The sequence below is a fragment of the Vibrio sp. RW genome, assembly GCF_027587105.1.
Lineage (GTDB): Bacteria > Pseudomonadota > Gammaproteobacteria > Enterobacterales > Vibrionaceae > Vibrio > Vibrio toranzoniae.
In genome coordinates this window covers 115,343-227,577 of sequence record NZ_JAPPTM010000004.1, presented here as the reverse complement: position 1 = coordinate 227,577, position 112,235 = coordinate 115,343, and the positions used below count along the sequence as shown (strand labels likewise).

The 112,235-nt window shown below is 44.9% G+C and carries 130 protein-coding genes and 1 riboswitch (2 of these 131 running past the window's edge); of the genes, 48 read left to right on the top strand and 82 right to left on the bottom strand.

From position 1 onward, the window contains the following. The 5 genes from arcA to OCT63_RS05505 form a co-directional block, all read left to right on the top strand. Positions 1–757 carry the 3' portion of an arginine deiminase gene (gene arcA, locus OCT63_RS05525; protein WP_017055309.1) on the top strand. It extends 464 nt beyond the left edge of the window, so only the last 757 of its 1,221 coding nucleotides appear in the window; the start codon falls outside the window, past its left edge; the stop codon is at positions 755–757. Between the two features lie 156 nt (positions 758–913). After that, positions 914–1,918, top strand: a complete 1,005-nt coding sequence (locus tag OCT63_RS05520) for an ornithine carbamoyltransferase (RefSeq protein WP_161687917.1) — start codon at positions 914–916, stop codon at positions 1,916–1,918. Between the two features lie 265 nt (positions 1,919–2,183). Beyond that, a complete protein-coding gene (pyrB, locus tag OCT63_RS05515; RefSeq protein WP_004735321.1) occupies positions 2,184–3,113 on the top strand; it encodes an aspartate carbamoyltransferase in 930 nt (309 codons plus the stop codon). 12 nt (positions 3,114–3,125) lie between these two features. Next, a complete protein-coding gene (gene pyrI, locus OCT63_RS05510; protein ID WP_161687915.1) occupies positions 3,126–3,587 on the top strand; it encodes an aspartate carbamoyltransferase regulatory subunit in 462 nt (153 codons plus the stop codon). A 135-nt stretch (positions 3,588–3,722) separates the two neighbouring features. After that, a complete protein-coding gene (locus OCT63_RS05505) occupies positions 3,723–4,112 on the top strand; it encodes a RidA family protein (RefSeq protein ID WP_004735319.1) in 390 nt (129 codons plus the stop codon). A 109-nt stretch (positions 4,113–4,221) separates the two neighbouring features. Here the strand turns inward: OCT63_RS05505 and OCT63_RS05500 are convergent, their stop codons facing one another. The 8 genes from OCT63_RS05500 to mlaF form a co-directional block, all read right to left on the bottom strand. After that, positions 4,222–4,947: a 1-acylglycerol-3-phosphate O-acyltransferase gene (locus tag OCT63_RS05500; RefSeq protein ID WP_161687913.1), complete on the bottom strand. Its 726-nt coding sequence runs from the start codon at positions 4,945–4,947 to the stop codon at positions 4,222–4,224. 150 nt (positions 4,948–5,097) lie between these two features. After that, entirely contained in the window at positions 5,098–6,363 is a 1,266-nt protein-coding gene (gene murA / locus OCT63_RS05495) for a UDP-N-acetylglucosamine 1-carboxyvinyltransferase (RefSeq protein ID WP_060468670.1), read from the bottom strand. An 8-nt stretch (positions 6,364–6,371) separates the two neighbouring features. Next, positions 6,372–6,626 (bottom strand): BolA family iron metabolism protein IbaG, encoded by a 255-nt coding sequence (ibaG, locus tag OCT63_RS05490; RefSeq protein ID WP_010435028.1) that lies wholly within the window; start codon positions 6,624–6,626, stop codon positions 6,372–6,374. Positions 6,627–6,639: 13 nt separating this feature from the next. After that, entirely contained in the window at positions 6,640–6,948 is a 309-nt protein-coding gene (locus tag OCT63_RS05485; RefSeq protein ID WP_060468671.1) for an STAS domain-containing protein, read from the bottom strand. Continuing rightward, positions 6,948–7,571 carry an MlaC/ttg2D family ABC transporter substrate-binding protein gene (locus OCT63_RS05480; RefSeq protein WP_237668692.1) on the bottom strand — a complete coding sequence of 208 codons (624 nt, stop codon included), beginning with the start codon at positions 7,569–7,571 and terminating at the stop codon, positions 6,948–6,950. The genes OCT63_RS05485 and OCT63_RS05480 overlap by 1 nt, the downstream gene beginning before the upstream one ends. 76 nt (positions 7,572–7,647) lie before the next feature. Continuing rightward, positions 7,648–8,139 carry an outer membrane lipid asymmetry maintenance protein MlaD gene (mlaD, locus tag OCT63_RS05475; RefSeq protein WP_017055318.1) on the bottom strand — a complete coding sequence of 164 codons (492 nt, stop codon included), beginning with the start codon at positions 8,137–8,139 and terminating at the stop codon, positions 7,648–7,650. A gap of 2 nt (positions 8,140–8,141) precedes the next feature. Continuing rightward, positions 8,142–8,921 (bottom strand): lipid asymmetry maintenance ABC transporter permease subunit MlaE, encoded by a 780-nt coding sequence (gene mlaE / locus OCT63_RS05470; protein WP_060468672.1) that lies wholly within the window; start codon positions 8,919–8,921, stop codon positions 8,142–8,144. Position 8,922: 1 nt separating this feature from the next. Continuing rightward, complete coding sequence (gene mlaF / locus OCT63_RS05465) at positions 8,923–9,717, bottom strand: phospholipid ABC transporter ATP-binding protein MlaF (protein WP_161687911.1); 795 nt, start codon at positions 9,715–9,717, stop codon at positions 8,923–8,925. Between the two features lie 265 nt (positions 9,718–9,982). Here mlaF and OCT63_RS05460 point away from each other — a divergent pair, with 265 nt between their 5' ends. The 12 genes from OCT63_RS05460 (at position 9,983) to mgtE (ending at position 19,255) form a co-directional block, all read left to right on the top strand. Next, positions 9,983–10,948: a calcium/sodium antiporter gene (locus OCT63_RS05460; RefSeq protein WP_060468674.1), complete on the top strand. Its 966-nt coding sequence runs from the start codon at positions 9,983–9,985 to the stop codon at positions 10,946–10,948. Between the two features lie 34 nt (positions 10,949–10,982). After that, the gene (kdsD, locus tag OCT63_RS05455; RefSeq protein ID WP_161687909.1) at positions 10,983–11,954 is read left to right on the top strand and encodes an arabinose-5-phosphate isomerase KdsD; all 972 of its coding nucleotides are present in this window, start codon (positions 10,983–10,985) and stop codon (positions 11,952–11,954) included. Further along, positions 11,954–12,511, top strand: coding sequence for a 3-deoxy-manno-octulosonate-8-phosphatase KdsC (gene kdsC, locus OCT63_RS05450; RefSeq protein ID WP_060468676.1), 558 nt, complete (start codon positions 11,954–11,956; stop codon positions 12,509–12,511). Before kdsD ends, kdsC begins: the two co-directional genes overlap by 1 nt. Continuing rightward, complete coding sequence (gene lptC / locus OCT63_RS05445; protein ID WP_060468677.1) at positions 12,508–13,071, top strand: LPS export ABC transporter periplasmic protein LptC; 564 nt, start codon at positions 12,508–12,510, stop codon at positions 13,069–13,071. The genes kdsC and lptC overlap by 4 nt, the downstream gene beginning before the upstream one ends. Further along, on the top strand, positions 13,052–13,546 hold the full coding sequence (gene lptA, locus OCT63_RS05440; protein ID WP_017055326.1) for a lipopolysaccharide transport periplasmic protein LptA: 495 nt from the start codon (positions 13,052–13,054) through the stop codon (positions 13,544–13,546). Before lptC ends, lptA begins: the two co-directional genes overlap by 20 nt. A gap of 2 nt (positions 13,547–13,548) precedes the next feature. Then, positions 13,549–14,274: an LPS export ABC transporter ATP-binding protein gene (gene lptB, locus OCT63_RS05435; protein ID WP_004735304.1), complete on the top strand. Its 726-nt coding sequence runs from the start codon at positions 13,549–13,551 to the stop codon at positions 14,272–14,274. A gap of 54 nt (positions 14,275–14,328) precedes the next feature. Continuing rightward, positions 14,329–15,789: an RNA polymerase factor sigma-54 gene (locus OCT63_RS05430; RefSeq protein WP_161679854.1), complete on the top strand. Its 1,461-nt coding sequence runs from the start codon at positions 14,329–14,331 to the stop codon at positions 15,787–15,789. A 61-nt stretch (positions 15,790–15,850) separates the two neighbouring features. Then, positions 15,851–16,138, top strand: a complete 288-nt coding sequence (hpf, locus tag OCT63_RS05425) for a ribosome hibernation promoting factor (protein ID WP_017055328.1) — start codon at positions 15,851–15,853, stop codon at positions 16,136–16,138. A gap of 1 nt (position 16,139) precedes the next feature. Beyond that, complete coding sequence (gene ptsN / locus OCT63_RS05420; protein ID WP_046224445.1) at positions 16,140–16,598, top strand: PTS IIA-like nitrogen regulatory protein PtsN; 459 nt, start codon at positions 16,140–16,142, stop codon at positions 16,596–16,598. Positions 16,599–16,602: 4 nt separating this feature from the next. Beyond that, a complete protein-coding gene (gene rapZ, locus OCT63_RS05415) occupies positions 16,603–17,472 on the top strand; it encodes an RNase adapter RapZ (protein ID WP_046224446.1) in 870 nt (289 codons plus the stop codon). Between the two features lie 2 nt (positions 17,473–17,474). Beyond that, a complete protein-coding gene (locus tag OCT63_RS05410) occupies positions 17,475–17,750 on the top strand; it encodes an HPr family phosphocarrier protein (RefSeq protein WP_017055331.1) in 276 nt (91 codons plus the stop codon). A gap of 149 nt (positions 17,751–17,899) precedes the next feature. Beyond that, entirely contained in the window at positions 17,900–19,255 is a 1,356-nt protein-coding gene (gene mgtE / locus OCT63_RS05405) for a magnesium transporter (protein ID WP_017055332.1), read from the top strand. Positions 19,256–19,332: 77 nt separating this feature from the next. Here mgtE and pmbA read toward each other — a convergent pair whose 3' ends face one another. Beyond that, on the bottom strand, positions 19,333–20,676 hold the full coding sequence (gene pmbA / locus OCT63_RS05400; RefSeq protein ID WP_269983330.1) for a metalloprotease PmbA: 1,344 nt from the start codon (positions 20,674–20,676) through the stop codon (positions 19,333–19,335). 118 nt (positions 20,677–20,794) lie between these two features. Here pmbA and yjgA point away from each other — a divergent pair, with 118 nt between their 5' ends. Beyond that, positions 20,795–21,319, top strand: coding sequence for a ribosome biogenesis factor YjgA (yjgA, locus tag OCT63_RS05395; RefSeq protein ID WP_010435062.1), 525 nt, complete (start codon positions 20,795–20,797; stop codon positions 21,317–21,319). A gap of 108 nt (positions 21,320–21,427) precedes the next feature. Here the strand turns inward: yjgA and thiQ are convergent, their stop codons facing one another. The 5 genes from thiQ to mpl all read right to left on the bottom strand — a co-directional run bounded on the left by thiQ (position 21,428) and on the right by mpl (position 27,079). Continuing rightward, positions 21,428–22,132 carry a thiamine ABC transporter ATP-binding protein gene (gene thiQ, locus OCT63_RS05390; RefSeq protein WP_060468682.1) on the bottom strand — a complete coding sequence of 235 codons (705 nt, stop codon included), beginning with the start codon at positions 22,130–22,132 and terminating at the stop codon, positions 21,428–21,430. A gap of 10 nt (positions 22,133–22,142) precedes the next feature. Next, on the bottom strand, positions 22,143–23,738 hold the full coding sequence (thiP, locus tag OCT63_RS05385; protein WP_060468683.1) for a thiamine/thiamine pyrophosphate ABC transporter permease ThiP: 1,596 nt from the start codon (positions 23,736–23,738) through the stop codon (positions 22,143–22,145). A 112-nt stretch (positions 23,739–23,850) separates the two neighbouring features. After that, positions 23,851–24,843 (bottom strand): thiamine ABC transporter substrate binding subunit, encoded by a 993-nt coding sequence (gene thiB, locus OCT63_RS05380; protein ID WP_269983329.1) that lies wholly within the window; start codon positions 24,841–24,843, stop codon positions 23,851–23,853. Between the two features lie 53 nt (positions 24,844–24,896). Next, positions 24,897–25,016, bottom strand: a riboswitch (TPP riboswitch). 43 nt (positions 25,017–25,059) lie between these two features. Then, on the bottom strand, positions 25,060–25,683 hold the full coding sequence (locus OCT63_RS05375) for a flavin prenyltransferase UbiX (RefSeq protein ID WP_269983328.1): 624 nt from the start codon (positions 25,681–25,683) through the stop codon (positions 25,060–25,062). A 37-nt stretch (positions 25,684–25,720) separates the two neighbouring features. Further along, positions 25,721–27,079 carry a UDP-N-acetylmuramate:L-alanyl-gamma-D-glutamyl-meso-diaminopimelate ligase gene (gene mpl, locus OCT63_RS05370; RefSeq protein WP_269983327.1) on the bottom strand — a complete coding sequence of 453 codons (1,359 nt, stop codon included), beginning with the start codon at positions 27,077–27,079 and terminating at the stop codon, positions 25,721–25,723. Positions 27,080–27,348: 269 nt separating this feature from the next. Between mpl and fbp the strand changes: the two genes are divergently transcribed. Next, entirely contained in the window at positions 27,349–28,359 is a 1,011-nt protein-coding gene (gene fbp / locus OCT63_RS05365) for a class 1 fructose-bisphosphatase (RefSeq protein ID WP_017055341.1), read from the top strand. Between the two features lie 99 nt (positions 28,360–28,458). Here the strand turns inward: fbp and OCT63_RS05360 are convergent, their stop codons facing one another. Genes OCT63_RS05360 through tamA form a run of 3 tightly spaced genes read right to left on the bottom strand, consistent with a single transcriptional unit; the run spans position 28,459 to position 34,318 of the window. Further along, the gene (locus tag OCT63_RS05360; RefSeq protein WP_269983326.1) at positions 28,459–28,821 is read right to left on the bottom strand and encodes a gamma-glutamylcyclotransferase family protein; all 363 of its coding nucleotides are present in this window, start codon (positions 28,819–28,821) and stop codon (positions 28,459–28,461) included. A 29-nt stretch (positions 28,822–28,850) separates the two neighbouring features. Then, on the bottom strand, positions 28,851–32,609 hold the full coding sequence (gene tamB, locus OCT63_RS05355; RefSeq protein WP_269983325.1) for an autotransporter assembly complex protein TamB: 3,759 nt from the start codon (positions 32,607–32,609) through the stop codon (positions 28,851–28,853). Continuing rightward, positions 32,606–34,318 carry an autotransporter assembly complex protein TamA gene (gene tamA / locus OCT63_RS05350; protein WP_161749201.1) on the bottom strand — a complete coding sequence of 571 codons (1,713 nt, stop codon included), beginning with the start codon at positions 34,316–34,318 and terminating at the stop codon, positions 32,606–32,608. The genes tamB and tamA overlap by 4 nt, the downstream gene beginning before the upstream one ends. A 196-nt stretch (positions 34,319–34,514) precedes the next feature. On the opposite strand from tamA, the gene msrA reads away from it, so the two are divergent. Next, the gene (gene msrA / locus OCT63_RS05345; RefSeq protein WP_269983324.1) at positions 34,515–35,144 is read left to right on the top strand and encodes a peptide-methionine (S)-S-oxide reductase MsrA; all 630 of its coding nucleotides are present in this window, start codon (positions 34,515–34,517) and stop codon (positions 35,142–35,144) included. A gap of 107 nt (positions 35,145–35,251) precedes the next feature. Here the strand turns inward: msrA and OCT63_RS05340 are convergent, their stop codons facing one another. Then, a complete protein-coding gene (locus OCT63_RS05340; RefSeq protein ID WP_017055346.1) occupies positions 35,252–35,452 on the bottom strand; it encodes a DUF1107 family protein in 201 nt (66 codons plus the stop codon). A 251-nt stretch (positions 35,453–35,703) separates the two neighbouring features. Here OCT63_RS05340 and OCT63_RS05335 point away from each other — a divergent pair, with 251 nt between their 5' ends. The 7 genes from OCT63_RS05335 (at position 35,704) to OCT63_RS05305 (ending at position 41,238) form a co-directional block, all read left to right on the top strand. Beyond that, complete coding sequence (locus OCT63_RS05335) at positions 35,704–36,255, top strand: YtfJ family protein (protein ID WP_269983323.1); 552 nt, start codon at positions 35,704–35,706, stop codon at positions 36,253–36,255. A 90-nt stretch (positions 36,256–36,345) separates the two neighbouring features. Further along, complete coding sequence (locus OCT63_RS05330) at positions 36,346–36,657, top strand: DUF2607 domain-containing protein (protein WP_161686770.1); 312 nt, start codon at positions 36,346–36,348, stop codon at positions 36,655–36,657. A 20-nt stretch (positions 36,658–36,677) separates the two neighbouring features. Continuing rightward, on the top strand, positions 36,678–37,337 hold the full coding sequence (gene zrgA, locus OCT63_RS05325; RefSeq protein WP_161686755.1) for a zinc uptake protein ZrgA: 660 nt from the start codon (positions 36,678–36,680) through the stop codon (positions 37,335–37,337). A 140-nt stretch (positions 37,338–37,477) separates the two neighbouring features. After that, on the top strand, positions 37,478–38,194 hold the full coding sequence (locus OCT63_RS05320) for an ABC transporter ATP-binding protein (protein WP_161686753.1): 717 nt from the start codon (positions 37,478–37,480) through the stop codon (positions 38,192–38,194). Then, the gene (locus tag OCT63_RS05315) at positions 38,191–39,450 is read left to right on the top strand and encodes an ABC transporter permease (protein ID WP_269983322.1); all 1,260 of its coding nucleotides are present in this window, start codon (positions 38,191–38,193) and stop codon (positions 39,448–39,450) included. The genes OCT63_RS05320 and OCT63_RS05315 overlap by 4 nt, the downstream gene beginning before the upstream one ends. A 13-nt stretch (positions 39,451–39,463) precedes the next feature. Next, the gene (locus OCT63_RS05310; RefSeq protein ID WP_060468698.1) at positions 39,464–39,979 is read left to right on the top strand and encodes a DUF3299 domain-containing protein; all 516 of its coding nucleotides are present in this window, start codon (positions 39,464–39,466) and stop codon (positions 39,977–39,979) included. A 350-nt stretch (positions 39,980–40,329) separates the two neighbouring features. Further along, on the top strand, positions 40,330–41,238 hold the full coding sequence (locus OCT63_RS05305) for a TIGR03899 family protein (RefSeq protein ID WP_060468699.1): 909 nt from the start codon (positions 40,330–40,332) through the stop codon (positions 41,236–41,238). A 111-nt stretch (positions 41,239–41,349) separates the two neighbouring features. Here OCT63_RS05305 and cysC read toward each other — a convergent pair whose 3' ends face one another. From cysC to cysD, 4 genes are all read right to left on the bottom strand, one after another. Continuing rightward, complete coding sequence (cysC, locus tag OCT63_RS05300) at positions 41,350–41,970, bottom strand: adenylyl-sulfate kinase (RefSeq protein WP_060468700.1); 621 nt, start codon at positions 41,968–41,970, stop codon at positions 41,350–41,352. Between the two features lie 24 nt (positions 41,971–41,994). Beyond that, positions 41,995–43,719, bottom strand: a complete 1,725-nt coding sequence (locus tag OCT63_RS05295) for an SLC13 family permease (RefSeq protein ID WP_017055355.1) — start codon at positions 43,717–43,719, stop codon at positions 41,995–41,997. A 64-nt stretch (positions 43,720–43,783) separates the two neighbouring features. After that, complete coding sequence (gene cysN, locus OCT63_RS05290) at positions 43,784–45,214, bottom strand: sulfate adenylyltransferase subunit CysN (protein WP_017055356.1); 1,431 nt, start codon at positions 45,212–45,214, stop codon at positions 43,784–43,786. An 18-nt stretch (positions 45,215–45,232) separates the two neighbouring features. Next, entirely contained in the window at positions 45,233–46,177 is a 945-nt protein-coding gene (gene cysD, locus OCT63_RS05285; protein WP_268810613.1) for a sulfate adenylyltransferase subunit CysD, read from the bottom strand. Positions 46,178–46,576: 399 nt separating this feature from the next. On the opposite strand from cysD, the gene OCT63_RS05280 reads away from it, so the two are divergent. The 11 genes from OCT63_RS05280 (at position 46,577) to OCT63_RS05230 (ending at position 56,538) form a co-directional block, all read left to right on the top strand. Continuing rightward, positions 46,577–48,553: a bifunctional 2',3'-cyclic-nucleotide 2'-phosphodiesterase/3'-nucleotidase gene (locus OCT63_RS05280; RefSeq protein ID WP_161686751.1), complete on the top strand. Its 1,977-nt coding sequence runs from the start codon at positions 46,577–46,579 to the stop codon at positions 48,551–48,553. Positions 48,554–48,839: 286 nt separating this feature from the next. Then, a complete protein-coding gene (locus tag OCT63_RS05275; protein WP_269983321.1) occupies positions 48,840–49,427 on the top strand; it encodes a DedA family protein in 588 nt (195 codons plus the stop codon). Beyond that, positions 49,424–50,557: an ATP-grasp domain-containing protein gene (locus OCT63_RS05270; RefSeq protein ID WP_269983320.1), complete on the top strand. Its 1,134-nt coding sequence runs from the start codon at positions 49,424–49,426 to the stop codon at positions 50,555–50,557. The genes OCT63_RS05275 and OCT63_RS05270 overlap by 4 nt, the downstream gene beginning before the upstream one ends. 19 nt (positions 50,558–50,576) lie before the next feature. Further along, on the top strand, positions 50,577–51,119 hold the full coding sequence (locus tag OCT63_RS05265; protein ID WP_161673291.1) for a DinB family protein: 543 nt from the start codon (positions 50,577–50,579) through the stop codon (positions 51,117–51,119). 2 nt (positions 51,120–51,121) lie between these two features. Further along, positions 51,122–51,871 carry an NRDE family protein gene (locus OCT63_RS05260; protein ID WP_060468706.1) on the top strand — a complete coding sequence of 250 codons (750 nt, stop codon included), beginning with the start codon at positions 51,122–51,124 and terminating at the stop codon, positions 51,869–51,871. A gap of 12 nt (positions 51,872–51,883) precedes the next feature. Then, complete coding sequence (locus OCT63_RS05255) at positions 51,884–52,321, top strand: YHS domain-containing (seleno)protein (protein ID WP_060468707.1); 438 nt, start codon at positions 51,884–51,886, stop codon at positions 52,319–52,321. Between the two features lie 10 nt (positions 52,322–52,331). Next, positions 52,332–52,775, top strand: coding sequence for a hypothetical protein (locus OCT63_RS05250; RefSeq protein WP_060468708.1), 444 nt, complete (start codon positions 52,332–52,334; stop codon positions 52,773–52,775). A 12-nt stretch (positions 52,776–52,787) separates the two neighbouring features. Continuing rightward, complete coding sequence (locus OCT63_RS05245; RefSeq protein ID WP_060468709.1) at positions 52,788–54,542, top strand: lysophospholipid acyltransferase family protein; 1,755 nt, start codon at positions 52,788–52,790, stop codon at positions 54,540–54,542. A 71-nt stretch (positions 54,543–54,613) separates the two neighbouring features. Further along, positions 54,614–55,180, top strand: coding sequence for a Crp/Fnr family transcriptional regulator (locus OCT63_RS05240; protein ID WP_060468710.1), 567 nt, complete (start codon positions 54,614–54,616; stop codon positions 55,178–55,180). A gap of 57 nt (positions 55,181–55,237) precedes the next feature. Continuing rightward, positions 55,238–55,690: a GNAT family N-acetyltransferase gene (locus OCT63_RS05235; protein ID WP_060468711.1), complete on the top strand. Its 453-nt coding sequence runs from the start codon at positions 55,238–55,240 to the stop codon at positions 55,688–55,690. Then, on the top strand, positions 55,690–56,538 hold the full coding sequence (locus tag OCT63_RS05230; protein ID WP_161686745.1) for a DMT family transporter: 849 nt from the start codon (positions 55,690–55,692) through the stop codon (positions 56,536–56,538). The genes OCT63_RS05235 and OCT63_RS05230 overlap by 1 nt, the downstream gene beginning before the upstream one ends. Positions 56,539–56,581: 43 nt before the next feature. Here the strand turns inward: OCT63_RS05230 and OCT63_RS05225 are convergent, their stop codons facing one another. Then, positions 56,582–57,160, bottom strand: a complete 579-nt coding sequence (locus OCT63_RS05225) for a LysM-like peptidoglycan-binding domain-containing protein (RefSeq protein WP_077680930.1) — start codon at positions 57,158–57,160, stop codon at positions 56,582–56,584. Positions 57,161–57,374: 214 nt separating this feature from the next. Here OCT63_RS05225 and OCT63_RS05220 point away from each other — a divergent pair, with 214 nt between their 5' ends. Beyond that, positions 57,375–57,995, top strand: a complete 621-nt coding sequence (locus OCT63_RS05220) for an FKBP-type peptidyl-prolyl cis-trans isomerase (RefSeq protein WP_060468713.1) — start codon at positions 57,375–57,377, stop codon at positions 57,993–57,995. Between the two features lie 134 nt (positions 57,996–58,129). Beyond that, positions 58,130–58,627: a DUF2780 domain-containing protein gene (locus OCT63_RS05215; protein ID WP_060468714.1), complete on the top strand. Its 498-nt coding sequence runs from the start codon at positions 58,130–58,132 to the stop codon at positions 58,625–58,627. A 239-nt stretch (positions 58,628–58,866) separates the two neighbouring features. Here OCT63_RS05215 and rplQ read toward each other — a convergent pair whose 3' ends face one another. The 37 genes from rplQ to fkpA form a co-directional block, all read right to left on the bottom strand. Then, complete coding sequence (rplQ, locus tag OCT63_RS05210; protein WP_017054809.1) at positions 58,867–59,247, bottom strand: 50S ribosomal protein L17; 381 nt, start codon at positions 59,245–59,247, stop codon at positions 58,867–58,869. 24 nt (positions 59,248–59,271) lie between these two features. Beyond that, on the bottom strand, positions 59,272–60,264 hold the full coding sequence (locus tag OCT63_RS05205) for a DNA-directed RNA polymerase subunit alpha (protein WP_004729813.1): 993 nt from the start codon (positions 60,262–60,264) through the stop codon (positions 59,272–59,274). 22 nt (positions 60,265–60,286) lie between these two features. Continuing rightward, positions 60,287–60,907 (bottom strand): 30S ribosomal protein S4, encoded by a 621-nt coding sequence (gene rpsD, locus OCT63_RS05200; RefSeq protein ID WP_004738777.1) that lies wholly within the window; start codon positions 60,905–60,907, stop codon positions 60,287–60,289. Positions 60,908–60,938: 31 nt separating this feature from the next. Further along, positions 60,939–61,328 (bottom strand): 30S ribosomal protein S11, encoded by a 390-nt coding sequence (rpsK, locus tag OCT63_RS05195; protein WP_004738778.1) that lies wholly within the window; start codon positions 61,326–61,328, stop codon positions 60,939–60,941. Positions 61,329–61,347: 19 nt separating this feature from the next. Next, positions 61,348–61,704, bottom strand: a complete 357-nt coding sequence (gene rpsM / locus OCT63_RS05190; protein ID WP_004738779.1) for a 30S ribosomal protein S13 — start codon at positions 61,702–61,704, stop codon at positions 61,348–61,350. Positions 61,705–61,853: 149 nt separating this feature from the next. Further along, entirely contained in the window at positions 61,854–61,967 is a 114-nt protein-coding gene (gene rpmJ / locus OCT63_RS05185) for a 50S ribosomal protein L36 (RefSeq protein ID WP_000868186.1), read from the bottom strand. Between the two features lie 41 nt (positions 61,968–62,008). After that, positions 62,009–63,343, bottom strand: coding sequence for a preprotein translocase subunit SecY (gene secY / locus OCT63_RS05180; protein WP_017054810.1), 1,335 nt, complete (start codon positions 63,341–63,343; stop codon positions 62,009–62,011). Between the two features lie 20 nt (positions 63,344–63,363). Beyond that, positions 63,364–63,798 carry a 50S ribosomal protein L15 gene (gene rplO, locus OCT63_RS05175; protein ID WP_060468715.1) on the bottom strand — a complete coding sequence of 145 codons (435 nt, stop codon included), beginning with the start codon at positions 63,796–63,798 and terminating at the stop codon, positions 63,364–63,366. A 5-nt stretch (positions 63,799–63,803) separates the two neighbouring features. After that, complete coding sequence (gene rpmD, locus OCT63_RS05170; protein WP_004736756.1) at positions 63,804–63,980, bottom strand: 50S ribosomal protein L30; 177 nt, start codon at positions 63,978–63,980, stop codon at positions 63,804–63,806. A 7-nt stretch (positions 63,981–63,987) separates the two neighbouring features. Beyond that, positions 63,988–64,488: a 30S ribosomal protein S5 gene (gene rpsE, locus OCT63_RS05165; protein WP_004738783.1), complete on the bottom strand. Its 501-nt coding sequence runs from the start codon at positions 64,486–64,488 to the stop codon at positions 63,988–63,990. A 14-nt stretch (positions 64,489–64,502) separates the two neighbouring features. Then, on the bottom strand, positions 64,503–64,856 hold the full coding sequence (gene rplR, locus OCT63_RS05160) for a 50S ribosomal protein L18 (RefSeq protein ID WP_017054811.1): 354 nt from the start codon (positions 64,854–64,856) through the stop codon (positions 64,503–64,505). 9 nt (positions 64,857–64,865) lie between these two features. After that, complete coding sequence (gene rplF, locus OCT63_RS05155) at positions 64,866–65,399, bottom strand: 50S ribosomal protein L6 (RefSeq protein WP_017054812.1); 534 nt, start codon at positions 65,397–65,399, stop codon at positions 64,866–64,868. Positions 65,400–65,409: 10 nt separating this feature from the next. Next, entirely contained in the window at positions 65,410–65,802 is a 393-nt protein-coding gene (rpsH, locus tag OCT63_RS05150) for a 30S ribosomal protein S8 (RefSeq protein WP_004738788.1), read from the bottom strand. A 29-nt stretch (positions 65,803–65,831) separates the two neighbouring features. Next, positions 65,832–66,137, bottom strand: coding sequence for a 30S ribosomal protein S14 (rpsN, locus tag OCT63_RS05145; protein ID WP_004736747.1), 306 nt, complete (start codon positions 66,135–66,137; stop codon positions 65,832–65,834). A 16-nt stretch (positions 66,138–66,153) separates the two neighbouring features. Further along, on the bottom strand, positions 66,154–66,693 hold the full coding sequence (rplE, locus tag OCT63_RS05140) for a 50S ribosomal protein L5 (RefSeq protein ID WP_004736744.1): 540 nt from the start codon (positions 66,691–66,693) through the stop codon (positions 66,154–66,156). A 24-nt stretch (positions 66,694–66,717) separates the two neighbouring features. Then, positions 66,718–67,035 (bottom strand): 50S ribosomal protein L24, encoded by a 318-nt coding sequence (gene rplX, locus OCT63_RS05135; protein ID WP_004736742.1) that lies wholly within the window; start codon positions 67,033–67,035, stop codon positions 66,718–66,720. Positions 67,036–67,046: 11 nt separating this feature from the next. Continuing rightward, on the bottom strand, positions 67,047–67,418 hold the full coding sequence (gene rplN / locus OCT63_RS05130) for a 50S ribosomal protein L14 (RefSeq protein WP_004736740.1): 372 nt from the start codon (positions 67,416–67,418) through the stop codon (positions 67,047–67,049). A 162-nt stretch (positions 67,419–67,580) separates the two neighbouring features. Next, the gene (gene rpsQ, locus OCT63_RS05125; protein ID WP_008224753.1) at positions 67,581–67,835 is read right to left on the bottom strand and encodes a 30S ribosomal protein S17; all 255 of its coding nucleotides are present in this window, start codon (positions 67,833–67,835) and stop codon (positions 67,581–67,583) included. After that, positions 67,835–68,026, bottom strand: a complete 192-nt coding sequence (gene rpmC / locus OCT63_RS05120) for a 50S ribosomal protein L29 (protein ID WP_004736737.1) — start codon at positions 68,024–68,026, stop codon at positions 67,835–67,837. Before rpmC ends, rpsQ begins: the two co-directional genes overlap by 1 nt. Then, positions 68,026–68,436, bottom strand: a complete 411-nt coding sequence (gene rplP / locus OCT63_RS05115) for a 50S ribosomal protein L16 (protein ID WP_004736736.1) — start codon at positions 68,434–68,436, stop codon at positions 68,026–68,028. Before rplP ends, rpmC begins: the two co-directional genes overlap by 1 nt. A gap of 11 nt (positions 68,437–68,447) precedes the next feature. After that, a complete protein-coding gene (gene rpsC, locus OCT63_RS05110; RefSeq protein WP_017054813.1) occupies positions 68,448–69,146 on the bottom strand; it encodes a 30S ribosomal protein S3 in 699 nt (232 codons plus the stop codon). Between the two features lie 18 nt (positions 69,147–69,164). Then, a complete protein-coding gene (rplV, locus tag OCT63_RS05105; protein WP_004736732.1) occupies positions 69,165–69,497 on the bottom strand; it encodes a 50S ribosomal protein L22 in 333 nt (110 codons plus the stop codon). A 10-nt stretch (positions 69,498–69,507) separates the two neighbouring features. Continuing rightward, positions 69,508–69,786 carry a 30S ribosomal protein S19 gene (rpsS, locus tag OCT63_RS05100; protein WP_004736729.1) on the bottom strand — a complete coding sequence of 93 codons (279 nt, stop codon included), beginning with the start codon at positions 69,784–69,786 and terminating at the stop codon, positions 69,508–69,510. 19 nt (positions 69,787–69,805) lie between these two features. Next, complete coding sequence (rplB, locus tag OCT63_RS05095) at positions 69,806–70,630, bottom strand: 50S ribosomal protein L2 (protein WP_017054814.1); 825 nt, start codon at positions 70,628–70,630, stop codon at positions 69,806–69,808. Between the two features lie 14 nt (positions 70,631–70,644). Next, positions 70,645–70,947 (bottom strand): 50S ribosomal protein L23, encoded by a 303-nt coding sequence (rplW, locus tag OCT63_RS05090; protein WP_004736765.1) that lies wholly within the window; start codon positions 70,945–70,947, stop codon positions 70,645–70,647. Next, positions 70,944–71,546 carry a 50S ribosomal protein L4 gene (gene rplD, locus OCT63_RS05085; protein WP_017054815.1) on the bottom strand — a complete coding sequence of 201 codons (603 nt, stop codon included), beginning with the start codon at positions 71,544–71,546 and terminating at the stop codon, positions 70,944–70,946. Before rplD ends, rplW begins: the two co-directional genes overlap by 4 nt. Positions 71,547–71,562: 16 nt before the next feature. Beyond that, the gene (rplC, locus tag OCT63_RS05080; RefSeq protein WP_017054816.1) at positions 71,563–72,192 is read right to left on the bottom strand and encodes a 50S ribosomal protein L3; all 630 of its coding nucleotides are present in this window, start codon (positions 72,190–72,192) and stop codon (positions 71,563–71,565) included. A 14-nt stretch (positions 72,193–72,206) separates the two neighbouring features. Further along, positions 72,207–72,518, bottom strand: a complete 312-nt coding sequence (gene rpsJ / locus OCT63_RS05075) for a 30S ribosomal protein S10 (RefSeq protein ID WP_004736761.1) — start codon at positions 72,516–72,518, stop codon at positions 72,207–72,209. 480 nt (positions 72,519–72,998) lie between these two features. Then, the gene (gene tuf, locus OCT63_RS05070) at positions 72,999–74,183 is read right to left on the bottom strand and encodes an elongation factor Tu (protein ID WP_060468717.1); all 1,185 of its coding nucleotides are present in this window, start codon (positions 74,181–74,183) and stop codon (positions 72,999–73,001) included. Positions 74,184–74,330: 147 nt separating this feature from the next. Further along, entirely contained in the window at positions 74,331–76,427 is a 2,097-nt protein-coding gene (fusA, locus tag OCT63_RS05065; protein ID WP_017055800.1) for an elongation factor G, read from the bottom strand. A gap of 146 nt (positions 76,428–76,573) precedes the next feature. Next, complete coding sequence (gene rpsG / locus OCT63_RS05060; protein WP_010435163.1) at positions 76,574–77,044, bottom strand: 30S ribosomal protein S7; 471 nt, start codon at positions 77,042–77,044, stop codon at positions 76,574–76,576. Positions 77,045–77,150: 106 nt separating this feature from the next. Next, positions 77,151–77,525, bottom strand: a complete 375-nt coding sequence (gene rpsL / locus OCT63_RS05055) for a 30S ribosomal protein S12 (RefSeq protein ID WP_004737194.1) — start codon at positions 77,523–77,525, stop codon at positions 77,151–77,153. A 182-nt stretch (positions 77,526–77,707) separates the two neighbouring features. Further along, entirely contained in the window at positions 77,708–77,983 is a 276-nt protein-coding gene (tusB, locus tag OCT63_RS05050; protein WP_077680934.1) for a sulfurtransferase complex subunit TusB, read from the bottom strand. 8 nt (positions 77,984–77,991) lie between these two features. After that, a complete protein-coding gene (tusC, locus tag OCT63_RS05045) occupies positions 77,992–78,348 on the bottom strand; it encodes a sulfurtransferase complex subunit TusC (RefSeq protein WP_161679994.1) in 357 nt (118 codons plus the stop codon). Then, entirely contained in the window at positions 78,345–78,734 is a 390-nt protein-coding gene (gene tusD, locus OCT63_RS05040; RefSeq protein WP_061019159.1) for a sulfurtransferase complex subunit TusD, read from the bottom strand. Before tusD ends, tusC begins: the two co-directional genes overlap by 4 nt. Next, positions 78,728–79,453 carry a helix-turn-helix transcriptional regulator gene (locus OCT63_RS05035; protein ID WP_017055804.1) on the bottom strand — a complete coding sequence of 242 codons (726 nt, stop codon included), beginning with the start codon at positions 79,451–79,453 and terminating at the stop codon, positions 78,728–78,730. The genes tusD and OCT63_RS05035 overlap by 7 nt, the downstream gene beginning before the upstream one ends. 204 nt (positions 79,454–79,657) lie before the next feature. Further along, complete coding sequence (gene fkpA, locus OCT63_RS05030) at positions 79,658–80,434, bottom strand: FKBP-type peptidyl-prolyl cis-trans isomerase (RefSeq protein WP_269983319.1); 777 nt, start codon at positions 80,432–80,434, stop codon at positions 79,658–79,660. Between the two features lie 131 nt (positions 80,435–80,565). On the opposite strand from fkpA, the gene OCT63_RS05025 reads away from it, so the two are divergent. Both OCT63_RS05025 and OCT63_RS05020 read left to right on the top strand, forming a co-directional pair. After that, entirely contained in the window at positions 80,566–81,543 is a 978-nt protein-coding gene (locus OCT63_RS05025) for a WD40 repeat domain-containing protein (RefSeq protein WP_102506822.1), read from the top strand. Between the two features lie 5 nt (positions 81,544–81,548). Beyond that, the gene (locus OCT63_RS05020; RefSeq protein ID WP_269983318.1) at positions 81,549–81,776 is read left to right on the top strand and encodes a SlyX family protein; all 228 of its coding nucleotides are present in this window, start codon (positions 81,549–81,551) and stop codon (positions 81,774–81,776) included. Between the two features lie 126 nt (positions 81,777–81,902). Here OCT63_RS05020 and OCT63_RS05015 read toward each other — a convergent pair whose 3' ends face one another. The 5 genes from OCT63_RS05015 to kefG all read right to left on the bottom strand — a co-directional run bounded on the left by OCT63_RS05015 (position 81,903) and on the right by kefG (position 86,463). Further along, positions 81,903–82,865: an isoaspartyl peptidase/L-asparaginase family protein gene (locus OCT63_RS05015; protein WP_060468723.1), complete on the bottom strand. Its 963-nt coding sequence runs from the start codon at positions 82,863–82,865 to the stop codon at positions 81,903–81,905. 219 nt (positions 82,866–83,084) lie between these two features. Further along, positions 83,085–83,672, bottom strand: coding sequence for a peptidylprolyl isomerase (gene slyD, locus OCT63_RS05010; protein WP_017055809.1), 588 nt, complete (start codon positions 83,670–83,672; stop codon positions 83,085–83,087). Between the two features lie 96 nt (positions 83,673–83,768). Then, entirely contained in the window at positions 83,769–83,969 is a 201-nt protein-coding gene (locus OCT63_RS05005; protein WP_017632113.1) for a YheV family putative zinc ribbon protein, read from the bottom strand. 126 nt (positions 83,970–84,095) lie between these two features. Beyond that, positions 84,096–85,892 (bottom strand): glutathione-regulated potassium-efflux system protein KefB, encoded by a 1,797-nt coding sequence (kefB, locus tag OCT63_RS05000; RefSeq protein ID WP_060468724.1) that lies wholly within the window; start codon positions 85,890–85,892, stop codon positions 84,096–84,098. Continuing rightward, entirely contained in the window at positions 85,879–86,463 is a 585-nt protein-coding gene (gene kefG / locus OCT63_RS04995) for a glutathione-regulated potassium-efflux system ancillary protein KefG (protein ID WP_060468725.1), read from the bottom strand. Before kefG ends, kefB begins: the two co-directional genes overlap by 14 nt. A 172-nt stretch (positions 86,464–86,635) precedes the next feature. On the opposite strand from kefG, the gene OCT63_RS04990 reads away from it, so the two are divergent. The 6 genes from OCT63_RS04990 to crp all read left to right on the top strand — a co-directional run bounded on the left by OCT63_RS04990 (position 86,636) and on the right by crp (position 92,445). Then, positions 86,636–88,558 (top strand): ABC transporter ATP-binding protein, encoded by a 1,923-nt coding sequence (locus OCT63_RS04990; protein WP_161673264.1) that lies wholly within the window; start codon positions 86,636–86,638, stop codon positions 88,556–88,558. After that, a complete protein-coding gene (locus OCT63_RS04985; RefSeq protein WP_161673262.1) occupies positions 88,555–89,025 on the top strand; it encodes a TIGR02444 family protein in 471 nt (156 codons plus the stop codon). Before OCT63_RS04990 ends, OCT63_RS04985 begins: the two co-directional genes overlap by 4 nt. Before the next feature lie 273 nt (positions 89,026–89,298). After that, the gene (locus OCT63_RS04980) at positions 89,299–90,291 is read left to right on the top strand and encodes a hydrolase (RefSeq protein WP_161673260.1); all 993 of its coding nucleotides are present in this window, start codon (positions 89,299–89,301) and stop codon (positions 90,289–90,291) included. A 121-nt stretch (positions 90,292–90,412) separates the two neighbouring features. Continuing rightward, positions 90,413–90,625 (top strand): YheU family protein, encoded by a 213-nt coding sequence (locus OCT63_RS04975; protein ID WP_017055816.1) that lies wholly within the window; start codon positions 90,413–90,415, stop codon positions 90,623–90,625. Between the two features lie 77 nt (positions 90,626–90,702). After that, positions 90,703–91,572: a phosphoribulokinase gene (locus OCT63_RS04970; protein WP_017055817.1), complete on the top strand. Its 870-nt coding sequence runs from the start codon at positions 90,703–90,705 to the stop codon at positions 91,570–91,572. 240 nt (positions 91,573–91,812) lie between these two features. Next, a complete protein-coding gene (gene crp / locus OCT63_RS04965) occupies positions 91,813–92,445 on the top strand; it encodes a cAMP-activated global transcriptional regulator CRP (protein WP_004410522.1) in 633 nt (210 codons plus the stop codon). Positions 92,446–92,629: 184 nt separating this feature from the next. Here the strand turns inward: crp and OCT63_RS04960 are convergent, their stop codons facing one another. The 17 genes from OCT63_RS04960 to OCT63_RS04880 all read right to left on the bottom strand — a co-directional run. Continuing rightward, a complete protein-coding gene (locus OCT63_RS04960) occupies positions 92,630–93,421 on the bottom strand; it encodes a DUF1338 domain-containing protein (protein WP_161673258.1) in 792 nt (263 codons plus the stop codon). Positions 93,422–93,633: 212 nt separating this feature from the next. Beyond that, positions 93,634–95,091 carry a succinylglutamate-semialdehyde dehydrogenase gene (gene astD, locus OCT63_RS04955; RefSeq protein WP_161673256.1) on the bottom strand — a complete coding sequence of 486 codons (1,458 nt, stop codon included), beginning with the start codon at positions 95,089–95,091 and terminating at the stop codon, positions 93,634–93,636. 40 nt (positions 95,092–95,131) lie between these two features. Then, complete coding sequence (gene astA / locus OCT63_RS04950; protein WP_161673254.1) at positions 95,132–96,151, bottom strand: arginine N-succinyltransferase; 1,020 nt, start codon at positions 96,149–96,151, stop codon at positions 95,132–95,134. 107 nt (positions 96,152–96,258) lie between these two features. Continuing rightward, positions 96,259–97,470, bottom strand: coding sequence for an aspartate aminotransferase family protein (locus tag OCT63_RS04945; RefSeq protein ID WP_161673252.1), 1,212 nt, complete (start codon positions 97,468–97,470; stop codon positions 96,259–96,261). A 400-nt stretch (positions 97,471–97,870) separates the two neighbouring features. After that, on the bottom strand, positions 97,871–98,449 hold the full coding sequence (locus OCT63_RS04940; RefSeq protein ID WP_161673250.1) for an aminodeoxychorismate/anthranilate synthase component II: 579 nt from the start codon (positions 98,447–98,449) through the stop codon (positions 97,871–97,873). Between the two features lie 200 nt (positions 98,450–98,649). Beyond that, positions 98,650–101,244, bottom strand: a complete 2,595-nt coding sequence (locus OCT63_RS04935) for an ExeM/NucH family extracellular endonuclease (protein WP_161673248.1) — start codon at positions 101,242–101,244, stop codon at positions 98,650–98,652. A 385-nt stretch (positions 101,245–101,629) separates the two neighbouring features. Next, a complete protein-coding gene (gene trpS / locus OCT63_RS04930; RefSeq protein ID WP_161673246.1) occupies positions 101,630–102,646 on the bottom strand; it encodes a tryptophan--tRNA ligase in 1,017 nt (338 codons plus the stop codon). 186 nt (positions 102,647–102,832) lie between these two features. After that, positions 102,833–103,519 (bottom strand): phosphoglycolate phosphatase, encoded by a 687-nt coding sequence (locus OCT63_RS04925; protein WP_161673244.1) that lies wholly within the window; start codon positions 103,517–103,519, stop codon positions 102,833–102,835. Positions 103,520–103,638: 119 nt separating this feature from the next. Next, on the bottom strand, positions 103,639–104,313 hold the full coding sequence (gene rpe, locus OCT63_RS04920; RefSeq protein ID WP_046224648.1) for a ribulose-phosphate 3-epimerase: 675 nt from the start codon (positions 104,311–104,313) through the stop codon (positions 103,639–103,641). A 204-nt stretch (positions 104,314–104,517) separates the two neighbouring features. Then, a complete protein-coding gene (locus OCT63_RS04915) occupies positions 104,518–105,363 on the bottom strand; it encodes a Dam family site-specific DNA-(adenine-N6)-methyltransferase (protein ID WP_060468737.1) in 846 nt (281 codons plus the stop codon). 69 nt (positions 105,364–105,432) lie between these two features. After that, complete coding sequence (locus OCT63_RS04910; protein WP_161673242.1) at positions 105,433–106,950, bottom strand: SPOR domain-containing protein; 1,518 nt, start codon at positions 106,948–106,950, stop codon at positions 105,433–105,435. A 79-nt stretch (positions 106,951–107,029) separates the two neighbouring features. Beyond that, positions 107,030–108,118 (bottom strand): 3-dehydroquinate synthase, encoded by a 1,089-nt coding sequence (gene aroB, locus OCT63_RS04905; protein WP_161673240.1) that lies wholly within the window; start codon positions 108,116–108,118, stop codon positions 107,030–107,032. A gap of 25 nt (positions 108,119–108,143) precedes the next feature. Next, positions 108,144–108,662 (bottom strand): shikimate kinase AroK, encoded by a 519-nt coding sequence (gene aroK, locus OCT63_RS04900; protein ID WP_017061125.1) that lies wholly within the window; start codon positions 108,660–108,662, stop codon positions 108,144–108,146. Between the two features lie 176 nt (positions 108,663–108,838). Next, positions 108,839–110,530, bottom strand: coding sequence for a type IV pilus secretin PilQ (locus OCT63_RS04895; protein WP_202603587.1), 1,692 nt, complete (start codon positions 110,528–110,530; stop codon positions 108,839–108,841). Between the two features lie 59 nt (positions 110,531–110,589). Beyond that, the gene (locus tag OCT63_RS04890; protein WP_060468741.1) at positions 110,590–111,108 is read right to left on the bottom strand and encodes a pilus assembly protein PilP; all 519 of its coding nucleotides are present in this window, start codon (positions 111,106–111,108) and stop codon (positions 110,590–110,592) included. Further along, positions 111,095–111,706, bottom strand: coding sequence for a type 4a pilus biogenesis protein PilO (locus tag OCT63_RS04885; protein WP_269983317.1), 612 nt, complete (start codon positions 111,704–111,706; stop codon positions 111,095–111,097). Before OCT63_RS04885 ends, OCT63_RS04890 begins: the two co-directional genes overlap by 14 nt. Further along, positions 111,699–112,235, bottom strand: partial view of a PilN domain-containing protein gene (locus tag OCT63_RS04880; RefSeq protein WP_269983316.1) — the 3' portion only. Its footprint extends 63 nt past the window's final position; the window shows 537 of its 600 coding nt (coding positions 64–600); its start codon lies off the right edge, out of view; it ends in the stop codon at positions 111,699–111,701. The genes OCT63_RS04885 and OCT63_RS04880 overlap by 8 nt, the downstream gene beginning before the upstream one ends.

Genomic DNA, 112,235 nt, shown 5'->3' with positions numbered 1-112,235 from the left:
TACACGAGATACCTCATGTTGGGTTTATGGAGGCGTCTCTCTTAACCCGATGATGATGCCAGCTCGTCAACGAGAAACGAATCACTTGCGAGCAATATATCGCTGGCACCCTGTCTTCGCTGGCCAAGATTTTATTAAGTATTTCGGTGATGAAGATCTTCATTACGACAACGCCAATATTGAAGGCGGCGATGTCCTAGTTATTGGTAAAGGCGCCGTACTTATCGGTATTTCAGAGCGAACTAAACCACAGGGTGTCGAAAACCTAGCGGCAAGTTTATTCAAATCCGGTCAAGCGAAAGAAGTCATTGCGATTGATTTACCAAAGCACCGCTCTTGCATGCACCTTGATACGGTAATGACTCATATGGATATCGACACGTTCTCAGTCTACCCAGAAATTGTTCGCAAAGACCTAGACACCTGGCGCTTAACGCCAAAAGAAAATGGCGAGATGCGTGTAGAAAAGGCTGACAACTACCTTTCTGCTATTGAAGGTGCATTAGGACTCGATCAACTGAAGATTATAACCACGGGTGGTGACAACTACGAAGCTGAGCGTGAACAGTGGAATGACGCTAACAACGTACTAACGGTGAAACCGGGTACCGTTATCGGTTATGAACGCAATGTTTACACCAACGAGAAGTACGACAAAGCCGGTATCGAAGTTCTGACAATTCCGGGCAACGAACTCGGTCGTGGTCGTGGTGGCGCTCGTTGTATGAGTTGTCCTATCGAAAGAGACGGTATCTAAGTCAAATAGCTCAGCTAATCGGAAACAATAGCGTATCTAGGCCAGTATTATTTTACTGGCCTTTTTTATTAAAAAAATAAAATAAGTATTCACAAATACAGCATTTTTATGTTTAACTGAGTTCTTCATTGATTCTATATACCCAAGGAGCGAGAGATGGCCTTTAATCTTCGCAATCGTAACTTTCTAAAACTTCTCGACTTTACTCCTAAAGAGATTCAGTTTTTACTCGATCTGTCTGCTGACCTAAAAAAAGCTAAGTATGCAGGTACAGAGCAGAAAAAGCTTAACGGCAAAAACATCGCTTTGATCTTTGAAAAAGCATCAACTCGAACTCGATGCGCTTTTGAAGTCGCCGCCTTTGATCAAGGTGCTCAAGTCTCTTATTTGGGTCCTTCTGGTTCTCAGATTGGTCAGAAAGAATCAATGAAAGATACGGCTCGTGTACTAGGTCGTATGTACGATGGTATTGAATATCGCGGTTTTGGCCAGAGCATTGTCGAAGATCTAGGCGCATACGCTGGTGTGCCGGTTTGGAATGGTCTAACCGATGAATTTCATCCAACCCAGATCTTGGCTGACTTCCTCACTATGCTTGAGCATGGTCGTGGTAAACATCTGCACCAAATCAGCTTTGCTTACCTTGGTGATGCACGTAACAACATGGGGAACTCTCTGTTAGTGGGTGCCGCGAAAATGGGCATGGATATCCGCCTTGTCGCGCCAAAAGCCTTTTGGCCAGAAGAACAACTTGTCGAAGAGTGCCAAGCCATTGCACAAAACACTGGTGCAAAAATCACGCTAACTGAAGACGTAACTGAAGGCGTGAAAGATTGTGATTTTCTTTACACCGATGTTTGGGTTTCAATGGGTGAAGCACCTGAAGCTTGGGACGAACGCGTGGCTGTAATGACGCCTTACCAAGTGAATATGGATGTCATTAAGTTGACTGGTAACCCTCAAGTGAAGTTCATGCATTGCCTGCCTGCTTTCCACAACAATGAAACCGTGATCGGCCAGCAAGTCGCAGACAAATATGGAATGAACGGTTTGGAAGTAACAGACGAAGTGTTTGAATCTGATTACTCTATTGTGTTTGATGAAGCAGAGAATCGCATGCACACCATCAAGGCCGTAATGGTGGCAACCTTAGGTCAATAACGAAGAATGAAAGTAAACAAAGCTTGATGTAATCGCTTGCGCTCACAATTTGAAAGCGTATAATTCTCGGCAATTTGTCTGAGAGTAGTGAAAATGACGCCAACCAATATTGTGAAAACACATAATAAAATTGTGAAAACACCTAATATTGCTCACAAGCTAAGATGCTTAACAGGTCGTCTATTCTGCTTTTCAGCACTTTTTTAAAGCCTCCCATTATGGGGGGCTTTTTTATGGCTAATACATTATTGTGGGGAAGAAGATCATGGCGAATTCGCTCTATCAAAAGCACATCATCTCAATTCCAGAGCTTTCTCGTGAAGAGCTAGAATTAATTGTTCAAACGGCAGGTCAACTTAAAGCTGAACCAAACCCAGAACTCATCAAGAACAAAGTTGTTGCCAGCTGCTTCTTCGAGCCTTCAACGCGAACTCGCCTCTCTTTTGAAACGGCTATTCAACGCATCGGCGGTGATGTGATTGGTTTCGACAGTGGTGGTAACACTTCACTGGCGAAGAAAGGCGAAACGCTAGCAGACTCAGTACAGGTTATCTCTTCATACGTTGATGCTTACGTAATGCGCCACCCTCAAGAAGGCGCAGCGCGTCTGGCTTCTGAGTTCTCAAACGGTGTGCCTGTTATTAACGCAGGTGACGGAGCAAACCAACACCCAACACAAACGCTATTAGACCTGTTCTCTATCGCTGAAACACAAGGCCGCCTAGATAACCTAAACGTGGCATTTGTTGGGGACCTTAAGTACGGTCGTACGGTTCACTCGCTGACTCAAGCACTAGCGAAATTCGACAACATCTGTTTCTACTTTGTGGCGCCAGAAGCGTTGGCGATGCCAGACTATATTTGTGAAGAACTTGATGAAGCGGGTATCAAGTACCAACTGCTGACAGACATGGAAGATGTGATTCCAGAGCTGGATGTTCTGTATATGACTCGAGTTCAAAAAGAGCGCTTTGATGAATCGGAATACGCGCACATCAAATCAGCGTACATCCTGACTGCTCCGATGTTGGAAAATGCACGTGATAACCTAAAGGTTCTTCACCCTCTTCCTCGTGTTGATGAAATTACTGTCGATGTCGATAAAACACCTTACGCGTACTACTTCCAGCAAGCAGAGAACGGTGTTTACGCACGTGAAGCACTGCTAGCCCTTGTTCTTAACGAAACACTGTAGAGGAGAGATATCATGTCTAAAGAGACTCAATTAAAAGTTGAAGCAATCAAAAACGGAACGGTTATCGACCATATCCCAGCTAACATCGGGATCAAGGTACTAAAACTGTTCGACATGCATAACTCAAATCAGCGAGTAACGATTGGCCTAAACCTGCCATCTTCTGCGCTAGGTGGAAAAGACCTGCTCAAAATTGAAAATGTGTTTATTACGGAAGAACAAGCAAGCAAGTTGGCACTTTACGCGCCTCACGCAACCGTTAACCAGATCGAAAATTACGCAGTCGTTAAAAAGCTGGCATTAGAACTTCCAGAGCAAATCAACAACGTATTTGAGTGCCCAAACACCAACTGTATTACCCACAACGAGCCTGTTGAAAGCAGCTTTAAGATCTTTGAAAAGAAAGAAGATATTCGATTAAGATGTAAGTACTGTGAAAAAGTTTTCTCTCGCGAAATCGTGACAGAAAGGTGACACGATACGGCAACACCGATCGAACGCAAAAACTATCAAATACCTCGCCTGTGCGGGGTATTTTGCGCTTTACCTAGCCTAAGTTTGAAGGCACACTGAAAATCAATTTTTATCTAATAACTGATGGAATAACTAATGACTAAAGTACTTCACACAGAATCAGCTCCAGCTGCAATCGGCCCATACGTACAAGGTGTTGACCTTGGAAACATGGTTCTGACTTCTGGTCAAATCCCAGTAAACCCAGCCACTGGTGAAGTATCTGCTGACATCGCAGAGCAAGCTCGCCAATCTCTAGACAACGTTCAAGCGGTTGTTGAAGCTTCAGGCCTGACTGTAAAAGACATCGTAAAACTAACGGTATTCGTTAAAGACCTAAACGACTTCGGCACAGTAAACGAAGTTTACGGTAAATTCTTTGATGAGCACGGCGTTGCAAACTACCCAGCACGTTCATGTGTAGAAGTCGCTCGTCTACCAAAAGATGTAGGTATCGAAATCGAAGCTATTGCGGTTCGCAAATAGATTTCGCTCTATTTAGTTGTCGGCTTAACGTAGAACTAAGCGTTGATGAGATACAAAAAAGGTTGCCTAGATGGCAACCTTTTTATTGTTCATCGCTTCGCTTAGATAATTACTTTTTATTAAGCTCAACCACTTCTTTGTCTAACTCTTCAAGCTTAGTAGCCATCTGCTCACGAGCTAGGTTAGCCAGTTCACGAACATTCGACTTGCTGTAACCTTCAGTGCTGATAGGTGGCAACATCTCAACAATCACGTGACCATTATTCCAGCGGTTCAACTTCACGTCACCCGTAGAGCTACACACGATAGGAATAATAGGCAAGCCAGCACCAATCGCAGCATGGAAAGCGCCCGTCTTAAACGGCAACAGGCCGCGGCCACGAGAACGAGTTCCTTCAGGAAACATCCATACCGACACATCGCTGCCTTTTAGGCTATTAACCACTTGATCAATCGTACCCACTGCTTTGCTGCGGTTCGCACGGTCGATCAGAATGTTGCCCGTCAACCAGTAAAGCTGACCAAATAGAGGCATCCAAGCTAAGCTTTTCTTACCCACGGTGACAACTTTAGGTGTTACCGCGGATGAAATCGTGAATAGGTCCCAGCTGTTTTGGTGGTTGGCCACATAAACATGCTGCCCGCGAGAGTATGCATCTTCCGGGATACGCAGCTCCAGCTTCATACCAAAGACTCTTGACATACGTCCAAAGTAACGGCCAAAAGTAAATACGTGTTTCGGGTTACGGGGGCTTAATAAACAGTAGCCACACCCAAATACAAACATAAGAATCGCAAATATCGCTAAAGCGAAAATACGTAAGATTGCTATCATTTTGTTCCTCACCAACCGTAACATTCGTTTATCTGCTAACAGAGAATAGTAACAGAGTCATTTACGGTAAATACAACTATAAAAAAGCCGAAACCAAGGTTCCGACTTTTGTGTTTTTATCTTATTTACTCATGAAGACACTAACCTAAGTTAGTTAGGCTCATGAAATCGTGTGATGTTAGCACCTAAAGCTGACAGCTTATCTTCAATCTTATCGTAGCCACGATCGATGTGATAAATACGGTCAACGATGGTTTCACCTTGAGCAATACAACCAGCAATAACAAGGCTCGCAGATGCACGAAGATCCGTAGCCATGACTTGAGCGCCGCTCAATTTCTCTGTTTCACCACAGATAGCCGTGTTACCTTCAATCTCAGCTTTTGCGCCCATTCGTTGTAACTCAGGAATGTGCATAAAGCGATTTTCGAAGATCGTTTCTGTAATCACACCACTGCCTTTTGCCATCATGTTTAGCAGCGTAAACTGTGCTTGCATGTCGGTTGGGAAACCAGGGTGTGGTGCTGTGACGATTTTCACCGCTTTCAGCTCACGACCTGTCATATCAAGGCTGATCCAGTCTTCGCCCGTTTCAACCTTCGCACCCGCTTCTTCAAGCTTCGCTAAGGCAGCTTCAAGAAGATGAGCGTTGGTATTGCGACAAACCACTTTACCGCCAGACACTGCCGCAGCAACAAGGAAGGTACCCGTTTCGATACGGTCAGCAACCACAGAGTGTTGACCACCACCAAGACGTTCAACGCCTTCGATAGTAATCGTGTCAGTACCGGCGCCAGAAATCTTAGCACCCAGTTTGTTTAGGAAGTCAGCAGTATCAACAATCTCAGGCTCACGCGCAGAGTTGTCTAATACTGTAGTTCCTTCCGCTAGTGTTGCTGCACACATGATAGTAATCGTAGCGCCAACGCTTACTTTATCCATCACGATGTGCGCGCCTTTCAAACGGCCATCAACACTTGCTTTCACATAACCATCTTCCAATGTAATGGTCGCACCTAGTTGTTCTAGGCCATGGATATGTAGATCAACAGGTCGAGCACCAATCGCACAGCCACCAGGAAGTGACACTTGCCCTTCACCAAAACGAGCCACTAGAGGACCTAAAGCCCAGATAGAAGCACGCATTGTTTTTACCAAATCGTAAGGCGCACAAAACTCATTGATTTCGCTGCCATCAACATGAACACTACCGTTGCGTGATACTTTCGCGCCTAAGCGTTTAAGTAATTCCATCGTCGTATCAATGTCACGTAGGTGGGGGACATTACTCACTTCAACTGGCTCTTCAGCAAGGATTGATGCGAATAAAATAGGTAGCGCTGCATTCTTTGCGCCTGAGATCGTCACTTCACCGCTTAACGGCTTGTCTGATCCAATAACTCGAAACTTTTCCATCATAAACCTTAAAGTGACATCAGTTTCTTATCACGTTCCCACTCTTCCGGCGTGAAAGCCTTAATAGAAAGAGCATGGATGTCATTGCGTTGAATGTATTCCATTAATGGGCCGTAGATTAGCTGCTGCTTCTTAACTCGATTCATGCCATCAAAACATGCATCAACCGCAACAACTTCGTAATGACTGCCTTCACCCTTCACGAAAATCTCCTGAAGGTTCAGTGCCTCTGCTAATAATTCTTGTACTTTTGTGCTGTCCACAAATAGCTCCTGCCTAATTTTTTGTGTGTTCTGCCATCATTGGCTGGATATTGCTCAATTGGAACAACGTTCGTAATTGTTCTGGCACGAAACTGAGCATTATATGACAGTTTTGATTTTTTGCATGCTCTAATAAGTGAATTAGCATCACCATTCCTGCTGAATCGACTCGATTTATATGGCTAAGGTCAATTTCAACGCTCGATTCCGTCGTTTGCCACTTTTCCAATATACGCCAGATTGCAGGAACACTGTCACGGTCCAAATCGCCATGAAGCTGATACTCTCTAGAACTTAGCGTTTGCCATTGAGAGTGACTCATTATTTGCTACTCTCAAAACGAATCGGTTGTGCAGCCAATTTCTCTAATTCAGCAGCCACCTGTAAGATACCTTCTTGACGAATCTTAGTATTCCACTCTGACTGCTTACTGGATAGTAGGCTAATACCCTCAGCAACCATATCAAATGCCTTCCACTCGCCCGATTTCTTGTCTTTGCGTAGCTTAAATTCAAGCTTAATATTTGGTCGTGGTGTATCAATAATATCGACTTTGATACTTGTAATACGGCTATCCGATTTGATTTTGGGTTCTGGACCAAATTCAATCGTTTGATCTGTGTATTGGGTCAGCACCTGAGCATAAGAAGAAACGAGATATTTACGGAATGAATCGATAAATACAAACACATCTTTTCTATCCGCACCTTTCAAATTAGGCCCGAGTAGTTTAAGCGCCGCATATTGAGCATTCACATAGGGCATTAACTCTTCTTCCACAATGACCTTCAATAATTCAGGATCTTGCTGGATATTTTTTTGTTCACTCTTTAAGCGATCAAAGGCAACTTCAGCGACCTGTTTCATCATTTGGTAAGGCTGGGTGCGGTCGATAGGCTCGGCCGCAAAAACCTGAGTCGACATCAGCAAAGTAACCATTGTCATAAACCATCTTTTCAAGATGGCACTCACTTTAAGCATGTTATAGTTCTTCAACAGGATACTGTTTTTTAACATGAGACTACTCCTCAGCTTCGTTTTCATCAGAGCCACCAACGCTATACAACACTTGGCCAATCAAGTCTTCTAACACTAACGCAGACTTAGTGTCTTCGATGGAATCACCATCAACCAACATCTCTTCGTCGTCAAAAACAAATCCTGGAACCAGACTGATGTACTGCTCACCGATTAAGCCAGACGTTAAGATTTGAGCACTAGAGGTATCTGGAAATTGTGAGTACTTCGCATCAATAGATAATTCAACCATAGGGAGATAGCTTTCAGTATCAAGTTGAATACTTTGCACTCGGCCAACAACCACACCACCCACTTTCACCGGAGAGCGAACTTTTAGGCTACCAATGTTATCAAATGTCGCTTTCAGGTTATAAGTATGATTCGAACCTATGCCTTTTACGTCAGCGACTTGAAAGATCATGATTAAAATTGCGCAAATTCCGGCAATAACAAAGGTGCCGACCCATAATTCTAATTTTCGAGTTTGTTGCATGATTAATTCCCAAACATCAATGCGGTAAGAACAAAATCTAGCCCTAATACCGCTAGAGAAGAGTGCACTACAGTGCGTGTGGTAGCCTGACTAATACCTTCAGAGGTCGGTACTGCATCATAACCATTGAAAAGTGCGATCCAAGTTACGGTGATAGCGAAGACCATACATTTGATCATGCTGTTACCAATATCTCGGCCAAGTTCAACTGAAGACTGCATCGCAGACCAGAAACTGCCGTGATCAATACCTTTCCAATCAACACCAACTAACTGAGCGCCCCAAATCCCGACCGCCATAAAGATCATAGCGAGCAGTGGCATTGAAATAAGCCCCGCCCAAAGACGCGGCGCAATAATACGTTTGATAGGATCGACAGCCATCATCTCAAGGCTAGAGATCTGCTCCGTTGCTTTCATTAAGCCAATTTCAGCCGTTAACGCTGAGCCCGCACGACCTGCAAATAGTAAAGCAGTTACCACAGGCCCCAGCTCTCGTAACAATGAAAGTGCAACCATTTGACCAAGGTTCCCCTCAGCGCCGTAATCAATTAACACGACATAACCCTGCAGGCTAAGTACCATGCCAATAAACAACCCCGAAACTAAAATGATAGCTAATGACTGAACACCAACGCTATAAAGTTGCTTAACTAATAAAGGGAAGTTTTTTAGTCTCGGAATGCCAAACAAAGCCCCGAATAACATCAGGCTTGCTCGACCAAATGACTCGCAAATCGCAAGTGTGCGTCTACCGACACCCGCAATAGTTTTAGCAATCATATTAAAACAAATCCTCTTCTAGGCTCTTTGCTGGGAATCTAAATGGCACCGGACCATCAGCTTCACCTTGCAAGAATTGCTGCACTCGTGGATCGCTGTTGCTGTACAGATCTTCAGGTGAACCTGCTGCAATGATTTTCCCATCAGCCATCAGATAAACCCAATCGGCAATGCTCATCACTTCAGGAACATCATGCGACACAATGACGGAGGTTAAACCCAAGGCTTGGTTAAGATTATGGATGAGTTCGACCAACACACCCATGGTGATAGGGTCTTGGCCAACAAAAGGCTCATCATACATAATAAGCTCCGGATCCAACGCAATAGCACGAGCCAACGCCGCTCGTCTCGCCATACCGCCAGACAACTCACTCGGCATTAACTCTGCAGCCCCTCGTAACCCTACTGCTTCAAGCTTAAGCAATACGATGGTACGAATAAACTTCTCATTGAGTTCGGTATGTTCCCTTAATGGAAAAGCCACATTATCAAAAACATTGAGATCCGTAAAAAGTGCACCAGACTGAAAAAGCATGCTCATTTTTTTACGGGCCTGATATAGCTTTCGGCGTGATAATGCAGGGATATTATCCCCATCAAACCAGACTTCACCTTCATCTGGCGGCAATTGGCCACCAATCAAACGCAGCAAGGTTGTTTTGCCAATCCCAGACGGTCCCATGATCGCAGTAATCTTTCCTCGAGGCACCTCCAAGCTAATATCATCAAAGATAAATCGCTCTCCTCGAGAGAAGCTAAGGTTCTTAACTTTCACAAGCTCAGTGTTCAACATATTTTTGTTGTTTCCTTGCTTTAAAAAACGCCAATTATGGCTGCAATAATAATGAGTCTACTTTAGAATTAAAAGCACTGTTCAATTAATTCATATTAAACATGAATCTATGCAGGGATTTGAAAGCATTAGAAAATTATCTATTCAGCTCTTTTTCTTACCGACTAACTGGTAATTAATTTGCCGAGTGACTTCCCTTTTACCTAGCAACAGGTCAAAATTAGCGGTTAATTCTTCGTTTTTTATTAATTTTTTAGGAATCATCATGCTTGAAGCGATTGCGTTTCTTATTATCGGTCTAGGTTTTTTGGTGTGGAGCGCAGATAAGCTGGTCTACGGCGCCGCGGCTCTTGCTCGCAACTTCGGTATCTCACCACTAGTTATCGGTATGACGATCTTAGCAATGGGTTCTTCAGCTCCTGAAATGATGGTTTCTGCGACTGCAGCCCTTGACGGCAAAACAGATACCGCCGTAGGTAACGTGATCGGCTCAAATATCGCAAACATCGCCCTGATTTTAGGTATTACAGCACTTATCAAGCCGTTATCGATTAGCTCTGGCGTCATTCGCCGTGAACTACCATTAATGATTGGTGTCACTTTATTAGCAGGCGCAATCCTTTGGGATAACCACTTAGGATTCTATGAAGGTGTATTACTGTTTGTACTTTTTGCCGCGTTCTTGTTTGCCATGCTGCAAATCAGCCGCAGTGAGAAGAAAAACGGCGATGCCTTCCTGGATGAACAAGAATCCGAAATTCCTCAAGGTGTAAGTAATCCTAAAGCCGCGATGTGGGTCGTGATTGGTTTGATCATTCTGCCTTTGGCCGCCGACATGCTGGTTGATAACGCGGTGATCATCGCGAAATATTTCGGCATGAGTGATCTAGTGATTGGTTTAACCATCATTGCCGTTGGTACTAGTTTACCTGAACTTGCAGCGTCGCTTGCTGGTGTGATGAAAGGTGAAGATGATATGGCCGTTGGTAACCTCATCGGTTCAAACGTATTCAACATCCTTGCGGTAATGGGGATCCCGGGCATCCTAAACCCTTCAATCTTGAGCGAGTTTGTTATGGGCCGTGACTTCTGGGTAATGCTAGGCGTCTCGCTACTGCTTGTAGTCATGGCTCTAGGGAAGTCTCGTAGCGTGAATCGTATTGAAGGCGGTGTGTTAATCGTGACGTTCGTGGCCTATCAAAGTTACCTACTAATGAATATGTCGGCTTAATTGTTAATTTAACTTCTCGTACTTGGAGTATTTGATGTCTCAGCCATTTGATTACCGCAGTGTTGCAAAACAAGTTTTGGACACCGAAGTTGCAGGTCTCACCCAATTAGACCAATATTTTAATGATGATTTTTGCAAGGCTTGCGACCTTATCCTGAACAACAAAGGTAAAGTCGTTGTGATGGGCATGGGGAAATCAGGCCACATTGGTAACAAAATCGCGGCAACTCTTGCAAGTACCGGCACATCGGCTTTCTTTGTACACCCAGGTGAAGCGGCACATGGTGACTTAGGCATGATTGAACCTGGCGATATAGTAATTGCGATATCCAACTCTGGGGAATCAGGAGAAATCCTTAGCCTGTTCCCAGTATTAAAGCGTCTGAACATAAAGATCATCAGCATGACGGGTAAGCCCTTATCAAACATGGCGACCTTGTCTGATATCCATTTACAAATTTCAGTACCGGAAGAGGCGTGTCCACTGGGCTTAGCACCAACCACCAGTACCACGGCGACTTTGGTTATGGGTGATGCATTAGCCGTCGCACTTTTACAAGCGCGAGGCTTTACTGCTCAAGATTTTGCACTGTCTCACCCTGGTGGCGCTTTAGGTCGTCAATTGTTGTTAAAACTTGACGACATCATGCACACAGGCGATGCACTTCCTGTTGTAGCACCAGATGCACTAGTAAGAGACGCTCTACTAGAAATATCTCAGAAAGGCCTAGGCATGACAGCCATCGTTGGTGCAGATGGTCAAATGGCCGGTATTTTTACCGATGGTGATTTACGCCGCATCTTAGACAAACGCGTTGATATCCATAACACTCAGATCGGCGATGTGATGACACTTAACCCAACGGTAGCAGAACCAAACATGCTTGCGGTAGAGGGACTAAACTTGATGCAAGCTAAAAGCATCAATGGCCTGATGTTGTGCCAAGAAGGTAAATTGGTTGGAGCCTTAAACATGCATGACTTACTGAAAGCAGGAGTAATGTAATGACACAGACAGTCGAAACCCTATACGGCACAGTAGATTCTGATGTGTTCGCAGTAGCAAAAGAGATCAAACTCCTAATTTGCGATGTAGACGGCGTCTTTTCTGATGGCCGCATCTACATGGGTAACAATGGTGAAGAGCTAAAAACGTTCCACACTCGTGACGGTTACGGTATTAAATCACTGATGAACGCAGGTATTGAAATCGCGATCATCACTGGCCGTAAATCTCAGATTGTTGAAAATAGAATGACGGCTTTGGGCATTAAGCTGATTTACCAAGGTCAGGACGATAAAGTTAAAGCATACCAAGATATTTGCGATAAGCTTTCTGTAAATCCTGAAAATACGGGTTACATCGGAGACGATCTGATTGATTGGCCTGTAATGGAAAAAGTTGGCTTGAAGGTATGTGTAGCAGATGGTCACCCACTACTTGCACAGCGAGCAAATTACGTAACAACCATTCACGGTGGTCATGGCGCGGTACGTGAAGTGTGCGACCTTATTTTACAAGCAAGAAATGAACTCGACGTGCATAAAGGTTTAAGCATATGAGTTTTACTCGTATTATCTATTTAATACTCATATTTATTGCCTCTTGGTCGACCTATTATCTATACGACAAAGAGCAAACATCGACGATACAAGTAGCTCCAAATTTGGAGTTGCCCGCGTTTAGTGGCAAAAGTCTAAACAACATTAGCTATGACCAATCAGGTATCCGTAGCTATCAGGTTGAATCGACCTATTTAGAACACTACTCAGTGGTGGGCGACACGCACTTTCAAAATCCAGTTCTTTCGGTATTTCGAGAAGGACACACAATTGAATGGCAAGTTACCGCCGATCGCGCGATTATGGATGAGAATCAAGTTGTCACTTTTTATGACAACGTAGTGGCCAAGAACCTGTTACCCGAAGCAAGCTTCGATACGATGACCACAGATGAAATGGTTGTTGAGCTAACTAGCCGAGATTTTTATTCAGAGACTCCGGTCCATATGATCGGTACATTTTTTGAAACTGAGGGGCAAGCAATGAAAGGTAACTTCGGTACCAACAATGCAACTCTCTTTAATTCTGTTCAAGGTAGATATGAAACTCTTACACCTTAGTTTATTCGCTTTGACCCTTGCGGCACCTAATGTCTATGCCCTTTCTTCGGATAGCGAGCAGCCTGTCTACATTGACTCAGACAGCCAGCAACTGGATATGAAAAGTAATCAAGTGACGTTCCTTGGTGATGTAAACCTTAAGCAAGGTAGCATCAACATCAATGCCGATAAGATCATTGTTACCCGTAATGCCGTAAACGGTGAGATTGAAGAAATTCAAGGTTTCGGTAAGCCAGCAACCTTCTCTCAGCTTACTGACGACGGGAAAACACTCTACGGTGAAGCTGACGATTTACATTACCAGCTTGTTGCTGACCGATTGATCATGACCAAGAATGCAATGCTATCTCAAGATGGCAGCATCATTCGTGGTTCTAAGATCACTTACCAGATCGGCTCTCAGAAATTAGTCGCTGACAGTGGTGAGAACAAACGTGTGTCAACGGTTTTACAACCAACGGAAGTGAATAAGTAACGATGGCTGTTCTAAAAGCAAAAAACCTAGCGAAAACATACAGCAAACGTAAGGTAGTAACCGACGTTAGCTTGCAGGTGGAGTCAGGCCAGATCGTCGGTCTGCTTGGACCGAACGGCGCAGGTAAAACCACGTCGTTCTATATGATAGTTGGTCTGGTTGCTCGTGATGAAGGCACCATCAGCATTGATGACCGAGACATCAGTATCTTGCCAATGCACAGTCGATCTCGCCTTGGTATCGGATACCTACCTCAAGAAGCATCGATTTTCCGCAAGTTGTCTGTTGAGAACAACATCATGGCGGTTTTACAAACCCGTGATGAGATGACCAACGAACAGCGTCAAGATAAGCTAGAAGACCTTCTAGAAGAGTTCCACATTCAACATATCCGCACCAGTAATGGTATGGCTCTGTCGGGTGGTGAGCGTCGTCGTGTTGAGATTGCTCGTGCACTAGCAGCAAACCCGCAGTTTATTCTATTGGATGAACCGTTCGCTGGTGTTGACCCGATCTCGGTTATCGATATCAAGAAAATCATTGTTCACCTGCGCGATCGCGGCTTGGGCGTTTTGATTACTGACCACAACGTTCGTGAAACCTTAGACGTATGTGAAAAAGCTTACATCGTAAGCCAAGGACACCTGATCGCTGAGGGAACTCCTGAAGATGTTCTCAATAACGAACAAGTTAAACAAGTTTATCTAGGCGAACAATTCCGTCTATGATTAGATAGAGAGTATCGAGAGTTCTAAGAATAATAACTAGGTAAGTCACACTGAATGAAACCCTCATTACAACTTAAGCTAGGTCAACAGTTAGCAATGACCCCTCAATTGCAGCAAGCGATTCGTTTGTTGCAATTGTCTACTTTAGATTTGCAACAAGAGATCCAAGAAGCACTTGAATCTAACCCACTACTCGATGTCGAAGAAGGCAATGAAGATACGCCGACATCGGAAGAAAAACCTAGCAGTGACGAGAAAGAAACAGTTGAAGCCACAGAGCAAGACTTACCTGATAGCTCAGATTTAATCGAAAAATCAGAGATTGGCAACGAACTCGAAATCGACACAACATGGGAAGATGTCTACAGCGCAAACACGGGTAATACTGGTATTGCTATTGATGACGACATGCCCGTTTATCAAGGCGAAACCACACAAAGCTTGCACGACTATCTACTTTGGCAACTCGGCCTAACCCCCTTCACTGACACTGACCGAAGTATCGCCTTCGCGCTGATTGATGCCATTGATGATTATGGCTACCTCACTGTTTCTTGTGAAGATATCCTTGAAAACTTTGATAACGAAGAGATCGAGCTTGATGAGATCGAAGCCGTTCGCAAACGAATTCAACAATTTGACCCATTAGGCGTTGGTTCCGTGAACCTGCAAGATTGCTTGTTACTGCAACTCGCGACCTTCCCTCAAGATACCCCTTGGCTTAGTGAAGCTAAGTTAGTACTTACTAGCCATATCGATCAACTAGGTAATCGTGACTATAAACTTGTAATAAAAGAAACCAAGTTGAAGGAAGCAGAACTGCGTGAGGTTATGCAACTAATTCAGCAGTTGGATCCTCGCCCTGGCAGCAAAATTACACCGGATGAAACTGAATATGTGGTTCCTGATGTTTCAGTTTTCAAAGAGCTCGGTAAATGGATAGTCACCATAAACCCTGATAGCGTGCCTAAGCTTAAGGTAAATCAGCAATACGCAGCTCTTGGTAGTAAAGGCAACAGCGCCGACAATCAGTACATTCGATCGAATTTGCAAGAAGCAAAGTGGCTAATTAAAAGCCTAGAAAGCCGAAATGAGACGTTACTCAAAGTTGCGAGATGCATTGTTGAACATCAGCGCGATTTCTTCGAACATGGCGAAGAATCAATGAAGCCAATGGTCCTAAACGATGTTGCATTAGCTGTTGAGATGCATGAATCCACAATATCCCGTGTGACGACTCAAAAGTTCATGCATACACCACGCGGCATCTTTGAGCTCAAATACTTTTTCTCGAGCCATGTTAGTACCGACAATGGTGGTGAGTGTTCATCTACAGCAATTCGCGCGCTCATTAAGAAGCTGGTCGCGGCGGAAAATACCGCGAAACCTCTCAGTGATAGTAAAATTGCTGCTTTGCTGGCTGATCAAGGAATTCAGGTAGCTCGACGTACCATAGCGAAATACCGTGAGTCTCTGGGTATTGCCCCATCAAGTCAGCGTAAACGCCTGCTGTAAAATAATTTAACTCGCTATTTAATTTAGTTATAGCCAGGCAACCAACTGAAAAGGAAAGTCTATGCAAATCAATATTCAAGGCCATCACGTTGATCTTACCGATTCAATGCAAGACTATGTTCACACTAAATTAGACAAACTTGAGCGCTTTTTTGATCATATCAATAGCGTCCAGGTTGTATTACGAGTTGAGAAAGTTGATCAAATTGCAGAAGCGACTCTTCATGTTAATCAAGGAGAAATCCATGCAACAGCAACAGATGAAAATATGTATGCTGCGATTGATTCATTAGTTGATAAACTAGTCCGTCAACTCAACAAGCACAAAGAAAAGCTAAGTAGCCACTAACATGCAATTAAGCGAAGTACTTTCATTGGACTGCACTAAAAGTGCTGTCCAATGCACGAGCAAAAAAAGAGCCCTTGAACTCATCAGCCAGATTGCAGCAGAAAGCTGCGGTCAAGATTCAACAGAACTGTTTGAGTGCATGTTGAGCCGTGAAAAAATGGGCAGTACTGGTATTGGTAATGGTATCGCTATTCCTCATGCTCGTATGAGTGTCAGTGATAAAGCGATCGCAGTGCTGCTGCAATGCCAAGCTCCAATCGAATTTGACGCTATTGACAACCGCCCTGTCGACCTATTATTTGCTCTTCTTGTCCCTAGCGAACAGTGTAAGGAACACCTAAAAACCCTTTCTTGCATGGCAGAACGCCTTAACGACAAGCAGACTCTTAAACAGTTGCGTAATGCTCAAAGCGATCAAGAGCTTTATGACATCATGATTCAAGTACCACCTGGCGAGTAATAATATGCGACTAATCGTTGTAAGTGGCCAATCGGGGGCCGGTAAAAGTGTTGCGCTACGAGTCCTCGAAGACTTGGGGTATTACTGTGTCGATAACCTACCAGTAAATCTACTCAACGACTTCGTCAAATCCGTCAGTGAGATCAATCAAAACGTTGCCGTTAGTATTGATATTCGTAACCTACCGAAAGAGCCTCAATTAGTCACAGATACACTAGAACAACTAAAATCTGCCACTGATATTGACGTGAACGTTTTGTTCCTAGATGCGAGTAAGCAAACACTGCTCAAACGCTATAGCGAAACACGTAGAATTCACCCTCTATCTATTGGTCAAGAAAAGCTATCACTTGAGCAAGCTATCGATTTAGAGAAAACACTCTTGGCTCCCCTTGCAGAGCAAGCCAGCATTGTAATTGACAGCAGTGAATGCAACCTTTACGAATTGAGTGAAAAGGTTCGGTTTAAAGTGGAAGGCAAAGAGAAGCAAGAGCTGATTATTGTCTTTCAATCGTTCGGTTTTAAGTTTGGCTTACCAAGTGACGCTGACTATGTGTTTGATGTTCGCTTCTTGCCAAACCCTCACTGGGAACCAGACCTACGGCCATTAACCGGTCTTGATGCTCCGATTCACTCTTTTCTAGAAAAACACCCCGAAGTTATTGAACTCAAGCAACAGATTCAAGGCTTTGTTGAGCAGTGGTTACCAATGTTAGAGAAGAATAATCGTAGCTACCTAACGGTCGCGATTGGCTGTACTGGTGGTAAACACCGCTCGGTTTATCTGACACAAAAAATTGGTGAGTACTTCGAACAACTTGGTCATCAAGTACAAATCAGACACGCCTCCCTAGAGAAGCACCAACAGGGCTAACCATGGAATTAACTCGAACTGTACTGATACAAAACCGTTTGGGTCTTCACGCTAGAGCAGCCGTAAAGTTGGTTGAACTTGCACAAAGCTTTGATGCCACCATTACTATCCATAGCGAAGACGATAAGATCGCGACGGCAGACAGCGTTATGGGGCTATTGATGCTGGAATCAGCACAAGGGCAACACATAACAATTCAAGCCATCGGCAGCGACTCACAGCAGGCGCTTGATGCCGTCTGTCATCTCATTGAAGATAAGTTTGATGAGGGCGAATAAGAGAAAAGGCGTTACTCACAACGCCTAAGACTTAAATAAATAGCCAACCAATATTAAATATTAGTTCTACCTAAGTTAATGATTTAAATAAGCCCTAGAATTAAGTTACTATTCTAAGTATTGTTAGAATAATGAGATAGGAGGAACATATGGCAGAGCAATTAGAATTTGACCAAGCTCACCAAACCCTCCAAGAAGTCAGCGAAGCCCTAGAAAATGGGCGATTTGTTCACGTACGCCGACAACTTCAGGACATGGAGCCTGAAGATATTGCACACCTTTTAGAAGCCTCCCCTCGCAAAAGTCGTGATGTACTCTGGCAACTCACCGATCCTGAAGACTTCGGTGAAATTCTTGATGAATTAAACGAAGACGTCAAAGATGCTCTTGTGTCAAAAATGGCACCAGAAACGTTGGCAGAAGCAACCGAAGGCATGGAGACCGATGACGTCGCGTACGTACTTCGAAGCCTACCCGACGATGTTTCTCGCGAAGTCCTTTCTCAGATGGACTCCGTTGACCGTGCTTTGGTTGAGACAGCGCTATCATACCCAGAAAATTCTGCGGGTGCGTTAATGAATACCGACGTGATCACGATTCGTGGTGACGTCGATGTTGATGTTGTTTTGCGTTATCTACGTATGCGTGGTGAACTTCCGGACGCTACCGATACTTTATATGTCATCGATGAAGAAGAGCGTTTGATTGGTAACTTATCATTAACGACCCTGATCACAACACAACCGGATGTTGCAGTCTCTGAGGTGATGGAAGATGCAGACGAAGCTATCGCCGTTGAAACCAGCGCTTCCGATATTGCGAGCCTGTTTGAACGTCGTAACTGGGTTTCTGCCCCTGTAGTCGATAGTAACCAGCACCTTGTGGGTCGTATCACCATCGATGACGTGGTTGATGTTATCCGTGAAGATGCTGAACACTCCATGATGAGTATGGCGGGTATGGACGATGACGAAGATACCTTCGCACCGGTCGTAAAATCCGCTCGTCGTCGTAGCGTCTGGCTTGGGGCCAACGTACTTGCAGCACTGGCAGCGGCTTCAGTATCGAACATGTTTGAAGCAACGCTCGACCAAATGGCCGCAATTGCCGTACTGATGACTATCGTGCCTTCAATGGGCGGAGTTGCCGGTAACCAAACCGTTGCGCTGGTGATTCGTGGTTTAGCGCTCGGTCATATTGGTGATAGTAACAAGCGTGAATTGCTACTTAAAGAAGCGGCTATCGGCTTCCTAAACGGCATTCTATGGGCCGTTATCATTGGTGGTATCGTAGTAGCCTGGAAGGGTAACTGGATACTGGGTGGCATCATCTCCGCTGCGATGATGACCAACTTACTTGTCGCTGGTATTGCCGGTGTAACCATCCCGGTAATGTTGAAGAAAATGAACATCGATCCTGCATTGGCAGGTGGTATGGCACTCACCACAGTAACGGATGTTATTGGCCTATCGGTATTCTTAGGCTTAGCGACCATACTGATCTAGCTTGATTACCTACTCGGTAAATACAAAAAGGGAGCCATCGGCTCCCTTTTTTAATTCATCCAATAGCGTTAATTAAATTACTCGCCTGCGACTTTCATCGACTCAAGCAAGATAGAACCCGTTTGAATCTGTGAACGCGTTTCAACATCGTTACCGACTGCCACGATCTGATTAAACATGTCTTTTAGATTACCTGCAATCGTCACTTCCGATACTGGGTATTGGATCTCTCCGTTCTCAACCCAGAAACCTGCAGCACCACGAGAGTAATCACCTGTCACTGTGTTTACGCCTTGTCCCATTACTTCAGTAACAAGGAAACCTGTGCCCAATTCTTTCAGCATCTGCTCAAAGTTTTGACCGGTCGATTTAACGAACCAGTTATGAATACCACCAGCATGGCCGGTTGGTGTCATATCCATCTTACGCGCGGCATAGCTCGTTAGTAGGTAAGTTGCTAACACACCATCAGTGATGATCTCACGATCTTGAGTGTAAACACCTTCACTGTCGAACGGGCTTGAAGCCAAACCTCGTAAGATATGTGGACGCTCAGATATATTGAACCAACCTGGCAAAATTTTCTGACCTAGATGCTCCAGTAAGAACGACGACTTACGGTAAAGGTTTCCGCCACTGATCGCCATCACAAGGTGACCAATTAGACCTGTGGCAACATCGTTAGCGAACATAATTGGGTATTGGCCTGTTGATAGCTTTTTCGCATCCAAACGGCTGATAGTCTTTTCTGCAGCCTCTTGGCCTACACGCTCAGGCGTCCACAGCTCGTCACGGTGACGAGCAACGGTATAGCTGTAGTCGCGTTCCATTTCACCGTTAGCGCCTTGTCCAATCACACAGCAGCTCGTGCTATGGCGGCTTGAAGCGTAGCTCGCTAGTAAGCCATGGCTGTTACCGTACACTTTAACGCCGTAATGGCTGTCGTAGCTCGCGCCATCACTTTGTTTGATTTTGTCGCTATAAGCTAGCGCTTGCTTCTCAGCAGCAATCGCAATCTCAGCGGCATAGTCTGGGTTAGGTTCATCAGGGTGGAAAAGATCCAAGTCTGGAATGTCTTTTACCATGTACTCTTTTGCCGCAGGACCTGAAAATGGGTCTTCAGACGTGTACTGAGCGATATCAAGCGCAGCCGCTACCGTTTGAGCAATCGCCTTTTCACTTAGATCGGATGTAGATGCGCTGCCTTTTTTCTGGCCACGGTAAACAGTAATACCTAGCGCACCATCACTATTAAATTCAACGTTTTCCACTTCACACATACGTGTTGAAACACTTAAACCCGTTGACTTAGTAATAGCAACTTCAGCGGCGTCGGCACTCACAGAGGCCATGTCCAATGCTTTTGCTACTGCGGCTTCTAGCTCAACTCTTTGCTGAGCGACTTGCTGTTTTACATCCATATCTATTCTAATTTTGTAGGTCAATATTACGTAGGATAACAAGAATTTCGCTTTCTCCCCAAGATTCTTGCTAAAATAGGCAATATATTCGTTTGAGATAGTGACATAGGCAGAAAAGATGGCTCGCAAAAACCAAAAAGCCCCATGGGAACCAGAAGAAGAAATCATCTGGGTAAGTAAGACAGAAATGAAAACCGACATGGATGCCCTGCAAAAGCTGGGAGAAGAGCTTGTTGGTTTAAAGCCTTCTGTATTAGACAAGTTTCCTCTGTCTGAAGATTTGGCACAAGCGATAAAAGATGCACAACGCTTTAAAAATGAAGCGAAGCGTCGTCAACTTCAATACATTGGTAAAGTAATGCGTAGTGTCGATCCTGAGCCAATTCAAGCGGCTTTGGATAAAGTACGTAACAAGCACTCACAAGCAACCGCTGAGCTACATAAGCTTGAGCAACTGCGTGACCGTGTTGTAGCTGAAGGCGATACTGCCATTTCAGACGTTATGGAGATGTACCCTGAAGCAGACCGTCAACGTCTTCGTCAGCTAGCGCGCCAAGCTAACAAAGAAAAATCAGCGAACAAGCCAGCCAAGGCTTCTCGTGAAATTTTTCAAATCTTAAAAGAGCTAAAGCTAGGCGACTAATCCTCGTCTCGCTTTACTTATAAAGATAATAAAAGACCTAGCGCATGCTAGGTCTTTTGCTTTCTACGTACTCAATATCAAGAGATATTAAACAAGATTGGTGAATCGTCACTCACCCGCTTTAACAAACGAGCTTAGCTCTTGCTGTGGATGATCAGCCGTCAGTGTCTCTATCGAGTCTGCAACCAACACTTTACCTAATGCCACAAATACAAACTTATTGGCAATACTGCGTGCATCCCCTAAATGGTGAGTCACCATCAACACCGTAATGCTTCGCTCTGCTGCTAATCGCCTAACAAGGTTAAGCATTTCCTCACGAAGCAAAGGGTCAAGCGCCGAAAAAGGTTCATCAAGCAGCCAAATGTCGTGTGGTTGAACAAAACAACGCGCCAGTGCGACACGCTGACGTTGGCCACCAGATAAATGTTCAGGCAGCCTATCTAAATACTCTGCAACACCGACTTGTGCAGCGGCTTGCTCAACATCGAGCTTTTGGGTTGCGGTAAGCTTTAACCCCGGATGCAAGCCTAAGCCAATATTTTCACGCACCGTGAGGTGAGCAAATAGATTGTGCTCTTGGAACAACATCGCCAATGGACGCTGATGCGCTTCTTTGCCAATCAGCGATTGTCCTGCTACCGAGATCTCACCCGATGTCGGCTCAATAAACCCAGCAACCAATGCGAGTAGCGTTGATTTACCCGCACCACTAGGCCCCATCAAAGCAACAATATCACCCTGTTCTGCTTGGAAATCAAAACTAAACAACTCTTGGTGATAGTGGTAATCCACTTCTTTCATCACTAACATCATCGGTTCCTTAACTCTTTAGCTTTGAGCTTCGAGTAAACAAAAATTCAATCAGACTAAAGATGCCCACACTCAATAACAGTAAACTCACTGAAACCACCGCAGCCGCTTCCATTTGATAACTGCCTAACAATTGAAATAGATACAAAGGCAGAGTTCTAAAATCGTGGCTACCAAACAAAGCAATCGCACTTAAGTCGCCCATCGCCAACATAAAGCTGATAGAGAAAGCCTGCGCCATTGGCTTGCGAAGTGCGCGCCATTCCACCAGCCTAAAGCGAGTGAATCCTGTCATTCCTAAACTTGCACACACATACTGATACTGCTGAGAAAGATGCAGCATAGGTTGAGCCAAGGTTTTAATCACATAAGGCAGCGCCATCAAACTGTTTACTGCAATCACAATAAAGAACGCCAAGCTGAACACATCAGTAAAGGAACGCAGTAATAAAAAGAGACCAGTACTAATCACTAAGCCCGGCGTCACTAAAATAATAGTACCAATCAGTTCGATTTTATCGGCTCGAAAATTCTTGTTCTGCAAACGCCATGCGCGACTGGTCAGGAGTATCGCAATACCAATACCAACGGCGATAATGCTTGCGAGGGAAGCGACACGAACTGAGGTCATTAACGCAGCCCAGAACGGCTCACTGCTCAGCACTATCAAAGCTTGTGAATTAATGCCACTGAATATGACCATGGCTAGTGGCGGCAATACCAGCATTGAGACTACGATGATCCAAAAGCTATCCCAAGCTTTTGACCACCAGCTGTCCTTAACCAGATATTTCTCTTCCGACAGTTGGCTGGCTGTTACGGAGATAGGTTTAGACAAGCGCTGAATACTCACCGCTAAGACACCACACAGCAGCATTTGCCATATTGCGAGTAGCGCGCCAGCTTGTAGGTCAAAGTCGAATTTGATTGCTTGATAGATGGCTAGCTCAATGGTGGTTGATTTTGGACCACCACCCAACGCCATCACGGTAGCAAAGCTGGTGAAGCACAACATGAAGACCAAGCCACACACATGCGGCAATTGCTGTCTGAGCCTCGGCCATTCAACCCATTTAAATTTATTCCAATGACTCATGCCTAAGTGGGCACACAGTTTATGCTGCTCGGTAGGCACAGTATCTAACGCTTGCAAAAGTAAACGACTGGCATAAGGCAGGTTGAAGAAAACGTGCGCCAACAAAATACCATTCAAGCCATAAATCGAGAATGGTAGCTCAATGTCGAAGTTCGCCAAGAATTTAGCTAACCAACCACTGTTGCCGTAAATCGCCAGCAAGCCAAATACACCGACCAACACAGGTAGAACTAAGGTCGACGCGAACAGCCTTAACAACAAAGCGCGCCCAAAAAACTGTCTGCGACACAGAGCGTGTGCAATAGGTATGGCAAAGCCAACACTCAGCAAAGTTGAGAGTGTCGCTTGATAAAAGCTGAATTTCGTTACATGCCAATAGTAAGGATCGGACCATACTTGGCTGATATCAAGAGAAGGGGCATTGCTAAGCAATGCCCCAACTGCTGAAACCACGAAGGCGGTAATGAGTATCGCAACCCAAACCCCGACCTTAGGTGTTTTCTTTATCATAAATTGATTTTTTACCGTAAATGGTTCACTCCAAACATAACGAATGAACCTTTAAATACAGAAAGCTAGTTTTAAAAAATACGTTAGAAAGCTCATTTTCTTAAATAGTCAGTTAAAAAGTAAGTGCACTCTGCCATTCACGAATCCAGGGCTTACGCTTCTCAGCGATCTCTTCAGAGCTAAAGCTCAGTGCTTTCTGTGGAACTGTTAACTGCTCAAAGCCTTTTGGTAGCTCGACAGCCGTTACTGGGTACATCCAGTTACCTGTCGGCATCGCCGATTGGAAGTCATCACTTAGGATAAACGCCATAAACTCATCAGCAAGCTTTTCGTTGTTGCTGCCTTTAACCTTAGCGGCCACTTCAACTTGAGTGTAATGCCCTTCTTCGAAGCTCGCTGCTGCGTACTTAGAATCGTTCTCTGCAATGATATGATAAGCCGGAGACGTAGTGTAAGACAGAACTAAGTCAGACTCACCCTCTAGGAACATAGAGTAAGCTTCAGACCAACCTTTGGTTACCGTCACTGTTTTCTGAGCAAGCTTCTTCCAAGCTGCCGTTACTTCATCACCGTAAACCGATTTCATCCATAGCATCATGCCTTGGCCAGGCGTTGAAGTACGTGGATCTTGGTAAATAACCTTGAGATCATCACGCTGCTCAACCAGTTCTTTCAAGCTCTTAGGCGGGTTTGCTAGTTTCTCTGTGTTATAGACAAAGGCAAAGTAACCAAAGTCATAAGGTACAAAGGTGTTGTCATCCCAGCCATTAGGCAGTGTTACTGATGACGTATCAACCTTGTGCTCAGCCAGTAAACCCGTCGCTTTCGCTTCAGCCATTAGGTTGTTATCTAGACCTAATACGATGTCAGCTTTGCTGTTGCCGCCTTCAAGGCGTAAGCGGTTAAGGATAGAAACGCCATCTTCAAGCGCGACAAAGTTCACATCACAACCACACTTCTCTTCAAATGCTTTTTCAACGGCAGGACGAGGGCCCCAATCCGCAGCAAAAGAGTCATAGGTGTATACAGTCAAAGTGTTGTCTGCAGCGAAGGCAGAAAAAGAGATCGCTGTAGTAACAGCAAGGGTAGTTAACGTGAATTTCACTGGACGCTCTCCATGGTCTGAGCGGCACAGGTTTGAGGGAGGAGAACGGTAGAGGTTGTTCCTAACTCAATTCCTACGCCAGCATTATCTGGTTCAGGTTTACGGGTCCCAAGCGTGTGCTTGATCTCAGCTCGCATTCATTATTTGAATGGTTCGCTCCCCGATGAGTGTTCAGAATTGTAATTCGAATTTTAACAATAAGCCATCAAGTTTGGATCAATTACGTTGATCGTATCCCCAACGTGGTACTAAACCTTGCTCAATACCAAGGTGATCCAAAATGCGCGCCACCATAAAATCAACCAGATCTTCAATCGACTTAGGTTGGTGATAAAAACCTGGAGCGGCAGGCATGATTGTCACGCCCATGGTTGAGAGTTTGTGCATGTTCTCTAGGTGCAACGTAGAAAATGGAGTCTCACGAACTACCAACAACAGTTGGCCTCGCTCTTTCATGACGACATCTGCTGCTCGTTCAATCAGGTTATCCGATAAACCATGAGCAATTGACGCCAAACTTCCCGCAGAGCATGGACATACCACCATTTGCTTCGGCGCAGCAGAACCAGATGCAACCGGGGAGAACCAATCATCTTTGCCACACACCATCAACTTTTCTGAGTCGCAGCCTAGATGCTTAACCAAGGCTTGTTTCGCCGCTTCCGGCCCAGCAGGTAACTTAAGTTCATGCTCGGTCGCTAAGACTACTCGCGCTGCAGACGATATCATCAAATAAACCTGATAATCGGCCGCCAAAAGGCATTCAAGTAAACGCAGTCCATAAGGCGCACCAGATGCGCCAGTGAAAGCAAGAGTTATCGCTTTATTGTGTTTTGTCATGTTCTCAATTACTTCAAATTATCAAGTCGTAAATCAGTTAAGCTTTGAGTGCCAATCCATCCAACAGCTTTTGATGAATACCACCAAAGCCACCGTTACTCATTACCAAGATTTGGTCACCCACTTGTGCCTCTGAGACAATTCTAGCAACGAATGCATCCATGTCATCACTTACATGGGCGGGTTGATGGCACGTATCGGCAACATCTTGTACAGACCAATCAATGTTATCCGGTTGGAATAAGTAGGTAGAATCCGCCTGTTTGAGCGAATCAGCCAAGGTTTCTTTGTGCACACCACGCTTCATGGTGGCAGAGCGAGGCTCTAGAACGGCAATGATTTTTTTCGTGTCGACCTTATTACGTAAACCACCAAGCGTAAGTTCAATCGCCGTTGGATGATGAGCAAAATCATCATAAATAGAGACACCAGCAACCTCACCTTTAAACTCCAAACGACGCTTGGTATTGATGAAGCTCGCCAGCGATTCACACGCTAAATCAGGCGTCACACCCACATGTCTGGCTGCCGCAATCGCCATCAAAGCATTACTAACGTTATGATCACCAACCAAATCCCAGTCGACGGTTCCAACACATTCGCCTTGGAAGTACACCTCAAATTTAGAGCCATCTTTAACCCGCTTCTTGGTATCCCAATCACCGAATCCACCACTCGATTCCGTCTCACTCCAGCAGCCTCGAGATAAAACATCTTGGATAGCCGTGTCTTGCTTCGGTGAAAAAATGCGGCCGTTGCTTGGCACAGTACGCACTAAATGATGGAACTGACGCTTGATCGCTTCAAGATCATCGAAGATATCGGCATGATCGAACTCTAGGTTATTCATGACTAAAGTTCTTGGGTGATAATGAACGAACTTAGATCGCTTATCGAAAAAAGCACTGTCATATTCGTCGGCTTCCACCACGAAGAACATGCTTTCACCAAGACGAGCAGAGATACCAAAGTTACCCAACACACCGCCAACTAAAAAGCCCGGCGCATAACCACAGTCTTCCAAGATCCAAGCCAGCATGCTGGATGTTGTGGTCTTGCCATGCGTGCCGGATACCGCCAGAACCCAACGGTCATGGAGCAAGAACTCTTGCAACCACTGCGGGCCAGATGTGTATCTAAGGTTATTATCCAATACATACTCAACACACGGATTACCACGGCTCATCGCATTACCGATGACCACAAGGTCTGGCCTTGGCTCTAATTGGCTAGGGTCGAACCCTTCAATAATTTCAATCCCTTGAGACTCCAACAAGGTGCTCATTGGAGGATAAACATTCGCGTCACTACCGGTAACCTTGTGACCTAATTGACGAGCCAATACCGCAGCACCACCCATGAAGGTGCCACAAACTCCTAAGATATGAATATGCATAAATTGCTTCCAAACGCTTGGCTAAATGAACCATGTCTAAATCAAACTACTGCACTCATTATCATGAAATGGCAATTAAAAGCGAGTAGCAATGCAAAACAAATTAAGTCGACATAGTAAGTGAGATCTGTGTCGCTTAGTTCATTACCATTAAAAAGATCTAAGCCGTAGAATTTAGGTAAGTGTCTAGATGAATAAAGCCCACACAAGAGGCAAGTTCTACAGTGCTCAAATCCCCCCTAATATTCAGAGAAGTTTAAGGAAATAACATGTCTGAGATGCGCACCCTTGGTGAGTTCATTGTTGAAAAACAAAGTGACTTCCCCCATGCAAGTGGTGATCTATCATCCCTTTTGTCATCAATTCGCCTTGCTGCAAAAATTGTTAACCGAGAAATCAACAAAGCAGGTCTTGTCGACATTACTGGCGCTGTTGGTACAGACAACGTTCAAGGTGAAGAGCAACAGAAGCTAGACCTTTACGCGAACGATAAATTTAAAGCAGCTCTTGAAGCTCGTGACCAAGTTTGTGGTGTAGCAAGTGAAGAAGAAGACGAAGCTGTCGCCTTCAATAAAGAGCTCAACAAAAACGCAAAATACGTTGTTTTGATGGATCCACTTGATGGTTCTTCAAACATCGATGTGAATGTATCGGTTGGTACAATTTTCTCTATCTACCGTCGAGTATCACCGATTGGTACCCCACCAACACAGGAAGATTTTCTACAACCTGGCCACAAACAAGTAGCCGCTGGTTACGTGATTTACGGCTCTTCAACCATGTTGGTGTATACAACAGGGGCAGGTGTAAATGGTTTTACCTATGACCCATCACTGGGTACATTCTGTCTATCTCATGAAAATATGATGATTCCAGACGAAGGTAAGATCTACTCTATCAACGAAGGGAACTACATCCGCTTCCCAACAGGTGTGAAAAAATACATCAAATACTGTCAAGAAAGTGAGCCTAGTGATAACCGTCCATACACGTCACGTTACATCGGCTCTTTGGTTTCTGATTTCCACCGTAACCTACTTAAAGGCGGTATCTACTTATACCCAAGCACAGAAAGCCACCCTCAAGGTAAGCTACGCCTGCTTTATGAGTGCAACCCTATTGCCTTCATTATGGAGCAAGCTGGCGGTATCGCTTCTGATGGTGCACAGCGCATCATGGACATCAAGCCAACAGAATTACACCAACGTGTACCATTCTTTGTCGGTTCAAAGAACATGGTGAGAAAAGTAGAAGAGTTTCTTGAGCTTAACCGAGACTAAACCTCTCATTAACTTCTCAAAATAACGTCATTAAAAAGCCAGCATTCACATGCTGGCTTTTTGTAGGATATTGAGAATATAGAGCGACTACCGGTTGTTCTACTTACACCAGTCACCCGAAAGTATTTCTTGATTAGCGGTTAGCTCAAGTTGATACAAATATACCCACGCTAATCCAAATGTGGTCTCTATTTGCTCGCGACGATACTCAACCGGGACATCCTCTAGCCGGTCAAGCGAGGCTAGAACTTCATCGTTAATGACATAGACCTCGCCAACAACACTTTTACTTCCACAAGTTAGAGCTGGATACGCCTCTAAATCGAACAGAGCAAATTCCTTAGGAGTATCAAAGCGCCCCAACAACTCGCAATCCTGCACATAGTGGTGATTGGACTGGCCTTGTCTCAAGGTGCCATATACAAAACAAGATGTCGCATATACACTCCATAACCTATTCACATTTGCACTTCGACGAACTCACAAAGTCGCTACTCGAATTCAAACTGATATAACAGGTCAACGGCACTGTCTAGGCCAGATACCGCTTCAACATAAAGGTCCTGCATTAATCGGTAACGAACGGTAAACTCACCTAAAGAGTTAAAAATACCGACACCATACTTCACCTGCAAGCCAGGCAGAATGTAGCCACTGACTGTCACTTGAGAGTCATCACCTGAACCGGCAGTATCCAGTTGTAAATCTTGTACACCAAATGCCTCAGCGATTTCGCCAACAACCTTACCGCTTTTCGCCAGACTCAAGCCAATTAAGGTTGTCGTCATCGAGCCATTCGACTCCCCATCGATATCTTGACCACGCAAAATATAAGACAGCGCGTTGGCTTGCGGCATGGCAGGATCAGAATAAATCTCGATGGCTGGCTCTGCCGCAGGGCCTGTCACTCGAATCCCAGCGATCACGTCATCCTGAGTATTATCCGGATTACGTATTGCATTTATCGCTACATATGGCTGATCTGGCGGTCCATTCATCAAAATTTTACCCTCTTTGATCAACAGGTCTTGTCCGAATGATCGGTAAGTACCACCCACAATGTTTACTTCACCTGTGATAAACGGCCCTTGGTCTTTTTGAGCGACATTAAGCTTACCGACTAAACCGCCTTCTAGGCCGAACGCAGAAAGTTTAAAGTCATCACCGATAGAGATATTAATATTGGTCATCACATCAAATGGGATCGTGTCTTCGCTTTCCGGCTCAAGGTCTTTATTCAAGATAACTTGATCAGAAGAGACACCAACGGCTGACGGTGGTAAGTCTTCGACAACAATGCGTCCCCATGGTAATGCAATATCACCAGTGATTTTTGCCAATTCTGGGGTGACATCAATGGTCATATCAGGGACGACTTTCACCTTAACCATCGGTGGGATATCAACCATCAACTCATCAGCGAAAACTCTAACGTTAGAGTGCCATGCTTTAAGATCTTGCCAATCCCCATTCCCCTCTATATCAAGGTGACCATCAGGCGTTTCAACATTCGCATCCAGTTTTGCACTATAGCCATCAAAGTCGAGGTCGATACGGCCACCTTGAACATCAATAGGCGTTACATCACCTTTAACTTGAATGCCATCAACAGAGAACTGACCAAAAACTTGAGGATGCATCAAAGCACCTTTTACTTTTAAATCACTCTCAAGGTCGGCCTTCAATAAGCTGTATTCACCGAGAATCGGCTGTAAGAAATCCAGGTGGAAGGTCGTCAACTTAATGGCCGCATCAACCATTTTATCTTCTGCGAGAATGTCCGGTAATGACACCGTGCCAGACAGGTCACCATTGTCGGAAACATCCAACTTAAAATCGGCATCCAGTTTGTTGTCTTTCAGTTGGGCATTCAATGCAATGCTTTCCCAACCCAGTGTGATTGGCTCACCCACTTGTTGAACAACCTGACCTTTCGGCATATCAACGCTTACCGTAACCTCAGGCTCACCTTGCTCCGACCATTTAGCATGAGCGGTCGCATTCACTAAGCCCTGTAGTTGCGTCTCTTTAGGCACAAAAGCTTTAATCTGTTCGAAGTTGAATTGGTTGATCGCCAATTTCGCCTCACCCGATTTTCCGACACGAGCGTCTTCATCCAAACACACGCTCGAACCCGATTGTTTCCAACAGTGCGCTTGAACATCGGCAAACTGCTTATCGACATCCGCCTTTATTGCGACAAGTTGATCTAACACCCAAGGGCCTTGCTGAGTGGTAATTTTGACTCTGTCTAACGAGCCATCCCAAATAAGAGAAGGCTTTTGAATCAATTCACCAGAAATCGCTATGCTTGTCGACACGATGTCAGATATCACATCAAGTGTTACCGTATGCTTCTTCTCACCGCCACTCACCGTTAAGTCGATACTTTCAACGCTTTGCTCTTGATAGGTTAAGTTCTTGGCTTTTAATACCAGATCAGCTTGAGCTTCAGGTAATGGTAGTGGAACCACAGAGCCATTGAGCGACAACGACTCAAGTGTTGCCTCGCTATTCCAATCAACCTTATCGACATTTAAAGCAAGATCGACCTTCGGCTCTTTCGTTGGGCCGCTCAGTTGAATGTTACCGATCACTCGACCTTTCAACTCGGGGATACTTTTTAGAAGTTCAGGGACATAAATTTCAACGCCCATGTCCCATTGCTGATCAAGCTGACCCAAAGCCTTGATTGAGTTAACACCGTGAGCCAAACTCAAACCACTGGTCTTCAGTTTAGGTTCACCGCTCGCACTGCGATCCGACGCCGACAACTGGCCTTCGATATCCAGAGGATATTCTCGCAAGATCCCTTCAATATCCAACTTAGGCAGCTCAATCGCCCAACCTCCCGCTTCGGTCAACTCACCCGAGGTGACGATGCTTCCGCTAATGTTACCTTCGGCTTCTGGCCACTGGAGGCCTGGTTGAATATCTTTGAGCGTCACATCAGCTTGCCAGTTAACGAGACTCTTCCAATTCGCTTTAACAACACCGTTAAGTTCACCGCCTAGCGTGTTCAGCTTAAGACGCTCGATCTCAATCTGTTCCGTCGTACCTTTACCCTGTAGATCGATGGCTAACTTAGGAATCTCCTTACCATCGGCTTCACCTTTAAGTAGAACATTGAAACCATCTAGTGAACCATCGGCTTTGAATTGCTCAATTGTCGCTTGGTAATCGCTTTTTCCGGTAAGGGGCCACTGCGCTTGCCCGCCCTCTAAAAGAAGGTCAAATGGCAGAGTCGGCTCTAAGGGTTGAATATCCCCAGACAACTTTGCCTCAATCAATTCAGAAAACTGAGAATCTAGGTTTAGCTTGGCGACGCTCCCTTGTGCTTTCAGTGATAATTTCTGGCCTGCTAGGTCGGTTTCTTTAACCAACGCCTCCAAAGAAAGATCTAACGGGTAACCTTCTTTCAGCTCAACCTTTGCTGCAAGATTAGCGCTTGCTTGTGGCATATCGAGTTCTAAAGTTGAAACATCGACCGTATGTTTGCCTGCCTTAGCTTCGAGACCAAGGTGGTTGACGATAATTGGCGTTTCTTGATCTAAAGTGAAACGGTTTAGGTCAAAACGCTCCAGTACAACCTGTAAAGGAATCCAGACTTCAGGCAGCTCGATCGCTGTTTTAGCGGTTGATTCTGGCTCGACCGCTTCTGCTTGCGTTTCTTCTGTCGACTCAGCAAGTTTAACTTTCAGATCATTGAATAAAGTTGGCGATACCGTCAGCTTTTCACCCTGCATGCTCAGAGCTGTAGAGAACAAGCCCCATTCGATTTCATGACCTAAGATATTCAGTTTAATATCAGACAAAGCGACGCGATTGATCACTATAGGTAAAGGTGTTTTCACCGATGTCACTGGCGGAGCCGGTTCTGTTTCTTCTGTAGAGGCAGGAGGCAATTCAGTCAATGCGAAGTCTAAACCTTGAATCGTTAAACGGTCGACACACAACTTAGGGTCGAGTAAACAGCGAGGATTAATAGCCAGTACCAATTTTTTAACTTTGGTATCAATATGAAGGCTATCATCTTTAAACTTCACATTATTAAGCGTAAAGCTTGGGAACAGTGCCCCTTTGGTGCTTTCCACTTCAAGTTGTGGCAATGCTTTTTCAGCGCCCCATAGCACTGTGTTCAACCCTGGGTTAGTGAACAACACGAAACCGAGCAAGGCTATCAACAACAGCAAAATAGACGTCAATGAAATCGACGTCCACTTAATGCATTTGCCCATCACTTTGATCATAATTCTGGCCCTAAACTAAAGTGCAGTTGGAACTCATCGCCTTTCTTCGCATCTAGACCCCAAGCAAAATCTAAACTCACAGGACCAACAGGCGACGCCCAGCGAACACCCACACCAGTACCATGTTTCCATTCAGGTTTATCATTGAATGCATCACCAATATCGTAGAAGGCGGCTCCCCACCAGTTTCCAACCAATCTGTATTGGTATTCAAATGAGCTGGTGGCAATGTATTTTGCCCCCGTTAGTGCGCCACTTTCATCACGAGGAGAGATAGATTCATAGCCATAACCACGAATACTATTGTCACCACCGGCAAAGAACCTTAGTGAGGGAGACAACTTATCAAATTCATCGGCAAAGTTACCGCCGAATTGAAGTTGAGTTAAGCCTCGGTGATTGTCACCAATGCTGCGAATCCATGCCGTTTGTCCCTGAAAACGCACCACTCGAGTTTCAGACAACAAGGTGTCATCTGCAGCTTCCACCATGATGGTTTGTTTATCGCCCCACATTGGCATCGAGCCACCACGAGTTCGAGTTCTTGAGAAAGAGATCCCCGGCAACACGAATTGCGCTAAGTCATCTTGCAGACCTTGCTCATAGTTTTCGAGCAAATATCGAATAAAGACAGTGCGCTGCCAGCCATTATCAAGACGCCAATATCTTTCTAACGCTAAGTTTGACTCCAAACTCTTAGTATCACGGTTATCTAAATTCTTCATTCCGTACTTAACTTGATAATAATCATTAAGAACATCATCTAGCGGGATTTTATAAGTCGCGGTTATAGTCTGCTCAGGCTTAGAAATTGACAGACTACTATTGAAACTGTGACCACTGGCGTTAACCCACGGTTTCTTCCATTTGAGAGTGCCTTTTACACCAAGGTCGGTTGATACACCGATACCCGTTTCGATTTGGTTACGCGATTGTGGAGCAAGGCTCACCTTCATCGGAATTTCACGGCCTTCGCCCAATTGACTTAAATCCGGTTCAACAAACACAGAAGAGAACCAATCCGTATTGGACAGGTTTTGGTTATACTCGCCGACTTTGGTAATCGAGTAAGCATCTCCATCTTTAAAAGGCTTAAGAGATTGAACTTTGTCTTCCTCGATCTGGCTACCAGTCACCTTCGTTTCACCAAAGTGGTAGCGAATACCACTGTTGTAATGCAATCGAACATATGCACGATTAAGTTCCGGGGCGACTTCGAGTTTACTCACTTCATAAGTTCCATCAAAGTAGCCTTTCGCCAAGCCAAGGTTACGCACTGAAGACTTTAACGAATCGTAATTACCATGATTGAGAACCGATCCTTTAGACAAGTTACTTTTTGCCACTAAAGCCAAAAAGTCGGGATCATCTTTTGCTTCTCCGCTGAGCACGATATCAGAGGTATAAATTAGAACAGGCTCGCCCGGTTCAACAGACACAATAAGCTCAGAATCATCTTCAGAGCGAGAGAATGTAATACTAGGTTGGTAATAGCCCAAAGCATTAAGCGCTTCTTGAATCATGGATTCCAAGCGTGATTGGAACCTAAGCGAAACTGAATACTCATCTTCGGGAATGGCACTTAAATAAGCATCCACATTGTCTTCAAGCGCACCTTTAACCCCTTCAATTCTAAGGGATACATCAGCGTAAGCGAGTGTCGAGGACAGCAGAGTGCCAATCAGAACTGGTAAAGTTTTTCTTATCATGTTTAATTGGTTGAAGAAGTTATCAGTACGTAAATGAGTGAAAATAAATCATACCGTTAAAAGGGCACTGAGTCTGTAATAAATCCAGTAATAACACGGTCTAATTTGAAGACTTAATCAATATTAACCAACCGTTAATATCAGCCTACCGTTCATAAAAACCAACGCGGTAAACGTATGCAAGAAGGAACATAACATGCTAAACAAACAACCTCTGGTGTCCGCAGCAACCGCATTACCGGGAAATGCTGACCCAATCCGAATCACTGAGCGCCATTTCGTCAATCAGACCGACTTGCTAGATACCCCTACAGGTGCTCAACAAGAAGTCCTGCTTGGCATGGGATGCTTCTGGGGAGCTGAGCGTTTGTTTTGGCAATTGCAAGGGGTTGTCTCTACCTCTGTGGGTTACGCAGGTGGATACACAGTCAACCCAACCTATGAACAAGTATGCTCAGGGCAAACTGGCCATACCGAAGTGGTTCGTGTGATTTTTGACAGCAAACAAACCTCTTTAGCTCAAATACTAAAAACCTTTTGGGAGCATCATGATCCAACTCAAGGCATGCGCCAAGGCAACGACTTGGGGACTCAATACCGCTCCGCAATCTACACTTTCAGTGAAGAGCAACAGGCTATCGCTGAGCACTCTAAGCAAGAATATCAAAGAGCAATGACTGAATCTTTAGGCAACGAGATCACAACGGAAGTTCTACCGGCAGGGAAATATTTTTTTGCAGAAACCTACCACCAGCAATACCTAGCCAAAAACCCTAATGGCTATTGTGGGTTGGGCGGAACAGGGGTTTGCTTTCCTCCACAATAACTTTCAGTTCGGGTAATAAACGAAAACGATACTCATTAAAAAAGGGCTTCCATTCGGAAACCCTTTTTTGCTGTTGGTCTATTTAAAGCTTGATCAATAAAGGTCGGTTATACCGGCAGAGCAGCAATCGTGCCGTTAACTTCTTTAAAAATGGTGAGCTTTTGCTTGTCTGACACTTCAGGAAGAAGCACCTTGCCTTGGTCGAAGCGAAACTCTCCGATACCTTCGATGGCAAACTGGCCTTTGAACAGGACTTTAACGAAACGCGCCACCTGATGTGGGCGATAAGTCGAAAATTCTCTTAACATAATACAACCTCAATTCCATTTGAGTACTACAGTCAGGCACCTGAACATATCCTAGTTCAAAGCACATTTAATCGCTAAATCCGTTAGCAAACAGCAAGATAATCTGTTATTTAACTTGCTATCAATGCATTATACCTTTTGGCAACAAGTGTGCAACTTATTTCAACATCGTACGATAAAAAGTTAAAGAGGCATTTTTCAAATTTCATATTATACTTCCAATGCAAACCAATAAGCGGAACAAAAATATAATGAAAAACAAAATTCTACTGGCTTTTTTAGCCGCAGCCTCTCCACTCTTCGCCAATGCTCACAATCTATCTGTCGGTGAAACTCTACCTGCTGTCGATGTTAGCAACTATGGTGAAATTGTTATAAACGACGGCAATACCGCCTATCAAGCTTGGGCAACCAGCAATCTCCTAGGTAAAGTTCGCGTCGTTCAAGCTATTGCTGGCCGCAGCAGCTCTAAAGAGCTCAACGCCCCATTAATGGCAGCGATTACCGCATCGAAGTTCTCAGAAGACAGCTACCAAACCACGACCATAATCAATCAAGGTGATGCGATTTGGGGGACTGGGTCTTTTGTTAAATCGTCTGCCGAAAGCAGCAAAGAAGAGTTTCCATGGTCTTCTATGGTGTTAGATGAAGACGGCGCAGTCGCGTCTTCATGGGCTCTGCAAGAAGAGAGCTCTGCGATTATCGTTCAAGACAAACAAGGTAAAATATTGTTTGTTAAAGAAGGGGCGCTTAACGAATCAGAGGTCACACAAGTTATTGGACTGATTAAAGCGAACCTTTAATCAGATATTCGCGTCTTTTTCGAGACCTTGTCAAAGGATATTGTTATATTATAACAGTATCCTTTTTTAATGCTGTGGTTAATAATCCTGATGTGGCATAACACACCTAACAATGTGAAACGCAAAACAGGCTTCTTGCTTGGGCTAATGCTCATATTAAGCGTGCTAACAGCAACACATATTGTGGATATTGCCCCTAAGCATCACACTTCACATCACTGTGAGCTGTTTTCGATAAACCAATTCATTACGGCACACTCACTGCCACTGATTCCAGAAGTTCATTCTGAATTTACGGTCGCTATAACAGAACCAATACGCTCGTTGAAGCGTCTATACTTCTCTTACTTGGCACGTTCTCCTCCTGTAAAGATTCTTAATTACCACTATTTTTTAAATTAATCTTTATTCAGGAAAAAAACATGAAACCTTCTATTTTAGCCGTTGTTATCGGCATGACTGTCTCGACTAATGCTCTAGCAAACGAAGAATTCCGTTCTCATGGTGCGCACGTACATGGCCAAGTTGAAGTAAACATCGCTCAAGATGGACAAGAACTGCTTGTTGAAGTAACAGCACCAGGTGCGGATGTGGTTGGCTTTGAACATGCTCCAGAAACTACTGAGCAAAAGAAAGTGCTTGAGCAAGCTATCGCACAACTGAACAAGCCAGACGAGCTATTTAGCTTTAACAATGCGAGCTGTACGCTGAAATTTAAATCGGTGACTAACTCGCTAGAAGGCGATCATGATGAGCATGAAGGCCATGACCATGCTGAACACGATCATGATGACCACAAAGACCATGACCATGCTGAACACGATCATGATGATCACAAAGGCCATGATCATGCTGAACACGACCATGATGACCACAAAGGCCATGACCATTCAGAAGGTAGCCACGGTGAATTCACGGTTGAGTATCACTACCAATGTTCAGATGTTGCTAAGCTAGACACCGTTAGCACTCAGTGGTTCTCTAAGTTCAGCAACACAGAAAAAATGACAGTGAACCTGCTAACAGACACAGCTCAAATTCAAGAAGTACTTAACGCAGATCGTATTAGTTTTCGATTTTAATTGGTATTAAATTGAATTAAACGTGGATAACCAGCCAAGTGAGCATTCACTTACTTGGCTGTGCAAATCGGTGTGCGCTGGAAATTTATCATGCGAATAACAGTCCAGTAGATACACCGCTTTAATTAATTGGAGCTAATATGCCTTCTGACAGTTCATCACTTGTGGTCAAACTCGAAAATATCAGCTTTCGTTGGAAGCCTGAATTATCCCCAACGCTAGAGATCCCCTCACTGCATATCCAAGCCCAAGAGCACCTTTTCATCAAAGGGCCTAGTGGCTGTGGGAAGTCAACATTATTAGGGTTATTGACCGGAATAAACCAAGCAGAGCAAGGTGAAGTATCTATCCTTGGCCAAGATCTTACTCAATTGACACCTCGCCAAAGAGACAAATTCAGAGCCGACCATATTGGTTATATATTCCAACAATTTAACCTGCTCCCTTACCTGTCAGTGATCGACAACGTGACGCTTCCTTGCCAGTTCTCAAAGATTCGCAAGCAGCAAGTTGCTGAAAGTCAAAGCAGCCTGCAAGCCACCGCTCAAGAATTACTATTACGATTAAAGCTACCTCAAGCTCTAATGGACAAGCCCGTTACTGAGTTGAGTATTGGTCAACAGCAACGTGTCGCGGCAGCTCGTGCCTTAATCGGACAACCAAAGCTCATCATTGCCGATGAACCGACATCCGCTCTGGATCACGACAACCGAGAAGCTTTTATCGAACTGTTACTAGAGCAAGCCGATCAGGCAGGTTCTACTCTGATCTTTGTGAGTCATGATCCAACACTAGAAAAACTGTTCACTCGAACCATAGATTTAAAAACCATTAACCAAGCTAAGGTTGTCGTATGAAAGTCATTACTCACTTAGCCTTAAAAAGCGTACTCAATCGTAAAGCCACCGCTATTCTAACCATTCTCACCGTGGCCGTGTCCGTCATTCTCTTGCTCGGTGTAGAGCGCGTGAGAACCGAAGCCAAGAGCAGCTTTGCTAATACTATTTCAGGTACAGACCTTATCGTCGGTGGCTGCTCTGGTCAGGTAAACCTTCTGCTTTATTCTGTATTTAGAATCGGCAATGCGACCAACAATATCGATTGGAAAAGCTACCAAGAATTTAGCCAACACAACGCTGTAAAGTGGGCGATACCCATCTCATTGGGAGATTCGCATAAAGGCTTCCGCGTGATGGGTACTAACCATAGCTACTTTGAAAACTATCGCTATGGAAGTAAGCAACCACTCACTTTCCAGCAAGGAAAAGAGTTCAATCAGCTATTTGATGTGGTAATTGGTGCTGATGTCGCGAAGAAGTTAGATTACAAGATTGGTGGTCACATCATTCTGGCGCACGGTATTAGTGATGTGGCCTTCAGCCGACACGATAACCTGCCGTTCACGATTGTCGGAATACTCGCACCAACCGGAACACCGGTAGATAAAACGGTGCATGTGTCGTTAGAGGCAATTGAAGCGATTCACGTTGGCTGGGAGTCGGGGGCTAACCTCGGTCACACACCAGATGCTGAAACGTTAAAGACTTATGATTTCCAACCTAAACAGATTACTGCGATGATGGTTGGGCTTAAATCTAAGATCCAAACCTTTGCACTGCAACGAGAAATCAATAACTACCGCCAAGAGCCTTTAAGCGCAATTATGCCAGGCATTGCGCTTCATGAATTATGGGGAATGATGGCAGTAGCAGAGCAAGCACTACTTATTGTGTCAGGGTTTGTTGTTGTCGCAGGCTTACTAGGCATGCTGAGTAGTCTACTCACTAGCTTGCAAGAAAGACGCAGAGAGATGGCTATTCTTCGTGCAATGGGAGCAAGGCCTCGCCACGTCTTCGGTTTACTGATCAGTGAAGCCAGTGCCCTGACCTTTCTAGGAATCACACTAGGCGTCTCACTCTTATTTGCCCTGATCGCAGTAGTTGCTCCAATTGTACAACAAAGTTATGGTATCAACATATCGATATCCGCCATTACATCTCATGAATGGAAACTGCTCATGTTGGTACAAACCGCAGGAGTCATCATCGGCTTTATTCCCGCTTTCCGTGCATACCGTCAATCATTGGCAGATGGCATGACCATTCGAATCTAATTAGGAACCTATGATGCAACGCAAACTTCTACTGATACTTGGGCTACTTTTGTTCCCATTGATCAGCACAGCTCACGCTGAAACCGCACCGACTGACGAATCGGTATTAACTCTGGATTGGATTGATTTGATTCCGGAATCAGAACGTGCTCAGTTGGATTCGTTCGGCATGCCGACAGTTAACCACGACAGTATGGACAAACCTCAACAATCGACACTTGGCGCTGTTCGCCCTGAGCTGAATGGCAGCACAGTAAAGATTCCTGGCTTTGTGATTCCATTGGAAGGTGATGAAAACATGATCACTGAATTTCTGCTGGTACCGTACTTTGGCGCATGTATCCACGTGCCGCCACCGCCGCCAAACCAAATCATCTACGTGAAGTTCCCTAAAGGTGCACCAATACAGCAGCTATGGGATGTGATTTATTTAGTCGGTACGCTAAAAACCGAGTCAATAAGCCACGACTTAGCTCAAACAGGTTATCTTATTGAAGGCACAGCGATTGAAGAGTATGACGATATGTAACCATTAGAAGGGTGGCTCAAGGATGAGCTACCGTTACCGAACAAGTGATATCATTCAATAACAGTTTAATAACTAAAACTTTCGTCTAAGTTATACGATGTAATTAGACAAATAAGCTAGAACACCAACATAAGTAACAAGTAATATCCCTATACCAAGCTGTTTCTTCAGCTTATTATCATCCACTTGATTCATAACTCCCCCTTGATAATTACAACAAATTTAACATTTTATTATCATTATCAAAAGTGAAATTTTGTTGAAGTCTTCAACTCTGCACGCAAAATCTAGCCACTAATAAGATAAAGAGTTACATTTTAGGCAGTTAAATCGTCTCCTACGGTACTTTTATGTCTGAAACCAAACAGCCAGTAATTATTGAGCATGCAAGTGATGCACAGCATAAGCATGATAAAAAACCTCATATTGCCGACAGTGCAAGCAGAATGCGGCATATCGCACAAAGCTTCGGCTTAGATTCCTTAATCAGTCATAGTGTAAAACCAAGCGATAAAGCTGAGAGCACGCTTATCGAACGAGCCCTATTGCGTGAGAAAAAACGTAAGGAGCTGCGTCAAAAGAATCTAGAGCAGATTCTCAAATTGGCGCACTCTTCCTGTAAGGATGAAGCCGCGGGAGACCCGGATCAGGACTGGCTATACCGTTTTTTCGATATGGCGCAAGAGATCCACAATACATCGATGCAAAGACTCTGGGCTCAGGTATTAAAAAGAGAAGTTACCAATCCAGGCTCAACCTCTATGAAGGCGCTGAAAATATTGCAAGACATGACCCCAAAAGAAGCATTAACTCTGCAAAGAGCAGCTTCACTGGGCTGCAGTTTTGGCAGTGATAACAGCAGGAAACTATTACTTGGTTTTAAATCTCATGCTGGAATATTCAGCTTCGGTAAAAGAGACTCCACCAACACCATCAACCTAGGTGGACACAACCTGCCCTACTCTAGCCTGCTTCACTTAATTGAGATCGGTATCATTCTAGGTACTGAATTAGAGTCTGGTGAAATTGATTTCGATCCAGCGTTGCACCTCACTTACCAAGGTAAGAGCATGTCACTGGCACCTATATCAAAAGGGGTTAAGTTGATTTACTACCGATTTAGTCCAACAGGCAATGAGCTGTGTACCTTACTTGGCAACAAACCCAACATGCAGTACTACGACCAACTGATTACTCTGTTGAGCCAAAAATTCACGGTACAGACAGAAACGAAAAGCACCGTAAACTACACTGTTTAGCAATATGATTGAAGAGATAGGCTTGCAGTCTCGACACAACCAAGGCTACGTTACTGAAAGGGACATTCAATACATGGCTAAGTAAGCGTAGTCTCAGTCATACCACTCAACTCAATTGGCTAAAATGTTGCGCTTCTCTAAAGCGTCAATACACAGCTCGACTAGCTCATCGAGTGTTTTCTCTCCCGCGGGCAGATCTATCTCAGGGCTCTGCGGCGCCTCGTAAGCTGAGCTAATGCCCGTGAAATTCGGGATTTCTCCAGCGCGCGCTTTCTTATACAGGCCTTTGGGGTCACGCTGCTCACACACCTCAAGTGGTGTATTTACAAACACCTCTAGAAATTCACCCTCCGGCAATAAATCACGCACTAACTGTCTTTCCGCCTGATGTGGCGAAATAAACGCTGACAACACGATCAAACCCGCATCTGCCATCAATTTAGCGAGTTCACCAATACGACGGATATTCTCTCGACGGTCTTGCTCAGAGAAACCAAGGTCACTACATAGTCCATGACGAACATTATCGCCATCCAATAAATAAGTATGGTAACCAAGCTGTGCCAAACGGTTCTCTAGTGCCCCCGCGACTGTCGACTTTCCAGAACCAGACAACCCCGTGAACCAGAGCACGGCGGGCTTTTGTGATTTCAAATCAGCACGGAATGTTTTATCAATCGAGTGTTGGTGCCACACAACATTCTCATCTTTTGGCTTGAGTACTGCGGTCATAATGAGTCCTTGAAATAAAGAGCATTAAAATGGGAAAAAGTAAGGAATTAAGGTCAAGACCAACCCCGAATAGACAATCGAGATTGGAATGCCGATGCGCAGATAATCCGTGAGGTGGTAGTTACCTACGCTATAAACCAGCAAATTGGTTTGGTAACCGTATGGCGAAATAAAACTGGCACTCGCTCCAAACAAAACCGCCATAATGAACGGCATTGGGTCGACACCATAGCCAACAGCCATGCTGTAGCCAATAGGAAACGAGAGTGCTGCGGCCGCATTATTGGTCACCAGTTCAGTCAACACCAAGGTCATGAAATAGGTCGCGACTAATGCTCCGAATACACCCCAACCATTAAAGGCCTCCATAAACATCAGCCCCATACGCTCAGACAGACCCGATGAAATCATCAGTTGAGCAATCGACAGCGCTGAACCTACAATTACCACAATATCAACGGGAAAACGTCGGCGAAGTTCACCAAGCTGTACCACTCCAAAGGCCACCAGCAATAAAAGAAAGACAGCTAAACCTTTGATAATAGGTAATACGTCAGCAAGTGCTAGGCCAATTACACTGGCGAAGCCAAATAGAACTAACGTCGACTTATCAGCATCCAGCTTGGCACTCGAATCTAGGTCATTCATCAACACAAACTCTTTGTTGTGTTGCTGACGCTGCTCTTCAAAACGTTTACCGGGAACCAAAATCAAGGTATCACCAGCCGTTAAAGTGATGTTTCCAAGGCCACCTTCAAGGCGCTCATGGCCACGACGAATAGCCACGACAACCGCATCGAAACGGTCTCTAAACTGACTGGTTTTCAAGGTTTTATTGCAGAAGCTTGCCGAAGAGCTCACCACAACTTCAACAAAACTCTGGCCATTAAGGTGATGTTGACCAAACAGAGTTAAGCCTTGTATTTCTTGCAGTGTCGCTACGCTCTCGACGTCACCACAAAACAATAATCGGTCACGAGCTTGAAGAATAAAATTAGGGTCAATAGACGCGGTGGTTTTACCGTCTCGAATCACTTCCGCTAAGAAGAGTTTTCTCAGTGCCCTTAGGTTGTTCTCACTAACACTGCGGCCAACTAACGGTGAGCCCGGTTCAACTCTGGCTTCTAAGAAGTAAGGCAGATCATCTTGAGAGCCATCATCGTAGCTGGGTAGAAAGTAGCTGAGAGGAATAAGGATCAACACACCACCGACCAAGACTGCCAAGCCAATTAGAGTGGGTGTGAAAAAATTCAAGCTCGGTAATCCCGCATCTTCAACAAAGCTATTAATGATCAAGTTGGTTGAAGTGCCGATCAATGTCAACGTGCCACCTAATATAGCAGCGTATGACAACGGGATAAGCAATTGGGAAGGCGCATGTTGCTGATTACGTTTGATCGCACCGATCAGAGAAACAACGACTGCCGTGTTATTGGTAAAAGATGAAAGTAACGCGGTGGAAATACCCAACTTCGCTACTACTGTACCTAGCCGACCTTCAGATATATTGCGGCTAACCCAGCTGATTAAGCGAGTTTTCTCTAACGCACTCGATGCGAGGATCAGAAGAATTAAAGTCAGTAGTGAGGAGTTAGTGAAGTTATTAGCCAGGCTCGACAAGTCAATCATTCCTGCCATAAAAGCAATAAACGCCGCACCAGCAAAGATAAAGCTTGGCTTAATACGGGTTACGAGTAGGCAAGTAATGATGCCAAGCAAAATCGCTAATACAAATCCTTGTTGCCACATATACCCGTCCTTTATGGCGGAAACGATGGGTTTCCGCCTGATTCAATAAGCGATGACTTGGTCGTTATGACTTCAGTAGTTGGCTTAAATCTTTGGCATCCCAATGAGGGAAATGTTTGCGAACCAATGCGTTAAACTCAAGTTCAAATGCAGAGAAGTGACCAGCTTGCTGTTCAACTGAGCCCAAACGGTCTCGAATCAAACCAGCACCAACCGTCACGTTAGTCAGACGATCAATAACGATGAAGCCTCCGGTATCAGCACTTTCACGATATTTATCCAACGCAATAGTCTCGTTCAGTGACCACTCACACAAGCCAATACCATTCAGCGGTAACTCGTCAACTTCGTGAGTCGACAGGTTGTTGATGTCGTATTGGTGACGAACCGTTTCAACCTGACCAACAGTTTTCTTGCCTGCGATTTTAATGTCGTAAGCTTTACCCGGTTGCAGTGGTTGTTCTGTCATCCACACGATATCGGCTAATACGTGGTTAGTTGATTCAATTTGAGCGTTTTCCAACACAATCAAATCACCACGACTGATATCGATCTCATCTTCAAGTGTCAACGTTACTGCTAAGCCCGCTTGCGCAGATTCCAAGTCACCATCAAAGGTAACAATACGTGCAACCTTAGAGCTTTTACCTGACGGCAGAGCCTTGATTTCATCACCGACACTCACACGACCAGAGGCGACAGTGCCAGCAAAGCCACGGAAGTCTAAGTTAGGACGGTTCACATATTGCACAGGGAAACGGAACTCACCTGCAGAACGCTTTTTATCAATATCGACGTTCTCTAACACTTCTAATAAAGACGGACCTTCGAACCATGCGAGCTCTTTATTTGACGTTGCTACGTTAATGCCTTCAAGCGCCGAAACCGGCAAGATCTGAATATTGGTTTCGCCTTCTAGGTTTTCAGCAAACTCTAGATATTGATCGCGAATCTCTTCAAAACGATCTTGCGAATAATCCACCAGATCCATCTTGTTCACTGCAACGATGAAATGCTTCAAACCAAGCAGGTTAGAAATAAACGAGTGACGACGTGTTTGATCCAGCACGCCCTTACGAGCATCAATCAAGATCACTGCCAGATCACACGTTGAAGCGCCTGTTGCCATGTTGCGCGTATACTGCTCATGCCCTGGGGTATCAGCAATAATGAATTTACGTTTTTGCGTCGAAAAGTAGCGGTAAGCTACGTCGATCGTGATGCCTTGCTCACGTTCAGCCTGCAAGCCATCAACAAGCAGTGCCAAGTCAGGCTTCTCACCTGTGGTGCCCACTCGTTGGCTATCTGAGTGAACCGCGGCTAGCTGATCTTCATAAATCTGTTTTGTATCATGGAGTAAGCGACCGATTAAGGTACTTTTACCGTCATCTACTGAGCCACAAGTTAAAAATCTAAGCATAGATTTATGCTGATGCTGACTTAGATAACCTTCAATTCCTAGTTCAGCCAATTCGGCTTCTACTGCACTATTCATTTTTCTTTCCTTAGATTCTTAGAAATAACCTTGGCGCTTTTTCAGCTCCATAGAGCCCGACTGATCATGGTCAATCGCTCGACCTTGACGCTCACTGGAGGTTGCCACCAGCATTTCTTCAATAATGCCAGTGAGCGTATTCGCCTCAGATTCAACCGCTCCAGTTAGTGGGTAGCAGCCTAAAGTACGAAAACGAACGCTTTTCTCTTCGATCACTTCACCTTCTTGCAACTCCATACGCTCGTCATCGACCATGATCAGCATGCCATCACGTTCAACAACAGGGCGCTTATCCGATAGGTAAAGTGGAACAATATCGATGCTCTCTAGATAGATGTATTGCCAAATATCCAGTTCAGTCCAGTTTGATAACGGGAATACACGGATGCTTTCGCCCTTATTAACCTGACCGTTATAAGTGTGCCAAAGCTCTGGACGTTGGTTTTTTGGGTCCCACGTGTGGTTCTTATCGCGGAAAGAGTAAACACGCTCTTTTGCTCTAGATTTTTCTTCGTCACGACGCGCACCACCAAAAGCAGCATCGAACCCATACTTGTTTAACGCCTGCTTGAGGCCCTGAGTTTTCATGATGTCCGTATGTTTCGAAGAACCATGTACAAATGGGTTACAACCCATCTCGATACCTTCAGGGTTTTTATGTACCAATAAATCAAAGCCATACTTTTCTGCTGTACGGTCACGGAATTCGATCATCTCGCGGAATTTCCAATCCGTATCAACGTGTAATAATGGGAATGGAATCTTTCCTGGGTAAAACGCTTTGCGAGCTAAATGAAGCATCACAGAAGAATCTTTACCGATGGAGTACATCATCACTGGGTTATCAAACTCAGCCGCCACTTCACGGATAATATGAATACTTTCCGCTTCTAGCTGTTTTAGGTGGGTTAAACGTTCTTGGTCCATTACAGTGCTTCCTTTAAGGCTCGCATTACGAGCAATTCATTACTTGTTCTTGCCAAGTAAGGGATTTAACTCATCCACTTCAGTGAATAGGAGTATTGGCACTAGAAGAAAAAGAAGCTTCGTTTTGAGCTGTCCTTGCTATTCATCTGCCTGATACGTCCTTGACTTAGGCATTATGACGAGCCTCTCATATTACTGGAAATTCTAAAATTTCATTCTTTATTCGAAAAGCTGATAAGGGACTGCATTTATCGATAGATAGACCTATTAAATCGATATCAATTATTTGTCGATTTAACAGATTTGGGAGGCTCATTGCAGAGCAGCACAAAGTAATCGATCTAAGTCACGGATTAAAATTAGCTGTAATCATTGTTTCATTGCATTTTGTTACATTACGCAATGAATTTTCTACCATCCACTTTGGAGCCCACAATGAAAGTTGCAATAAAACCTTTGTCATTGGCTGTACTTGCAGGCCTTGGTCTGACTCTAGCAGGCTGCACAACCACACCTGATACCGATGAAGTGATTAAACTACGTGTCGTAGAAACAACGGACATCCATACTAACCTAATGGATTACGACTACTACAAAGACAAGCCATCAAAAAAAATCGGCTTAGCACGTACTGCAACCCTAGTAAAAAAAGCGCAAAGCGAAGTAATCAACAGCGTATTAGTTGATAACGGTGACTTGTTGCAAGGTAGCCCAATGGGTGACTACATGGCAGACAAAGGTATTGAAGCAGGTGAAGTTCACCCCGCATACAAAGCCATGAATCAACTAAGCTATGAGGCTGCAAACCTAGGTAACCACGAATTCAACTACGGTCTTGAGTTCCTAGAAGAATCGATCAACGACGCTGATTTCCCATACATCAGTGCTAACGTTTACGACGCAAAAACCAAAGAACACTACTTCACGCCATACATCATCAAGACACACACGTTTGAAGATACTGCAGGTGTAGAGCATGAAGTAAAAGTGGGTTACATCGGTTTTGTTCCACCACAAATCATGACGTGGGATAAGAAGAACCTAGAAGGCAAAGTGATCGCTCGCGATATCATTGAGACCGCTAACGAGTTAGTGCCTCAAATGAAAGCGGAAGGAGCAGAGGTTATCGTTGCTATCCCTCACTCAGGCGTATCAACTGACCCCTACAAAAATGGCGAAGAAAACTCAACGTTCTACCTATCTGAAGTAGACGGCATTGATGCTATCGCATTCGGCCACTCTCACGCGGTATTCCCAGGTAAAGGGTTCGACAACATCCAAGGCGTTGACAACGAAAACGGCACCATGAACGGTGTTGCGGCAGTCATGCCAGGTCGTTGGGGTAGCCACGTGGGTGTAATGGATCTAACTCTTGCACAAAAAGACGGTAAGTGGGAAGTCGTTAAAGGCCAATCAGAAGCGCGCCCTATCTACGACAAGATCGAGAAGAAATCTCTTGCTGCCGCTGATGAAGGCATCGTAACAGCACTAGAAAAAGACCATGCAGGTACTCGTGAGTTTGTTAACCAACCAATTGGTAAAGCAGACGATGTGATGTACAGCTTCCTGTCTCTAGTACAAGACGATCCAACCGTACAGATTGTTAACCTTGCACAGAAAGATTACGTTGAGCAATTCATCCAAGGTGACCCAGACCTAGATGGCACACCAGTACTTTCAGCAGCCGCACCATTCAAAGCAGGCGGTCGTAAGAATGACCCGGCTAACTTCACTGAAGTTGAGTCTGGTCAACTGACATTTCGTAACGCAGCTGACTTGTACCTTTACCCGAACACGCTAGTTGCGATGAAGGTAACCGGTCACGAAGTAAAAGAGTGGCTTGAGTGTTCTGCTGGCCAATTCAACCAGATCGACGTGAACTCAACAGCACCACAGCAGCTGATCGAGTGGGATAACTTCCGTACTTACAACTTCGATGTTATCGACGGTGTGGATTACCAAATCGACGTAACTCAGCCTGCGAAATACGATGCAAACTGTAAAGTGGTTAACCCTGACTCTCAGCGTATTGTTGGCCTAACTTACCAAGGTAAGCCAATCGACATGAAGCAAGACTTCTTGATCGCGACCAACAACTACCGAGCATACAGTGCTAAGTTCCCAGGTACAGGTGAAGACTTCATCGCATTTGATGCACCAGATGAGAACCGTACTGTACTTGCAAACTACATCTCTCGCGTAAGCAAAGAGCAAGGCCAAGTGAACCCAACAGCTGACAACAACTGGTCATTCGCACCAATCAAAACGGATAACACACTAGATATCCGCTTTGAAACATCGCCAAGTGAGAAAGCGGCACAATTCATCAAAAATAAGGGTCAATACCCAATGAAACGTGTTGCGACTGACGATGTTGGCTTCGGCGTTTATCAAATTGACCTAACTAAATAGATTACTCTAGTAATCAATAGTTAACCGTCTAAAAAGCTGAGTTTAACGACTCAGCCTTTTTGTTTTGTTATTTAAATTTTAACCCTAGAAACCCTACCTTTCTCCCCCTAAACACCTGTTAATTCATCATCTAAACAACCCAGCTCAAACCGCTAATTGAATCTAATCAACATAAAAAAGCAGCAATACGCTGTAAGTTTTTCTCAGCTCCTCCTGTCTATTTAATTTACTACACTCAATGAATAGCTAATAAGCCATTCATCTATAGGATAGATAAGGACATTTGATGAGTACCGTCGAGAGCATTCAAGCGTGGTTAAATTCAGGAGAGGAGTCGCTGCTATGGCTGATGCTTGGCATTATTGCGCTTTCTTACCTGCTTGAAGATCTGGCCATCGTTACGGCGGCAGGTTTAGCGACCCAAGGGCTCATCCCACCTCAATATGCGTTACTTGCGATTTTCATCGGCATTGCCACCGGGGATCTTGGCCTTTATTACTTAGGTAAATCAGGACGCTATTTCAGAGCTGTTCGTTACAAAGCCCTCACCAACCGATACTTTCGGGCACTTCGTACTAAATTACGTCAAAACGCATTCAGCAGTCTTTTTGTCATTCGCTTTATACCGGGGCTTCGCACCGTCGGGTTTACCTTAAGTGGCTTTTTCGCCATCCCACTACCTACTTTCTTGTTTGCTGTCATCTGCGCCACCGCAATCTGGACTGGCATTGTCTTCTCTGCCATCTACTATTTAGGGACATCAGCGTGGCTGCAAGCCTCTGAATATCAATGGATCGTTATCCCGTGTGCCATCGCTTTGCTGCTAGTCGGCAATCGATTAATGAATAAAACCTACTCTAGAGGATTATCATGAGTTCACCGCAAGATATTCGCATCATTCCCGCACATCAAATCAATGCAGGCATGCCTTTGCTTGAAAAAGACACCGTGCGCAGTGTCTCTCCTTACGAGTTTCTTCCAACGTGGTTCTTCTACACTCCAGTAGTGATTCAAAGCCTGATGCAAGGGTTACGGCACTTTGATTGGGCGCTGCCGCTGATCGCCAACCCGAGCATTAAACTCAGTGGCATGGTCGGCGAATCGAAACACGAGATACTGAGTCTTGCCGGATCGTCGAGTAAGCGTTGGATCTCTCCATTTATCACTCTAACCAAAACCGATCTGAGCAGTAAGAAACAAGCCGAGAATGCACACTGCGCATTGATACAATCGGATCTCGATTTCCCTATTGTGGCGAAACCGGATCTGGGTTGCCGAGGTGTCGGAGTAAAGCTGATCAACAACCAAGATCAACTTGAGCAATATATTAAATCTTTCCCAAATAATGCTCGCTTTCTATTGCAAGAAAAGGCGCCTTACCAAGCCGAGGCTGGCGTTTTCTATGTTCGTTATCCAAACAAAAAGCAAGGCGAGATCATCTCGATCACTCTCAAATATTCGCCAATGGTGATGGGTGATGGCAAGTCGACCCTCAAGCAGTTAATCGAGAACAGCCCACGTGCTGGGCAGCTCAGTCACCTGTATCTACCAAGACATCAAGATAAATTGGATCGAGTGCTCGCAGAGGGCGAGGAGTTCCAACTTGCGTTCGCAGGTAGCCATAGCCGTGGCTGCATCTTCCGAGACGGCAATCAATACATAACTCAAGCTTTAACCGAACGTTTAGATGAGATATTCGACGACTTCGACGGCTTCCATTTTGGTCGACTCGACGTCAAATTCAAAGACATGCACAGCCTAATGAGAGGTGAGGATTTCACCATCCTTGAGGTTAATGGTGCAAGCAGTGAAGCCGGGCACATCTGGGATCGCAACACACCACTACGAGAGATATTTTCCACACTACTTCTGCAATACCGCATTCTTTTTGATATTGGCGCTCAACAGAAACAAAGAGGCCATCAACCTCCTTCTTTTAAGAGCTTGCTTCACGCGTGGCAAGAAGAGCGACGCCTTGTTCAACAATATCCGACCACCGACTAACTTTGTACGAGGATCATGAATGAACCCGATAGCCCAACCAAGCGCCCTCACTTCTGTCTCTCCCAGTATCAAGGGAGCGATAGAGATATTGAATCAGGGTTTAGAGTTCTTGTTAGCAATATCTGACAGTGACTATCTGACACGAGCGAAGCCGCACGTCACAAGCTCTATTGGTGAGCATACTCGTCATACGCTCGATCTTTTTCATGCTCTGATTTTAAAAGAGAACGCGACCGTTGATTACAACACTCGTCGTCGTGGCCATCCAGTCGAATACAACCGCTCAATTGCAGTCAAAGAGATTCGCTATGTGATCAACTGGCTTGAGCGACTAGACCGCAACGATCTCGAAGCGCACATCATGATCCAAACCGAGGTTTCGATGGATACTCAGGTGTTTGCCAGTCTGCCTTCTACGCTGGAAAGAGAGATCACCTTTGCCGCGCTGCATGCCAATCATCATTACGCGATGATCAAGGTGATCACCAGCTTCCTAGACATGGAAACCTGCAACACTTTTGGTTATGCCCCAACCACCAGCAGCTATCTGAGGGAGCAATAATCATGTGTTCAGTATCTTGGCTACTTGAAGAAAATGGCTATCAGGTCTTTTTTAATCGCGATGAACAAAAGACGCGAGCACTGGCGATGCCGCCTAAACAATATCGAGTTAACGGTGTCGATATCATCATGCCACTCGACCCAACGGGCGGTGGTAGTTGGATAAGTATTAATGAGTTCGGGCTTTCGCTTTGTCTACTCAATAACTATCAAGGCATAGTCCCTGCTGGACCTTTAGTCAGCCGTGGTTTGTTACTTAAGAACCTATCATCGAGTCGTAACATCAGTAAGCTCTCTGAAGCATTTCATCAGCTCGACCTGCACTCTTTTGCCCCGTTTACCTTGTTGGCTTTTGCGCCGAACTTAACTCAACACCATGGTTTGGTGATTGCCTACATGTGGGATGGCATTCAACAAAAAATAGTCGAAACCGATTCTCCACTGTTCTCATCCGGTGTTGATTTAGAGCGAGTGCAAGCCTACCGACAAGCAAAGTACAACCAACTTATGGCAACAGGCAAGAATCAGCAGAACTTACTGCTGTTCCACTCTCACCATCACAACGAACAACCTCATTTAGCGACCTGTATGCATCGCGAAGACGCACATACCGTGAGCTTTACACACTTACGTAACCTGCATGGTCAAGCCTCTATGTTTTATGCATCCGGCTCGCCATGCGAACCCATTAAACCATGCCAGATAAATCAGCAGCGCTTTACCTTTGATTTATCACCCGCAATCAATCTATAGATGGAGTCCATCATGAGAAAACTAATCACCATGGTCATGCTACTTGTTAGCCCGTACGTATTTGCCGCCGATGAAATCTACACTGAGTTCTTTAGCAGCAAGGCGCTCGATGGCTACGATACCGTCGCGTATTTCACTTCCGGTAAGCCCGTTGAAGGCAGTAAAAAATTCAGCACTGAATACAAAGGCGCGGACTGGTATTTCTCTTCTGAAAAGAATCTGACTTTATTTGTTAATAATCCTGAAAAATATGCCCCTCAATATGGTGGCTATTGCGCATGGGCCGTTTCTGCCAAAAACGACTTCGCACCAGGCGATCCACAGTATTGGACCATAGTTGATGACAAACTTTATCTTAACTACGACCAAGAGATCCAAGAGGCTTGGGAGCAAGACCGTGCACAGCATATTCAACAAGCCGATAAAGTTTGGCCGCAGCTGATTAAGTAAGGGAATAACCATGACATTCACTCCTGCTAAACATCTCCCGGCAGCATTTATCGCTTTTGTGTTTATTCAGTCGCTGTTCTTTAAGTTCACCGGCTCATACGAGACTGAGCATATCTTTGGCACCTTGGCGACATGGTCTGGCCTGAGTTGGTTCGGTTCATTTGGCGGCTACTTGATTGGGTTCGCTGAATTGATTGCGGCCATTTTGCTGTTTACTCGTTGGCATGGCTTAGGTGCCATCATGAGCGTGGGAATTATGAGTGGCGCGATTTTCTTCCACCTGTTTACGCCGCTCGGTATTCAAATGCCTGAGTTCAATGCAGCAGGCGAGATTGTCGGTTACGACGGCGGGTTATTGTTTGGCATGGCATGCCTAGTTTGGTTATGCGGTGCGTTTTTAAGTGTGAAAGATTTCAAGAATCAAAACGGTTTTCTAAACAACTTTAGTCAATAAGGTAGCTTCACTATGATTGATAGTCCTTTTCGTTTACCACGTTACACGCCTTTTGGTTTAGGTGAGTCTGTTGTCGAGTGGGCAACTGGGCTATCTAAGCTCAATCGACTCTATCAAGATAGACCAAACGAGTTATCTAGTTTTGAATTCATGCATCACACCCTGTCGGCGCTCAATATCGACTACTCGGTTGCATCGGGAAGCACGGAAAACATCCCGGAAGAAGGACCAGTCGTGATTGTGGCGAACCACCCACTTGGCGCCATTGAAGGTGTGATCCTTGCTGATCTCGTAGGATCGGTAAGAAAGGATGTGAAGGTATTAGCGAATGAATTACTCAAGCGACTGCCTGAACTGGATGATCTTTTCATTGGGGTTGATGTCTTTAATAGTAAAGAGTCGAAACGCACCAATGCCAAGGCTATTCGAGATGCCAATCGTCATTTGGCAGACGGTGGACTGTTGATTGTGTTCCCTGCGGGTGAAGTATCGAGTTACCGTAAAGGGGCAAAAACACTGACAGACATCGAATGGAGCAAATCGGTTGCCAAATTCGTCAAACGTCATCAAGCCACTACAGTTCCGATCTTCATCAATGGTAAAAACAGCGAACTTTTCTATCAAGCAGGTCGAGTCCATCCGCTATTAAGAACCGCTCTACTCGGCCGTGAACTTCTTAATAAGCAAGCGACGACTATCTCGATCTCGATTGGCTCATCGATTCCGTGTTCAGAGATAAAATCGTTTGAAAAAGAGATGGATATCGTCAACTACCTACGACTCAATACCTACCTAATGAGTCAACAAGATAGCCCGAGTACGCCAATCCACGCCCCCTCTTTCGATACCCAAGTGATAGCGCCAATATCACCAGAAGTATTATCAATCGAAATAGACTCACTCCCTGAAGAGATGAAACTACTCGAGCAGGGCGACTTTGAGGTCTACTGCACACCAAGCCAATCCATTCCAAACTTAATGCGTGAGATCGGTCGAGTCAGAGAAGAAAGTTTCCGTGAAGTTGGAGAAGGCAGCGGGCTTGCTTGTGATTTAGATGAGTACGATCTTTACTACCACCAACTGTTTGTGTGGAACAAAGCGAAGGCAGAATTGGTCGGCGCTTATCGACTTGGTATGGTCGACAAATTAATCGCAGAGCACGGACTTGATCAGCTCTACTCTCGTAGTCTGTTTAACTACAATCAAGAGTTCATCGATACGTTAGACAACAGCATTGAACTTGGTCGCTCTGTAGTGAGTAAACCTTATCAAAAAAGCCTTAACTCACTGTTACTGCTATGGAAAGGTATCGCGACCTTTGTGTCTCGTCACCCTCAATACACCCACCTATTTGGCCCGGTCAGTATCAGTAATGATTACAGCCACAATGCGCGCCTGTTGATCGCGACCACCTTATCAATTCACCACTACGATGAGGAAAAAGCGAACCTGGTTTCACCTTCTTCACCACTCAATACCAGTAGTCATGTATTCTGGCAGAATCACCTATTATCGTCATTGGCGAGTGTGCCCTTACTTTCTAAAGTGCTAGCTCGTATGGAACAAGGAAAAGGGCTACCGGTGTTATTGCGCCAATACCTAGGGATGAACGGGAAACTAGTGTGCTTTAACGTCGACCCATCATTTAATGATGCTTTAGACGGCTTGATTGTGGTGAACCTTAAGAAAGTACCATTGAAAACTCTAGGTAAATACATGGGTCGAAAACTTGCTCAAGACTATCTAGAACAACATGCTCGACGCTGATTTAACCCACTCTGTACCTACACTTAAATAAGTGCGATGATTTCGGCACTTATTTGAGTTAGGTTATTTTCATGCACACCTCTTTTATCGAACAATTACAAAGCTTCGACTTCTCTGAAAGTCAAATTGAGTCTCTATTAGCCGTCGCGAAACCGCTTGAACTGCCGACGAGACACATACTGATCAACCAAGGAGAGATGGCGAGCTCAATCTACTTTGTACTTGAGGGCTTGTGCCATGCTTGCTACCTCACTGACGACGGTAAACAATACAGCAAAGAGTTCTACTGGGAACAAGATTGGATCATCGGTTTTGAGAGCTTAATAAAAAAACAAGCTTCCCCTTATCTACTGGAAACTTTAACGCCAATCACTCTATTAGAACTTCCAATGATAGCCCTAACTGAGTGGCGCGCATCGAATAACCCCTTGTATTTAAAGTTGTTAGAAACTCAACTGATGCATAAAGAAAACAAAGAACGCTTTATGCTACTCTACACCCCAGAGCAACGTTACCAACTTTTCTGCGAACATTATCCCGATCTGGAACAGCGCTTGAACAACAACCAGATTGCAGCCTACCTAGGAATAACCTCGATAAGCCTTAGCAGAATTAAAGGTCGAATTAACAATAGTTAATGCCAATAATCATCACGCATAGTACATTCAGATCATCGATAATCTCTGGATATAAACATGATCAATTGGTACTCACTTCCCTTTACAGAACTTTCAACGCAACAACTTTATCAATTACTTAAATTACGAGTAGATGTATTTGTGGTTGAGCAGACTTGTCCTTATCCGGAGCTTGACGGTAAAGACACACTCGCAGGTGTTCAACACCTATTAGGCTACGCTGATGAAGAATTGGTAGCGTGCGCGCGTTTACTGCCACCGGGCACAACTTATGACAACGCCAGTATTGGTCGAGTCGCCACCAAACAATCCGCAAGAGGTGATGGCTTAGGACATCAACTACTGAAAGAAGCATTAACAAGCTGTGAAGTTTTTTGGCCGAGTACAGCCATCGATATTGGCGCACAACAACACCTAGAAAGCTTCTACAAAAGTCATGGATTCAAGACGATCTCTGAGATGTACCTGGAAGATGATATTCCACATGTAGACATGAGATTAGAGAAGTAATGTCGAATATCACTGTCGGTATCCTAATGCTGATTGCGGGTAACCTGTTTGCCTCACTTTCGGACGTAGCAGTTAAATTATTGAATGGCGAAGTACCGCCTCTTCAGTATATTTTTTTCCGACAGTTGATATCCCTACTTATCATCACCCCTTTGTGGCTGCAACAGAAAAAAGAGCAACGACGCTTACAGCAAGCCAAAGTCACCTTTATACGAGGACAGCTAATATTGATTGGCAGTGGGTGTATGGTTGTGGCGATCACCCATTTATCTTTGGCAACTGCTAACGCTGTGTTTTACGTCGCCCCCTTATTGATGTTGCCTCTTGCTATGTTTCTACTGAAAGAGCAACCAGCACTTGGCAAGGTTATCGCCACTTCTATCGGCTTCATTGGTGCGCTGATAGTCTTAAGGCCATCGCAATTCCACTGGGCAGCACTGTTTGCTTTGGGCACAGCACTCACACTCGCACTCTTCAATGTACTAGTAAGAAAACTCCCTAGCGAGCAATCGGTGGTCACGACGCTGTGGTGGACAACATTATTCTCAGTTCCAGCTTCATTGATATTATGCTTCCTATACTGGCAACCGGTTTCCATAGAACATTTGGGATACATTGGATTAAGCGCAACATTGATACTGAGCTATAACGGTCTTGCCGTTGCCGCCTATCAGAAAGCTCACTCTAGCCAAATTGCATTGGCAGAGTATTCGGGGTTAGTCTTTGTTGCATTCATCGGAGCAGCATGGTTCGATGAAATCCCAGACACATTGACCTTTATCGGAATCATGCTGATTATCTTGCCGCTGGCACCTTTCAAACGCCCAAAAAAAAGAGCTAGTCATTAGCTCTTTTCTATCAAAGAATAGGTAGCTGTCAACTTCGTCTGATTTACTTGCTTCGACCAAAGCCACCATCAGACAGTCGGAAAAACATCACCGAAGTGTCGCCTTTCTCTAGCTGAAGAATATCCAGTTGACCCGTTTCTGCAACTTTAAATCGCACTAGCTGGCCTTTTCGGATCTGGCTAAGAGGCTTATCAGAGCCTTCAATACGGACTAAAGCGTTAAGATCAGACAACGGTAAATCATTGTTTCGAAAAACCTGCGCCAAAGTGTCACCTTGCTTAACAAGATACTCCTGCCAGCTGCTAGATTCTGATGGGGTACTTTTGGTATTTTGCTGTTTACTTAACCCAACGGTGTCTATCTCAAGTGCGACACGCGATGTTGATGGAACTACCTCTACTTTAGGCTCTGGGAGCGGCACGAAAAGTAAGACCAATACGATTGGCGCTATTACCATCAATAACCTTTGGTGCAACTTCGGCAATGCTTGCCAAGTTTGCGTAACTGTGGCCTTCATTTTTTTTATATCGAGTGAGCTCAATTTGACTTTGAGCTGTAGCAGTCGATCCTTAAGCTCTGCAAAGTGGTCAACTTGCTGTTTTTTCTTTTGACGACGATTCATACCACTGCGTCCTATACGTTGAATCACTACAGTATAAAAACCAAAGTACCAACAGTATAGATCTTTCCGTCACAACGAGGAGCAAAGCAGGAAAATTAACATAGCTGTGATTTTGGGCTCAGTAAAGCACAAGTGATCAGGGGCTAACCATTTCTTCACGATGCTAATACTGTTATTCTTACTGTTTTCGTACTGACAAAAAGAGTGACTTTTCATGTCTGAAGTAAAATTTGAAACTGTAGAGCAAAAAGCAAGCTACGGTATCGGTCTACAAATGGGCCAACAACTTGCTGGTTCTGGCCTTGAAGGCCTAAACGTTGACGCAATCGCTGCCGGTATCGCAACTGCTCTAGTTGGTGACATGCCAGCTATCGAAATTGACGAAATCAACAATGCACTACAAGAGCTACACACTCGTGGTGAAGCTGCACGTCAAGAACTAGCTAAAGCTGCTGCTGCTGACGGCGAAGCTTTCTTAGCTGACAACGCTCTTCGTTCAGAAGTGACGGTTCTTGAGTCTGGTCTTCAGTACGAAGTACTCACTGAAGGTACTGGCGAAATTCCAACAGCAGACAAGCAAGTTCGTGTGCACTACCACGGTGAACTAACTGACGGTACTGTTTTCGACAGCTCTGTATCTCGCGGCCAACCTGCTGAATTCCCAGTAACTGGCGTAATTCAAGGTTGGGTACAAGCTCTACAAATGATGCCTGTTGGCTCTAAGTGGAAGCTATACGTCCCTCAAGATCTAGCATACGGTGAGCGTGGCGCAGGCGCAGCAATCCCACCATTTGCTGCTCTAGTATTTGAAGTAGAACTTCTAGCTATTCTTTAATTTTTGAAAAAACCTATAGTAAAACAAACTACTATAGGGAAATAAAATTAAAATAATCCAACGGCGATGTCACTACATCGCCGTTTTTCGTTTATAGTGAAAGAGTCAATTACTTTATTACTTAAGGACGAATAATGAAGAAAGTACTCATTACAATTTTAAGCAGCCTTGCTGTTGTCTCTTGCGCTAGCACTAGCGATTCTGAACAAAAAGCCAGTTCATCATCAGATACCAACTATTCACAACTATCACAAACTGCACTAATGGCAGCTGTGAATATGTGGGCTCAACAAAATGAAACAACGCCGCTCGCAGATAGCGTTGCTGACCAAGCCTCTGTAACCAACGACCAAGCTATTGGCGGTATCGGTTCAATGCTGGCTCTAGCACAAAACTCACTTGATACTGCTGACAATAAAGAACTCGCATCACTTATTCCTGGAATGTCTTCACTTGAATCAAGCGGCTTATCATCTGTTCTAAACTCGCAAACAGCTGTAGAAAGTGCTTTTTCTGGTTTAGGTATGGACTCGTCAATGATAGCAAAGTTCGCACCAATCATTCTTCAAACACTTCAATCTCAAGGCGCAACAAGTGGATTGATGGACTCACTTGCAGCTATTTGGCAGTAGCTATAAACAGTAAATTAGAGAATAGTTTAAGGGCACTTTGGTGCTCTTTTCTGTGTGCGGAAGAAAAAATATTTGAGATATGAGATATGAGATATGAGATATTTTTGAAAAATGGCGCAGATAAGACAAGCAAAAAATGCCAAACATCGTGGTGCAATTTCTTGTCTTGTTGTCAGATTCGACAGACACAAAAAAGCCGAGCTAATGCTCGGCTTTTTGTATTAATAATCTAGTCTAGATTACTCAGCGGCGTCTTCAGCAGCTGGGCGGTCTACAAGCTCAATGTAAGCCATTGGAGCTTTATCACCAGTACGGAAACCACATTTAAGAATGCGAGTGTAACCACCTTGGCGAGCCGCAAAGCGCGGGCCTAGTTCATTAAATAGTTTTGCTACAACTTCGTTATCACGAGTGCGAGCAAATGCAAGACGACGGTTAGCAACACTGTCTGTCTTAGCTAGGGTAATCAACGGCTCAATTACGCGACGTAGTTCTTTTGCTTTAGGCACGGTAGTCTTAATAACTTCGTGACGAACAAGAGAGCTAGCCATGTTGCTGAACATCGCTTTACGATGACTGCTGTTGCGGTTGAGTTGACGACCACTTTTACGATGGCGCATGACCTAATCCTTCTAACTTTTCGATTAATCTTCAGCGATTGACGCTGGTGGCCAATTTTCTAGGCGCATGCCTAGAGAAAGACCACGTGAAGCAAGCACATCTTTAATCTCTGTAAGAGATTTCTTACCAAGGTTTGGCGTTTTAAGTAGCTCAACCTCAGTGCGCTGTACAAGATCACCGATGTAGTGAATCGCTTCTGCTTTCAAACAGTTAGCAGAGCGAACTGTTAGTTCAAGATCGTCTACAGGACGTAGTAGGATAGGATCGAATTCTGGCTTCTCTTCCTTCTCCTCAGGTACACGTACATCACGAAGATCTACGAACGCATCCAATTGTTCAGCTAAAATAGTAGCTGCACGACGGATTGCTTCCTCAGGTTCTAGAGTACCGTTCGTTTCCATATCGATAACAAGCTTGTCTAAGTCAGTACGTTGTTCTACACGTGCCGCTTCTACAGCGTAGGCGATTTTATCGACCGGGCTGTAAGTAGCGTCAACAAGTAGACGACCGATTGGACGCTCATCTTCTTCAGTATGGATACGAGCTGAAGCTGGAACGTAACCACGACCACGTTCTACTTTGATTCGCATAGCGATCTCAGCATTGTCATCCGTTAGGTGACAAATTACGTGCTCAGGGTTAGCGATCTCTACATCACCATCGTGGGTGATGTCACCTGCAACAACAGGGCCTGAGCCTGATTTGTTCAGTGTAATAAACACTTCATCTTTGCCTTCAGCAACGCGTACAGCCAAACCTTTAAGGTTCAGAAGGATTTCAAGGATATCTTCCTGAACGCCTTCTTTAGTGCTGTATTCGTGTAGCACACCTTCAATTTCAACTTCTGTTACGGCACAACCCGGCATAGAAGATAGAAGAATGCGGCGAAGAGCATTACCTAGAGTGTGGCCGAAACCGCGCTCTAATGGCTCAAGAGTTACTTTCGCGTGTGTCGTATTGATCTGTTCAATGTCAACAAGACGCGGCTTAAGAAATTCTGTTACAGAACCCTGCATTGTGTCCTCTCTTTTTTTAACCTTACTTAGAGTAAAGTTCGACGATCAAGTGTTCATTGATGTCAGCTGATAGATCAGAACGCTCAGGCATACGCTTGAATGTACCTTCCATTTTGCCAGCATCTACTTCAATCCAAGTTGGCTTTTCACGTTGTTCAGCAACTTCTAGAGCAGCTTTAATACGAGATTGCTGTTTAGCTTTCTCGCGAATAGAAACAACGTCATTTGCCGCTACTTTGAAAGAAGGAACGTTTACAACTTTACCGTTAACTAGGATAGACTTGTGGCTAACTAGTTGACGAGATTCAGCGCGAGTTGCACCAAAACCCATACGGTAAACTACGTTATCAAGACGACCTTCAAGAAGCTGAAGCAGGTTTGCACCCGTGTTGCCTTTAAGACGTGCAGCTTCTTTGTAGTAGTTGCGGAATTGTTTTTCTAGAACGCCGTAGATACGACGAACTTTTTGCTTCTCACGAAGCTGAACGCCATACTCAGATAGACGACCGCGACGAGCGCCGTGTACACCTGGTGCGTTATCAATTTTACACTTGGTATCGATCGCACGGACACCAGACTTAAGAAATAAGTCAGTACCTTCGCGACGGCTAAGCTTCAGCTTAGGACCCAAATATCTTGCCATGATCTTTCTCCAATATTCCTAGAAACGAAACTTAAACGCGGCGTTTCTTAGGTGGACGACAACCGTTATGAGGGATTGGTGTCGCATCAACAATGTTAGTGATACGGAAACCAGCAGCGTTCAGTGCACGAACAGTAGATTCGCGACCTGGACCTGGACCCTTAACCATAACTTCCAAGTTCTTTAGGCCATATTCTTTAGCCATTTCACCACAACGCTCAGCTGCAACTTGTGCTGCGAACGGAGTAGATTTACGAGAACCACGGAAGCCTGAACCACCTGCTGTAGCCCATGCAAGAGCATTGCCTTGACGGTCAGTGATAGTTACGATTGTGTTGTTGAAAGAAGCATGAATGTGCGCTACGCCATCAGCTACTTGCTTGCGTACGCGCTTACGCGCGCGAGTTGGTTGTTTTGCCATTGTACTCTACCTTATCCGACTATTTCTTGATCGGCTTGCGCGGACCCTTACGGGTGCGAGCGTTGGTTTTAGTACGCTGTCCACGTAGTGGTAGACTGCGACGATGACGAAGACCGCGGTAACAGCCAAGGTCCATAAGACGCTTGATGTTCATCGATACTTCACGACGTAGATCACCTTCTACAGTGTACTTAGCTACACCATCACGCAGTTGATCGATCTGCTCTTCAGTTAGTTCACTGATCTTAGCATCTTCAGCAATACCCACTTCAGCTAGAATAGCTTGAGAGCGAGTTTTACCGATACCGTAGATTGCAGTAAGTGCAATTACAGAATGCTTATGATCAGGAATGTTAATGCCGGCTATACGGGCCATTATTCACTCCTAAGGGGGTTCATAAAAGAATTATCCGCAGCAAAGCCCGTTATGGATACGCTGCGGCATACTACTTCTTTTGCACGCAAAAGGTAGGCCGAGGAATATACTCGACTCTACCTTGTATTTCAAGTAAAAATTTCTGCTAATTAGCCTTGGCGTTGCTTATGCTTTGGCTCACTGCAAATCACGCGAACGACACCGTTACGCTTGATAACTTTACAGTTACGGCAGATTTTTTTAACGGAAGCACGAACTTTCATTGCTAAACTCCGTAAATGGAATCGAAATTGTTATAACCGAATTAACGGCCGTAACCTTTTAGATTCGCTTTCTTTAACACAGAATCATACTGTTGAGACATCAGATGAGTCTGTACCTGTGCCATGAAATCCATGATAACTACCACTACGATTAATAGTGAAGTGCCGCCGAAGTAGAAACGAACGTTCCACGCGACCATCATGAACTCAGGAATCAGACATATAAAAGTAATGTATAGAGCGCCCGCAAGGGTCAGTCTAGTCATCACTTTATCGATATATTTCGCTGTCTGCTCACCTGGGCGGATACCGGGTACGAATGCACCAGACTTCTTCAAGTTATCAGCTGTTTCGCGAGGGTTAAACACCAACGCTGTATAGAAGAAACAGAAGAAGATTATAGCTGCTGCATAAAGCATTACATACAGAGGCTGACCTGGGCTAAGAGCTAATGACACGTCAGTTAACCAACCGAACGCGCTGCTTTCACCATTTTGACCAAACCACTGTGCTAATGTTCCTGGGAACAAAATAATACTCGATGCAAAAATCGCTGGAATAACACCTGCCATATTAATTTTAAGAGGCAGATGAGAGCTTTGTGCTGCAAAAACTTTACGACCTTGTTGACGTTTCGCATAGTTAACGACAATACGACGTTGACCACGTTCCATGAAAACTACGAAGTAAATAACAGCAAAAGACAAAACAGCAATCAACAGCAGAAGAAGCACATGCAATTCACCTTGACGCGCTTGCTCGATTGTTTGACCGATTGCAGAAGGCAACCCAGCAACAATACCTGCAAAAATCAGAATGGAAATACCATTACCGATTCCTCGCTCAGTGATTTGTTCACCTAACCACATTAAAAACATGGTACCAGTTACTAAACTCACGGTTGCAATAAGCGTAAACATGGTTTGGTTGATAACAACCAGATTATCGACCATGTTTGGTAAGCCTGTTGCGATACCAATAGCTTGGAATGTTGCAAGTACAAGCGTGCCGTAGCGTGTATATTGGCTTATCTTACGACGGCCTGCTTCACCCTCTTTCTTGAGTTCCGCTAACGCTGGATGAACTACAGTTAGCAATTGGACTACGATCGATGCCGAAATGTACGGCATGATACCCAATGCTAATATAGATGCACGCTCAAGAGCACCACCGGAGAACATGTTAAACATTTCAACGATGGTACCTTTTTGCTGATCGAACAAATCGGCAAGTACAGCTGCGTCAATACCAGGGATCGGCACAAAAGAGCCGGCTCGGAATACTAAAAGTGCACCAATTACGAATAATAAGCGCGACTTTAGTTCACTTAAGCCGCTCTGAGCACTACGAAAATCTTTTCCTGGTTTCTTAGCCATCTGTACCTCGTTCCTCGAGATTATTCCTCGATTTTACCGCCTGCAGCTTCGATTGCAGCTTTAGCGCCTTTAGTCACGCGTAGACCTTTAACAGTCACAGCTTTGCTTAGGTCACCAGAAAGAACGATCTTAACAAATTCGATGTTCTTAGTGATAACGTTAGCAGCTTTAAGGCTGTTAAGATCAACTACGTCACCTGTTACTTTCGCTAGCTCAGCTAGACGAACTTCAGCAGACACTAGGCTCTTACGAGAAGTGAAACCGAACTTAGGTAGACGTTGTTTTAGAGGCATTTGACCGCCTTCAAAACCTGGACGAACAGAGCCGCCAGAACGTGACTTTTGACCTTTGTGACCGCGGCCACCTGTTTTACCAAGGCCAGAACCGATACCACGACCTACACGCTTCTTAGAAGGTTTAGAGCCAGTAGCCGGTGATAGAGTATTCAAACGCATTCTGATTACTCCTCAATCTTAACCATGTAGTAAACCTTGTTGATCATACCGCGTACGCACGGTGTATCTTCAAGTTCTACTGTATGGTTGATGCGACGAAGACCTAGACCTTTAAGACACGCTTTGTGCTTAGGTAGGCGACCAATTGAGCTTTTAGTTTGAGTTACTTTAATAGTTGCCATCGTGTGCTTACTCCGAAATAGATTCAACAGTTAGACCACGTTTAGCAGCAACCATTTCTGGTGACTTAACGTCTACTAAAGCACCAATCGTTGCACGAACGATATTGATAGGGTTCGTAGAACCGTATGCTTTAGAAAGTACGTTATGTACGCCCGCAACTTCAAGTACAGCACGCATTGCACCACCGGCAATAACACCTGTACCTTCAGCAGCTGGCTGCATGTAAACTTTAGAGCCCGAATGACGACCTTTCACCGGGTGGTGAAGAGTGCCTTCGTTAAGCGCAACAGTAACCATGTTACGACGCGCCTTTTCCATTGCTTTTTGAATCGCAGCAGGTACTTCACGAGCTTTGCCGTAACCGAAACCTACACGACCATTACCGTCACCAACTACTGTTAGTGCAGTGAAGCTCATGATTCGACCACCTTTAACCGTCTTAGATACACGGTTAACAGCAATCAATTTTTCTTGCAAATCATTAGCTTGTTGTTGTTCTTTAGCCATCTTCCAACCCTACCTTAGAATTTCAGACCAGCTTCGCGAGCAGATTCTGCTAGCGCCGCTACTCGACCGTGGTATTGGAAACCAGAACGATCGAATGCAACTGAAGCTACGCCTTTTTCAAGAGCGCGCTCAGCAACAGTTTTACCAACTGTTTTAGCTGCATCAATGTTACCAGTGTTCTTAACTTGCTCACGGATCGCTTTTTCTACAGTAGAAGCAGCTGCGATAACCTCAGAGCCGTTTGCCGAGATAACTTGTGCGTAAACATGGCGAGGAGTACGGTGTACTACCAGGCGAGTTGCACCAAGTTCTGCAATCTTACGACGTGCACGTGTAGCACGACGGATGCGAGATGCTTTCTTATCCATAGTGATACCTTACTTCTTCTTAGCTTCTTTAGTACGCACATTTTCATCTGCGTAACGTACACCTTTACCTTTATAAGGCTCAGGCTCACGATAAGAACGAATGTCAGCCGCAACTTGACCAACTAGCTGTTTATCACAACCAGTTACAATGATCTCAGTTTGGCTAGGGCACTCAGCTTTAATACCTTCAGGTAGAGCGTGCTCTACTGGGTGAGAAAAACCAAGAGTTAGAGCTACAGAGTTGCCTTTCATAGCAGCACGGTAACCAACACCCTTAAGAGTAAGCTTCTTAGTGAAGCCCTCAGTAACACCCACAACCATGTTGTTAACTAGAGCGCGAGCTGTACCAGCTTGTGCCCATGCGTTAGCAACACCTTCTTTCGGACCGAAAGTTAGGTTGTTTTCTTCCTGTGCAATAACTACGGCGTTGTTAAGAACGCGAGTAAGCTCACCTTTGCTACCTTTTACAGTAACTTCTTGGCCGTTTAGTTTCACCTCTACGCCAGCTGGAATAGCGACAGGTGCTTTAGCAACACGAGACATAATCTACTCCTTAAGCTACGTAACAGATGATTTCACCGCCAAGACCTGCTTTACGAGCAGCACGGTCAGACATCAGACCCTTGGAAGTAGAAACAACTGCAATACCAAGACCACCCATCACTGTAGGTAAAGAGTCTTTATTTTTATAAACTCTTAGACCAGGACGTGATACACGCTTGATTTGCTCGATTACAGGTTTAGCTTGGAAGTACTTTAGAGTAACTTCTAGCTCAGGTTTTGCTTCGCCTTCAACAGCGAAGTCTACGATGTAACCTTCAGCTTTAAGTAATGCAGCAATTGCAACTTTAAGCTTTGAAGAAGGCATTTTTACAGCAACTTTATTTGCTGCCTGACCGTTACGAACTCGGGTCAGCATATCCGAAATCGGATCTTGCATGCTCATAAGATTTACTCCAAATGATTAAGTGGCAATTACCAGCTAGCCTTACGAAGACCCGGAATCTCGCCTTTCATGCAAGCTTCACGAACCTTAATGCGGCTTAGACCGAATTTACGTAGGTAACCGTGTGGACGACCAGTTTGGTTGCAACGGTTGCGCTGACGTGATGCACTTGAATCACGTGGAAGAGATTGCAGTTTAAGAACCGCATTCCAACGATCTTCTTCAGATGCGTTTACATCGCTAATGATAACTTTTAGCGCAGAACGCTTTTCAGCGAACTTAACTACTAGTTTTGCACGTTTAGCTTCACGTGCTTTCATTGATTGTTTAGCCATAACAGTAACCCTACCCTTACTTACGGAATGGGAAGTTAAAGGCAGCCAGCAGAGCTCGGCCTTCCTCATCGGATCCCGCAGATGTCGTGATAGTAATATCAAGACCGCGGACGCGATCGACTTTATCGTAGTCGATTTCCGGAAAGATGATTTGCTCGCGAACGCCCATGCTGTAGTTACCGCGTCCGTCAAAAGACTTAGCGCTAACACCACGGAAATCACGTACACGTGGAAGTGCGATAGAGATTAAACGCTCTAAAAATTCCCACATGCGCTCACCACGCAAGGTTACTTTACAACCAATTGGGTAGCCTTCACGAATTTTGAAACCAGCTACAGATTTACGCGCTTTCGTGATAAGTGGCTTCTGACCAGAGATCGTTGCCATATCAGATGCTGCGTTTTCTAGCAGTTTCTTATCGTTGATTGCTTCACCAACGCCCATGTTTAGGGTGATTTTCTCAATCCTAGGGACTTGCATGACGCTTGTGTAGCTGAACTCTTTGGTAAGCTCAGCGACTACAGACGACTTGTAGTAATCATGCAGTTTCGCCATAGTAGAACTCCAAATTACTTCTAATTAGTTAGAAACAGTTTCGCCGTTAGATTTGAAGAAACGAACTTTCTTGCCATCTTCGATACGGAAACCGATACGGTCTGCTTTACCAGTAGCCGCGTTAAAGACTGCAACGTTAGAAGCATCAATAGCTGCTTCTTGTTCAACGATGCCACCTTGTTGACCTAGAGCCGGAACCGGCTTTTGGTGTTTTTTAACAAGATTGATGCCTTCAACAACAACTTTACCAGTTGTCAGAACCTTAGTTACTTTACCTTTCTTGCCTTTATCTTTACCAGCAAGAATGATTACTTCGTCATTACGACGGATTTTAGCTGCCATGTTGCCGCTCCTTACAGAACTTCAGGTGCAAGTGATACAATCTTCATGAATTTCGCGTTACGAAGTTCACGAGTCACAGGACCAAAGATACGTGTGCCGACTGGTTGCTCAGTAGTGTCATTTAACAATACACAAGCATTACTGTCGAAGCGAATGACAGAACCGTCTGGGCGACGAACGCCTTTACGGGTGCGCACTACTACCGCCTTCAGAACATCACCTTTCTTTACTTTACCGCGAGGAATTGCTTCCTTCACTGTAACTTTGATGACGTCACCGATATGTGCATAACGGCGGTGAGAGCCACCCAGAACCTTAATACACATTACCTTGCGCGCGCCAGAGTTATCTGCTGCGTCAAGTGTACTTTGCATCTGGATCATTGTTAGTGCTCCGCTAAATATTAAAACTAGACCCTCTCGGGTCGGGCTGCCTCTTTAAAAGGGACGCGAATTGTACCACCCTTTTTTTAAATTGGGTAGACAAAAAACAAGCGGCTCCAAAAAATAATTTGGAGCCGCTTATAAGTTATAGAATTACAAAGATTAAATCTTCGCTTTTTCTAGAACTTTAACCAATGTCCAAGACTTAGTCTTAGACAGAGGACGACACTCAACGATTTCAACTTTGTCGCCTAGGCCACAAGTGTTGTCTTCGTCGTGTGCGTGTACTTTAGTCGTGCGCTTAACGTATTTACCGTAAATTGGATGTTTTACAGTACGTTCGATAGCAACAACGATAGACTTGTCCATCTTGTCACTTACAACACGACCTTGCTGGATGCGGTTAGTTTCGCTCATTATGCGCCTGCCTTTTCAGTCAAAACAGTTTTCACACGTGCGATGTCACGGCGTACAGCTTTTAGAGTATGAGTTTGCTGTAGCTGACCAGTTGCAGCTTGCATGCGCAAGTTGAACTGTTCACGTAGCAAATTCAATAGCTCAGCGTTAAGCTCTTCAACGTTCTTTTCGCGTAGATCTTGTGCTTTCATCACATCACCTGCTTAGTTACAAAAGTAGTTTTAACAGGCAGTTTGCGTGCCGCTAGGCGGAACGCTTCACGTGCCAACTCTTCAGGTACGCCATTCATCTCGTACATAACTTTGCCAGGTTGGATTTGAGCAACCCAGTACGCAACTGAACCTTTACCTTTACCTTGACGAACTTCAAGAGGCTTTTCAGTAATCGGCTTGTCTGGGAATACACGGATCCAGATTTGACCTTGACGCTTAATGTGACGTGTCATAGCACGACGTGCCGCTTCGATTTGACGTGCAGTTAGACGACCACGGCCAACAGCTTTAAGACCGAATTCGCCGAAGCTTACTTCAGTACCTTTCGCTAGACCACGGTTACGACCAGTCATAACCTTGCGGAACTTAGTACGTTTTGGTTGTAGCATCGTTCGACTCCTTACTTACGGCCTTTACGCTGCTTCTTAGGCTTATCGCCTTTTGGCTCTACTGCGTTAGCAGCTGGCATACCGCCTAGAATCTCACCTTTGAAGATCCAAACTTTAATGCCGATCACACCGTATTGAGTGTGAGCCGAAGAAGTTGCGTAATCAATGTCTGCACGTAGAGTGTGTAGAGGCACACGGCCTTCACGGTACCACTCAGAACGTGCGATTTCAGCACCGCCAAGACGGCCGCCTACTTGTACTTTGATGCCTTTAGCGCCTAGACGCATAGCATTTTGTACCGCACGCTTCATTGCACGACGGAACATAACACGACGCTCTAGTTGAGACGCGATGCTATCAGCTACAAGCTGACCATCTAGCTCAGGCTTACGTACTTCAGCGATGTTAATTTGCGCTGGTACACCTGCGATTTTAGCTACAGCTGTGCGTAGCTTCTCTACGTCTTCACCTTTCTTACCGATAACAACGCCAGGACGAGCTGTGTGAATAGTCACACGGATGCTCTTAGCTGGACGCTCGATAACGATACGAGATAATGATGCTTTTTGTAGTTCCTTTGTAAGGAACTGACGTACCTTGAAGTCGCCGTCTAGGTTGTCAGCGAATTCGTTGGTATTAGCAAACCATGTAGCATTCCAAGGCTTAACGATGCCAAGACGAATACCATTAGGATGTACTTTCTGACCCATTGCTTACTCTCCTAGTCTTTAGCGATCTGCTACAACAATAGTGATGTGGCTTGAACGCTTCAAGATACGATCCGCACGACCTTTAGCACGAGGCATAATGCGCTTCATGATAGGGCCCTCATCTACGAAGATTTTAGCGACATTTAGATCGTCGATATCTGCACCTTCGTTATGTTCCGCGTTAGCGATAGCTGACTCAAGAACTTTCTTAACCAATACAGCAGCTTTTTTGTTGCTGAAAGTTAGAATTTCTAGAGCTTGGTCTACCGACTTACCGCGAATTTGGTCTGCAACTAAGCGAGCTTTCTGTGGAGAAATACGAGCAAAGTTATGTTTAGCTAAAGCTTCCATCATCTACTCCTTATTTCTTCTTAGCTTTCTTATCTGCAGCATGACCGCGATAAGTACGAGTTGGTGCAAATTCGCCCAGTTTGTGACCGATCATTTCTTCGGTAACGAAAACTGGAACGTGCTGACGACCATTATGGACAGCGATGGTCAAACCAATCATTGTTGGGATGATCATTGAGCGACGGGACCAAGTCTTAATAGGCTTTTTGTCTCCGCTTTCCACCGCTTTCTCTACCTTCTTCAGCAAGTGTAGGTCAATAAAAGGACCTTTCTTGAGAGAACGTGGCATGGCGATTCCTCTTTATAGATTATTTAGTGCGACGACGTACGATGTACTTGTCAGTGCGCTTGTTCTTACGAGTCTTGAAGCCCTTAGTAGGAACGCCCCAAGGAGATACTGGGTGACGACCACCAGATGTGCGGCCTTCACCACCACCATGTGGGTGATCCACCGGGTTCATTACTACACCACGTACGGTTGGACGTACGCCGCGCCAGCGTGAAGCACCAGCTTTACCAAGTTCACGTAGCATATGCTCAGAGTTACCAACTTCACCGATCGTTGCACGACCTTCAGAAAGAACTTTGCGCATTTCACCAGAACGTAGACGAATAGTTACGTATGCACCATCGCGAGCGATGATTTGAGCATAAGCACCAGCCGAACGAGCTAGCTGAGCACCTTTACCAGGCTTAAGTTCAACACAGTGTACAGTAGAACCTACTGGGATGTTGCGCATCGGCAGAGTGTTACCTGCTTTGATTGCTGCATCTACACCAGATTGAATCTGGTCACCTGCGTTAACACCTTTAGGTGCAATGATGTAACGACGCTCACCGTCTGCGTACAGAACTAGAGCGATGTTAGCACTACGGTTTGGATCGTATTCTAGACGCTCAACTTTCGCTGGGATGCCATCTTTAGTACGTTTGAAGTCAACTACACGGTAGTGGTGCTTATGACCACCGCCGATGTGACGTACTGTGATACGACCGTTGTTGTTACGACCACCGTTCTTAGAGTTTTTCTCTAGAAGTGGTGCGTATGGCTTACCCTTGTGTAGGTCAGCGTTAACAACTTTAACGACGTGACGACGACCAGGGGAAGTCGGCTTACATTTAACAATAGCCATTTTTACTACTCCTGTTATTCCGCGCCGCCAACGAAGTCAAGATCTTGACCTTCTTTCAAAGTAACGTAGGCTTTTTTCACGTCTGAACGACGGCCTTCACGCATACCTTGACGTTTGGTCTTACCCTTTAATACAAGAGTATTTACAGACTTAACTTCAACTTCAAATAGCTTTTCTACAGCTGCTTTGATCTCTTTCTTAGTTGCATCTTTAGCTACTTTGAAAACGATAGTGTTCGCTTTCTCAGCTGCCATAGTTGCTTTTTCAGAGATGTGCGGAGCACGTAGAACTTTTAAGATACGCTCTTCAGTGATCATGCTAGCATCTCCTCAACTTGCTTAACTGCGTCAGCAGTCATTAGAACCTTGTCGAAAGCGATAAGTGATACTGGGTCTACACCAGCAACATCACGTGCATCAACTTTGTATAGGTTACGAGCAGCTAAGAATAGATTTTCATCTACTTCGCCAGTCACAATCAGAACGTCGCTTAGCTCAAGCTCTTTAAGCTTAGCTACAAGTTCTTTTGTTTTTGGTGCTTCTACAGAGAAGTTATCAACAACGATTAAACGCTCTTGACGAACTAACTCAGAAAGAATGCTCTTCATAGCACCACGGTACATTTTTTTGTTTACTTTTTGGCTGTGATCTTGTTGTTTCGCAGCAAAAGTAACACCACCTGTACGCCAGATTGGGCTACGAATTGTACCAGCACGTGCGCGGCCAGTACCTTTTTGACGCCATGGCTTAGCGCCACCGCCAGATACTTCAGAACGAGTCTTTTGAGCACGAGTACCTTGACGAGCACCTGCTGCATATGCAACAACTACTTGGTGTACAAGAGCTTCGTTGAAGTCACGTCCGAAAGTAGTCTCGGAAACAGTTAGTGCATCAGCACCTTTAACCATCAATTCCATTACTTACTCCTAGACGTTATGCTTTAACAGCAGGTTTTACGATCACGTTTCCGCCTGTTGAGCCCGGTACTGCACCTTTAATAAGGAGTAGATTGCGCTCAGCGTCAACACGTACGATCTCTAGGTTTTGAGTCGTTACACGCTCAGCACCCATGTGACCTGCCATTTTCTTGCCTTTAAACACGCGACCTGGAGTTTGACATTGGCCAATTGAACCCGGTGCGCGGTGAGACAAAGAGTTACCGTGAGTCATATCTTGAGTAGAGAAGTTCCAACGCTTAACAGCGCCTTGGAAGCCTTTACCTTTAGATGTACCAGTAACGTCTACTTTCTTAATTTCGTTGAAAAGTTCTACGTTTAGCTCAGCGCCAACTTCAAACTCTTCGCCGTTTTCTAAACGGAATTCCCAAAGACCGCGACCTGCTTCTACACCCGCTTTCGCGAAGTGACCAGCTTCAGGTTTAGTTACACGGTTAGCTTTCTTAGCACCAGCAGTTACTTGGATTGCTGCGTAGCCGTCTGTCTCAAGAGTTTTAACTTGAGAAATACGGTTCGCTTCAACCTCAACAACTGTTACTGGGATAGAAACGCCTTCTTCAGTAAATACGCGGGTCATACCCACTTTACGTCCGACTAGACCAATCATTATTCTTATCTCCCTTAACCTAGGCTGATTTGAACATCAACGCCAGCTGCAAGATCAAGACGCATTAGAGCATCAACAGTTTTATCTGTTGGCTCAACGATGTCGATCAAACGCTTGTGAGTACGGATTTCGTACTGGTCACGTGCATCTTTGTTGACGTGTGGAGAGGTAAGAACAGTGAAACGCTCTTTACGAGTAGGAAGTGGAATAGGACCACGAACCTGTGCGCCAGTACGTTTTGCTGTTTCAACGATTTCCGCAGTTGAAGCATCGATTAGCTTGTAATCAAACGCTTTAAGGCGGATACGAATACGTTGGTTCTGCATGAGACAGAGCTCCAATTATTAAAAATTACACAAACAATATCGCCACTCAAACCCGAAAGAACGAGAGAATGCCGATTGATTTATGTGAAACCGTAGCATCCAAAATTAGGACGCATTGTCAGTTAACTTTTGAAGCAAACAAAAAAGTTTACTATTTTTATTAACCGCGAACATAAGCTGAGTATACATTACTAGGTAAGACCTACTCCTCAGTGCTCATTGGTTCACAACCGACGTTAGCCAGTGCGTTGCATTATACAGATCACATTTTGGTATGCAAGTGTCGTTGGAAAAATAATCGGAATATATTTGATCAAGGTAATCGACGGTAGCTGAATGACGAAAGTCGAATAATAAAGAACGGAGGAATACTTGGGGAATTGTAGAAACGTAAGAGGTTAGAAAAATAAAAGGGAAGCCGAAACTTCCCTTTTTTTAATGCAGTTCTTCTAATGAAGAGTGTGCAAAATCAATTCGCAATTAAGCGAAGATTTTAGCTACAACACCAGCACCAACTGTACGGCCACCTTCGCGGATTGCGAAACGTAGACCTTCGTCCATTGCGATTGGAGCGATTAGCTCAACAGTCATTTGAACGTTGTCACCTGGCATTACCATTTCTACGCCTTCTGGTAGAGTGATGTCGCCTGTTACGTCAGTTGTACGGAAGTAGAACTGTGGACGGTAACCCTTGAAGAAAGGAGTGTGACGGCCGCCTTCGTCTTTAGAAAGTACGTATACTTCAGACTCAAACTTAGTGTGTGGGTTGATAGAACCTTTCGCAGAAAGTACTTGACCACGTTCAACGTCATCACGCTTAGTACCACGTAGAAGTGCACCAACGTTCTCACCTGCACGACCTTCGTCAAGCAGTTTACGGAACATTTCAACACCAGTACAAGTAGTAAGAGTTGTCTCTTTGATACCAACGATTTCTACTTCGTCACCTACACGTAGGATACCGCGCTCGATACGACCAGTTACAACTGTACCACGACCTTGAATTGAGAATACGTCTTCAATTGGTAGTAGGAACGGTTGGTCTACTGCACGCTCTGGCTCAGGGATGTAAGAATCTAGTGCTTCTGCAAGCTCAACGATCTTGTCTTCCCACTGCTTCTCGCCGTTTAGTGCGCCAAGTGCAGAACCTTGGATAACTGGTAGGTCATCACCTGGGAAGTCGTACTCAGAAAGAAGTTCACGAACTTCCATCTCAACTAGCTCAAGTAGCTCTTCGTCATCAACCATGTCACATTTGTTCATGAATACGATGATGTAAGGGATACCAACTTGACGGCCAAGTAGGATGTGCTCACGAGTTTGAGGCATAGGGCCGTCAGTCGCAGCAACAACTAGGATGCCGCCGTCCATTTGTGCAGCACCAGTGATCATGTTTTTAACATAATCCGCGTGTCCTGGACAGTCTACGTGTGCGTAGTGACGTGATGGAGTGTCGTACTCAACGTGAGAAGTAGCGATTGTGATACCGCGCTCACGCTCTTCTGGAGCGTTATCGATAGATGCGAAATCTTTAGCAACACCACCGTACACTTTTGAAAGTGTAGTACAGATAGCAGCAGTTAGAGTTGTTTTACCGTGGTCAACGTGGCCGATAGTACCAACGTTTACGTGCGGTTTCGTACGTTCAAATTTTTCTTTAGACACAATCGTGTTCCTTCCTAGTTATGATTCGCCACGTTCATTATTGAGCGAGACGCGCCAGAAATTGCTATTTTATGCGCCAACTCTCGTTAGCGCAATATTTGGACGCATTGTTCTTTTAAAAAATAAAGAAAAATGCCTTCCTTTTGTTTAACCACGTTCTGCAATGATTGCTTTTGCAACATTGTTAGGCACTTCAGCGTACTCACTAAACTTCATAGAGTAAGAAGCACGCCCTTGTGTCGCAGAACGTAAATCAGTTGCGTAACCGAACATGACAGACAACGGAACTTGTGCACGAATTATCTTCAGGCCAGCTGTCCCCTCGTCCATACCTTCGATGATGCCACGACGACGGTTAATATCGCCAACAACGTCACCCATCCAGTCTTCTGGAGTAGTTACTTCAACTTTCATCATAGGCTCAAGCAGAACTGGTTGCGCTTCAAGTGCACCCGTCCTGAAAGCCATAGAGGCAGCGATTGTAAACGCCATCTCACTTGAATCAACTTCATGGTAAGAACCATCATACAGTGTAGCTTTGATATCCAAAACTGGATAGCCAGCAAGCACACCATTGTTCATCTGCTCTTCAACGCCTCTAGCAACTGAAGCGATAAACTCTTTAGGTACAATACCGTTGGCAATTTCATCTACGAAGACAAAGCCTTCGCCAGTTTCTGATGGCTCCAGTTTCAGCCATACGTGACCGTATTGACCCTTACCACCATGCTCACGGATAAATTTACCTTCTGCTTTCGCTGTACCGCGAATTGTTTCACGATAAGCTACTTGCGGATTACCAACGTTGCAGTTCACGTTAAATTCACGCTTCATACGGTCAACGATGATATCTAAGTGTAGTTCACCCATACCAGAAATCAGTGTCTGGCCTGTTTCCGCATCCATATCAACACGGAACGATGGGTCTTCTGCTGCTAGTTTACCTAGAGCAATGGTCATTTTATCTTGATCAGCTTGCGAGCTTGGCTCTACAACGATCTGAATAACTGGGTCTGGAAACTCCATGCGTTCAAGAATAATCTTATGATTCTGGTCACACAGAGTTTCACCGGTGGTTACATCTTTTAAACCAATAATGGCTGCAATGTCACCTGCTCGTACTTCTTTTACTTCTTCACGTTTATTTGAATGCATTTGAACAATGCGACCTAAACGTTCACGTTGCTTCTTCACAGAGTTGTAAGCAGTTTTACCGCTTTCTACAATACCAGAGTAAACACGGATGAAAGTTAGAGTACCAACGAATGGGTCGGTTGCGATTTTAAAGGCTAGCGCAGAGAACGGTTCTTTATCGTCCGCGTGACGCTCTACTTCATTCTCGTCTTCATCAATACCTTGAATCGCAGGTACATCAATTGGTGAAGGGAGAAAATCAACAACGGCATCTAGAACAGCTTGTACGCCTTTGTTTTTGAATGCACTACCACAAGTTGCTAGTACTATTTCATTATTAAGGGTACGAGTACGAAGACCTTGTTTGATTTCAGCTTCTGTTAGTTCACCTTCTTCAAGGTACTTATCCATCAACTCTTCACTTGCTTCTGCAGCGGCTTCAACAAGTTCTGTGCGATATTCTTCAGCCATTTCTTGCATGTCTGCTGGAATATCTTCGTAAGTGAAGGTCATGCCTTGATCAGCATCGTTCCAATTGATTGCCTTCATCTTGATAAGGTCAACAACACCCTGAAAGTTTTCTTCAGTGCCAATATTCAATTGGATAGGAACAGGAGTTGCGCCTAAGCGGTCCTTGATCTGCTCAACGACACGTAAGAAGTCTGCGCCTGTACGGTCCATTTTGTTAACGAAAACCAAACGTGGAACTTGGTACTTATCGGCTTGACGCCATACTGTCTCTGACTGAGGTTCAACGCCAGATGAGCCACAGAACACAACGACAGCACCATCAAGTACACGCAAAGAACGTTCAACTTCAATAGTAAAGTCAACGTGTCCAGGGGTGTCGATGATGTTGATACGGTGATCTGAGAACTGAGCTTCCATACCACGCCAAAACGTAGTGGTCGCTGCTGAAGTGATCGTAATACCGCGCTCTTGCTCTTGCTCCATCCAGTCCATGGTTGCTGCACCATCGTGAACTTCGCCGATTTTGTGAGAAAGACCGGTATAGAACAGAATACGTTCACTTGTGGTTGTTTTACCTGCATCTACGTGAGCAACAATACCAATATTACGGTATCGCTCAATAGGAGTTTTACGAGCCACGGTTGAATCCTCTTAACTTAGAGACTTAGGGACTATTGCTATACCCAGGATGCTAAAAAGTACCAGCCCTAGAAATAGCAATAGTTCCTAGCATATGCATAGGAACTAAAGAAGTGCTGCAAGGAACCTTGCAGCACAAAAAGGTATTACCAGCGGTAATGTGCGAACGCTTTGTTTGCGTCAGCCATGCGGTGAACGTCTTCACGTTTCTTAACCGCAGTACCTTTGTTCTCAGACGCGTCTAGCATTTCAGCAGCTAGGCGTTGAGCCATAGATTTTTCACCACGCTTACGCGCAGCTTCAACTACCCAACGCATAGCAAGAGCGTTACGGCGAACCGGACGAACTTCTACAGGTACTTGGTAAGTTGAACCACCTACACGGCGAGATTTAACCTCTACCGCTGGGCGAACATTTTCAAGAGCTTCTTCAAATACAGCTAAGTGGTCTTTACCAGACTTCTCAGCCATTGAATCTAGTGCAGTGTAAACGATTTTCTCTGCAGTAGATTTCTTTCCGTCAACCATAAGGATGTTAACGAATTTTGCCAGCAATTCAGATTTGAACTTAGGATCTGGAAGGATCTTACGCTGACCTATTACGCGACGACGTGGCATGGATATTCTCCGTTGTCTTCTTCAGGTTTTTTCCAAAACTTTTCAGAATAATAAATAAAATAGTGTTTGGCCTTACTTAACGCTTTCTTTTAAAAAAGAAAATGCATTAAGACTTAGGACGTTTCACACCGTACTTAGAACGACCTTGTTTACGGTCGTTAACGCCAGCACAGTCAAGCGCGCCGCGAACAGTGTGGTAACGAACACCCGGAAGGTCTTTTACACGACCGCCACGGATTAGTACAACACTGTGCTCTTGAAGGTTGTGACCTTCACCACCGATGTACGAAGTTACTTCGAAACCGTTGGTTAGACGTACACGACATACTTTACGTAGTGCCGAGTTAGGTTTTTTAGGTGTAGTAGTGTAAACACGAGTACATACACCACGTTTTTGTGGGCACGCTTCTAGTGCAGGCACGTTGCTTTTAACAACTTGCTTTACACGAGGTTTGCGAACCAACTGGTTAATAGTTGCCATTAACTAGCTCCTGAAATTTACTTGAAAGTAAGCTTTGTGAAAAATCTATCCCTAATCACAAGTCGTAATTAGGGACGCAAAATTCTATTCAGCAGTGGGAGGTGTGTCAAGAAATATACAGATCTTTTTTAGCCGTCCAGAGCTCAGGATGGTTTAATTTTAACCAAACTGATAAAACACGGCTACCAAGTGACTGATTTGTCGCTCAAAACCGTCAGCTTAACGAACCCGTCAAAGTCCACTTGACTAAGTGCACCAGAGACAAGGGGCTGTAAACCTCGGCTATCGAGATCCGGTTTTAACACCGACACCTGATCAACTGCGCAGATTTGAGTGAATAACTCATGATTGGGAAGGCAAACATACACCGCATCTTCCACTAAAAGGAAGTTATCCTGTGGTTGAGAGTAGGTCAATGCGAGTTTAAGTTTGTCGACTGATTTTACGATATGAAGCATAGCGTCCCCTAGAAAGTCAGTATCTGCTGGCATTGAGTTAGCTTCTGCGTTAACTCATCCGCTTCAACCGCGGTTACATCAATCAACAGGTTGTCTGTCGAAAGACCAAACTGACACAGGCTACGCTGACACACATACACCTGTTCGATGTCGTACAGGTCCATAAGCTTAAATGCTGAGATGTAGTCGCGTGATAGGACTTCGTCGGGTTGCTGAGCTTTAAGGAGCTGTGTCACGCCATCGCCAACAAAGAACACTGAGATATCTTCACTGTAAGCGGAAGCGGCAAGTAATGCATCTAACCCTTCTCTACCAGCAGCAGTACTATGAGGAAAACTATTAAATATAAAGGCTAACTTTCTCAAAACTGTACCACCCTATCTTGCGTGAGTAGCGCTTCCGATAAGCTCCCTAACCCGGCCTGAGTAAACCCTGACGCTAAGTTCGATGCGCTTAGTTGGTGTTGCTCTGCTTCGTCCGAGCTAATCACACCACGTCTTAGCGCGGCTGCTACACACGTTTCCAAGCTAACATCGTGCTCATCCGCTAGCTTTTGCCAAGCAGAAGCTAAATCGAATTCATCGTTAGCAGGTACGGTGAGATCGGAGCCATTACTGACGCCATCTTGATAGAAGAATACACTGTGAAGTTTGTGGCCCTGTTTAATCAGAGCCACGGCAAACTGGTAAGCACTTCTTGCGGACTGTGAACCGTAGACAGGTCCATTGACTAAGAGTGTATAGCTTAACAACCCTCTTCATCCTCTGTTTTACGTTGGCGGATGTATAGGTACACGGTGTGCTTGGAGATATTCAAGCGCTCAGCAACACGGTTAATCGCGTCTTTGATGTCGAAAATACCTTTGTCGTATAGCTCCATCACGATCTGACGGTTCTTAGTATTGTTCGATACTGACTTATCTGCGTTGATCTCTTCAATGGTGCGCTCAACCGTTTGGTCGACAAGCTCTTCAACGTCGCTTGCGAAGTTAACCGATGATGCGGCTTCGTCTGCGTCTTGCGTAGGCATGAAAGATTGCAGCACTTGTGAGAATGGCGCGTCTAGGTTGACGTTAATACACAGCAGGCCAATCACTCGGTCTTCACCATTGCGGATAGCAACCGTGATCGACTTCATTAATACTCCACCTTTAGCGCGAGTGAAGTATGAGCGTGAAAAGTTACGCTTAGAACCTTCAATATCTTTCAGCATCTTTAATGCAAGATCGGTGATCGGAGAGCCAACCTGACGACCAGTATTCTCACCGTTGGCAATTTTAATTGCAGAAGTATTGAGGTCTTCTAATGAGTGCAAAACGATTTCACAAAACGGACCAATAAGGCTCGCAATACCATCAACAACGGCCTCATAAGATCTTAAAATAATTTTATCGTGTTCACTGAATGGCATAACGTGGACTGATTCCATTTCAAGTAACACATCTGCATTGATTGTTTCTGTAGTAGTCACTTATTCCTTACCTTCGTGTGAAAAATCAACAAATTTATGTAAGTTTATCAGAAAATTTTAATTGCACACCTAGCTAACATTGCAACTAGTGATTTAGAACAAGTTTAAAAATAAAATACTCAATTTAAAATCATAAAAAAGCCTAACTTGAAGTTAGGCTTTTTATTCTACCAACGTATTTTAGAACGAAGTTTCGCTTTGATATTACTGAGCAGCGGCCGCTTCAGTATCATCAATTTTTAGTAATTCGACTTCGAACACTAGCGTTGAGTTAGCAGGGATAGTCGGTGTATCTTGCTCACCGTAGGCTAGCTCTGGCGGGATAACGAACTTATACTTAGAGCCAACTTTCATCAGTTGCACGCCTTCAGTCCAACCAGGAATTACGCGGTTAAGTGGGAATGTTGCTGGTTCACCACGCTCGTAAGAGCTGTCGAACTGAGTACCATCTGTTAACGTACCTTTGTAATGAACTTGAACTGTGTCCGTGTCTTTTGGAGAAGCGCCTTCACCTGCCGTCATTACTTGGTAAAGTAGACCAGATTCCGTTTGCTTAACGCCTTCAGTTTTAGCAAACTCAGCGCGGAAGTCATCACCCACTTTCTTAGTTTCTGCCGATTTTTCTGCCGCTTGTGCTTGCATAGTTTCAGCAACACGCTTATCTAGAGCTTCAAGAGCCGCTCGAGTCTCTTCTTCGTTCAGTGCCGTTTTCTCTGCGAATACGTCTTCGATACCTTGAAGAACCATGTCTTTGTCTAGGTTAATACCTAGCTCGCTTGGCTTATCAATGCTTGTGCTTAGGTAGTTAGCGAAAGATACACCGATTGCGTATGCTGCTTTGTCGTCTTCTGTTTTAAAGTTTACTGCTTCTACTTTAACTTCTTCTACTTGAGGAGCTTCTGCCTTTGGTTCTTCTTTCTGACAACCAACTGCTAGCATAACCGTTGCGGCAAGCAGTGATACTTTTAAAACTGATTTCATTGAATTCTCCAATTAATGGCCAAGCCATTGGTTATTGTGCACAAATCTAATGATTAGATTGGTGTGAATACGTTAGTTATAACAATATACTAGTCATATGTCTTTCGACAAAAACCGGATTATTAGACGTGATGCGAATATTTTTTCATTCATTGCTATGTACAATTGTCATCACCTTGTTAAATGGCTGTTTTTTCTTCCAAGATGATGATCAACGTTGGGAAATTGAACCCAATGGTGCCACCAGTTTTGCACTCAGCAGAGATGGACGCTTCGCCCTGCTCTACTCTCAGAAAAAACACTTACTGCTCTGGGACTTAGAGCAAAACAAAGAGCTTGCTCAACTCGGTCCGCAAGACCAATCAGAAAACCAAGTATCCCGTATCCGAATCTCGGACAATGGTCGCTTTGCCATTACCGCAAGCCAAATGAATTTCGCCGTGTGGGACTTATCTTGGACTCAAGCTGAAGGGCTTTGGTCTATTTCCGATGGCTTGATTCGCGATGTCGATATATCTAGCAACGGTGAAAAAGTATTGCTTGGCCTGTCTAATGGTAAAGCGATCTATGTGGATTTAGTCACCGGACGCCGTCTGGAGTTCCTCGCTCACCGAGAAAAAGTGAATTCGGTGTCCCTTTCGGCCAATGGTCGCTACGCACTTACTGGCGGGAATGATTACAAAGCTTACCTTTGGGATACCGAGTCTGGCTTGGTATTGCGTACCTTTGAGCATGAACAAAGAGTAGTACGAGTTGCGCTACAGCGCGATGGTGAACTGGCTTTTACCTCTGACGGAGGTAATCAGGCTATGATTTGGGATCTTGAAACTGGTGAGTATCAAGCGCAACTACAGAGCTGGTCTCGACAATTGATATTTTCAAGTGCACGTTTCTCTGATAACGGCCGCATGTTGGTGACAGGAACACCATCAAGCCAGGTGAGCGTGTGGAACACTCAGGATGGCAAAAGAATTTCTCGTCACGATGCTGAACCATTAAAAGATGCTCGCCCTCCCCGTGCGGTAGTGTATGATGCGACCTTTGATGATAAAAACCGTGTGATATCGGGCACCTCAGCGGGCATTGCCCAAGCTTGGAATGTGGATTAAGAACGATGACAGAAAAGCGAATTGAAAAACTGGAAAGCCGCGTGAATGACCTAGAGTGTCAGCTAGCTTTTCAAGAACAGACCATTGAAGAACTCAATGAAGCGCTTAGCCAACAACAGATGTTGATCACAAGAATGCAAGACCAAATGAAGTTCGTGGTTGGCAAAGTGAAAAACATGGATGGCTCAAACTTAGCAGACGCATCAGAAGAGACGCCACCGCCACACTATTAGGCAAGCTGAAAACGAGCGAATAAATATTAGTGATGCACTCCACTGACAACAAAAATTGAAAGGGCGGCAGATCTATCTGTCGCCCTTCGTTTATGTACCGACATGCCAGGATCAAACCATCATGGTTTACTCATCGGCATAAATTTTCACTTCAACATAGCCTTCAGTATCAACGCTGGCACGGTACATCCCAGAGCTGTTCATTCCGAAATGAATTTCGCCTTGGCCATCAATAGCGATCAAACCGCCTTCCCCCCCCATGGCTTTTAGTTCACCTTGGATAATTTGCTCACTGGCCGTGTGCACATCTTCCTTGAGGTAACGCATTCGTGCAGCCACATCACTGGCGACCATTTTTCTGAGGAAAAACTCACCCATACCCGTTGTAGAAACAGCAACGTTACCATTTTCGGCAATAGTACCTGCACCTATGATTGGCGAGTCACCGACACGACCATATTGCTTATTAGTCACGCCGCCAGTGCTTGTCGCTGCCGCTAAGTTCCCCGCTTGGTCTAACGCTACAGCCCCTACGGTTCCATGCTTTTTATCGTCTGGATACTGGTCTTGTTGCTCTTCATACTGAGCTTCAGAGAGAGCAAAAATACCTTTCTCCTTCATCGATTGCAGCTGATCGTAGCGACGTTCAGTAAAAAAGTAGTCTTGCTCGGTAAACGTATACTCGTGTTCAAAGGCAAACTTCTCAGCACCTTCGCCAATCAGTAGTACGTGGTCGCTTTTAAGCATCACATCACGCGCGAGCTCAACTGGGTTTTTAATATGACGCACCCCTGCTATAGCACCGGCATCCATTTCACGCCCATGCATCACTGAGGCATCCATCTCAACAAATTCATCATGAGTCAAAACCGAACCTTTACCAGCATTAAAGTGTGGGCTGTCTTCCATCACTTTAACCGATGCAACCACTGCATCGAGAGCATCACCGCCCGATTGCAGAACTTGATAACCGGCCAAAACAGACTTTTTCAAGGCTTCGACAATGCCCGTTTTTAGTTCATCGCTCATCTGATCTCGCAAGATGGTTCCAGCACCACCATGAATGGCGATTGAAAAAGGCTGTGACATGCAAATTCTCCACTGACGTATTCTTAGAATGTTGTGCTATCAATACCACATCCATGATTCTATGTCTGATAGAGAAAACCAAACTTTTTGCGGATGCTTAGATTTACGGATACTTAATTCGGTAGATTAAAAGCCAGGTCAAAAGGCTCGGCGCCAATACGAAAAAAGCCTCCACAAGGGAGGCTTTCAAGATTCTTAATCTACACCGTTAATTCGGTATTAGTGAGAACCACAGCTACCGCCGCCGCAGCAGCCGTCTTTTTTCTCTTCACCGTGGTCGTGGTCTTCGCCACCGCAGCAACCGCCTTCGTGGTCATGATCGTGGTCGTGACCACAGCCACCTTCTTGGTGCACATGACCGTGTTGAACTTCTTCTTCAGTCGCTTCACGAACCGCTACAACTTCAACATCAAACGTTAGTGTTTGACCAGCTAGCATATGGTTACCGTCAACAACAACTTCGTCGCCATCTACTTCAGTAATTTCTACTGGGATCGGACCTTGGTCTGTATCCGCTAGGAAACGCATACCTACTTCGATTTCTTCAACACCTTGAAACACATCAGAAGGCACTCGTTGAACGAGTGCGTCGTTGTGCTCACCGTAAGCCTCTTCTGGAGTAACAGTTGCAGAGAATTTGTCGCCAGCCACTTTGCCTTCAAGCTCTTTTTCAAGACCTGTAATTAGGTTGTTGTGACCGTGAAGGTAATCTAGTGGAGCCTCTGCAGTTGATTGATCAACTACTACGCCATCTTCAAGTTTCACTTGATATGCAACACTAACCACTACGTTCTTTTCAATTTTCATGAGAGCTCCAAGGAGGTTTGGACTAGGCTCGAACAGTTGAACCTAGGAATAAATTTTGTACACCGGGTATTATGGGGATGAATTAATGAAACTCAATCATTCTGGTTTAAAAATACCGATCATTTCTTGATTCGCGTGTTCAGATTTCTCTACAGTTTTGGGTTTACGCTGTTCAGTGAAGTCGCAGTCGACACATTCCACCAACTCGATATTATTCTCGACCCACCAGCGAAGTGTGTCTTGAGTGTTGCAGCTTGGGCAGCTCGCCCCTGCGATAAAGCGTTTTTTCTGTTTCACGTTCATGTCCTTTACTACTCTGGATTCGCTGTTCTTCTATGCTCCACGATGTAAAGCCAATAGAGACCGCGTTTATTATTAGGCTGTATTTTTCTTATTACAAAATCATTGGCTCTAAGCTCTGAATTATTGCCAATAGTTTCGAGACTGGTGATCGTTTTCCATCTCGTGTCCAAAAATCTCTTCGAGCTCTTTGCGAGCCTCTTTGGCTCTTTGAGCTAGCTCTGCATCTTCACTATGCTGAGAAAGTAACTCCTTCAGCATACCATTATCCAATTTCCTAAAGTGTGCTTCTGCTCGCTTCGCTTTATAAGGATGCATGCCGAGTTCGGTCAACGTTTGACGACCTAAATCGAGGGCTCCAAGGAAGGTTTCTCGCGAGTAGTTACTCACACCGTGGTTAAGCAATTGATAGGCCTCAACACGGCTTCGAGCACGCGCTAAGATCTTTAAGCGTGGGAAGTGCTGCTTACATAAATCGACGGTTTTCATAATTTCGTCTGGAGAGTCAGTACACAACACAATCGCTTCGGCTTTATCTGCACCCGCAGCTCTTAACAACTCTAAGTGTGTTGAATCGCCGTAAAATACTTTGTAACCGAACTTTCTAAGGATATGTATTTGGCTAGCATCACTCTCAAGGACTGTGATACGAATCTTGTTGGCATACATTAAGCGGCCAATGATTTGACCAAAACGACCAAAGCCAGCAATGATCACTCGAGGGCTGCGATCCACCACATCTGAAGACATCGAACTTTCACTGATTTGATTAAGTTGACGAGCGAAAAATTTATCTTGCAGCTTTAACATCAATGGCGTTGTCACCATAGACAAGCTGACAACAACCAATAAGAACGACACTTGTTCGTTACTTAAGAGGCCTTGTGCGCTCGCCGCAGTAAAAATGACAAAGGCAAACTCACCACCTTGGCTAAGAATCATTGCCATTCGGCTACGCGCTTTAGCTTGAGTACCAAAGATACGAGCAAGCACATACAACACTAACCCCTTTAAGACGACCAAAGCCGACACAGCACTGAGTATGACGAATGGGCTTTCCGCTAACAAACCTAAATTTACCGCCATCCCAACAGAGATAAAGAACAGACCTAGCAGTAGCCCTTTGAAGGGGTCAATCGCAATCTCAAGCTCGTGTCGATATTCACTTTCAGCCAAAAGTACGCCCGCGAGGAAAGTACCTAATGCCATCGACAAGCCAATTTGCTGCATTATGACCGCAATACCAATCACAAGTAATAGTGCCGCAATCGTAAACACCTCACGAACACCACTCATGACTATGTACCGAAACAGTGGTCTCAGTAAGAAGTGACCACCAACAAACAAACCAATCACACCACCTAGCATCCACAACATATCAGCCCAACTACCACCGACATTACCAGCAAGCAGGGGTAACATCGCCAACATTGGAATGACCGCGATATCTTGAAAAAGTAACACCGCAAAGCCTGACTGCCCGGCCTCTTTGCCACCGAGCTCCCGCTCCTCAATAACACGCAAAGCTATCGCAGTTGAAGATAGTGCCAACCCCATACCTATCACGAGACTCGTTTGCCAACTTAAACCAAACAAACGCACGATAGCGGTAATTATCAAAGTGGTGATCAGCACTTGCGCGCCACCCAACCCAAGAATAGGCGCTCTCATTTGCCACAATTTTTTTGGGTTTAGCTCTAAACCAATCAGAAAGAGCAATAATACGACCCCAAGCTCGGAGAAATGCAGAATTGCCTCGACGTCACTGATCAGCCCGAGCCCCCATGGCCCAATCGCCACACCTGCTAACAAATACCCCAACACCGAACCCAAACCAGCTCGCTGTGCGATAGGAACCGCAACGACAGCCGCCGCTAAAAAGATAACGCTACTTTGCAGAAAATCATTAGTCAGGGCCATCATTCGCTCCTGTATCTTGTAGCGGATCTTGCAACCAGTTTCGATAGGCTTCAGCGTGTTGATAACGCGCCATATCCGAAACATTCCGTGCCCAATGTAAAACCAAAGGTGACATCCAGTTCATCTGACACAAAGCAGCGGTTAACTCAAACGGTTGTAAGATCTCTTGCAATGGATATTTATTATAGCCTGCAGCGCCAAATGCCTCTTCTTTACCACCAGTAGTGATAACACTTCTCCAGTACCTACCTTTAAGCGCACACTGCTCACCAAACGCAAAACCTTTCCCTAACACGCGATCAAACCACTCCTTTAAGAGCGAAGGGCATGAATACATAAATAGAGGGTGTTGAAACACAATCACGTCGTACTCAAGGAGCAATTTACGCTCATAAGGGACATCGATAAAAAAGTCTGGATAGATGGCATAGAGATCATGAACTTTAACATGCCCTAGCGACTCTACCTTTTTAATCATCATCTGATTAGCAATAGAGGTGTGCGGCTCTGGGTGTGCGTAAATGATTAACACCTTTGGCACGGGGTTGTCTGTCGAGGGAGTATTACTCATTCCTTTGAAACATTCCTTTGAGGGCTAAACAGTGGCAAGGCCACAAGAATTTAAAACAAAAGTTATTAATATGTTATTGGCATAATAACGCAAATTGCATTGTGATCGACTTTAATCTGGTTTCAGCCTACTATGCAGGCGTCTGTTCACCTCTAATTTCTATGCTACTTCTATGATTACTTTCTCTGATATTCAATTGCTACGCGGCGGTAAGCCACTCCTCGACCAAGCATCTGCGACTCTTCATCCTGGCGACAAGATCGGTTTGGTTGGTAAAAACGGCTGTGGTAAATCCACGCTTTTCGCCTTAATTAAGGATGAATTATCGATTGATGCCGGTTCATTCAGTAAACCCGCTCACTGGGAAATGGCTTGGGTTGCACAAGAAACCCCAGCATTAGAAAGAAAAGCCATTGAGTATGTGATTGATGGTGACAGAGAATATCGTGGCCTTGAAGAGCAATTAGCCAAAGCAGAACAGGCCGACAACGGTACACTGGTAGCAGAGATACACGGAAAAATTGAAACTATTGGTGGTTACACCATCAATTCACGAGCCGCAGAATTACTTGATGGCCTTGGTTTTCGTCAAGAACAAATGACATGGAATCTGACCCAATTTTCGGGTGGTTGGCGTATGCGCTTGAACTTAGCGCAAGCTCTTCTATGTCGTAGTGACTTACTGCTACTCGATGAGCCTACCAACCACTTAGACTTAGACGCAGTGATGTGGTTAGAGCGCTGGCTACAAAGCTACCCTGGTACACTGATTCTTATCTCGCACGATAGAGACTTCTTAGATCCTATCGTCAACCGCATCGTGCATGTTGAAAACCAGCAGCTTAACGAATACACAGGAAACTACTCGTCGTTTGAGACTCAACGTGCTCAGAAACTGATCCTGCAACAAGCAATGTTCCAGAAGCAGCAGAAGCAAATGTCTCACATGCAAAGCTACATTGATCGTTTCCGTTACAAAGCCTCAAAAGCTCGCCAAGCACAAAGCCGCATTAAAGCACTTGAGAAAATGGAACAAGTGCTACCCGCTCAATTTGATAACCCATTCAGCTTTGAATTTAGAGAGCCAGACGCGCTGCCTAATCCAATCATGATGATGGATGAGGTATCGGCGGGCTACGACGACAACCTAATTCTAGAAAAGATTCGCCTTAACCTCGTTCCAGGTAGCCGTATCGGCCTGCTGGGCCGAAATGGTGCGGGTAAATCGACACTGATCAAACTGCTTTCAGGCGAACTAAAACAGCAAGGTGGTGAACTGAACTATTCGCAAGGCGTTAAGTTGGGTTACTTCGCTCAACATCAATTGGAAACGCTGCATCCAGAAGAGACGCCACTGCAACACATGATGCAGATTGCGCCTAAGCACACCGAGCAACAATTGCGAGATTACCTAGGCAGCTTTGGCTTCCAAGGTGAAAAAGCGCTCGATAAAGTGGCTCCGTTTTCTGGTGGTGAAAAAGCACGATTGGTATTGGCGCTACTGGTATGGCAAAAGCCAAATCTCTTGTTACTCGATGAACCAACCAACCACCTTGACCTCGATATGCGTCAAGCGCTGACCTTCGCGCTACAAACGTTTGAAGGCGCGATGGTTATCGTATCGCACGACCGTTACTTACTGCGTGCAACCACCGATGACTTGTACCTAGTACATGACCGTCAGGTTGCGCCCTTTGACGGTGATCTTGACGATTACTATAAATGGCTGACTGAACAGCAAAAAATTGAACGTAAAGAAGCGCAAGCGTTAGCTCCGGCTAAAGACAGCGCGAACAGCGCAGCATCAAAGAAAGAACAAAAACGTAAAGAAGCAGAGTTCAGAAAACTGACCGCGCCTATTCGCAAACAATTGACTCAATTTGAAAAGAAAATGGATAAGTTGACGCTTGATCTTGAAGAAGCTGAACAACAATTATCTGACACTTCACTTTATGAAGCTGAAAATAAGGCTAAACTGAATAAAGTACTCGCACTGCAAGCGAGCAGTAAATCACAGCTAGAAGAAGTTGAAATGGATTGGATGTCCACTCAGGAAGAGCTTGAGCAAATGGAACAGGAAATGGATAGCTTATGAGCCCAGAGCACGCCCCGATATCACTAACACTGGAACGACTATGGCAATTTAGCCTTCAGTATTACAGTGTGCGCGGTGTAAAGGATGCGTGCTTAGCTTTGCAAAACCAGTTCCACGGCAACGTCAATCTTCTGCTGCTTCTCAAATGGCTTGATGAGCAGCAACTCTCTTTTGCCGAAGAAGAGTGGCATAAAGTACAACAGTGTTTAAGCCGCTCTGAAACTCTTCTTCACAACTATCGTGAGCTACGTAAACACCTCAAACCTCAGGTTGTCGACTCTCTCTACCGCGAAGCTCTCCAATTTGAGCTACAGCTAGAGAAACAGCAGCAGTCCGACCTCGTTGACTGCATTAACTCCCTTAAACTTTTTGCTAGCCAACAATCGTCACTCACCTTTCAATACTGTCGTTTATTAGGGGCAGAAAACCTCTATGCCGCTTTTTCTGAACCAGCACCACAGCCCTAACACGTCACCTCTCCCTTTTGAATCAAAACCCGAGCTTAATTTCGCACTATCATTTCCATGTTCACGTACAGACGAATGCACACCAAAGGCAATCGATAAGACAACCAACCTTGATGATATTCAGCCAGTTACGATCAACCTGTTTTTATGTTTCCTATAAGTTAAACCCTTGCGCTTATACCGAGAATCACCCAAGATCAAATCAAAACGTGAGCGTTTCACAACAAGCTCAATCCTTTATCAAAGCCCATAAAATAAGCATGGACTGTTTTTATGACAATATTTACCGCTGCCGCTGGTTTATCTAACCCCCACTTACAAACCTTAATACCACGGTTTATTAGAAAGCAGGCGTTGTTTCATCCTCAATGGCAAACATTAGAAACACTCGATGGTGACTTTCTCGACCTTGCTTGGAGCGAATCACCAAGTGGTGACAATCCAGGTAGTAATCATCGAAGTAACAAACCTATATTCGTTCTGTTCCATGGTTTAGAAGGTAGCTTTGAGAGTCCTTATGCCAACGGCCTAATGAATGCGTTTGCTAAAGAGGGTTGGCTTTCAGTGATGATGCATTTTAGAGGCTGCAGCGGAAAACCGAATCGATTGGCTCGCGCATATCACTCAGGTGAAGTCGAAGACGCTCGCTTCTTCCTTAAACACCTTCATACACATTTTCCAAACAATCCAAAGGTTGCGGTTGGGATTTCCTTAGGCGGAAACATGTTAGCGAACTATTTGGTTGAATACGCAGATGACCCATTGCTGTCGGCGGCAACAATAGTTTCTGCACCTTTTGATCTTGCCTGTTGTTCAAGCCGCATTGAACGAGGTTTCTCCAAGATCTATAAGAAGTACCTGCTCAATTCACTCAAATCCAATGCGTTGAAAAAGGGTAATCTGCTACAAGATAAACTCGGGATCACCGCTGAAGCGATCAAGAAAATTAATAAGCTATACGAGTTTGATGAACGGATTACTGCGCCGCTACACGGGTTCAAAAACGCGCAAGACTATTACGCACAGTGCTCCGCTCTTCCTAAGCTCAATCAGATAAAACTACCGACACAGATCATTCACGCCAAAGATGATCCATTCATGACTGATGATGTTATTCCAAAATTCGTCCTCCCCGACAACATCGATTATCGTCTATTTCAGAAAGGTGGCCATGTTGGATTCATCACAGGTAGCACACTAAAGCCACGATTTTGGTTAGAAGAAGCATTACCCGCCTACTATGAAAGTCTCCAAGATTCGGCATAATGCCCGGACGTTATAAAAATAAGCTTAGCTTTGGTAAAGAGGGGGGAGTGGTAATGTCCACTAGACACACTCATCAATGTACCAATGAACATACTCATGAACATAAAAGAGAGAAGTATTTATGATCATCCCATGGCAAGACATCGCGCCAGAGACACTGGAAAACCTCATCAAAGAGTTCGTACTGCGTGAAGGTACAGACTACGGCGACGTAGAGGTTTCATTACAGAACAAGATTGACCAAGTGAAACATCAATTAGCCTCGGGAGAGGTCAGCATCGTGTTTTCTGAGCTACATGAAACCGTTGATATCCAAGTCATAAAACGCTTCTAGGCTGCGCTTAGAAAGGAGCCGTGTTATAGTAAAAATCGATTGCTAACAAGTATGTTACTCAAACGACAAGGGTTGTCATGTCCGCTAAACATCCAATTATTGCGGTGACGGGTTCGTCTGGAGCCGGCACCACCACTACCTCAGAAGCCTTCCGTAAAATGTTCAATATGATGGACGTGAAGGCCGCTTGGGTTGAAGGGGATAGCTTCCATCGCTTTACTCGACCAGAAATGGATGTCGAAATCCGCAAGGCACGCGCGCAAGGTAAGCACATCAGCTACTTTGGTCCACAGGCTAACGATTTTGGCGCATTAGAAGAATTCTTCCATCAATACGGTAATGAAGGCACCGGTAAAGTACGGAGTTATCTGCACACCTTCGATGAAGCCGTGCCTTACAATCAAATGCCAGGTACCTTTACGCCATGGCAAGAGATCCCTGAAAATTCAAATGTGATGTTCTACGAAGGCCTACACGGCGGTGTAGTAGACGGAGACATCAACGTCTCTAAACATGTCGACCTGCTAATTGGCATGGTGCCAATCGTAAACCTTGAATGGATACAAAAATTCGTTCGTGACACACGCGATCGCGGGCACTCACGCGAAGCAGTAATGGACTCAATTGTTCGTTCAATGGATGATTATCTTAACTACATTACTCCTCAATTTTCGCGTACTCATATCAATTTTCAACGAGTGCCAACCGTAGATACATCCAACCCACTCAACGCCAAAGGGATCCCTAGTTTAGACGAGAGCTTCGTAGTTATACGATTACGTGGCATCAAAAACGTCGATTTCCCCTACCTTTTGGCTATGATTGATGGCTCATTTATGTCTCGCCACAACACGCTTGTGGTGCCAGGAGGAAAAATGAGTTTTGCTATGGAGCTCATTGTAAGGCCAATCCTGCAGCAGCTCATCGAAACCGGCAAAATAGGTTAACGGTACATCATTCTTATTGATTACTTTTCATACCGTGATCATGTGCACAATTTTGCGTAAAAAATCGTAGCTTGGTCACGATTAAAATCAAGAAATAGTACCTGAAAAAGGATACTATTCTTAAACGAAACACAAGATAGCTTGCAGCACTCAACAAGTGCTCTTATCCTAACGAGTCAATCCAGGCTTAGCTAAAATACGGAAAGCAGCAAGCATACCCTGCAGAGGAAGTAAGATATTATGGTTCTAGGTAAACCCCAAACCGATCCAACATTAGAGTGGTTCCTTTCACACTGTCATATTCATAAGTACCCTTCAAAAAGTACTTTGATTCATGCTGGTGAAAAGGCAGAAACCTTGTACTACATTGTGAAAGGTTCTGTGGCAGTTCTTATCAAAGACGAAGAAGGTAAGGAAATGATTCTTTCTTACCTAAACCAAGGCGACTTCATCGGTGAGCTTGGCTTATTCGAAGAAGACCAAGAGCGTACTGCGTGGGTTCGAGCAAAATCTCCTTGTGAAGTCGCTGAGATTTCTTTCAAGAAATTCCGCCAACTTATCCAAGTGAACCCAGACATTCTGATGCGTCTTTCAGCGCAAATGGCAAGCCGCCTGCAAGTAACTAGCCAAAAGGTTGGTGACTTAGCGTTCCTTGACGTAACCGGTCGTATCGCTCAAACGCTACTAAACCTAGCGAAACAACCCGATGCAATGACTCACCCTGACGGCATGCAAATCAAGATCACTCGTCAAGAAATTGGCCAGATCGTTGGTTGTTCTCGTGAGACAGTAGGTCGCATCTTAAAGATGCTAGAAGAGCAGAACCTAATTTCTGCACACGGTAAAACTATCGTGGTATACGGCACTCGTTAATCTCGATTAACTGAGCCAAAAATTTGAAAGCCACCAAATGAAAATTTGGTGGCTTTTTTGTTATCTAAAGATCTAGAGAGCAGATGCGAGATGCGAATGGAACACTTACAACTTCCAAACGCAAACTATCTCGAAGCGAAGCGCACCCGCATCCCTAGGGCAAAGCCCGTGCTCGAATCTTTCTTTAACCGTTGGTGCTTTCAAAAATCTTGTCAGCCGATGCTGCGACAAACCCGGTATAAAGCTCACCATTCGCCATCGCATAGCGCTTAGCAAACTCATAGAAGCCACCAGGAATCATCTCATTGCCTTCCACAAATGAAACTGGGACTTTGTCTGCCATTGTTGATGATTGCTCTAATAAGACCTCTGGAGAGCCTTTCACCTCACCTCCAGACGCATTGATCGTGAATCCCGACTCATTCAGATAGTCATTCACGGCCTGCACTTCATCGAAGTTATTAAGTTGGTTCACACTCACCGTAAAGTGGTTGGCACCGTAACCATGAGCCGCTAGCCAAGACGCGTATTCACTCTCTTTTGCTAGCAATTGGAAATCTGCGAAGCTCAAATCCCAGAGACGACCACCAAACAAGAATTCATGACCTTGAAGCTGACTTGCGTCAACTTGCTCAACCAACTTAGCAACGATCTGTTGCAACTCACTTGAGCACTCTTCTACCTTCAACTCACTAATGAACACTTTCGGCTGCTTTGGATCTGGATGCTCGTAATGCTTAGCGACTAGCTTCTTGCTCTCAAACAGGTAATCGCCACACGCTTTATAACCTAACTCAAGGAAAGGCTTAGCCAGCGTTTCAATTCCCAGCGGAGCTACATTGAAAGTACGCAGTGCAATATGATCATTAATCAGCGCTTCGTCTTCTTTTAGCAACTGGTGTACTTTCTCAGCCGATGGGCACAGCCTGTGAATGTAATCATCCCATAGTGATTTAAATAGTAGATCGGGCGTCATGGTGACTCCTTGTCAGAGGTTCTAGCAAGCTAGTAATTTGGATTAGAAAGGGAGAGGCTGAGACCCAAAGTCAGCAGCCATCAGCCTGTGACATACTTGTTCTATTATTATCTACCGCCCAATCTAGGTGTCGGACGTGATGGAAAAGGAAGCGATAACACCACTTCCCTATTTCCAATTTAACGAATGAGCTTAGTGCTCATTAGTCTAAATTACAGCGCAATACCCGGGCTAAACGTTGCTGGAAGTTGAGTTTCACCACCTTCCATTGAAGCCATAGGATAAGCACAGTAGTCAGCCGCATAGTAAGCACTAGGGCGTAAGTTACCTGAAGCACCCGGACCACCAAATGGTGCATCACCACTGGCGCCTGTTAGCTGACGGTTACGGTTCACAATACCCGCTCGAATATGGTCAACGAAGTATTCCCATTCAGAATCATCTGTTGATACTAAACCAGCAGATAAACCAAAGCGTGTGTCGTTAGCTAACTCAACCGCTTGCTCTAGTGACTGGTAACGAATTACTTGTAGCAATGGACCGAAGTACTCTTCATCCGGCAGTTCAGCAATGTTGGTTGCATCGATAATCCCCGGAGAAACAAACGCCGCTTGACCCGCTTTTGCTTCTACTAGGCTGACACCGCCTAGCGATTGCAGATTCGCTTGCGCGTCTAAAATAAACTTAGCTGCTGCTTCAGAGATCTGTGGGCCCATGAATGGTGCTGGCTCAGCGAAAGGCTGATCAACACGAATCTTTTGCGTAGCTGCTACCAGCTTATCGATCAGTAGGTCGCCCTTCTCACCAACAGGAACATACAGGCGACGAGCACATGTACAACGTTGACCTGCACTGATGAACGCCGATTGGATAATGGTGTATACCGTTGCGTCCGCATCACCGTATTGGTCGCTGATCACCATCGGGTTGTTGCCGCCCATTTCTAGAGCTAGCATCTTGCCCGGTTGACCCGCGAATTGACGGTGCAGGATATGGCCCGTATTCGCACTACCCGTAAATAACACGCCATCAAGACCTTTAGCATCGGCCAGTGCGATACCTGTCTCTTTAGCGCCTTGCACTAGGTTGATTACGCCAGCAGGAAGACCCGCTTCTTGCCATAGCTTCATTGCGAACTCACCTGTCCAAGGTGTTTGCTCTGAAGGCTTAAATACCACGGTATTTCCCGATAGCAGTGCAGGAACAATATGACCGTTAGGGAGGTGTCCTGGGAAGTTATAAGGACCAAATACCGCCATCACGCCCAGTGGACGGTGACGAAGTACGATTTGGTTGCCTGCCGCTTCACGTGAAGCTTCACCAGTACGTTCGTGGTAAGCACGGATAGAGATAGCGATCTTGCCTGCCATCGCGCCCGCTTCCGTGCGAGTTTCCCAAATAGGTTTACCCGTCTCTTTTGCGATAATTTGTGCGATTTCTTCGCTGTTCTCTTTCACTTTTTCCGCGAACTTCAACACGATCGCTTCGCGCTCAGAAAAGCTCAGCTTTTTCCAAACTAAGAAGGCTTCACGAGCCGCCGCTACTGCGGATTCAACCTGTGCCGGTGTTGCACTATCACCCTGCCACACTACTTCGTTGTTGTATGGGCTTACTGATGTCATGGCATCACCTTGACCTGCCACCCATTGTCCTGCTATCCACTGAGTCATACTTCTATCCTTAAAAATCTTCGACAGATAATCACCGCTCTTATTGAGCCAACATGCGAACGAATTCGCCTTCTTTTACTTCAAGAGCGCTTGCTACTTCAGATGATAAAATCACTGTGTCTCTTTCTTGGTCATACGCGCCTTTCGCGGCGACCGCGCGGAAGTTTTCAAACGAGGTATTACCAATTAGGAAGTCTTTCGAGCTAGAGTGATCGGCAATTTTTACTTGAGCACGAATCGCATGACGCACTGATTCGATATTTTTTAAATCACATTCAACCGTTGGACCTGCATCAAAAATGTCAACATAGCCACGATTAGTAAAACCTTCACGTTCAAGTAGCCTTAGTGCCGGACGAGTATTCTCGTGCACTTGACCAATCACAGACTGGGCCTCTTTACTCAATAAGTTTACGTAGATTGGTAACTTTGGCATAAGATCAGCAATGAAGCCTTTCTTACCAATACCGGTTAAGTAATCTGCAAGTGTAAAATCAATAGAGAAGAAGTGCTCTTGCAGCCACTGCCAGAAAGGTGAATTGCCTTCAGCATCCGATACACCACGCATTTCAGCAAAAATAGTGTCAGAGAAGCGCTCTGGGTGTTCAGCCATGATTAAGAAACGACACTTAGACATCAAACGGCCATTCAATCCACCACGGAAATCAGGTCGCAAGAATAGTGTGCAGATCTCACTGCATCCGGTGTAGTTATTACCGAAAGTCAGCAGCTTCACGACATTATTAACGCCAAGCTTTTGTGATGAGTGAACCACTTTACTGATGTGGTAAGAATAAAACGGTACATCCCAGCCAATCGAAGCTTCGATTCCTGTCGTACCGGCCACTTCTCCAGTTTCGGTATCAAAGCCAACCATTAAGTAGCCTTCGTCACCGGGCTCAGTCACATCTTGTTTGGCAAAGCTGTATTCAGAGTGAGTAATTCGGTTGGTTAACAGTTCTTCATTAACCGGAAGAGACGTAAATCCATGTCCTGACTCAACGGCGCAGGTATGCAGCGAATCGTAGTCAGATAATTTAATTGGGCGAACAACTAGCATCAATATTCCCTCCAGATGCAAAACAGGCCCAAAACCAGAAGCTTGGGCCTTTAGCGAAACGTCATAGGATCGCTCTAATGACGATGATTCCTATGACGTCGCTCAGGCTATACTAGCGTAGCGATTGCTTTGTCTAGTTTTGATAAGCCTTCTTCAATTTCTTGTGTAGTAATAACCAGTGATGGCGTGAAACGAACCACGTTTGCCCCCGCAACCAGTACCATCAAGCCTTGTTCACCAGCTGCTACTAATACGTCGCGAGCACGGCCTTGCCACTCTTCATTCAGCGCAGCACCTAACAATAGACCTTTACCACGGACTTCACTGAAGATTTGGTACTTGTCGTTAATCTTAGCAAGACCATCACGGAACAGTGCTTCACGCTCTTTCACGCCTGCTAATACTTCAGGTTGGCTAACCACATCAACAACCGCTTCTGCAACAGCACACGCCAGTGGGTTACCACCGTAAGTAGAACCGTGAGTACCTACTTTAAGGTGCTCTGCTAGCTCTGTGGTCGTTAACATTGCACCGATAGGGAAACCACCACCGAGTGATTTCGCAGTGCTTAGAATATCAGGTGTCACACCTAGGCCTTGGTAAGCGTAAAAATTACCAGTACGACCATTACCGGTTTGTACTTCATCAAAGATAAGCAGTGCGTTATGTTTATCACACAGTTCACGAACCGTATTCACGAACTCAGAAGTTGGAGAGATGATACCGCCTTCGCCTTGCAGAGGTTCCATCATAATTGCACAAGTGCGATCAGAGATGTGCGCTTCTAGCGCTGCAATATCGTTGTAAGGTAGATGAGTCACATCGCCCGGTTTAGGACCGAAACCATCAGAGTAAGCTTCTTGCCCACCAACGGTTACGGTAAAGAAAGTACGACCGTGGAAACCTTGTTTGAATGCAATGATTTCAGATTTTTCAGGACTATGGACATCCGCAGCCCAACGACGAGCTAGCTTCAATGCTGCTTCATTGGCTTCAGCGCCAGAGTTCGCAAAGAATACTTTTTCTGCAAAACACACGTCGGTTAGCTTTTTCGCTAGACGCAGCGCAGGTTCGTTGGTCATCACATTACTTAGATGCCAAAGCTTATTCGCTTGCTCAGTAATTGCATTCACCATTGCTGGGTGACAGTGACCCAAACAGCTCACAGCGATACCACCAGCAAAGTCGATATACTCTCGGCCTTGTTGGTCCCAAACGCGTGCGCCTTCCCCTTTTACTGGGATCATTTCCATTGGGTTATAACAAGGCACCATCACCTCATTAAACAGACTACGTTCTACTTTATTTTCCACTGTCATCGTACATTCCTTCTCGATACCGCAAGCTTCGCAAATAAGCGTATTGGTTTATAAGTGAGACAAAAATATTTTGTCCCGTCATAATCCCGCCGCAGCATTATATTTACATTTAATTAACGTTTTCAATAGTAGATTATTCTTTAGCCATCCATGACAGCCAGCTAAATGTCACTACCCATGACTATTTATGCATCAATTAATCTATTTTATGAAGCTTTTTCTATTCAAACGTATCTCTAAAAACAGCAAAGCCTTACTGGTACAGCTGTATATTGAGGTCGAGAGGAAATAAGGCGAATAATATTGCATAGACTAAAAACTTAGCCTAACGAGGGAGAAATGTTATAAAAGGTGATCAGTGTCAGGGAGAGAGGAGCGCTTAAAACACGGATTCAAACACCTAGCGTCTTAGGAAATTAGCCAGAAGTTGGTGTCCCTGATCTGTTTTAATCGATTCAGGGTGGAACTGTACTGCATCAATCGGCAAGGTTTTGTGTTGATAACCCATGATCTCATCCATACTGCCATCTTCAAATTCCGTCCAAGAAGTGAGTTCAAAGCAGTCGGGTAGCGTGCCATTCTTCACCACTAAAGAGTGGTATCGCGTCACAGTCAGAGGATTATTGAGACCTTGGAAAACACTCTTACCGTTGTGACGGATTGGAGAGGTTTTACCATGCATCACTTGTCTGGCTCTCACCACTTCACCACCAAAGACTTGGGCAATGGCTTGATGACCAAGACACACCCCTAAGATCGGCAGCTTACCAACGAAGTGCTCAATGACTTGCAGAGAAATACCCGCATCATCGGGCGTACAAGGGCCCGGCGAGATAACAAGATGACTAGGATTCAGCGCTTCAATGCCCGCAATATCAATCTCATCGTTGCGAGCAACTTTTACAGTTACCCCTAACTCACAGAAATACTGATACAAGTTATAGGTAAAGGAGTCGTAGTTATCGAGGATAAGTAACATGGGTCGAAATCGTTTGCTAAATACTAAAGGGTTGGGAGATATAGGGGCGGTATTGTGCAATACCCATAGCGAAAGGCAAGTGGAAACTGCATTTCGCCAATAATTAAGGCCAACCTAAGTTGACCTTAATTGTTTACAGGTAGCTCTAAGCTATCTGGATTGGCTTGCTTGTATAGCTTGCTAATCTACTTACGATTTAGCTATTTGCGACGACGCCACATTGCTAGGCCGAACAATGACATCAGTGCACCAAAACCGAATGAACCGCCGACTCTTAGCTCAAGAACAGCAGGATCATGATCCGATGAACGGAAGTGATCTTGGTACTTAGGCAGATCGCTTTTGTACTCTTCGTTGTAGTCAAATAACGTCGATTCGCCACCGTTAATGTGCCAGTCAGTAGCATCAACCACCATGTCCTTCAAGCTGTCACTGATCAGTAAGTGATCCAACGCGCCCACTTCGTCATTGTATGAGTAGCTCCAGCTGTCTGGGTGCTTTTGAGCCACTGCATTAATGTAGCCGTAGTTCTTAGTAATCACCGCACCGCTATCACCAAACTGCTCAACACCATCAATGTAAGTGTTACGCGCCGCTTTAATTTGCTTACCGTATTTCTCTTCAGAGTAATCCGTTAGCACCAGCATTGGATCTTCCATGCCGTACGAGTTCATATCACCCAGAATCACTTTATGGCCTTTGATGCCATCAAGCTCTTCACCTAATGCGACCGCAGCTGCCACACGGAAGTTCTCACATGAACCTTGCTTATCGGCATCAACACCACCTTGACCACCCTCTTCAACTGGCGCAGCATCCTCCCAACACTTAGAACCTTTCGATTTAAAGTGGTTAATCGCTACGGTGAGTTTCTCTTTGGTGCCTTTAACTTTAAAGGTTGGCGCTAATGAGTCGCGTTGGTAGTTCTTACCGTCTTCAATCACCTTGCCTGAATCGTCTAACACCTCTGGTGCTTGCTGGCTTGGCATCGCGATAACACGGCTGTCTTTAAGTTTCACTACCTTCTTACGGTAGATAACACCCGTTGTGATTACGTCGGTACCAATCGAGTCCATCTCGTCGGTTACGCCATCTTCATTAGAGTCGACAGCGACAAACGTATAACGGTCTTTCTTACGTTCAATACGGTTATTCAGCTGATTAACAAGCTGCCCAATGGCAGAGCCTTCACCAAATCCGTTGTTCTCAATTTCCATCAAACCAATGATGTCAGCGTCTAAGCGAAGAATTGCGTTGACAATCTTCTCTTGCTGCATTTCAAACTCAGTGATGGTGTTTGCGCCACGGTTACTGCCGTGCTGGTTCGCATCACCATCAAATGGAGAGTTGAAGTAGTTCAGTACATTGAAGGTCGCGATACGTAGATCACCTTCATCCATGTCTGGCTTGTCGGTACGCGGATCGTTGCGAACGAAGTTTTCAGCCGAGATCTGGTTAGTCGCAATTAAACGGTACTCACCGTAGCTGTAAGTCAACACACCTTCTAGGCCAACAATGGTGTCATCGATACGGATATAGTCTTCTGTTGAGCCATCTTGGTCGATGTCGGTACGGCCAAAGTCTGGATAAAAAGGAACTTGACCATCACCCGCTTTTTGATCCGTTTCTACGAAAAGACGACGATCAGCGTTGTCTTCTGTTTGTTGTTTCGCGTCATCAGAACCTGCGGCGAAAAGCTGGTTAGGCTGCATGTTGATACGCTCATGCGCCAACACCATGTTGTTACGACGACCTGCGTAGTCATAACCGAAGGTACGCGTTACACGCATATCAAGTGCTTCGGTTGTTTTCACCAACATGCCTTCGTAGCGTTCAAGCGTTGCCGCGAAGTTCTCATCACTGTCTAGCGCTTCAATCGCCGTTGCTTCAGGTGCTTGTTGTGTCCACTGCTTTAGCCATTGATTGTTTTCAACTTTAAGCTGAGTGTGGCTGTAGTATTCTTGAACCTTACCTTTCACACACACCACATCGCCCGCTGCTAGCTCTGAGCTTGACTGGTTAGTATGAATGAATAGACCTTCAGAGGTGCTTGAGTTGAAGTCATCGTCAAGAGCTTGCAGATAGAAGCCTTTGGTTAGGCCTGTAGTCACTGCACTTACCACACCTTTGACGAAGTATTCATCATCAGTGATATACGGATAGCCATCGATGAATGGTGATGTTGCACCTTCACCTTGGATCTCTTGAATAGTGGTGAATACCGGATCTGAGCCATCTTGTGTACAAGTAAACGCTTCTGGCAATTCAACACTGTCTAGTGAACCTAACCCTTCAATGTTGTCTTTTGGTAGCGATATCCACTGTGAAGCGTCAAACGTCGCCGATGGTGTTTGTTCAGCTCGAACCAAAGTGACATCTTTGCCCCAGTCCACATCACCCATCACACCAATCATATCCAGCACACTTGAGTCTGAATTCAAGATAGCCAGTGGATCGTCTCCATTATGGTTAGCCAGCGAAGCATTTAGAATGTCAGCGACGGCCTTAATCTCATCACTGGCACTGGTATGAGCGACAACAAGTACCTCACCGGGCGCTAAAACGTGGCCATCTAAAGGTAAAGTGCCCCCCCATGATCCGTTGCCATTCGCTGATTTAGCCAACGAATAACCATCTAAGTTAATGCGGCTATCGCCGTTATTAGCAATCTCAACCGCTTTGTTGTAACTGCCGCCTTCCACATATTGTGAAATAAACAAATCAGCGTGTGCGCTTGTGGTTAACAAGCTACCAATTGCCACTGCTAGCAATGAAGGTTTGTGTAAAAGAGCCATCCGTTTCACCTGAGTTCATTGAGTTATCGTCACTGCCGTCTATGGGCAGTCATGTATTTTGTGGTAACTATCAGGTTTATTTATGAAAGGAATAAGTCAGTTGGCAAGAAAATGAGGAACTTATCACTTTGGAATCATCAATTGTTTGGCACGTTATATATTTCCAACATATATAGAAATGAGTGCAATTTTATAAAACTTGAGAGCCGTGAATAAGATCAACAACACAGCATCCACAAAGTGAATATGTTAGCTAGATAGTGTATGAATTATCAATTCAAACAAGAGATTTATTGGGAAGGTAAATGGAGCGGGCAATAAAAAGCCCAAAGTAAACAAAGTCTACTTTGGGCTCAAATTCTCAAGCGAGTTGTTTTAGTGCACCCTATGGGCGAGTAACAAAACCGACTGCTGCGTACGCTTTTTTCAGTGTCACAGAAGCACGCTCAGACGCTTTTTCAGCACCCGCTTTCATTACTGCGTCCATGTAAGCACGATCAGCACGGATACGGTGGTATTCAGATTGAATTGGCTCAAGCATCTCAACCAATGCTGCACCTACATCCTTCTTGAATGGACCGTACATCTCAACGCCTTGGTATTGCGCTTCGATCTCTGCGAAGGTTTTACCTGTCGCTGCAGAATAAAGACCCATTAGGTTCGAGATTCCCGCTTTGTTTTCCCAATCGTGAGCAATACGTGGTGGTGTCTCTGCATCGGTTTGCGCTTTGTTGATCTTCTTGATGATCGACTTAGGCTCTTCTAACAGAGTAATGACGTTCTTACGATTGTCGTCTGACTTAGACATCTTCTTCGTCGCGTCTTGCAGGCTCATCACGCGCGCATTCACGGTTGGAATGTAAGGCTCTGGCACTTGGAAAATTGGCGTTTCGGGAGCGTAGATATTGTTAAATCGAGTGGCGATATCACGCGCTAGTTCTAAGTGTTGCTTCTGGTCACTACCGACTGGCACTTGGTGAGCACCGTAAAGCAGAATGTCTGCAGCCATCAACACTGGGTAGTCGTATAGGCCTACGTTGACGTCGTTTGAATGACGAGCAGACTTATCTTTAAACTGAGTCATACGGCTCAGCTCACCCATTTGAGTGTAACAATTAAGAAGCCAACCAAGCTGAGCATGCTCTGGTACGTGTGACTGAACAAATAGCGTGCTCTTCTTTGGATCAACACCGACAGCAAGACAGATTGCTAATGCGTCTAGAGTCGCTTCATGCAGTGCTTTCGGGTCTTGGCGAACCGTAATTGCGTGAAGGTCTACAACACAGTATTGGCAATCGTAATCATCTTGCATCTGTTGCCATTGACGTAGAGCACCCAAGTAGTTACCGATACTTAGTTCACCAGATGGTTGAACACCACTCAATACGATGGGCTTGCTCATGGTTTTAATTCCTTTGCTTGTTCGCTTGGTTTTTCACTTCGCTTGTTAACTTAGTTTGTTAACTTCGCTTGTTCGCCTAGCTTCTTAACTTAAATATAGAAAAGCCGCGTAGCTCTTTCTACGCGGCTCATCCAGTGTACTCATTGACAAGTATTTTGCTAGTAGGTTCGCTAACTTTTGTCCGCTTTATGCTGAAACGAGAACGACATCTAGTAATTGCGCAATGTTGTCTGCGACATAGTCAGGGTTTGATGCTGAAATTGGCTCACCGTGGTTGTAGCCGTAAGTCAGACCAAACGAGTGACAGCATGCATTCTTAGCGGCTTTGATGTCGTTACTTGAATCGCCAACCATCAGCATCTCTTCTGCCTTCACATTGTGCTTTTCTAACAACCAGTTCAGCGCCACTGGGTTCGGCTTTTTCTCTGGGAAAGAGTCGCCGCCCAACACATCAACAAAGTACTTATCAATACCGTGTTGCGCCAGAACGTCGGGTACAAATTTCGACGGCTTGTTGGTCACAAGTGCCATGGTGAAGCCCGCTTTATGCAGTTCAACCAGCGTCTCTTTTACTGACGGGTAAAGGTGGCTGAGCTTATGGCCGCCCTGCTCGTAGAAATCATCAAACAGGATGCGCGCTTTCTTTAGCAGATCAGGCGCTAGACTTGGGTCAACGGTTAGGTTGCGGCTGAGTGAGCGTCCGATAAGCACGTCAGCACCATTGCCTACATAATCGCGAACTTGTTCTTCGCTCACTGAAGAGAAACCCAGTTCCTGACAAGCTTGGTCAGCCGCGACGGCTAAATCTGGTACGCTGTCTAACAAGGTTCCATCCAAATCAAAGGCGATCAGTTTTATTGAGCTTAATGACATCTTACTTTCCTATTAATTATATTCGTCTTATATGTTGAGCGATAAGACGTAAAAAAGGGGCCAATGAGCCCCTTAATCTAAATTTTTCTAGTTTAGGTCAACTGACCCTAGTTCTACTTTTATGCGTTAACTTTTGCAAGCTCTGCGCGCATCTCATCAATCACTTCTTTGTAATCCGGTTGATTAAAGATAGCCGAACCAGCAACGAACATATCTGCGCCCGCTTCTGCGATTTCACGGATGTTATCAACCTTCACGCCGCCATCAATCTCAAGGCGGATATCACGGCCTGAATCATCAATCAGCTTACGCACAGCACGCAGCTTATCAAGAGTATGAGGAATAAAAGATTGACCGCCGAAGCCAGGGTTCACAGACATTAGTAGAATCATGTCTACTTTATCCATGATGTAATCTAGGCAAGACAGTGGTGTTGCTGGGTTAAGAACCACACCGGCTTTACAGCCGTGTTCTTTGATTAGCTGTAGAGTACGATCGACGTGCTCTGATGCTTCAACGTGAAAAGTAATCATTGATGCGCCCGCTTTCGCAAACTCAGGCACGATGCTGTCCACTGGCTTAACCATTAGGTGAACATCGATCGGAGCGGTAATACCGTAGTCGCGCAGCGCTTTACAGATAGGCGCGCCAAAAGTCAGGTTAGGTACGTAATGGTTGTCCATCACATCGAAGTGCACAACATCAGCACCCGCTGCGAGTACTTTTTCTACGTCTTCACCAAGACGAGCAAAATCTGCAGACAAAATCGATGGAGCGATTAGAAAATCTTTCATACCAAACCTCTTAAGAGTGAGTAAATTGCGAATGTCACCGCCTTGGTGATATCTCATACACAAATACAAGACTCAAGCCCAAGACTATTTGGTGTGCAATTCTACCTAAGCCCCTAAGCAGATCCTAGCAGTTCGAAAGATTAGTTTAAGAAAGTATCCGTTGGTCACTCAATTTAATGAGTTTGGAGGTTATTCTGACGAGTCCTATTCCGCTGATGCGTGTTGCTGGTTTTTCTCTTTATGGAAAAGCGCCAGTAACTCATCCACTTTATTACGGCCAGCGCCGTTACGGCTGATAGTGCGCTTCACCTTCACCACATTCAATTCCGCACCATGATATAAACGACGCGTTAATGTCGTATCGTGATTTGAAATCAAAACAGGAATACCGCGTTCCATCGCTGCTTTTTCAGCAACATCCGCCAGCGCAGCTTGATCATCTAAGCTAAAACCATTACCTGCGTAAGAGGTAAAATTAGCCGTATTCGACAGCGGTGCGTATGGAGGATCACAGTAAACCACGCAGCCTTTACGGGCGCGGCTAAAGGTTTCATGGTATCCCTCACAAACGAAGGTGGCTTTTTTCGCTTTCTCGGCAAAAAACTCCAGCTCAGCTTCTGGGAAGTAAGGTTTTTTATAAGAACCAAACGGAACGTTAAAACCGCCCTTCTTGTTGTAACGACATAAGCCATTAAAGCCAAATCGGTTCATATACAAGAAAGCCAACGAACGATACATGACGTTATCTGTACCATTGAACTCAGCACGAATATCTAGGAAGGCTTCTTTACGGTTGTTCTCAGGGCAGAACCAACGCTTCGCTTCAGTGATGTAGGTTTCAGGATCGGTTTTAAGAAGGTTATACAGGTTGATAAGATCGGGATTGATATCTGCCAATAGGTACTGTTCAAAGTCAGTATTCAAAAACACTGAGCCAGCACCGACAAACGGTTCTACCAATTTACGAGCAGGTGGCAGGTGACGTTGGATGTCTTCAACTAGGCCATATTTACCACCAGCCCATTTTAGAAAGGCACGCTGCTTTTTCATTTACTGCTCTATCTATCAACTCAAAAATAAGGCTGCGGAATGTAACATATTTTGAGGCCAAGCTCAGGGTTATTTCGCACGTTCTATTTCTCGATGTACTTGATTCATCGATTTTGCCCAAGGTTCCAACTGCTGAAGTGGTTTTGATAACAGACTTACCGCGTCTCGTGCCAATTGAATTGTTGGGTAATCTTGATAAGTGATGATAAACCACTTAGTGTCGCTGCGAAGTGTTGGGTAGATACGAACCTTATTTTCAAGGTCATATTCTTCAATGAAAGATTGTACATCTTCCAGTGAGGTCATCGCGCTCAACTGCAGAGTATATGCTCGTGGCGAGATAGCTTGTAACTCTTCACGAGCAAAAGAGAAGGTGATCTTTTTAGCCGGCGGTGTTGAGTCAGTTCGTTCTGATTCTTCATCGGCTGTCGACTGTGACTCGGCTTCTTTTGAATCAGCCTGCGAACTCACAGCAGCATCGGTATTTTCTTCCACAGCCGCATCAAGCGCACTGGTATCGGCACTCTCAACTTTGTCATCAAGCAGAGCATCAACCACGTCAGAGGTGATCACAACGCGCTGCTGATCTTGCTCGGCCTCTCCAACACTGGCGGTGTCTTCAACGACACTCGGTGGCAGAGAAGAGCTGTCATCATCTGCACCTTGGTAACTCATGTCGGTTGTTGTTTCAGAGTCAACAGCTTCATTGACGCCGGTTTGTTCAGTGCCACTTTCCACTTCAAAGGTTGGAATAGCCGTCTGTTCAATCGGTGCAATTAGAGATTGCGCTTTATCGTCTGGTGTTGGCTGACTGAACATCCACCAATAACCACCACCAATCAACAACAGCAACAAGGCCACCACAATCGCGATATTGATTGGTGAACCAATGATTGAGCGAATAATAATCCTTTTTTCCACTTTCAATTCTCCTAAAGCCATTAACTCTCCGGGCAGAGGTCGCGCTTTACTAAACGCACGTCGCACGCGAGTTTCAGACTCATCATCAACATATCGAATCACCAGTGATTCAAAAAAATGTTCAGCTTCTGGTTGCGAAAGATCATCGATCTCGAGATCGATAGGCTTGTGTTGTTGGCCGTAACTCAGACGTGTTAATAGGGTGTCTAGATGACCCGTTTCCGAGAAGAGAACGATATTGATCGTCCACTGAGGGTTTGATTGAGCTTCCAGTACCAACATCCATAATTCGGATACCAATAGCTCTGAGAGTCGGTGCGCATCATCAACAACGATAACCACATGACACGAATCTCCATCCAGTAACCGGGTGAGGCTATCTGACAAAGAGTCATGTTGATTAAAGAGTGGATCAGAAACAATCTGACTAAGAATAAGTGCGCGGCGTTGTTGATCGTCTTGGCTTGGATGACAAAGTAGTAAACACTGATTTTTTTCTGTCGACCATGCTTCAAGATAACGCTGAGCCAACCAAGAGCGGCCAGAACCGGCTTTTCCAGCGACCGTCACAAGATTTGAGCCAAAGTTAGTCAAAAGCTGTAAGCGCTCTAGCAGCTCAACTTGAGACTCTAACTCTAATACTCTTAATTCATGAGCCAAACTCATTGGGGATCCCTACTGATTAGATCGATCAGTAAAACGCTTCAGTTGCCTAGAGTTTCGCTAGGCAACCTCACAACAAAATTTAAAGGGTACGGCAGAAATCGATCGCTTGCTTGATGATGTCTTGAGGCACATCAGCGACCACTTCAGCAGCACCAATACTTGTTGGCAATACCAAACGTAACTGACCAGACAGCACTTTTTTATCGCGCATCATGTGCTTCATAAAGTCTTCAAAAGACATGCTTTCTGGCGTATGGATTGGCAGTTTCGCATTCTTGAGTATAGAAATAATTCGCTCAAGTTGCTGCTGAGAGATCAGTCCCTGTAATTGAGCCGTTTTCGCTGCCATTACAGTGCCTGACGACACAGCTTCACCATGTAGCCAGTTACCATAGCCTAGTTCCGCTTCAATCGCATGACCAAATGTATGACCTAGGTTCAATAACGCTCTGATTCCTGACTCTTTTTCATCTATAGCCACCACTTCAGCCTTAATTGCACAACAACGAGCAATTGCGGTAATCAGTGCCTCTTCATCAAATTGATAAAGTTTCTCTAGATTCTGCTCCAACCAATCAAAGAAGGCTTCATCGTAAATGATGCCGTATTTGATCACCTCAGCAATACCCGCAGCAAATTCACGCTCTGGAAGCGTTGATAAACAGTTAGTATCGATGATGACAGATTTCGGTTGGTAAAAAGCGCCGATCATATTCTTACCAAGGGGATGGTTTACTGCGGTTTTACCACCTACAGAAGAGTCCACTTGAGAAAGAAGTGTCGTTGGAATTTGAATGAAATCAATACCGCGCTGGTAACAAGAAGCAGCAAAACCGACCAAATCACCGATAACTCCACCACCTAAAGCAATCACCACCACATCGCGGCTGTAATTTCCTTCAAGCATGTAGCTCATCACTGAATTGAACGTTTCAAGAGTTTTGTACTGTTCACCATCTGGCAACTCTAAAAGAGAAGTTTGACAGCCGACTTGATCCAATAGCGATAAAATTTTATCGGCATAAAGAGGCGCTACTGTCACGTTACTGATAACAACAACTTTCTGTTTGCCTGATAAAAAAGAAAGGTACGCCGGGTCTTCAAATAACCCGGCGCCAATAGAGATAGGGTAGCTACGCTCAGCTAGATTGACCGTAATCCGTTCCATGGGTTTGCTCTCCAAAAAAATGAACTTAACGTTCTTCTAGCATTTTTACGATCTGGTTGGCTACCACTTTTGCACTTTGGTCGTCAGTACGAACTGTGTAGTCCGCCACTTCTTCGTATAGTGCGTTGCGAGATACGGCTAGATCTTCTAGTACATCTCGCGGGTTGTCTGTTTGAAGTAGAGGGCGTTTCTTGTCGCGGTTAGTGCGAGCAAGTTGCTTTTCAATTGTTGTCTCTAGGTATACAACAATGCCTCGTGCAGATAGACGGTTACGGTTTTCTTTGCTCAGCACTGAACCACCGCCTGTCGCAAGAACAATTCCTTGCTCTTCTGTCAGGTCGTTGATTACAGATTCTTCGCGTTTACGGAAACCTTCTTCGCCCTCAACATCAAAAACCCATGCGATGTCTGCGCCAGTGCGCTCTTCGATCACAGTGTCGGAGTCTAAAAACTCCATATGAAGTTGGGAAGCTAGGTGTCTACCAATTGTACTTTTGCCGGCGCCCATTGGGCCAACAAGAAAAATATTGCGTTTCTCAGCCATGTTTTTAGCAGTAATTTACAACGTTAATTCAATGACATCGCCACAAGGTAGGTCAGTACAAGTACTGAAATTAAAAGGCCCGTGGCACCGATTCCTCACAGATAATTCGTGATAAGACCCGAAATTATCAAGGTTAGGTGCCACTAATGCAACTTTATTTTTAATCTAATTGTTCATTACTGAATCACAACTTTCGGTGTAACAAAGATCAACAACTCACTTTTCCCTACATTTTCGTAGCTTCTGCGGAACAAAGCCCCTAATACAGGCAGGTCTCCCAATAGAGGAACTTTATCGACGGTGCTACTCACACTGTGCTGAAATATCCCACCAAGAACAACCGTTTCACCATTATTAACAAGCACTTGCGTACCAATTCGCTGAGTATCAATTGCAACAGCCTCTCCAGTTCCGGTTTTCACCACTTGTCCAGGCCTATCTTGAGTTACGCTCAAATCCAACACCAAACGATTGTCAGGCGTGATCTGTGGAGTCACCTTAAGGCTCAATACCGCTTTCTTAAATGCGACTGACGTTGCACCACTTGAAGAGGACTCTAAATAAGGAATTTCAGTACCTTGTTCAATATAAGCGGGCTTTTTATTGGTGGTAATCAAACGCGGACTCGAAATAATTTCAGCTTTTGACTCTTGCTGTAGCGCTGATAACTCAAGGTCGAGCAAGGTATCAGAGCCCAGTTTGGCAACCTGAAATGCGATACTCGAAGCATTTGAAGATGTCGCACCTAAGTTAACGTTGAGGTACTCATCAATGACGCTATTCCCCCCATTACTATCGTAAGGTGCAATAGACGGGTAGTTGCCTTCGATAGAACCACCAACCGTGAAGCTTCCGTTTGTTGAAGATGCTCCCCAACGCACTCCTAGCTCATCAAGGTTCCCCTCAGTAACAGTCACAATACGCGCCTCTATCTGAACTTGCTTCACAGGGATATCTAAAGATTCAATAATGCTTCGTATCACGGCAATGTTTTCCTCCAGTTCACGAATAAGCAATGAATTGGTGCGCTCATCAATAGTAATCGAGCCACGATCGGACAACATGCTCACCGTCCCATCACCACCAATCATGTCGGCAATGTCGGTCGCTTTAGCAAAGTGAATCTTAATGATTTCCGATTTAAGCTCACCCAATTCCTCTTCTAAACGCGACTTCTCTAACGCTTGCTGCTCTCGAAGGTCGAGTTCATCTTTTGGCGCCACCAAGATGACATTGCCGTCTACCCGCTTATCTAACCCTTTGACCTGTAAGATGATATCTAGAACTTGCTGCCAAGGCACACCATCTAAACGTAAAGTTAGGTTTCCGGTTACTGAATCAGACACGACTAAGTTAAAGTCGTTATAGTCAGCGATAAGCTGCAGGACATTTCGCACTGGAATATCTTGGAAGTTAATCGATATCAGCTTACCCTCTTTCTCGAGTATACTTTTTTCTGTTACCGCTTCTTCTATAGCAGGCTTACTGATCACCACCTCAATAAAACGGCCTTTGAGATCGTATTCGTATTGGTAGTCCTTGCTGATTGTCGCTAACAACCGAGTGCTTGGGGCCTCTTTATACACTTCCACGCCTTCAACCAAGGTAGCGAAATCTTTCACATCAAGAAGCTGGAGTTTGTTGTCATCAACATGAGTATTGATCAGCTCTATGCTTAGCCCCTCTTGCGCACGTTGAACATCCACCACAACCGTGCTGGTTGCGAGTTCGATAATTAGGACAGCGTCTTTATTTTTGTTCACCCTAAAATCAATATTCTCTAACTTATTAGGTAATTCCTCAGCGTGACTGAGCACACTAAAGATCAACATCACAGACACAATCAAGCCTTGTAACCCTTTGTTCATTGACTCATTTATTCCTTTAATCATATTTACATCTCATATTCACATCACGTGACATTGTTTTACTTCAGAGCCAGCTTAACGTTGCGCTTGTGCCAACAACCTAAGCCATCTGGAAGAGTTTCATTAATCAGAACGTGCTGGCTCGTTACTTTAGTAACACGACCGTTATTTAAACCGATAAACTGGCCTTTTTTCACGTTTACCACATTCCCTTTGGGTGTTTGCACTAATCCAAACACGCTTGAGCCACTTCCCATCACGCCTCTTAAACGAAGCTTACTCAGCGGGTATTTCTCTAGCTTGCCATTCCGAGAGCGAGCGCTCGGTTGCCAACAATTTTTCTTAATTAGAGGCTGATTCTGCACAATGGCTTCCTTAGGAAGTTCAAACGGAGGACGAAAAGCTCGGCGTTGATAAGTAGCAGCCGTAAACTCAGCGGCAGGAACAAGCTGTTCCACCTCTTTCCTGGCCTTGGCTTCGACTTGCACCACAAAACCTTCTAACGAATCTTCATTCGCTTTACAGCCCACAAGCAAAAGCAGTAGTAAGGTTGAACAGAACACTCTATTGGGTTTCATCACTCAACTCCGGCTTAAATTGGTAGGTATACGCTCGCACCCTGAAATGGAGCGTGCTACTTTCTTGGCTGACGCGCTGCCAACTCACATCATTAAAGCTAATGATTCGTGGGAGTTTGGCGATGGCTGCTGAGAAGTCTCCAATCGCGTGATAGCCCCCTGTTAGCTCTATATTGAGCGGTAAACGATAGAGAAACTCCTTGTTTTGCTTCTGTCCCCAATCAATACGCGTAAACGTCAGCTTATTATCTAACCCAAGCTCATTCACTGAGGCCAACATACTTGCCAACTCTTTTTGTACTGGTAGCTGCTCTAATAGATAATCATAACGACTGGTTAAATCATCCAACTGACTCTGGAGCTTAGGCAAAACCGCCGCCTTATTGGCTTTAATCCGCAAAGTTGTTTTAAGCGTCTGCTCTTGCTGTTTCATCTGCTGAAGTTCATCGTCCAAAGGAGCAATATACAACCAAGTACCCACACCTTGGATAAGTATCATCAAGGCAAAAATGACCAATAGCTGAGGCAATAAAGGCCATTCGGTGATCTCATCGACATCGAGATCTTGCAAGCTCACCCGATTTTGAAAACTAACCATGATTCGCCCCCTTCTCTTTTACATTCTCGGCTGGACTATCTAATGACACAGGGATAAACACAAAAGAGACGTTGAAGGTCTGAAAGTCCTTATTGAAGCGTTTGCGATTATGAATGATAGAGTGCATCTCAACCCCTTTAAGGGAACGGGAGCGTTCTAAGTTATCCAACATCGTTGCCAAACGAGAAGTACTGTCGCTGATCCCCTCCATTTCAATTTCCTGACCATTCATTTTTATCTTATCGACATACACACCTTCAGGGATGAGCTCCGGCATCAGGTTCATAAAATCAGTTGTCTTATTGCGACCGAGCTGTAAGGATTCGACCACGCCAAGTCTAGTAAGAATGGCTTTGTGCTCCTGTTCTGCCACTTTTAACGACTGAATTCTCTGGTCGAGTTGAGCGATATATTGATTGAGATAGTTGAGGCGCGCTTGTTGCTTGGCTTGTTGGTCGTGAAAGTAGTTGCCGACCGCCCATTGTCCACCAAGCGCAATGATGACGCCAAGAATGACTAGATGAACAAA

Excerpts from the sequence above, each read along its gene's own strand:
- OCT63_RS05520 (WP_161687917.1), top strand. The coding sequence starts at position 914 with ATGGCCTTTAATCTTCGCAATCGTAACTTTCTAAAACTTCTCGACTTT.
- pyrB (WP_004735321.1), top strand. The coding sequence starts at position 2,184 with ATGGCGAATTCGCTCTATCAAAAGCACATCATCTCAATTCCAGAGCTT.
- pyrI (WP_161687915.1), top strand. The coding sequence starts at position 3,126 with ATGTCTAAAGAGACTCAATTAAAAGTTGAAGCAATCAAAAACGGAACG.
- OCT63_RS05505 (WP_004735319.1), top strand. The coding sequence starts at position 3,723 with ATGACTAAAGTACTTCACACAGAATCAGCTCCAGCTGCAATCGGCCCA.
- OCT63_RS05500 (WP_161687913.1), bottom strand. The coding sequence starts at position 4,947 with ATGATAGCAATCTTACGTATTTTCGCTTTAGCGATATTTGCGATTCTT.
- murA (WP_060468670.1), bottom strand. The coding sequence starts at position 6,363 with ATGGAAAAGTTTCGAGTTATTGGATCAGACAAGCCGTTAAGCGGTGAA.
- OCT63_RS05485 (WP_060468671.1), bottom strand. The coding sequence starts at position 6,948 with ATGAGTCACTCTCAATGGCAAACGCTAAGTTCTAGAGAGTATCAGCTT.
- OCT63_RS05480 (WP_237668692.1), bottom strand. The coding sequence starts at position 7,571 with ATGACAATGGTTACTTTGCTGATGTCGACTCAGGTTTTTGCGGCCGAG.
- mlaD (WP_017055318.1), bottom strand. The coding sequence starts at position 8,139 with ATGCAACAAACTCGAAAATTAGAATTATGGGTCGGCACCTTTGTTATT.
- mlaE (WP_060468672.1), bottom strand. The coding sequence starts at position 8,921 with ATGATTGCTAAAACTATTGCGGGTGTCGGTAGACGCACACTTGCGATT.
- mlaF (WP_161687911.1), bottom strand. The coding sequence starts at position 9,717 with ATGTTGAACACTGAGCTTGTGAAAGTTAAGAACCTTAGCTTCTCTCGA.
- OCT63_RS05460 (WP_060468674.1), top strand. The coding sequence starts at position 9,983 with ATGCTTGAAGCGATTGCGTTTCTTATTATCGGTCTAGGTTTTTTGGTG.
- kdsD (WP_161687909.1), top strand. The coding sequence starts at position 10,983 with ATGTCTCAGCCATTTGATTACCGCAGTGTTGCAAAACAAGTTTTGGAC.
- kdsC (WP_060468676.1), top strand. The coding sequence starts at position 11,954 with ATGACACAGACAGTCGAAACCCTATACGGCACAGTAGATTCTGATGTG.
- lptC (WP_060468677.1), top strand. The coding sequence starts at position 12,508 with ATGAGTTTTACTCGTATTATCTATTTAATACTCATATTTATTGCCTCT.
- lptA (WP_017055326.1), top strand. The coding sequence starts at position 13,052 with ATGAAACTCTTACACCTTAGTTTATTCGCTTTGACCCTTGCGGCACCT.
- lptB (WP_004735304.1), top strand. The coding sequence starts at position 13,549 with ATGGCTGTTCTAAAAGCAAAAAACCTAGCGAAAACATACAGCAAACGT.
- OCT63_RS05430 (WP_161679854.1), top strand. The coding sequence starts at position 14,329 with ATGAAACCCTCATTACAACTTAAGCTAGGTCAACAGTTAGCAATGACC.
- hpf (WP_017055328.1), top strand. The coding sequence starts at position 15,851 with ATGCAAATCAATATTCAAGGCCATCACGTTGATCTTACCGATTCAATG.
- ptsN (WP_046224445.1), top strand. The coding sequence starts at position 16,140 with ATGCAATTAAGCGAAGTACTTTCATTGGACTGCACTAAAAGTGCTGTC.
- rapZ (WP_046224446.1), top strand. The coding sequence starts at position 16,603 with ATGCGACTAATCGTTGTAAGTGGCCAATCGGGGGCCGGTAAAAGTGTT.
- OCT63_RS05410 (WP_017055331.1), top strand. The coding sequence starts at position 17,475 with ATGGAATTAACTCGAACTGTACTGATACAAAACCGTTTGGGTCTTCAC.
- mgtE (WP_017055332.1), top strand. The coding sequence starts at position 17,900 with ATGGCAGAGCAATTAGAATTTGACCAAGCTCACCAAACCCTCCAAGAA.
- pmbA (WP_269983330.1), bottom strand. The coding sequence starts at position 20,676 with ATGGATGTAAAACAGCAAGTCGCTCAGCAAAGAGTTGAGCTAGAAGCC.
- yjgA (WP_010435062.1), top strand. The coding sequence starts at position 20,795 with ATGGCTCGCAAAAACCAAAAAGCCCCATGGGAACCAGAAGAAGAAATC.
- thiQ (WP_060468682.1), bottom strand. The coding sequence starts at position 22,132 with ATGTTAGTGATGAAAGAAGTGGATTACCACTATCACCAAGAGTTGTTT.
- thiP (WP_060468683.1), bottom strand. The coding sequence starts at position 23,738 with ATGATAAAGAAAACACCTAAGGTCGGGGTTTGGGTTGCGATACTCATT.
- OCT63_RS05375 (WP_269983328.1), bottom strand. The coding sequence starts at position 25,683 with ATGACAAAACACAATAAAGCGATAACTCTTGCTTTCACTGGCGCATCT.
- mpl (WP_269983327.1), bottom strand. The coding sequence starts at position 27,079 with ATGCATATTCATATCTTAGGAGTTTGTGGCACCTTCATGGGTGGTGCT.
- fbp (WP_017055341.1), top strand. The coding sequence starts at position 27,349 with ATGTCTGAGATGCGCACCCTTGGTGAGTTCATTGTTGAAAAACAAAGT.
- tamB (WP_269983325.1), bottom strand. The coding sequence starts at position 32,609 with ATGATCAAAGTGATGGGCAAATGCATTAAGTGGACGTCGATTTCATTG.
- tamA (WP_161749201.1), bottom strand. The coding sequence starts at position 34,318 with ATGATAAGAAAAACTTTACCAGTTCTGATTGGCACTCTGCTGTCCTCG.
- msrA (WP_269983324.1), top strand. The coding sequence starts at position 34,515 with ATGCTAAACAAACAACCTCTGGTGTCCGCAGCAACCGCATTACCGGGA.
- OCT63_RS05340 (WP_017055346.1), bottom strand. The coding sequence starts at position 35,452 with ATGTTAAGAGAATTTTCGACTTATCGCCCACATCAGGTGGCGCGTTTC.
- OCT63_RS05335 (WP_269983323.1), top strand. The coding sequence starts at position 35,704 with ATGAAAAACAAAATTCTACTGGCTTTTTTAGCCGCAGCCTCTCCACTC.
- OCT63_RS05330 (WP_161686770.1), top strand. The coding sequence starts at position 36,346 with ATGTGGCATAACACACCTAACAATGTGAAACGCAAAACAGGCTTCTTG.
- zrgA (WP_161686755.1), top strand. The coding sequence starts at position 36,678 with ATGAAACCTTCTATTTTAGCCGTTGTTATCGGCATGACTGTCTCGACT.
- OCT63_RS05320 (WP_161686753.1), top strand. The coding sequence starts at position 37,478 with ATGCCTTCTGACAGTTCATCACTTGTGGTCAAACTCGAAAATATCAGC.
- OCT63_RS05315 (WP_269983322.1), top strand. The coding sequence starts at position 38,191 with ATGAAAGTCATTACTCACTTAGCCTTAAAAAGCGTACTCAATCGTAAA.
- OCT63_RS05310 (WP_060468698.1), top strand. The coding sequence starts at position 39,464 with ATGCAACGCAAACTTCTACTGATACTTGGGCTACTTTTGTTCCCATTG.
- OCT63_RS05305 (WP_060468699.1), top strand. The coding sequence starts at position 40,330 with ATGTCTGAAACCAAACAGCCAGTAATTATTGAGCATGCAAGTGATGCA.
- cysC (WP_060468700.1), bottom strand. The coding sequence starts at position 41,970 with ATGACCGCAGTACTCAAGCCAAAAGATGAGAATGTTGTGTGGCACCAA.
- OCT63_RS05295 (WP_017055355.1), bottom strand. The coding sequence starts at position 43,719 with ATGTGGCAACAAGGATTTGTATTAGCGATTTTGCTTGGCATCATTACT.
- cysN (WP_017055356.1), bottom strand. The coding sequence starts at position 45,214 with ATGAATAGTGCAGTAGAAGCCGAATTGGCTGAACTAGGAATTGAAGGT.
- OCT63_RS05280 (WP_161686751.1), top strand. The coding sequence starts at position 46,577 with ATGAAAGTTGCAATAAAACCTTTGTCATTGGCTGTACTTGCAGGCCTT.
- OCT63_RS05275 (WP_269983321.1), top strand. The coding sequence starts at position 48,840 with ATGAGTACCGTCGAGAGCATTCAAGCGTGGTTAAATTCAGGAGAGGAG.
- OCT63_RS05270 (WP_269983320.1), top strand. The coding sequence starts at position 49,424 with ATGAGTTCACCGCAAGATATTCGCATCATTCCCGCACATCAAATCAAT.
- OCT63_RS05265 (WP_161673291.1), top strand. The coding sequence starts at position 50,577 with ATGAACCCGATAGCCCAACCAAGCGCCCTCACTTCTGTCTCTCCCAGT.
- OCT63_RS05260 (WP_060468706.1), top strand. The coding sequence starts at position 51,122 with ATGTGTTCAGTATCTTGGCTACTTGAAGAAAATGGCTATCAGGTCTTT.
- OCT63_RS05255 (WP_060468707.1), top strand. The coding sequence starts at position 51,884 with ATGAGAAAACTAATCACCATGGTCATGCTACTTGTTAGCCCGTACGTA.
- OCT63_RS05250 (WP_060468708.1), top strand. The coding sequence starts at position 52,332 with ATGACATTCACTCCTGCTAAACATCTCCCGGCAGCATTTATCGCTTTT.
- OCT63_RS05245 (WP_060468709.1), top strand. The coding sequence starts at position 52,788 with ATGATTGATAGTCCTTTTCGTTTACCACGTTACACGCCTTTTGGTTTA.
- OCT63_RS05240 (WP_060468710.1), top strand. The coding sequence starts at position 54,614 with ATGCACACCTCTTTTATCGAACAATTACAAAGCTTCGACTTCTCTGAA.
- OCT63_RS05235 (WP_060468711.1), top strand. The coding sequence starts at position 55,238 with ATGATCAATTGGTACTCACTTCCCTTTACAGAACTTTCAACGCAACAA.
- OCT63_RS05230 (WP_161686745.1), top strand. The coding sequence starts at position 55,690 with ATGTCGAATATCACTGTCGGTATCCTAATGCTGATTGCGGGTAACCTG.
- OCT63_RS05225 (WP_077680930.1), bottom strand. The coding sequence starts at position 57,160 with ATGAATCGTCGTCAAAAGAAAAAACAGCAAGTTGACCACTTTGCAGAG.
- OCT63_RS05220 (WP_060468713.1), top strand. The coding sequence starts at position 57,375 with ATGTCTGAAGTAAAATTTGAAACTGTAGAGCAAAAAGCAAGCTACGGT.
- OCT63_RS05215 (WP_060468714.1), top strand. The coding sequence starts at position 58,130 with ATGAAGAAAGTACTCATTACAATTTTAAGCAGCCTTGCTGTTGTCTCT.
- rplQ (WP_017054809.1), bottom strand. The coding sequence starts at position 59,247 with ATGCGCCATCGTAAAAGTGGTCGTCAACTCAACCGCAACAGCAGTCAT.
- OCT63_RS05205 (WP_004729813.1), bottom strand. The coding sequence starts at position 60,264 with ATGCAGGGTTCTGTAACAGAATTTCTTAAGCCGCGTCTTGTTGACATT.
- rpsD (WP_004738777.1), bottom strand. The coding sequence starts at position 60,907 with ATGGCAAGATATTTGGGTCCTAAGCTGAAGCTTAGCCGTCGCGAAGGT.
- rpsK (WP_004738778.1), bottom strand. The coding sequence starts at position 61,328 with ATGGCAAAACAACCAACTCGCGCGCGTAAGCGCGTACGCAAGCAAGTA.
- rpsM (WP_004738779.1), bottom strand. The coding sequence starts at position 61,704 with ATGGCCCGTATAGCCGGCATTAACATTCCTGATCATAAGCATTCTGTA.
- rpmJ (WP_000868186.1), bottom strand. The coding sequence starts at position 61,967 with ATGAAAGTTCGTGCTTCCGTTAAAAAAATCTGCCGTAACTGTAAAGTT.
- secY (WP_017054810.1), bottom strand. The coding sequence starts at position 63,343 with ATGGCTAAGAAACCAGGAAAAGATTTTCGTAGTGCTCAGAGCGGCTTA.
- rplO (WP_060468715.1), bottom strand. The coding sequence starts at position 63,798 with ATGCGTTTGAATACTCTATCACCGGCTACTGGCTCTAAACCTTCTAAG.
- rpmD (WP_004736756.1), bottom strand. The coding sequence starts at position 63,980 with ATGGCAACTATTAAAGTAACTCAAACTAAAAGCTCAATTGGTCGCCTA.
- rpsE (WP_004738783.1), bottom strand. The coding sequence starts at position 64,488 with ATGGCTAAAGAACAACAACAAGCTAATGATTTGCAAGAAAAATTGATT.
- rplR (WP_017054811.1), bottom strand. The coding sequence starts at position 64,856 with ATGGATAAGAAAGCATCTCGCATCCGTCGTGCTACACGTGCACGTCGT.
- rplF (WP_017054812.1), bottom strand. The coding sequence starts at position 65,399 with ATGTCTCGTGTTGCTAAAGCACCTGTCGCTATTCCAGCTGGCGTAGAG.
- rpsH (WP_004738788.1), bottom strand. The coding sequence starts at position 65,802 with ATGAGCATGCAAGATCCGATTTCGGATATGCTGACCCGAGTTCGTAAC.
- rpsN (WP_004736747.1), bottom strand. The coding sequence starts at position 66,137 with ATGGCTAAACAATCAATGAAAGCACGTGAAGCTAAACGTGCAAAACTA.
- rplE (WP_004736744.1), bottom strand. The coding sequence starts at position 66,693 with ATGGCGAAACTGCATGATTACTACAAGTCGTCTGTAGTCGCTGAGCTT.
- rplX (WP_004736742.1), bottom strand. The coding sequence starts at position 67,035 with ATGGCAGCTAAAATCCGTCGTAATGACGAAGTAATCATTCTTGCTGGT.
- rplN (WP_004736740.1), bottom strand. The coding sequence starts at position 67,418 with ATGATCCAGATGCAAAGTACACTTGACGCAGCAGATAACTCTGGCGCG.
- rpsQ (WP_008224753.1), bottom strand. The coding sequence starts at position 67,835 with ATGAGCGAAACTAACCGCATCCAGCAAGGTCGTGTTGTAAGTGACAAG.
- rpmC (WP_004736737.1), bottom strand. The coding sequence starts at position 68,026 with ATGAAAGCACAAGATCTACGCGAAAAGAACGTTGAAGAGCTTAACGCT.
- rplP (WP_004736736.1), bottom strand. The coding sequence starts at position 68,436 with ATGCTACAACCAAAACGTACTAAGTTCCGCAAGGTTATGACTGGTCGT.
- rpsC (WP_017054813.1), bottom strand. The coding sequence starts at position 69,146 with ATGGGTCAGAAAGTACATCCTAATGGTATTCGTCTTGGCATCGTTAAG.
- rplV (WP_004736732.1), bottom strand. The coding sequence starts at position 69,497 with ATGGAAGCTTTAGCTAAACATAACTTTGCTCGTATTTCTCCACAGAAA.
- rpsS (WP_004736729.1), bottom strand. The coding sequence starts at position 69,786 with ATGCCACGTTCTCTCAAGAAAGGTCCTTTTATTGACCTACACTTGCTG.
- rplB (WP_017054814.1), bottom strand. The coding sequence starts at position 70,630 with ATGGCTATTGTTAAATGTAAGCCGACTTCCCCTGGTCGTCGTCACGTC.
- rplW (WP_004736765.1), bottom strand. The coding sequence starts at position 70,947 with ATGATCACTGAAGAGCGTATCTTAAAAGTTCTACGTGCTCCGCACATC.
- rplD (WP_017054815.1), bottom strand. The coding sequence starts at position 71,546 with ATGGAATTGATGGTTAAAGGTGCTGATGCACTAACTGTTTCCGAGACT.
- rplC (WP_017054816.1), bottom strand. The coding sequence starts at position 72,192 with ATGATTGGTCTAGTCGGACGTAAAGTGGGTATGACCCGCGTATTTACT.
- rpsJ (WP_004736761.1), bottom strand. The coding sequence starts at position 72,518 with ATGCAGAACCAACGTATTCGTATCCGCCTTAAAGCGTTTGATTACAAG.
- rpsG (WP_010435163.1), bottom strand. The coding sequence starts at position 77,044 with ATGCCACGTCGTCGCGTAATAGGTCAGCGTAAGATCCTTCCAGATCCT.
- rpsL (WP_004737194.1), bottom strand. The coding sequence starts at position 77,525 with ATGGCAACTATTAACCAGTTGGTTCGCAAACCTCGTGTAAAGCAAGTT.
- tusB (WP_077680934.1), bottom strand. The coding sequence starts at position 77,983 with ATGCTTCATATCGTAAAATCAGTCGACAAACTTAAACTCGCATTGACC.
- fkpA (WP_269983319.1), bottom strand. The coding sequence starts at position 80,434 with ATGAAATCAGTTTTAAAAGTATCACTGCTTGCCGCAACGGTTATGCTA.
- OCT63_RS05025 (WP_102506822.1), top strand. The coding sequence starts at position 80,566 with ATGCGAATATTTTTTCATTCATTGCTATGTACAATTGTCATCACCTTG.
- OCT63_RS05020 (WP_269983318.1), top strand. The coding sequence starts at position 81,549 with ATGACAGAAAAGCGAATTGAAAAACTGGAAAGCCGCGTGAATGACCTA.
- OCT63_RS05015 (WP_060468723.1), bottom strand. The coding sequence starts at position 82,865 with ATGTCACAGCCTTTTTCAATCGCCATTCATGGTGGTGCTGGAACCATC.
- slyD (WP_017055809.1), bottom strand. The coding sequence starts at position 83,672 with ATGAAAATTGAAAAGAACGTAGTGGTTAGTGTTGCATATCAAGTGAAA.
- kefB (WP_060468724.1), bottom strand. The coding sequence starts at position 85,892 with ATGGCCCTGACTAATGATTTTCTGCAAAGTAGCGTTATCTTTTTAGCG.
- kefG (WP_060468725.1), bottom strand. The coding sequence starts at position 86,463 with ATGAGTAATACTCCCTCGACAGACAACCCCGTGCCAAAGGTGTTAATC.
- OCT63_RS04990 (WP_161673264.1), top strand. The coding sequence starts at position 86,636 with ATGATTACTTTCTCTGATATTCAATTGCTACGCGGCGGTAAGCCACTC.
- OCT63_RS04985 (WP_161673262.1), top strand. The coding sequence starts at position 88,555 with ATGAGCCCAGAGCACGCCCCGATATCACTAACACTGGAACGACTATGG.
- OCT63_RS04980 (WP_161673260.1), top strand. The coding sequence starts at position 89,299 with ATGACAATATTTACCGCTGCCGCTGGTTTATCTAACCCCCACTTACAA.
- OCT63_RS04975 (WP_017055816.1), top strand. The coding sequence starts at position 90,413 with ATGATCATCCCATGGCAAGACATCGCGCCAGAGACACTGGAAAACCTC.
- OCT63_RS04970 (WP_017055817.1), top strand. The coding sequence starts at position 90,703 with ATGTCCGCTAAACATCCAATTATTGCGGTGACGGGTTCGTCTGGAGCC.
- crp (WP_004410522.1), top strand. The coding sequence starts at position 91,813 with ATGGTTCTAGGTAAACCCCAAACCGATCCAACATTAGAGTGGTTCCTT.
- OCT63_RS04960 (WP_161673258.1), bottom strand. The coding sequence starts at position 93,421 with ATGACGCCCGATCTACTATTTAAATCACTATGGGATGATTACATTCAC.
- astD (WP_161673256.1), bottom strand. The coding sequence starts at position 95,091 with ATGACTCAGTGGATAGCAGGACAATGGGTGGCAGGTCAAGGTGATGCC.
- astA (WP_161673254.1), bottom strand. The coding sequence starts at position 96,151 with ATGCTAGTTGTTCGCCCAATTAAATTATCTGACTACGATTCGCTGCAT.
- OCT63_RS04945 (WP_161673252.1), bottom strand. The coding sequence starts at position 97,470 with ATGACAGTGGAAAATAAAGTAGAACGTAGTCTGTTTAATGAGGTGATG.
- OCT63_RS04940 (WP_161673250.1), bottom strand. The coding sequence starts at position 98,449 with ATGTTACTTATCCTCGATAACTACGACTCCTTTACCTATAACTTGTAT.
- OCT63_RS04935 (WP_161673248.1), bottom strand. The coding sequence starts at position 101,244 with ATGGCTCTTTTACACAAACCTTCATTGCTAGCAGTGGCAATTGGTAGC.
- trpS (WP_161673246.1), bottom strand. The coding sequence starts at position 102,646 with ATGAGCAAGCCCATCGTATTGAGTGGTGTTCAACCATCTGGTGAACTA.
- OCT63_RS04925 (WP_161673244.1), bottom strand. The coding sequence starts at position 103,519 with ATGTCATTAAGCTCAATAAAACTGATCGCCTTTGATTTGGATGGAACC.
- rpe (WP_046224648.1), bottom strand. The coding sequence starts at position 104,313 with ATGAAAGATTTTCTAATCGCTCCATCGATTTTGTCTGCAGATTTTGCT.
- OCT63_RS04915 (WP_060468737.1), bottom strand. The coding sequence starts at position 105,363 with ATGAAAAAGCAGCGTGCCTTTCTAAAATGGGCTGGTGGTAAATATGGC.
- OCT63_RS04910 (WP_161673242.1), bottom strand. The coding sequence starts at position 106,950 with ATGAGTTTGGCTCATGAATTAAGAGTATTAGAGTTAGAGTCTCAAGTT.
- aroB (WP_161673240.1), bottom strand. The coding sequence starts at position 108,118 with ATGGAACGGATTACGGTCAATCTAGCTGAGCGTAGCTACCCTATCTCT.
- aroK (WP_017061125.1), bottom strand. The coding sequence starts at position 108,662 with ATGGCTGAGAAACGCAATATTTTTCTTGTTGGCCCAATGGGCGCCGGC.
- OCT63_RS04895 (WP_202603587.1), bottom strand. The coding sequence starts at position 110,530 with ATGAACAAAGGGTTACAAGGCTTGATTGTGTCTGTGATGTTGATCTTT.
- OCT63_RS04890 (WP_060468741.1), bottom strand. The coding sequence starts at position 111,108 with ATGAAACCCAATAGAGTGTTCTGTTCAACCTTACTACTGCTTTTGCTT.
- OCT63_RS04885 (WP_269983317.1), bottom strand. The coding sequence starts at position 111,706 with ATGGTTAGTTTTCAAAATCGGGTGAGCTTGCAAGATCTCGATGTCGAT.